At 66.6% G+C, this 113,446-nt stretch carries 116 protein-coding genes (2 of these 116 cut by a window edge); 71 read left to right on the forward strand and 45 right to left on the reverse strand.

From position 1 onward, the window contains the following. The 9 genes from OG326_RS17340 to OG326_RS17380 all read left to right on the forward strand — a co-directional run. Positions 1–77, forward strand: the end of a protein-coding gene (locus OG326_RS17340) for a patatin-like phospholipase family protein (protein WP_327145675.1). The gene continues 766 nt to the left of window position 1, outside the view; only the last 77 of its 843 coding nucleotides appear in the window; its start codon lies beyond the left edge, outside the window; the stop codon is at positions 75–77. 223 nt (positions 78–300) lie between these two features. After that, positions 301–1,143 (forward strand): patatin-like phospholipase family protein, encoded by an 843-nt coding sequence (locus OG326_RS17345; protein ID WP_327145676.1) that lies wholly within the window; start codon positions 301–303, stop codon positions 1,141–1,143. Positions 1,144–1,202: 59 nt separating this feature from the next. After that, positions 1,203–1,628, forward strand: a complete 426-nt coding sequence (locus tag OG326_RS17350; RefSeq protein WP_327145677.1) for a VOC family protein — start codon at positions 1,203–1,205, stop codon at positions 1,626–1,628. 536 nt (positions 1,629–2,164) lie between these two features. Then, on the forward strand, positions 2,165–2,488 hold the full coding sequence (mihF, locus tag OG326_RS17355) for an integration host factor, actinobacterial type (RefSeq protein WP_297624062.1): 324 nt from the start codon (positions 2,165–2,167) through the stop codon (positions 2,486–2,488). Between the two features lie 7 nt (positions 2,489–2,495). Then, positions 2,496–3,077: a guanylate kinase gene (gmk, locus tag OG326_RS17360; protein ID WP_327145678.1), complete on the forward strand. Its 582-nt coding sequence runs from the start codon at positions 2,496–2,498 to the stop codon at positions 3,075–3,077. A gap of 87 nt (positions 3,078–3,164) precedes the next feature. After that, on the forward strand, positions 3,165–3,431 hold the full coding sequence (gene rpoZ / locus OG326_RS17365; RefSeq protein WP_297624082.1) for a DNA-directed RNA polymerase subunit omega: 267 nt from the start codon (positions 3,165–3,167) through the stop codon (positions 3,429–3,431). Positions 3,432–3,513: 82 nt separating this feature from the next. Continuing rightward, positions 3,514–4,734, forward strand: a complete 1,221-nt coding sequence (gene coaBC / locus OG326_RS17370) for a bifunctional phosphopantothenoylcysteine decarboxylase/phosphopantothenate--cysteine ligase CoaBC (RefSeq protein WP_327145679.1) — start codon at positions 3,514–3,516, stop codon at positions 4,732–4,734. Between the two features lie 214 nt (positions 4,735–4,948). Continuing rightward, positions 4,949–6,163: a methionine adenosyltransferase gene (gene metK, locus OG326_RS17375; RefSeq protein WP_327145680.1), complete on the forward strand. Its 1,215-nt coding sequence runs from the start codon at positions 4,949–4,951 to the stop codon at positions 6,161–6,163. After that, positions 6,164–8,929, forward strand: a complete 2,766-nt coding sequence (locus OG326_RS17380; protein WP_327145681.1) for a primosomal protein N' — start codon at positions 6,164–6,166, stop codon at positions 8,927–8,929. Positions 8,930–9,030: 101 nt separating this feature from the next. Here OG326_RS17380 and OG326_RS17385 read toward each other — a convergent pair whose 3' ends face one another. The 3 genes from OG326_RS17385 to OG326_RS17395 are packed head-to-tail and all read right to left on the reverse strand — an operon-like array spanning position 9,031 to position 10,810. Beyond that, entirely contained in the window at positions 9,031–9,471 is a 441-nt protein-coding gene (locus OG326_RS17385; protein WP_327145682.1) for a MarR family winged helix-turn-helix transcriptional regulator, read from the reverse strand. A gap of 10 nt (positions 9,472–9,481) precedes the next feature. Further along, complete coding sequence (locus OG326_RS17390; protein WP_327145683.1) at positions 9,482–9,913, reverse strand: hypothetical protein; 432 nt, start codon at positions 9,911–9,913, stop codon at positions 9,482–9,484. 51 nt (positions 9,914–9,964) lie between these two features. Further along, positions 9,965–10,810: an SDR family oxidoreductase gene (locus OG326_RS17395; protein WP_327145684.1), complete on the reverse strand. Its 846-nt coding sequence runs from the start codon at positions 10,808–10,810 to the stop codon at positions 9,965–9,967. Positions 10,811–10,888: 78 nt separating this feature from the next. Here OG326_RS17395 and OG326_RS17400 point away from each other — a divergent pair, with 78 nt between their 5' ends. After that, positions 10,889–11,461 (forward strand): TetR/AcrR family transcriptional regulator, encoded by a 573-nt coding sequence (locus OG326_RS17400; RefSeq protein ID WP_327145685.1) that lies wholly within the window; start codon positions 10,889–10,891, stop codon positions 11,459–11,461. Between the two features lie 7 nt (positions 11,462–11,468). Here the strand turns inward: OG326_RS17400 and OG326_RS17405 are convergent, their stop codons facing one another. Next, entirely contained in the window at positions 11,469–12,269 is an 801-nt protein-coding gene (locus OG326_RS17405; RefSeq protein ID WP_327145686.1) for an ABC transporter ATP-binding protein, read from the reverse strand. A gap of 86 nt (positions 12,270–12,355) precedes the next feature. On the opposite strand from OG326_RS17405, the gene OG326_RS17410 reads away from it, so the two are divergent. The 6 genes from OG326_RS17410 to OG326_RS17435 all read left to right on the forward strand — a co-directional run bounded on the left by OG326_RS17410 (position 12,356) and on the right by OG326_RS17435 (position 18,844). Beyond that, on the forward strand, positions 12,356–13,051 hold the full coding sequence (locus OG326_RS17410) for an HAD family hydrolase (protein WP_327145687.1): 696 nt from the start codon (positions 12,356–12,358) through the stop codon (positions 13,049–13,051). A gap of 115 nt (positions 13,052–13,166) precedes the next feature. After that, positions 13,167–13,874: a PadR family transcriptional regulator gene (locus OG326_RS17415; RefSeq protein ID WP_327145688.1), complete on the forward strand. Its 708-nt coding sequence runs from the start codon at positions 13,167–13,169 to the stop codon at positions 13,872–13,874. Positions 13,875–13,955: 81 nt separating this feature from the next. Then, positions 13,956–14,957 carry an esterase/lipase family protein gene (locus OG326_RS17420; protein WP_442790969.1) on the forward strand — a complete coding sequence of 334 codons (1,002 nt, stop codon included), beginning with the start codon at positions 13,956–13,958 and terminating at the stop codon, positions 14,955–14,957. An 85-nt stretch (positions 14,958–15,042) separates the two neighbouring features. After that, positions 15,043–15,603 (forward strand): peptide deformylase, encoded by a 561-nt coding sequence (gene def / locus OG326_RS17425; protein ID WP_327145689.1) that lies wholly within the window; start codon positions 15,043–15,045, stop codon positions 15,601–15,603. Continuing rightward, positions 15,603–16,526, forward strand: a complete 924-nt coding sequence (gene fmt, locus OG326_RS17430) for a methionyl-tRNA formyltransferase (protein WP_327145690.1) — start codon at positions 15,603–15,605, stop codon at positions 16,524–16,526. Before def ends, fmt begins: the two co-directional genes overlap by 1 nt. An 866-nt stretch (positions 16,527–17,392) precedes the next feature. Then, positions 17,393–18,844 (forward strand): RsmB/NOP family class I SAM-dependent RNA methyltransferase, encoded by a 1,452-nt coding sequence (locus OG326_RS17435; RefSeq protein WP_442791036.1) that lies wholly within the window; start codon positions 17,393–17,395, stop codon positions 18,842–18,844. A gap of 74 nt (positions 18,845–18,918) precedes the next feature. Here the strand turns inward: OG326_RS17435 and OG326_RS17440 are convergent, their stop codons facing one another. The 3 genes from OG326_RS17440 to OG326_RS17450 all read right to left on the reverse strand — a co-directional run bounded on the left by OG326_RS17440 (position 18,919) and on the right by OG326_RS17450 (position 20,995). After that, a complete protein-coding gene (locus OG326_RS17440; RefSeq protein WP_327145691.1) occupies positions 18,919–19,530 on the reverse strand; it encodes a hypothetical protein in 612 nt (203 codons plus the stop codon). A gap of 92 nt (positions 19,531–19,622) precedes the next feature. Beyond that, complete coding sequence (locus tag OG326_RS17445; protein ID WP_327145692.1) at positions 19,623–20,573, reverse strand: SigB/SigF/SigG family RNA polymerase sigma factor; 951 nt, start codon at positions 20,571–20,573, stop codon at positions 19,623–19,625. Continuing rightward, positions 20,573–20,995: an anti-sigma factor gene (locus OG326_RS17450; protein ID WP_327145693.1), complete on the reverse strand. Its 423-nt coding sequence runs from the start codon at positions 20,993–20,995 to the stop codon at positions 20,573–20,575. Before OG326_RS17450 ends, OG326_RS17445 begins: the two co-directional genes overlap by 1 nt. 248 nt (positions 20,996–21,243) lie before the next feature. On the opposite strand from OG326_RS17450, the gene rpe reads away from it, so the two are divergent. Further along, a complete protein-coding gene (gene rpe / locus OG326_RS17455) occupies positions 21,244–21,909 on the forward strand; it encodes a ribulose-phosphate 3-epimerase (protein WP_327146510.1) in 666 nt (221 codons plus the stop codon). On the opposite strand, the gene OG326_RS17460 is transcribed toward rpe, so the two are convergent. Then, a complete protein-coding gene (locus OG326_RS17460) occupies positions 21,895–22,206 on the reverse strand; it encodes a hypothetical protein (protein WP_327145694.1) in 312 nt (103 codons plus the stop codon). The two genes, rpe and OG326_RS17460, sit on opposite strands and share 15 nt — an antisense overlap. 585 nt (positions 22,207–22,791) lie before the next feature. On the opposite strand from OG326_RS17460, the gene OG326_RS17465 reads away from it, so the two are divergent. The 4 genes from OG326_RS17465 to OG326_RS17480 all read left to right on the forward strand — a co-directional run bounded on the left by OG326_RS17465 (position 22,792) and on the right by OG326_RS17480 (position 25,917). Next, on the forward strand, positions 22,792–23,418 hold the full coding sequence (locus OG326_RS17465) for a riboflavin synthase (RefSeq protein ID WP_327145695.1): 627 nt from the start codon (positions 22,792–22,794) through the stop codon (positions 23,416–23,418). A 97-nt stretch (positions 23,419–23,515) separates the two neighbouring features. Continuing rightward, entirely contained in the window at positions 23,516–24,775 is a 1,260-nt protein-coding gene (locus OG326_RS17470; protein ID WP_327145696.1) for a bifunctional 3,4-dihydroxy-2-butanone-4-phosphate synthase/GTP cyclohydrolase II, read from the forward strand. A 27-nt stretch (positions 24,776–24,802) separates the two neighbouring features. After that, positions 24,803–25,282 carry a 6,7-dimethyl-8-ribityllumazine synthase gene (gene ribH, locus OG326_RS17475; protein WP_327145697.1) on the forward strand — a complete coding sequence of 160 codons (480 nt, stop codon included), beginning with the start codon at positions 24,803–24,805 and terminating at the stop codon, positions 25,280–25,282. Positions 25,283–25,284: 2 nt separating this feature from the next. Next, entirely contained in the window at positions 25,285–25,917 is a 633-nt protein-coding gene (locus OG326_RS17480) for a PH domain-containing protein (RefSeq protein ID WP_327145698.1), read from the forward strand. Positions 25,918–26,013: 96 nt separating this feature from the next. Here OG326_RS17480 and OG326_RS17485 read toward each other — a convergent pair whose 3' ends face one another. Then, positions 26,014–27,969: a gamma-glutamyltransferase family protein gene (locus OG326_RS17485; protein ID WP_442791037.1), complete on the reverse strand. Its 1,956-nt coding sequence runs from the start codon at positions 27,967–27,969 to the stop codon at positions 26,014–26,016. Positions 27,970–28,152: 183 nt separating this feature from the next. On the opposite strand from OG326_RS17485, the gene OG326_RS17490 reads away from it, so the two are divergent. Further along, a complete protein-coding gene (locus OG326_RS17490) occupies positions 28,153–29,622 on the forward strand; it encodes an amino acid permease (RefSeq protein ID WP_327145700.1) in 1,470 nt (489 codons plus the stop codon). Between the two features lie 336 nt (positions 29,623–29,958). Next, complete coding sequence (locus OG326_RS17495) at positions 29,959–30,360, forward strand: hypothetical protein (RefSeq protein ID WP_327145701.1); 402 nt, start codon at positions 29,959–29,961, stop codon at positions 30,358–30,360. A 45-nt stretch (positions 30,361–30,405) separates the two neighbouring features. Here the strand turns inward: OG326_RS17495 and OG326_RS17500 are convergent, their stop codons facing one another. Further along, a complete protein-coding gene (locus OG326_RS17500) occupies positions 30,406–32,070 on the reverse strand; it encodes an FAD-binding dehydrogenase (protein ID WP_327145702.1) in 1,665 nt (554 codons plus the stop codon). 101 nt (positions 32,071–32,171) lie between these two features. Here OG326_RS17500 and OG326_RS17505 point away from each other — a divergent pair, with 101 nt between their 5' ends. Further along, complete coding sequence (locus OG326_RS17505) at positions 32,172–33,407, forward strand: winged helix-turn-helix domain-containing protein (protein WP_327146511.1); 1,236 nt, start codon at positions 32,172–32,174, stop codon at positions 33,405–33,407. Positions 33,408–33,420: 13 nt separating this feature from the next. Here the strand turns inward: OG326_RS17505 and OG326_RS17510 are convergent, their stop codons facing one another. Both OG326_RS17510 and OG326_RS17515 read right to left on the reverse strand, forming a co-directional pair. Then, complete coding sequence (locus tag OG326_RS17510) at positions 33,421–33,756, reverse strand: hypothetical protein (protein WP_327145703.1); 336 nt, start codon at positions 33,754–33,756, stop codon at positions 33,421–33,423. Between the two features lie 110 nt (positions 33,757–33,866). Continuing rightward, entirely contained in the window at positions 33,867–34,079 is a 213-nt protein-coding gene (locus tag OG326_RS17515) for a hypothetical protein (RefSeq protein ID WP_327145704.1), read from the reverse strand. A gap of 175 nt (positions 34,080–34,254) precedes the next feature. On the opposite strand from OG326_RS17515, the gene uvrC reads away from it, so the two are divergent. The 8 genes from uvrC (at position 34,255) to OG326_RS17555 (ending at position 42,982) form a co-directional block, all read left to right on the forward strand. Further along, a complete protein-coding gene (gene uvrC / locus OG326_RS17520) occupies positions 34,255–36,261 on the forward strand; it encodes an excinuclease ABC subunit UvrC (RefSeq protein WP_327145705.1) in 2,007 nt (668 codons plus the stop codon). A 170-nt stretch (positions 36,262–36,431) separates the two neighbouring features. Next, the gene (gene rapZ / locus OG326_RS17525; RefSeq protein WP_327145706.1) at positions 36,432–37,358 is read left to right on the forward strand and encodes an RNase adapter RapZ; all 927 of its coding nucleotides are present in this window, start codon (positions 36,432–36,434) and stop codon (positions 37,356–37,358) included. Continuing rightward, positions 37,355–38,413, forward strand: coding sequence for a gluconeogenesis factor YvcK family protein (locus OG326_RS17530; RefSeq protein ID WP_327145707.1), 1,059 nt, complete (start codon positions 37,355–37,357; stop codon positions 38,411–38,413). Before rapZ ends, OG326_RS17530 begins: the two co-directional genes overlap by 4 nt. After that, positions 38,404–39,387, forward strand: coding sequence for a DNA-binding protein WhiA (gene whiA, locus OG326_RS17535; RefSeq protein WP_327145708.1), 984 nt, complete (start codon positions 38,404–38,406; stop codon positions 39,385–39,387). Before OG326_RS17530 ends, whiA begins: the two co-directional genes overlap by 10 nt. A 172-nt stretch (positions 39,388–39,559) precedes the next feature. Then, on the forward strand, positions 39,560–40,576 hold the full coding sequence (gene gap / locus OG326_RS17540) for a type I glyceraldehyde-3-phosphate dehydrogenase (protein ID WP_327145709.1): 1,017 nt from the start codon (positions 39,560–39,562) through the stop codon (positions 40,574–40,576). Positions 40,577–40,580: 4 nt separating this feature from the next. After that, the gene (locus tag OG326_RS17545) at positions 40,581–41,807 is read left to right on the forward strand and encodes a phosphoglycerate kinase (protein WP_327145710.1); all 1,227 of its coding nucleotides are present in this window, start codon (positions 40,581–40,583) and stop codon (positions 41,805–41,807) included. Positions 41,808–41,810: 3 nt separating this feature from the next. Then, on the forward strand, positions 41,811–42,596 hold the full coding sequence (gene tpiA / locus OG326_RS17550) for a triose-phosphate isomerase (protein ID WP_327145711.1): 786 nt from the start codon (positions 41,811–41,813) through the stop codon (positions 42,594–42,596). Positions 42,597–42,691: 95 nt separating this feature from the next. Then, a complete protein-coding gene (locus OG326_RS17555; protein WP_327145712.1) occupies positions 42,692–42,982 on the forward strand; it encodes a hypothetical protein in 291 nt (96 codons plus the stop codon). A 97-nt stretch (positions 42,983–43,079) separates the two neighbouring features. On the opposite strand, the gene OG326_RS17560 is transcribed toward OG326_RS17555, so the two are convergent. Beyond that, the gene (locus OG326_RS17560) at positions 43,080–43,568 is read right to left on the reverse strand and encodes a MarR family winged helix-turn-helix transcriptional regulator (protein ID WP_327145713.1); all 489 of its coding nucleotides are present in this window, start codon (positions 43,566–43,568) and stop codon (positions 43,080–43,082) included. A 120-nt stretch (positions 43,569–43,688) separates the two neighbouring features. On the opposite strand from OG326_RS17560, the gene OG326_RS17565 reads away from it, so the two are divergent. Further along, positions 43,689–45,323 carry an MFS transporter gene (locus OG326_RS17565; protein WP_327145714.1) on the forward strand — a complete coding sequence of 545 codons (1,635 nt, stop codon included), beginning with the start codon at positions 43,689–43,691 and terminating at the stop codon, positions 45,321–45,323. On the opposite strand, the gene OG326_RS17570 is transcribed toward OG326_RS17565, so the two are convergent. Further along, entirely contained in the window at positions 45,256–46,245 is a 990-nt protein-coding gene (locus OG326_RS17570; protein ID WP_327145715.1) for a dimethylarginine dimethylaminohydrolase family protein, read from the reverse strand. The two genes, OG326_RS17565 and OG326_RS17570, sit on opposite strands and share 68 nt — an antisense overlap. 243 nt (positions 46,246–46,488) lie before the next feature. Between OG326_RS17570 and OG326_RS17575 the strand changes: the two genes are divergently transcribed. Further along, the gene (locus OG326_RS17575) at positions 46,489–47,178 is read left to right on the forward strand and encodes a hypothetical protein (protein ID WP_327145716.1); all 690 of its coding nucleotides are present in this window, start codon (positions 46,489–46,491) and stop codon (positions 47,176–47,178) included. A gap of 58 nt (positions 47,179–47,236) precedes the next feature. Further along, positions 47,237–48,337, forward strand: a complete 1,101-nt coding sequence (locus tag OG326_RS17580) for a DUF5685 family protein (protein WP_327145717.1) — start codon at positions 47,237–47,239, stop codon at positions 48,335–48,337. A gap of 9 nt (positions 48,338–48,346) precedes the next feature. Here OG326_RS17580 and OG326_RS17585 read toward each other — a convergent pair whose 3' ends face one another. Then, positions 48,347–48,961: a methyltransferase family protein gene (locus tag OG326_RS17585; protein WP_327145718.1), complete on the reverse strand. Its 615-nt coding sequence runs from the start codon at positions 48,959–48,961 to the stop codon at positions 48,347–48,349. A gap of 169 nt (positions 48,962–49,130) precedes the next feature. After that, on the reverse strand, positions 49,131–49,538 hold the full coding sequence (locus tag OG326_RS17590) for a hypothetical protein (protein WP_327145719.1): 408 nt from the start codon (positions 49,536–49,538) through the stop codon (positions 49,131–49,133). Positions 49,539–49,674: 136 nt separating this feature from the next. On the opposite strand from OG326_RS17590, the gene OG326_RS17595 reads away from it, so the two are divergent. The 7 genes from OG326_RS17595 (at position 49,675) to OG326_RS17625 (ending at position 57,413) form a co-directional block, all read left to right on the forward strand. Next, a complete protein-coding gene (locus OG326_RS17595; RefSeq protein WP_327145720.1) occupies positions 49,675–52,011 on the forward strand; it encodes a galactose oxidase-like domain-containing protein in 2,337 nt (778 codons plus the stop codon). Positions 52,012–52,146: 135 nt separating this feature from the next. Beyond that, positions 52,147–54,045, forward strand: a complete 1,899-nt coding sequence (locus OG326_RS17600) for a potassium transporter Kup (protein ID WP_327146512.1) — start codon at positions 52,147–52,149, stop codon at positions 54,043–54,045. Between the two features lie 228 nt (positions 54,046–54,273). After that, positions 54,274–54,762, forward strand: a complete 489-nt coding sequence (locus OG326_RS17605) for a hypothetical protein (RefSeq protein ID WP_327145721.1) — start codon at positions 54,274–54,276, stop codon at positions 54,760–54,762. A gap of 5 nt (positions 54,763–54,767) precedes the next feature. Next, on the forward strand, positions 54,768–55,913 hold the full coding sequence (locus OG326_RS17610) for a sensor histidine kinase (protein WP_327145722.1): 1,146 nt from the start codon (positions 54,768–54,770) through the stop codon (positions 55,911–55,913). Continuing rightward, entirely contained in the window at positions 55,880–56,536 is a 657-nt protein-coding gene (locus tag OG326_RS17615; RefSeq protein ID WP_327145723.1) for a response regulator transcription factor, read from the forward strand. The genes OG326_RS17610 and OG326_RS17615 overlap by 34 nt, the downstream gene beginning before the upstream one ends. A gap of 31 nt (positions 56,537–56,567) precedes the next feature. Next, positions 56,568–56,933: an ACT domain-containing protein gene (locus OG326_RS17620; protein WP_327145724.1), complete on the forward strand. Its 366-nt coding sequence runs from the start codon at positions 56,568–56,570 to the stop codon at positions 56,931–56,933. 105 nt (positions 56,934–57,038) lie between these two features. Then, positions 57,039–57,413, forward strand: coding sequence for a BlaI/MecI/CopY family transcriptional regulator (locus OG326_RS17625; protein ID WP_327145725.1), 375 nt, complete (start codon positions 57,039–57,041; stop codon positions 57,411–57,413). Positions 57,414–57,601: 188 nt separating this feature from the next. On the opposite strand, the gene OG326_RS17630 is transcribed toward OG326_RS17625, so the two are convergent. The 5 genes from OG326_RS17630 to OG326_RS17650 all read right to left on the reverse strand — a co-directional run bounded on the left by OG326_RS17630 (position 57,602) and on the right by OG326_RS17650 (position 63,632). Beyond that, positions 57,602–58,558, reverse strand: a complete 957-nt coding sequence (locus tag OG326_RS17630) for a M56 family metallopeptidase (RefSeq protein ID WP_327145726.1) — start codon at positions 58,556–58,558, stop codon at positions 57,602–57,604. Positions 58,559–58,846: 288 nt separating this feature from the next. After that, a complete protein-coding gene (locus OG326_RS17635) occupies positions 58,847–61,093 on the reverse strand; it encodes a thiamine pyrophosphate-dependent enzyme (protein ID WP_327145727.1) in 2,247 nt (748 codons plus the stop codon). Between the two features lie 74 nt (positions 61,094–61,167). Next, positions 61,168–61,362: a hypothetical protein gene (locus OG326_RS17640; protein ID WP_327145728.1), complete on the reverse strand. Its 195-nt coding sequence runs from the start codon at positions 61,360–61,362 to the stop codon at positions 61,168–61,170. 58 nt (positions 61,363–61,420) lie between these two features. Continuing rightward, entirely contained in the window at positions 61,421–62,209 is a 789-nt protein-coding gene (locus tag OG326_RS17645) for an META domain-containing protein (protein ID WP_327145729.1), read from the reverse strand. Positions 62,210–62,228: 19 nt separating this feature from the next. Beyond that, entirely contained in the window at positions 62,229–63,632 is a 1,404-nt protein-coding gene (locus OG326_RS17650; RefSeq protein WP_327145730.1) for a lipase family protein, read from the reverse strand. A gap of 172 nt (positions 63,633–63,804) precedes the next feature. On the opposite strand from OG326_RS17650, the gene OG326_RS17655 reads away from it, so the two are divergent. Together OG326_RS17655 and OG326_RS17660 are read left to right on the forward strand one after the other, a co-directional pair. Further along, positions 63,805–64,440 (forward strand): TetR/AcrR family transcriptional regulator, encoded by a 636-nt coding sequence (locus tag OG326_RS17655; protein WP_327145731.1) that lies wholly within the window; start codon positions 63,805–63,807, stop codon positions 64,438–64,440. A 251-nt stretch (positions 64,441–64,691) separates the two neighbouring features. Further along, positions 64,692–66,296, forward strand: coding sequence for an MFS transporter (locus tag OG326_RS17660; RefSeq protein ID WP_327145732.1), 1,605 nt, complete (start codon positions 64,692–64,694; stop codon positions 66,294–66,296). 7 nt (positions 66,297–66,303) lie between these two features. Here the strand turns inward: OG326_RS17660 and OG326_RS17665 are convergent, their stop codons facing one another. Together OG326_RS17665 and OG326_RS17670 are read right to left on the reverse strand one after the other, a co-directional pair. Beyond that, positions 66,304–66,948 carry a response regulator transcription factor gene (locus OG326_RS17665; protein ID WP_327145733.1) on the reverse strand — a complete coding sequence of 215 codons (645 nt, stop codon included), beginning with the start codon at positions 66,946–66,948 and terminating at the stop codon, positions 66,304–66,306. A gap of 11 nt (positions 66,949–66,959) precedes the next feature. Beyond that, positions 66,960–68,207 carry a sensor histidine kinase gene (locus OG326_RS17670; RefSeq protein ID WP_327145734.1) on the reverse strand — a complete coding sequence of 416 codons (1,248 nt, stop codon included), beginning with the start codon at positions 68,205–68,207 and terminating at the stop codon, positions 66,960–66,962. Between the two features lie 209 nt (positions 68,208–68,416). Between OG326_RS17670 and OG326_RS17675 the strand changes: the two genes are divergently transcribed. After that, the gene (locus OG326_RS17675) at positions 68,417–69,205 is read left to right on the forward strand and encodes a CPBP family intramembrane glutamic endopeptidase (RefSeq protein WP_327145735.1); all 789 of its coding nucleotides are present in this window, start codon (positions 68,417–68,419) and stop codon (positions 69,203–69,205) included. Here OG326_RS17675 and OG326_RS17680 read toward each other — a convergent pair. Continuing rightward, on the reverse strand, positions 69,181–69,741 hold the full coding sequence (locus OG326_RS17680) for a dihydrofolate reductase family protein (protein ID WP_327145736.1): 561 nt from the start codon (positions 69,739–69,741) through the stop codon (positions 69,181–69,183). The two genes, OG326_RS17675 and OG326_RS17680, sit on opposite strands and share 25 nt — an antisense overlap. Before the next feature lie 263 nt (positions 69,742–70,004). Here OG326_RS17680 and OG326_RS17685 point away from each other — a divergent pair, with 263 nt between their 5' ends. The 3 genes from OG326_RS17685 to OG326_RS43040 all read left to right on the forward strand — a co-directional run bounded on the left by OG326_RS17685 (position 70,005) and on the right by OG326_RS43040 (position 71,407). Further along, entirely contained in the window at positions 70,005–70,523 is a 519-nt protein-coding gene (locus OG326_RS17685; RefSeq protein ID WP_327145737.1) for a DUF6879 family protein, read from the forward strand. A gap of 78 nt (positions 70,524–70,601) precedes the next feature. Beyond that, positions 70,602–71,198, forward strand: a complete 597-nt coding sequence (locus tag OG326_RS17690; RefSeq protein ID WP_327145738.1) for a hypothetical protein — start codon at positions 70,602–70,604, stop codon at positions 71,196–71,198. Between the two features lie 122 nt (positions 71,199–71,320). Continuing rightward, complete coding sequence (locus tag OG326_RS43040; protein WP_442791038.1) at positions 71,321–71,407, forward strand: DUF5713 family protein; 87 nt, start codon at positions 71,321–71,323, stop codon at positions 71,405–71,407. Positions 71,408–71,453: 46 nt separating this feature from the next. Here the strand turns inward: OG326_RS43040 and OG326_RS17695 are convergent, their stop codons facing one another. After that, complete coding sequence (locus OG326_RS17695) at positions 71,454–71,924, reverse strand: ester cyclase (RefSeq protein WP_327145739.1); 471 nt, start codon at positions 71,922–71,924, stop codon at positions 71,454–71,456. A gap of 332 nt (positions 71,925–72,256) precedes the next feature. Between OG326_RS17695 and OG326_RS17700 the strand changes: the two genes are divergently transcribed. Together OG326_RS17700 and OG326_RS17705 are read left to right on the forward strand one after the other, a co-directional pair. Next, complete coding sequence (locus OG326_RS17700; protein ID WP_327145740.1) at positions 72,257–72,781, forward strand: AAA family ATPase; 525 nt, start codon at positions 72,257–72,259, stop codon at positions 72,779–72,781. A 295-nt stretch (positions 72,782–73,076) separates the two neighbouring features. Further along, positions 73,077–74,491 (forward strand): IS3 family transposase gene (locus tag OG326_RS17705; protein ID WP_327146491.1). Its coding sequence is split into 2 segments (ribosomal slippage): positions 73,077–73,443 and positions 73,443–74,491, totalling 1,416 coding nucleotides; the frame shifts between segments, so codons are not numbered across the junction. A gap of 326 nt (positions 74,492–74,817) precedes the next feature. Here the strand turns inward: OG326_RS17705 and OG326_RS17710 are convergent. Next, positions 74,818–75,354, reverse strand: a complete 537-nt coding sequence (locus OG326_RS17710; protein WP_327145741.1) for a hypothetical protein — start codon at positions 75,352–75,354, stop codon at positions 74,818–74,820. Positions 75,355–75,668: 314 nt separating this feature from the next. Continuing rightward, positions 75,669–76,037 carry a VOC family protein gene (locus OG326_RS17715; RefSeq protein ID WP_327145742.1) on the reverse strand — a complete coding sequence of 123 codons (369 nt, stop codon included), beginning with the start codon at positions 76,035–76,037 and terminating at the stop codon, positions 75,669–75,671. A gap of 63 nt (positions 76,038–76,100) precedes the next feature. Between OG326_RS17715 and OG326_RS17720 the strand changes: the two genes are divergently transcribed. From OG326_RS17720 to OG326_RS17745, 6 genes are all read left to right on the forward strand, one after another. Beyond that, the gene (locus OG326_RS17720; RefSeq protein ID WP_327145743.1) at positions 76,101–76,547 is read left to right on the forward strand and encodes a MarR family winged helix-turn-helix transcriptional regulator; all 447 of its coding nucleotides are present in this window, start codon (positions 76,101–76,103) and stop codon (positions 76,545–76,547) included. Between the two features lie 96 nt (positions 76,548–76,643). Next, positions 76,644–77,246 carry a GntR family transcriptional regulator gene (locus OG326_RS17725; protein WP_327145744.1) on the forward strand — a complete coding sequence of 201 codons (603 nt, stop codon included), beginning with the start codon at positions 76,644–76,646 and terminating at the stop codon, positions 77,244–77,246. Positions 77,247–77,431: 185 nt separating this feature from the next. Beyond that, positions 77,432–78,883, forward strand: coding sequence for an MFS transporter (locus tag OG326_RS17730; protein WP_327145745.1), 1,452 nt, complete (start codon positions 77,432–77,434; stop codon positions 78,881–78,883). Positions 78,884–78,916: 33 nt separating this feature from the next. Continuing rightward, the gene (locus OG326_RS17735; RefSeq protein ID WP_327145746.1) at positions 78,917–79,834 is read left to right on the forward strand and encodes an ABC transporter substrate-binding protein; all 918 of its coding nucleotides are present in this window, start codon (positions 78,917–78,919) and stop codon (positions 79,832–79,834) included. A 2-nt stretch (positions 79,835–79,836) separates the two neighbouring features. Continuing rightward, positions 79,837–80,814, forward strand: coding sequence for an ornithine cyclodeaminase family protein (locus tag OG326_RS17740; protein ID WP_327145747.1), 978 nt, complete (start codon positions 79,837–79,839; stop codon positions 80,812–80,814). A 276-nt stretch (positions 80,815–81,090) separates the two neighbouring features. Further along, positions 81,091–81,480 (forward strand): hypothetical protein, encoded by a 390-nt coding sequence (locus OG326_RS17745; RefSeq protein ID WP_327145748.1) that lies wholly within the window; start codon positions 81,091–81,093, stop codon positions 81,478–81,480. A 222-nt stretch (positions 81,481–81,702) separates the two neighbouring features. Here the strand turns inward: OG326_RS17745 and OG326_RS17750 are convergent, their stop codons facing one another. Then, a complete protein-coding gene (locus OG326_RS17750; protein ID WP_327145749.1) occupies positions 81,703–82,020 on the reverse strand; it encodes a DUF222 domain-containing protein in 318 nt (105 codons plus the stop codon). Between the two features lie 192 nt (positions 82,021–82,212). Between OG326_RS17750 and secG the strand changes: the two genes are divergently transcribed. Both secG and OG326_RS17760 read left to right on the forward strand, forming a co-directional pair. Beyond that, positions 82,213–82,449, forward strand: coding sequence for a preprotein translocase subunit SecG (secG, locus tag OG326_RS17755; protein ID WP_297626023.1), 237 nt, complete (start codon positions 82,213–82,215; stop codon positions 82,447–82,449). A gap of 178 nt (positions 82,450–82,627) precedes the next feature. Beyond that, entirely contained in the window at positions 82,628–83,314 is a 687-nt protein-coding gene (locus OG326_RS17760) for a DUF1361 domain-containing protein (RefSeq protein WP_327145750.1), read from the forward strand. On the opposite strand, the gene fadD8 is transcribed toward OG326_RS17760, so the two are convergent. From fadD8 to OG326_RS17775, 3 genes are read right to left on the reverse strand one after another with little or no spacing between them, the layout of a single operon-like run. After that, positions 83,315–84,922, reverse strand: coding sequence for a fatty-acid--CoA ligase FadD8 (gene fadD8, locus OG326_RS17765; protein ID WP_327145751.1), 1,608 nt, complete (start codon positions 84,920–84,922; stop codon positions 83,315–83,317). A gap of 51 nt (positions 84,923–84,973) precedes the next feature. After that, positions 84,974–86,167 (reverse strand): thiolase C-terminal domain-containing protein, encoded by a 1,194-nt coding sequence (locus OG326_RS17770; RefSeq protein WP_327145752.1) that lies wholly within the window; start codon positions 86,165–86,167, stop codon positions 84,974–84,976. A gap of 43 nt (positions 86,168–86,210) precedes the next feature. Next, positions 86,211–87,059 (reverse strand): SDR family NAD(P)-dependent oxidoreductase, encoded by an 849-nt coding sequence (locus OG326_RS17775; RefSeq protein ID WP_327145753.1) that lies wholly within the window; start codon positions 87,057–87,059, stop codon positions 86,211–86,213. Positions 87,060–87,113: 54 nt separating this feature from the next. On the opposite strand from OG326_RS17775, the gene OG326_RS17780 reads away from it, so the two are divergent. Beyond that, complete coding sequence (locus OG326_RS17780; RefSeq protein WP_327145754.1) at positions 87,114–88,097, forward strand: alpha/beta fold hydrolase; 984 nt, start codon at positions 87,114–87,116, stop codon at positions 88,095–88,097. Between the two features lie 78 nt (positions 88,098–88,175). After that, positions 88,176–88,445, forward strand: coding sequence for a hypothetical protein (locus tag OG326_RS17785; protein ID WP_327145755.1), 270 nt, complete (start codon positions 88,176–88,178; stop codon positions 88,443–88,445). Between the two features lie 51 nt (positions 88,446–88,496). On the opposite strand, the gene OG326_RS17790 is transcribed toward OG326_RS17785, so the two are convergent. Beyond that, positions 88,497–89,177 carry a class I SAM-dependent methyltransferase gene (locus OG326_RS17790; RefSeq protein ID WP_442790970.1) on the reverse strand — a complete coding sequence of 227 codons (681 nt, stop codon included), beginning with the start codon at positions 89,175–89,177 and terminating at the stop codon, positions 88,497–88,499. 64 nt (positions 89,178–89,241) lie between these two features. On the opposite strand from OG326_RS17790, the gene OG326_RS17795 reads away from it, so the two are divergent. Further along, on the forward strand, positions 89,242–90,141 hold the full coding sequence (locus OG326_RS17795; protein ID WP_327145757.1) for a helix-turn-helix transcriptional regulator: 900 nt from the start codon (positions 89,242–89,244) through the stop codon (positions 90,139–90,141). 66 nt (positions 90,142–90,207) lie between these two features. Here the strand turns inward: OG326_RS17795 and OG326_RS17800 are convergent, their stop codons facing one another. After that, positions 90,208–91,371, reverse strand: a complete 1,164-nt coding sequence (locus OG326_RS17800) for an alpha-hydroxy-acid oxidizing protein (protein ID WP_327145758.1) — start codon at positions 91,369–91,371, stop codon at positions 90,208–90,210. Between the two features lie 99 nt (positions 91,372–91,470). On the opposite strand from OG326_RS17800, the gene OG326_RS17805 reads away from it, so the two are divergent. Then, complete coding sequence (locus OG326_RS17805; RefSeq protein WP_327145759.1) at positions 91,471–92,520, forward strand: Lrp/AsnC family transcriptional regulator; 1,050 nt, start codon at positions 91,471–91,473, stop codon at positions 92,518–92,520. Here the strand turns inward: OG326_RS17805 and OG326_RS17810 are convergent. Continuing rightward, complete coding sequence (locus OG326_RS17810; protein WP_327145760.1) at positions 92,514–93,308, reverse strand: hypothetical protein; 795 nt, start codon at positions 93,306–93,308, stop codon at positions 92,514–92,516. The two genes, OG326_RS17805 and OG326_RS17810, sit on opposite strands and share 7 nt — an antisense overlap. A 116-nt stretch (positions 93,309–93,424) precedes the next feature. After that, positions 93,425–93,658 (reverse strand): hypothetical protein, encoded by a 234-nt coding sequence (locus OG326_RS17815; protein WP_327145761.1) that lies wholly within the window; start codon positions 93,656–93,658, stop codon positions 93,425–93,427. Positions 93,659–93,808: 150 nt separating this feature from the next. Between OG326_RS17815 and OG326_RS17820 the strand changes: the two genes are divergently transcribed. The 6 genes from OG326_RS17820 (at position 93,809) to OG326_RS17845 (ending at position 99,882) form a co-directional block, all read left to right on the forward strand. Continuing rightward, positions 93,809–94,564, forward strand: coding sequence for an alpha/beta fold hydrolase (locus tag OG326_RS17820; RefSeq protein ID WP_327145762.1), 756 nt, complete (start codon positions 93,809–93,811; stop codon positions 94,562–94,564). Positions 94,565–94,650: 86 nt separating this feature from the next. Beyond that, a complete protein-coding gene (locus OG326_RS17825) occupies positions 94,651–95,325 on the forward strand; it encodes a hypothetical protein (protein WP_327145763.1) in 675 nt (224 codons plus the stop codon). A gap of 137 nt (positions 95,326–95,462) precedes the next feature. After that, positions 95,463–97,013 (forward strand): DUF4185 domain-containing protein, encoded by a 1,551-nt coding sequence (locus OG326_RS17830; protein WP_327145764.1) that lies wholly within the window; start codon positions 95,463–95,465, stop codon positions 97,011–97,013. A 50-nt stretch (positions 97,014–97,063) separates the two neighbouring features. Further along, positions 97,064–98,443: an acyl-CoA dehydrogenase family protein gene (locus tag OG326_RS17835; protein WP_327145765.1), complete on the forward strand. Its 1,380-nt coding sequence runs from the start codon at positions 97,064–97,066 to the stop codon at positions 98,441–98,443. Positions 98,444–98,660: 217 nt separating this feature from the next. Continuing rightward, positions 98,661–99,314 carry an RraA family protein gene (locus tag OG326_RS17840; RefSeq protein WP_327145766.1) on the forward strand — a complete coding sequence of 218 codons (654 nt, stop codon included), beginning with the start codon at positions 98,661–98,663 and terminating at the stop codon, positions 99,312–99,314. 163 nt (positions 99,315–99,477) lie between these two features. After that, positions 99,478–99,882, forward strand: a complete 405-nt coding sequence (locus OG326_RS17845) for a hypothetical protein (RefSeq protein ID WP_327145767.1) — start codon at positions 99,478–99,480, stop codon at positions 99,880–99,882. A 27-nt stretch (positions 99,883–99,909) separates the two neighbouring features. Here OG326_RS17845 and OG326_RS17850 read toward each other — a convergent pair whose 3' ends face one another. From OG326_RS17850 to tkt, 6 genes are all read right to left on the reverse strand, one after another. Then, positions 99,910–100,605: a L,D-transpeptidase family protein gene (locus tag OG326_RS17850; RefSeq protein WP_327145768.1), complete on the reverse strand. Its 696-nt coding sequence runs from the start codon at positions 100,603–100,605 to the stop codon at positions 99,910–99,912. Between the two features lie 131 nt (positions 100,606–100,736). Continuing rightward, entirely contained in the window at positions 100,737–101,471 is a 735-nt protein-coding gene (gene pgl / locus OG326_RS17855) for a 6-phosphogluconolactonase (protein ID WP_327145769.1), read from the reverse strand. Beyond that, positions 101,464–102,372, reverse strand: a complete 909-nt coding sequence (gene opcA, locus OG326_RS17860; RefSeq protein WP_327146513.1) for a glucose-6-phosphate dehydrogenase assembly protein OpcA — start codon at positions 102,370–102,372, stop codon at positions 101,464–101,466. Before opcA ends, pgl begins: the two co-directional genes overlap by 8 nt. Continuing rightward, a complete protein-coding gene (zwf, locus tag OG326_RS17865; protein ID WP_327145770.1) occupies positions 102,369–103,928 on the reverse strand; it encodes a glucose-6-phosphate dehydrogenase in 1,560 nt (519 codons plus the stop codon). The genes opcA and zwf overlap by 4 nt, the downstream gene beginning before the upstream one ends. A 2-nt stretch (positions 103,929–103,930) precedes the next feature. Next, positions 103,931–105,064 (reverse strand): transaldolase, encoded by a 1,134-nt coding sequence (tal, locus tag OG326_RS17870; protein WP_327145771.1) that lies wholly within the window; start codon positions 105,062–105,064, stop codon positions 103,931–103,933. A 7-nt stretch (positions 105,065–105,071) separates the two neighbouring features. Further along, entirely contained in the window at positions 105,072–107,216 is a 2,145-nt protein-coding gene (gene tkt / locus OG326_RS17875; protein ID WP_327145772.1) for a transketolase, read from the reverse strand. A 393-nt stretch (positions 107,217–107,609) separates the two neighbouring features. On the opposite strand from tkt, the gene OG326_RS17880 reads away from it, so the two are divergent. After that, positions 107,610–108,596 (forward strand): heme o synthase, encoded by a 987-nt coding sequence (locus OG326_RS17880; RefSeq protein WP_327145773.1) that lies wholly within the window; start codon positions 107,610–107,612, stop codon positions 108,594–108,596. Positions 108,597–108,647: 51 nt separating this feature from the next. On the opposite strand, the gene OG326_RS17885 is transcribed toward OG326_RS17880, so the two are convergent. Continuing rightward, positions 108,648–109,433: a hypothetical protein gene (locus tag OG326_RS17885; RefSeq protein WP_327145774.1), complete on the reverse strand. Its 786-nt coding sequence runs from the start codon at positions 109,431–109,433 to the stop codon at positions 108,648–108,650. Between the two features lie 147 nt (positions 109,434–109,580). After that, entirely contained in the window at positions 109,581–110,228 is a 648-nt protein-coding gene (locus tag OG326_RS17890) for an NADPH-dependent F420 reductase (protein ID WP_327145775.1), read from the reverse strand. 49 nt (positions 110,229–110,277) lie between these two features. Between OG326_RS17890 and OG326_RS17895 the strand changes: the two genes are divergently transcribed. Next, positions 110,278–110,634: a winged helix-turn-helix transcriptional regulator gene (locus OG326_RS17895; protein WP_327145776.1), complete on the forward strand. Its 357-nt coding sequence runs from the start codon at positions 110,278–110,280 to the stop codon at positions 110,632–110,634. Positions 110,635–110,725: 91 nt separating this feature from the next. Then, on the forward strand, positions 110,726–111,580 hold the full coding sequence (locus OG326_RS17900; RefSeq protein WP_327145777.1) for a G1 family glutamic endopeptidase: 855 nt from the start codon (positions 110,726–110,728) through the stop codon (positions 111,578–111,580). An 89-nt stretch (positions 111,581–111,669) separates the two neighbouring features. Here the strand turns inward: OG326_RS17900 and OG326_RS17905 are convergent, their stop codons facing one another. Both OG326_RS17905 and phnE read right to left on the reverse strand, forming a co-directional pair. Continuing rightward, complete coding sequence (locus tag OG326_RS17905) at positions 111,670–112,680, reverse strand: zinc-binding dehydrogenase (protein WP_327145778.1); 1,011 nt, start codon at positions 112,678–112,680, stop codon at positions 111,670–111,672. Next, positions 112,656–113,446 carry the 3' portion of a phosphonate ABC transporter, permease protein PhnE gene (phnE, locus tag OG326_RS17910; RefSeq protein ID WP_327145779.1) on the reverse strand. Its footprint extends 802 nt past the window's final position, so only the last 791 of its 1,593 coding nucleotides appear in the window; the start codon falls outside the window, past its right edge; the stop codon is at positions 112,656–112,658. Before phnE ends, OG326_RS17905 begins: the two co-directional genes overlap by 25 nt.

Consider the following 113,446-nt stretch of genomic DNA (forward strand, 5'->3'; position numbering starts at 1 on the left):
AGCCTGCTTACGAGGCCGGCTACCGCCAGGCCGCCGAGGCGGCCCCGCGCCTGAAGGCCGTCTGGCCGACCCGCTGAATTCGCGGCCTGCGTCAGATTCTCAGCCGAATCCCTCCGCGTGCCGGGTGCGGGCCCGCAGGAGAGTGAGCTCCCTCCTGCCCCTAGTCCTATAGGCATGACGCCCGGCGAAGTCGATCAGCCGTGCCGCAGCGGCGCGGACGTGCAGACCGCGATCCGCAGCAGTGCGTCGATCCGCAGTCGACCTCGGTGCCGTGTCGAGCAGCTTCGGTACTGTGAGGGCATGTCTGACGCGGTGTCGCCCAATGGAATTCGCCATGCACTCGTACTGGGAGGTGGCGGCGCTGTCGGCATCTTCTGGATGGTCGGGCTGGCAGCGGGTTTGCGTGCGGCGGGCGTAGATCTGGCGCTGGCCGATCGGTTTGTCGGCACCTCGGCCGGTGCGGTGGTGGGTGCGATGCTGGCCGGAGGTGGTGAGTTGCCGAGCCCGGAGACTCGCCCGGCGCCCGATACGGCACAGGCGCAGCCGAATCTGAACGGTTTCACCGAGATCATGACGCTCGCCGCGACCCCCGGACTCACTCCGGCCGAAGTGGTCCAGCGGATCGGCGCCCGCGCGCTGGAGTTGCGGGTGGGTGATCCGGCCGACCACATCGCCCGGATCAGTGACCTCGCGGGCGTGTCCGACTGGCCCGACGCCGATTTGATCGTCACGGCCCTGGACACCACCACCGGTGAACTCCAGACCTGGACCCGCACCGGCACTGCCTCGCTCCCCGAGGCGCTGGCCTCCAGCACCGCGGTTCCCGGTGTCTTCCCGCCGATCCCGATCGGCGGCCACCACTACATCGACGGTGGCCTGCGCTCACCCATCAATGCCGATCTGGCCGCAGGCGCCGATCTGATCGTCATCATCGAACCGCTTGCGCACCTGTTCCCGCATTCGCCGTCCGACAGCGAATTGGGCGGCGCCACAACACTGTCCATCGTTCCCGACGCCGACACCCTGACCGCCTTCGGTCCGGATCTGTTCGATATCTCGACGCTGGTGCCCGCCTACGAAGCGGGTGTCCGGCAAGCCTCCGACGCTGCGCTGCGCTTGAAGGCGGTCTGGCCGACCCGCTGAATGCGCCACCTTTCACTAGAGTTTTTCGAGAGTCACTCGAAGTGAAAGGTGGATTCTTCATGTCCGGTCTCGACCTGGGCCTGCTCTCCTACGGTCAAACCCGTGTGCTGGTAGACGATTTCGCGGACAGCTATCGCTTCTACCGCCACATCCTCGGCCTGCCGCTCAAGCATCACGAGCCGGGCGAACCGGAACCCGAAGCCGGTCCCTACACGTGCTTCGTCGCAGGCGATGCCGATCTGGCCCTGTTCACTCGCGCCTATATGGACGCGGCGGTCGGTGCCGAACACCGGCCGCGGGACGGCGTCGACACCGTGGTGGTGGTGCTGCGCGTCAGCGATGTCGATGCGGCCGCGAAGACCGTCGAGGCGCGTGGCGCACAACTCACCACCGCGCCCGTCGACCAGCCCGCCTGGGGCACGCGCGTGGCGCATTTGCGCGCCCCGGAGGGCACGTTGATCGAGCTCTGCCAGTACGACGATTGACCGAGCGCTTGCCTGATCGCCCGCCTGGCCCGGCGCGGTGGGTGAAACGCCCGGGAAGTCGCATCGGAGAGGTTTAACCCGTCTGCGGCCGCGCCAGGGGGCAGGACATGTCATCGGGGCGGCATCCGGGGGCTGGACCTGCGGCGGAATCGAGTCTTCGAACGGTGTTCGAATGTGTCGGGTGATGCGCGACACGCGGTGCGAAATCGTGCGACACGCCGAGGAAATCCAGAAAGTTCCAGGTCGGATGATTACAGCTCGGTCACGGTCTGAATCGGACATTCGGTACCGGGTTCGCGGGCCCTTCCGGAGGCCGAAAAACCGCTGATGACAAGGGGATTCGCAGTCCCGGCCGCAGGGGTGGGGCAGCCGGTGCGCGAGGGCCGACGCGGATGTGCATTCCACCCGGTCGCGCCCGGAATCACGCGCTGACCTGGGGGGTGGGTTCGCAATCGCCAAGCGTCGTGGGTACGGTCGCTGAGACCGCCGGTTCGAACGGCGGGAGTACAAGCAATGAACGACGAGACGGAGGAACCGTGGCCCTTCCCCAGCTGACTGACGAGCAGCGCGCCGCTGCTTTGGAGAAGGCGGCTGCCGCCCGGCGCATTCGGGCGGAGCTCAAGGAGCGCCTGAAGCGTGGCGGTACCGATCTGAAGACGGTCCTTGCTGATGCCGAGAAGGACGAAGTTCTCGGCAAGATGAAGGTTTCAGCGCTGCTCGAGGCCCTGCCGAAGGTTGGCAAGGTCAAGGCTGCCGAGATCATGAGCGAACTGGAAATTGCACCGACCCGCCGACTGCGCGGACTGGGCGATCGGCAGCGTAAGGCGCTGCTGGCCCGGTTCGACTTCACCGCGGAATAATCCGAGGGTGGTCGAACACACTCGGAAGGGCCGGCTGGTAGTCCTGGTCGGCCCCTCGGCCGTCGGTAAGTCCACTGTCGTGCGCTGCGTGCGCGAACGACTGCCCGAATTGGTATTCAGTGTGTCGGCCACCACCCGGGCCCCCCGGCCCGGAGAGGTCGACGGTCGCGACTACCGATTCGTCTCCCATGAAGAATTCGACCTGCTGATCGCGGCGGACGAACTCCTCGAATGGGCCGATATCCACGGTGGACTGCAGCGGTCGGGAACCCCGGCCGCACCTGTGCGCGAAGCGCTCGCGACCGGACACCCGGTCCTGATCGAGGTGGACCTCGAGGGGGCGCGCTCGATCCGCAAGGCGATGCCGGAGGCCAATCTGGTCTTCCTGGCCCCGCCCAGCTGGGAGGAACTCGTCTCCCGGCTCACCTCGCGAGGCACGGAATCGCCCGAGGTCATAGAGCGAAGGCTGCAAACCGCCAAGACAGAATTGGCGGCCTGTGACGAGTTCGACACCGTCATAGTGAACGACGAGGTGACCAGTGCCTGTGAGCAGTTGGTATCCTTGTTCGTTAGCACAATTTCGAGGTAGTCCTCGTATATCGACCGGCTCATCTTCGAAGTGAGCCGGCCCCACCTCTCGAACAACCCCGCAGGAGCCTTCCTAGTGAGTACTGAAATGAAGACCGCGGCCATCTACGACACTCCGATCGGCCTGACCAACCCGCCGATCGATGAACTGCTGGAGCGGACCTCGTCGAAGTACGCGCTGGTCATCTACGCAGCCAAGCGGGCCCGGCAGATCAACGACTACTACAACCAGCTCGGTGACGGCATTCTCGAATATGTCGGCCCGCTGGTCGAGCCGGGTCTGCAGGAAAAGCCGTTGTCGGTGGCCATGCGCGAGATCCACGCCGACCTGCTGGAGCACACCGAGGGCGAATAAGCCCCCGGCATAGCGCAAAAAGCAGGCATCTCTACTACGGCGCTGGAGGCGTAGTGACGACAGAATTCACCCGGGGCATGCGGTGACCCGGGTCATCGTCGGTGTCGGCGGCGGTATCGCCGCATACAAGAGTTGCGCCCTCGTGCGCCGGTTCACCGAAACCGGGCACGAGGTTCGCGTAATTCCCACCGAGTCGGCATTGAACTTCATCGGTAAGGCCACGTTCGAGGCGCTGTCCGGCCATCCCGTGCACACCGGCGTATTCGCCGACGTGCCCGAGGTGCCGCATGTGCGACTCGGCCAGGAGGCCGAGCTGATGGTCATCGCTCCCGCGACGGCGGATCTCATGGCGCGTGCCGCTGCCGGCCGCGCGGACGATCTCCTGACCGCCACACTTCTCACCGCCCGATGTCCCATTCTTTTCGCGCCCGCGATGCACACAGAAATGTGGGAGCACCCCGCGACGGTGGCGAATGTGGCGACCCTGCGCGCCCGCGGCGCCATGGTCATGGAGCCGGCGCACGGGCGGCTCACCGGATCCGATACCGGCGCAGGCCGTTTGCCGGAGCCGGAGGAGATCTTCAGCTTCGCCTCGCTGCTGCTCGAGCGCACCGACGCGGTCCCGCGGGATCTCGAAGGCCGTCGCATCATCGTTTCGGCGGGCGGCACGCGTGAGCCGCTCGATCCGGTGCGGTTCCTCGGCAATCGCAGTTCCGGCAAGCAGGGCTACGCCATTGCCCGGGTTGCCGCGCAGCGCGGCGCGCATGTGACGCTCATCGCGGGCAACACCATCGGCCTGGAGCCCCCGGCTTCGGTCGAGGTTGTGCATGTGACCACCGCCGAGCAGTTGAAGGTGGCGGTCGACAAGCACGCCATCGGCTCGGACGCGGTGATCATGGCTGCCGCGGTGGCCGATTTCCGGCCTGTGAACGTCGCCGCCGCCAAGATCAAAAAGGGTGCGGACGAACCGAATTCGATCGAATTGACCAAGACCCCCGACATTCTCGCGGGTCTGGTGCAGTCCCGTCGCGACGGATTGCTGGCGGGCACCGCGATCGTCGGCTTCGCCGCCGAGACCGGTGACGAGCACGCCGATGTGCTCACCCATGCCCGGGCCAAACTGGCGCGTAAGGGCTGTGACCTATTGGTGGTCAATGCGGTCGGCGAGGGCAAGGCCTTCGAGGTCGACCACAACGACGGCTGGCTACTCGGGGCCGACGGCACCGAAATCGCGCTGGACCACGGGTCCAAGGCATTGCTGGCGAGCCGGGTGCTGGATTCGCTCGGTCCGCTGCTGCGCTGACCGCCGGCTCATGCCCGGCCGAGGGCGACACACCGACAGGGCGGCTCCTGGCTCGGATAGGCAACTGTCTGAGCCACAATATTGGCCATCTGGGGACGTCGTTCCCCCGCAGTCGGTGGTTTGGAATAACCTGAGACAAAGGGTTGTGCGGTAGCGGGGACGCGCTACTGTCGCAGGCCGATACGAGAAACCCGTTGAGGGAGAGGGAACAACTGTGCGCACGACTGGCAGCCGCCTATTCACCAGTGAGTCCGTGACGGAAGGTCACCCGGACAAAATCTGTGATGCCATCAGCGATTCCATCCTCGACGCGTTGCTCGCGGCCGATCCGCGCAGCCGCGTGGCGGTGGAGACTTTGGTGACCACCGGTCAGGTGCACGTGGCCGGTGAGGTCAGCACCACCGCCTATGTGGACATCCCGACCATCGTTCGCGAAAAGATCCTGGAGATCGGATACGACTCCTCCGCAAAGGGTTTCGACGGCTCCTCCTGTGGCGTGAACGTCGCCATCGGCGCGCAGTCGCCGGATATCGCGCAGGGCGTGGACACCTCGCACGAGGCCCGCGTCGGCGGCGAGGACGATGCCATCGCACGCCAGGGTGCGGGCGATCAGGGTCTGATGTTCGGCTACGCCACCATCGAGACCCCGGAGCTCATGCCGCTGCCGATCTCGCTGGCGCACAAGCTTTCGCGTCGCCTGACCGAGGTCCGCAAGTCCGGCGTGCTGCCGTACCTGCGTCCGGACGGCAAGACCCAGGTCACCATCGAGTACGAGGGTGATATCCCCAAGCGGCTGGACACGGTCGTCATCTCGACCCAGCACGCCGCCGATATCGATCTCGACAATCTGCTCACCCCGGATATCCGCGAGAAGGTCGTCGACTCGGTGCTCGCCGAGCTCAAGCTGCCGAATCCGTTGGACACCTCCAATATTCGCCTGCTGGTCAACCCCACCGGCAAGTTCGTGCTCGGTGGTCCCATGGGTGACGCCGGCCTGACCGGTCGCAAGATCATCGTCGACACCTACGGCGGCATGGCCCGCCACGGCGGCGGCGCCTTCTCGGGCAAGGATCCGTCGAAGGTCGACCGCTCGGCCGCCTACGCCATGCGCTGGGTTGCCAAGAATGTCGTCGCCGCCGGTCTGTCCGAGCGGGTCGAGGTTCAGGTCGCCTACGCCATCGGCAAGGCTGCCCCCGTGGGCCTGTTCGTCGAGACCTTCGGCACCGAGCAGATCGCCCCGGAAAAGATCTCCGCCGCTATCGCCGAGGTCTTCGACCTGCGTCCGGGCGCCATCATTCGCGATCTGGACCTGCTGCGCCCGATCTACGCGCCCACCGCCGCGTACGGCCACTTCGGCCGCACCGACGTGGACCTGCCCTGGGAGCGCACCGACCGCGCGGAGAAGTTGCGCGCCGCCGCCGGGCTGTAATTGACACACACCGGACCAGCGGCGGGACGCCCCATCGCGCGGGTGCTCCCGCTGCTGGAACCGGCCCATCTCGACAGGGATTTCGACTACCTCGTTCCCCCCGAGCTGGATGAGATCGCCCAACCGGGCGTTCGCGTTCGAGTGCGATTCTCCGGCCGTCTCATCGACGGCTATATCCTCGAACGCCTCGAAAAGTCCGACCACACAGGCAGACTCGTGCGCCTGGACCGCGTCGTATCCAGCGAGCGCGTCCTCACCCCCGAAATCCTCCGCCTGGTCACCGCGGTCGCCGCTCGCTACGCGGGCACCCGCGCCGATGTCCTGCGCCTGGCGATCCCGCCGCGCCACGCGAAGATCGAGGCCGAGGGCGAGAACGGCTCCAAGAAGGCCACCAAAGCCGCCAAGGCGCGCAAGACCGCCGGAAAACGCGCATCGGATGCGGCGCCGGAGTCGGCGAACAATGAACCCGTCATGCTCGATGAGCCTGACCCGGAGGACGTTTCGCCGACGTTGGATGCGTCACATGCGCGGATTACGGACATTGCTGTCTCGGACGGACCGGCCGTCGGTGCGCCGCACCATTCGTACGGGCCGCGCGGTCGAGCCGAGCTGATCGCCGCTCCGTCGACAGGCGAGGGCTTCGGCGCAGCCCCCGCACAGGTTGCGGACTCCGATGACATCGCGGTGGCGTCCGCAGCGGCCGATGGGCACCCACTCTCCGAGACCGGAATCCACACCGGCACACGGGAGCCCGGCGCAGCCAGGAACGAGTTCAGCGACGCCGATGCCGCTGCCGACGATTTCGATGCGGGCCAGATCGGCCCAGGCGATCTCGATGCTGTCGAGGGTGCGGTCGGCGCAGAGGATATCGGTGCGACCGCAGGTGATTTCGGTGCGGTCGGGCGCGAGTTCGGCGTCGGCGACAAGGGGCTGGACGCGGGCGAGTCCGGCTCAGGTGACGGCGCTGGGGGCGAAAGTACCGGATCGGCGGGCAGGGCCGCCGAGAGCGACCCGGCACCGGATGAGGGTGCCGCGAAGTCGGTTACGGCGCAGGTGATCCCGGTGGACTACCCGGCGTGGTCCAGGTACGAACACGGTCGATCGTTTCTGGGTGCGCTGGCCGCCGGGCAGGGGCCGCGTGCGGCGTGGCAGGCATTGCCGGGGGAGGACTGGCCGCGCCGGCTTGCCGAGCTCGCGGCAGTGGTCGTGAAGAGTGGTCGCAGTGCTGTGCTGATGGTTCCCGATCAGCGGGATTTGGATCGGGTGCTGACCGAATGCACTGCGCTGGTGGGCGATTCGGCTGTCGGCTTGGCTGCGGGGCTGGGTCCTTCGGCGCGGTACCGGCGCTGGTTGGCGGCATTGCGGGGAACCGCGAGCATTGTGGTCGGTACTCGGGCCGCGGTCTTCACTCCCATGCAGGATCTCGGTCTCATCGCGATCTGGGATGACGGTGACGGCACCTACGCCGAACCTCGGTCGCCGTATCCGCATGCGCGGGAGGTGGCGATGCTGCGCGCGCACGAGACCGGCGCCGCCTTCGTCGCCGGTGGTTTCGCGCGCACCGCCGAGGTCCAGGCCATTGTCGAATCCGGTTGGGCCCATGACCTTCTCGCCGATCGCGGTGTCCTGCGCCAGGTGATGCCGCACATCAGTGCCCCGGGCGACAGCGATGCCGCACTGGAGCGCGATCCCATCGCGCGAGCCATTCGTATTCCCGGCGTCGCCTTCCTCGCCGCCCGCAAGGCACTGGCGGCGGGCCAGCCCGTGCTGGTCCAGGTACCCAGGCGCGGCTACATTCCCGCCCTGGCCTGCGCGAAATGCCGTACCCCCGCCCGCTGCCGGCACTGCAACGGCCCATTGGCCTTGCCGGACACGACATCATCCGACGCCTCGCGCGCCAACGCCGCCGAGGGAAGCGCCCAGGCGGCTCGTCAGCCCTTCGTGGATCGCGGTGTGGCGATGGGCGTGAGTGTGCCGCGTGGCGGTGCGGAGATGGCGCACAGTCCGGCGTGCCGGTGGTGCGGCATTACCGAGGCGGCATTCCGCTGTGGCGCTTGTGGTTCGCGCGCGCTGCGGGCGGTGGTGATCGGCGCGGTGCGAACGGCCGAGGAATTGGGGCGCGCGTTCCCCGGTGTGCCGGTGCGTGGTTCCGGTGGTGCGGCGGTACTGGATTCGGTGCCGGAGGGTCCGCAGGTGGTGGTGTCCACGATCGGGGCCGAGCCCGTGGTGCCCGGTGGATACGCGGTGGCGCTGCTGCTGGACGGCTGGGCTCTGCTGGGCCGGGCTGATCTGCGTGCAGCGGAGGATGCGTTGCGGCGGTGGATGTCCGCGGCGGCGCTGGTGCGGACCGGTGGTCAGGTGCTCGTGATGGCCGATCCCGCGATTTCGACGGTGCAGGCGCTGTTGCGGTGGGATCCGGTGGGGCATGCGCAATTCGAATTGGATGAGCGCACGCAGGTGCGGTTCCCACCGTCGGTGCGGCTGGCCGCGGTGGACGGCACCACCGATTCGATCGCCGAATTACTCACGGAGGCAAAGCTTCCCGATATGGTCGAGGTGCTCGGCCCGGTGCCGCTGCCGCCCGGTGCGCGTAAACCCTTCTCCTCGGGCGACAATCCCCCGGAAGTGGAGCGCATGATCCTGCGCGTCGATCGCGCGGCGGGCGCGGCGCTCGCGCGGGCACTGAGCGCGGCGCTCGCTGTGCGCAGTACCCACAAGTCGGATGCGCCGCTGCGCGTCCAGATCGACCCCGTCGATATCGGCTGATCGACCCCGTCGATATCGGCCGAGTGCGGCGGGTCCATTGTGATTCTTCACGACACTGTGAATTCCGCTGTGCCGCAGCAAAAGTCCTGTCGATAGTCGTATCAGTCGCCCGTGATCTCCTGGCGCGGCAGGGCGGCCAGGGTGCTCAGGGCATTGAGGAATCCCTGCCGGTCGGCCGCGGGCAGTCTGTCCAGCAACCGATTCTCCCGAGCCTGGATATCGGCCTGCGTCGCGTCCCGCAACCGCCGCCCCGCCGGAGTCAGGGTGAGCACCCGGGCTCGGCGGTCGGCGGGGTCCGGATCGCGTTCGATCAGGCCACGCTCCTGCAGATCGTCCAGCACCGCGATGATGCGGGTCTTGTCCGCGCCGATCTCCTGTGCGAGGACACCCTGTCCGCGTGCGGGCCCCTCGTGCAGGTGCAGCAGCACGACATACGCCCACATGCTCAGACCGTGCGCATCGAGGACCGGCTGCTCGGCCGCCATCAGTGCACGGGCGAGCGGCGCGAGCATCGCTGCCAGATCCGGGCGGTGTGTCGTCATGCGGACAAGATTATGCGGCCCTCCGGTGTGGTTGCTCGATGGTGTCGCCCGCGCGGGTGAGAACTTCGTCCGGATCGAAGTGCTCCGCCCGCCACGAGTCGACGCCGATGCCGACCCGCCCGCGCCAGGCTCGCACGATCTCGGTGTGCACGGGCCAGCGCACGAAGCGCCGCATATCCTGCTCCGACTCCCAGACCGAGATGGATCCACCGCGTCGCTCGGCGGGCCTGCCCCACAGCCAGAGTCCGACCGCGCCCTGCATGACCGGCCAGGTGCGGCCCAGTTCGAAGCCGGTTTCGTAGATCGTGCGGGCCTCCTCGTCCGATTCCGCCAGGAAGTCCGTCACGCTGACGAACACCTCCCCGGAAATGTCGTGGTGCGGGCCGGGATTCCACGGCATCAGGACGGTGCCTTCGGAGAAGGGTGCTGATTTAATACGCATGAACAGACGATAAGCGTAAGCGTACTAAATCTGCAATGGCCGATTTCCTCTTCAGCGGAAGGCGCCGATGACGTACCTCGCCCAGTCGGCGTAGCTGGTCGCCGGCCGGCCGAGCACGCGTTCGACATCAGGGCTCACCGTCTGCTCCTCCGGAGTCGGTTCGCCGAGGATCAGAAGTGTGTGATCCACAACGGATTCCGGCATGAACCGGAGCATGTTGGACCGGGCCTGGTCCGATGTCAGTTCGACAAATCGCAGCGGCTCGCCGAAGGCCGCCGCCACCGCCTCGGCCTGTTCGCGCGGCGTGATGACCGCCGGGCCGGTCAGTGTGTACACCTGCCCGTTGTGCCCGTCCTCCCTGAGTGCGGCCGCCACCACTGCGGCGATATCGAACGGCGCCACCACCGGCAGTCCGATATCGCCGAACGGCGCCGGGATCATCCGGCCGGTGCGCACCGGTTCGATCCAGGCGAAGGTATTGCTGGCGAACCCGCCGGGGCGCACCGCTGTCCACTTCAGATCCGAAGCCGCCAGGGCCTTTTCGAACGCGATCGTCCTGGCGTACGCCGGACTTTCGGGCCGCGTCACCGCGCCCTGCGACGACAGGAACACCACCCGCCGAATGCCCTGTGCGGCAACGGTGTCGAGCAGTTCCTCCGGATCCGGCCCGGTCACCAGCTGCTCGCCGGTAATGAGCAGGAACAGCGTATCCGCCCCGGTCACCGCCGTCGCGAGGCTATCGAGATCGCCCAAATCGCCGCGGCGATGCTCGACACCCTCCGGTAGATCCACCGGCTTCTCGCCCCGCGATACGGCGATGACCTTCTCGCCCGCTTCGGTGAGCAGTCGCACCACAACACTGCCGACATTGCCCGTTGCGCCGGTTACCACGATCATGTGTCTCACTCCTGAGTTAGTTGGCTGACTAAGAAGAACCGTAGACCATCTCTCGGCAGGTTGTCTATAGTTAGTTGTATGACTAACTCAGTGGCTCGCGGAGCGGGGAAGCGGGAGCGCCTGGCCGATGCGGCCGCCAAGGTATTCCACGAGCAGGGCGTGGAGAAAACGACCATCGCCGATATCGCGCGGGTCGCGGAGGTTCCCGTGGGGAACGTCTACTACTACTTCAAGACCAAGGATCAGCTGGTCCAGGCGGCGATCGGCGCGCATGCGCGCAGCCTGCACGAGATCCTCCCGGCGCTGGAGCAGCTGGAGGCCCCGGCCGAGCGTCTCGAGGCGCTGGTGCAGGGCTGGGTGGGGCAGCGTGATCTCGCCGCCCGATTCGGCTGTCCCTCCGGCACTCTCGCGACCGAGCTGGACAAGCGCGCCGACGGGCTCGACCGGGAAATGGCGGCGGTGATGGGGGAGCTGCTGACCTGGATCGAGCGGCAGTTCGCGGCCATGGGGCGCGCGGACGCCCGGGAGCTCGCGGTCGCCCTGCTGGCCTCGTATCAGGGAATCTCGCTGCTCACCAATACTTTCCGTGATCCGGACATGATGGCGGCGGAGGGTGCGCGACTACAGCGATGGATCGGCTCGCTGGCGTGAGCGCCGCTCAGCGATGTGCCGGCTGCGCCGCGCGCACACTCCAGCGGCCGTCCTCGCGCACGATTCGCACCGGGTGATCGAAAGCGGCACTGATGTATTCGGTGGTCACCACGTCATCGACGGTGCCGCTCACCAGCGCTTGCCCGTCGCGCAGCAGCATGGCGTGGGTGGTGCCCGGCGGCAGCTCCTCGAGGTGGTGCGTCACCAGCACCGAGGCCAGCTCCGGATGCGCGCGCTGCAGGATGTCGAGCCGTTCCAGAAGTTGTTCGCGCCCAGCGAGATCCAGGCCGGTCGCCGGTTCGTCGAGCAGCAGCAGGCGCGGATTGGGCATGAGCGCCCGGGCGATGAGCGCGCGCCCGCGCTGCCCCTGCGACAGGATCGGCCAGGGTGCGTCGTGGCGGTGCGAGAGCCCGAGCAGCTCGATCAGGCGCTCGGCCTCGGCGAACTGCTCGGCGGACGGCTGCCAGCGCGGCACCAGCTCGGCGGTATTGGTGATCCCGGTGAGCACGACCTCGTGCACCGTGAGCGGGCTGCGCGGCGCATGACGCGGGTCGACATGCCCGATGGCGGTGCGCAATTCGCGCATATCGACGCGACCGAGTCGTTTGCCGAGCACCTCGACCGTGCCCCGGGTGGGATGTTCGAAGGCCCCGAGCATGCGCAGCAGAGTCGTCTTGCCCGCACCGTTCGGCCCCAGCAGCGCCCAGTGCTCACCCGACCGTACCGTGAGTGAAACCGCTTGCAGGAGAGCGTTTCCGTCCCGCACGACATCGACCGCATCGACCTGGAGCACCGGGAAGTCGTTCATACGCCCACGATAGCAACTCCTCAGACAAGTTGAGGAGTGGTTTTGAGCACAGAAATAGCTGAAAATCTGCTGTGTAGTCTGGCGATATGGCGATCGAGGCGGTTCTCTTCGACTTCTCCGGCACGGTTTTCCGATTGGAGGACTCGGAACTCTGGGCGATAGATCTGACCGACGCGGACGGCAGGCCGCTCGATGCGCACGAGGTCGCCGCGATCATGCGCGCCATGACCGCGCCCGTGGAGCAGTTCGTCGATTTCGACGAGGCGGGTCAATACGCCTGGGACCGAAGGGATCTCGACCCCGCTCTGCATCGCATCGCCTATCTGCAGGTGCTCGAGCGCTCGGGCGTGCCCGAGGTGCCGGCGAAACAGCTCTACGAGCGCATGCTCGACTGGCAGGCGTGGTCGCCCTATCCCGATGCCGGCGAGGTTTTCCAGGCGCTGCAGGAACGTGGTGTGCCGGTGGCCGTGGTCAGCAATATCGCCTGGGACATCCGCCCGGCGTTCACCAGCCGCGGCTGGGATCGATATATCGGCGATTTCGCCCTCTCCTTCGAAATCGGCGCCATGAAGCCCGATCCGCGCATCTTCGAATCCGCGCTCGCGGCGCTCGGCGTGGCGGCCGAGAACGCTCTGATGATCGGCGACAGTGTCGAGGCGGACGGCGGCGCCACGGCTCTCGGCTGTGAGTTCGCCCTGGTCGAGCCGATTTCCACCGCGGATCGCCGGACCGCCCTGCGGGACATTCTCCTCGAGCGTGGACTGATCTCCGTACCTTCCTAAAGATCCCGACTGGCAAGTTTGTGTCCCAAGACACACTTGCTCTCGATAGTTTGTCGATATATCGTCGATAACGTCAAGTACAACGACGAACCTTTAGGAGCACACCATGGAAAACATGGAGAACTTTGACAACAGGGGCCGCGGGCCCTGGCGGCGACTGCGCTCGGAAGAGCAGCAGGGCCCCGAACATCCGCGGATGCGACGTGGTGGCGGCGGCCCGTTCGGTGAACGTGGTCCCCGCGGCGAGCACGGCCCGCACCGGCACGGCCACGGTCGTGGCTTCGGCCCGGACTTCGGTCCCGGCGGCTTCGGCCCGGGCGGCTTCAGCGCCGGACCCCTCGGCCGTGGACGTGGTCGCGGTGGACGCGGACGTCGTGGCGATGTGCGCGCGGCCATCCTCCTGCTACTGGAGGACCGGCCCATGCACGGCTACGAGCTGATCCAGCAGATCCGCGAGCGCAGCCAGGACGTCTGGCGTCCCAGCCCGGGTTCCATCTACCCCGCGCTGGCACAGCTCGAGGACGAGGGTCTGGTCATTATCGAGAAGGTGGCCGGTCGTAAGACCGCCAAGCTCACCGAGGCCGGCACCGCCTACCTCGAGGAGAATCGCGCCGATCTGGGCGATCCCTGGCAGGACGTCAAGGACGGCGTCGGCGATCAGGCACTCGATCTGCGTGGTCTGATCGGTCAGCTGATGGGTGCGGTCGCACAGGTCGCTTCGGTCGGCACACCCGATCAGGCAGCCAAGGCGGCCGAGATTCTCACCGAGGCCCGCCGGTCGCTCTACCGGATCCTCGCCGAAGACGACACACCCGAAAAGTAGTGGGTGCGCAACACCGCGACTTGGTGTGCGTTGTGACTCTTCACAAGAGATCATTCCTCTATGGGAATTCGGTCGAGTCGGATGCGAAAGCCGCTGTTGCGCAGCGTCGCACCGGTCGGGGTCATGATGCTGGGGATTATCGCGGGTGTCGGCGCGACACCGTGGGAAACCGGGGTGGCCGCGGCCGCGCCCGCGCTACGGCCGATCGAGGTGCCCAGCCAAGCCGGGCCGCCGCAGACCGAACATCTGGCAGCGGCCCGGTATCTCAAAGAACATCCGGACGCGGCGCCGGCGGGGTCGAATGACTTCGGCTGCAAGCCGAATGCCGACCACCCGCGTCCGATCGTGCTCGCGCACGGCACCGACTCCTCGGCCTATTCCGACTGGTCGGCGCTGAGTCCCGTGCTCGCACAGGCCGGTTTCTGCGTTTTCGCGCTGAACTACGGCGGCAAGGTCGGCGGTGACAGCTTCGGCACCGAGGACGTCTGGGAAAGTTCCGCGCAGATCGGCGATTTCGTCGATCAGGTGCTCGCCGCCACCGGAGCCGCACAGGTCGATATGGTCGGATTCTCGCAGGGCGCCAGCGTCACTCGCTACTACATCAACAAACTGGGTGGTGCGCCCAAGGTCGGCCAGTGGGTCGGCATGGCCTCGCCCAGTTACGGCGGCATCATGTACGGGCTCGTGCCGGTGGCCGATAGAGCCCCGGTGCTCTACGAGGTCGTGCAGCAGGCCACCTCGCTCGCCGCGATCCAGCAGGCGGCCGGCTCGCCCTTCATCAAGGATCTCAATGCGGGCGGTGACACCGTCCCCGGTGTGCGATACACGACAATCGGCAGCCGCGTGGACGAGATGATCCAGCCGTTCGCCAATATCGCGCTACACGGGGAGGGCGCCACCAATCTGGTGCTGCAGGATATGTGCTCGACCGATCTGACCGGGCACTTCCACATGGTCTACGACCCGTATGTGCAGCAGATGGTGCTCAATGTCCTCGATCCCGCGCATGCCGTGCAGCCCACCTGCACCGCCGTCGCGCTGGGCACCGGCATCAGCGATGTGGTGCTGGCCGCACATTCGTAAGCCGCCTCAGCCCGGTGCGTGGCGTGGCGGCTTCGTCTTATCCGTAAAATGAGACGACCGCATTCATTCGCACCGGGAGTTGCCCGTGACCATCCAGCCTGTCCGCCTGTTCGGCGATCCGATCCTGCGCGCTCGCGCGGCGGAGGTCGAGACGTTCGATCCCCAGGTGCGCCAGCTGGTGACCGACCTCGTCGACACCATGTACGAAAGCGGGGGCGTCGGCATGGCGGCCCCGCAGATCGGGGTCGGGTTACGTGTGTTCGTCTACGACACCGGGGATGCCCAGGGACATTTGATCAACCCGGTGTTCGAGGTGGTCGGTGAGCAGACGCAGACCGGGCCCGAAGGCTGCCTGTCCATCCCCGGCGTGCGGGAGGACGTCGTGCGCGCGCATACGCTGATCGCGCGCGGTGTCGATATGGACGGAACCCCGGTCGAATTCCGCGCCGAGGGCCTGCTGGCCCGGTGCGTGCAGCATGAGACCGACCACTTGGACGGTGTGCTGTTCCTGCAGCGGCTGGCGCCCGAGGTTCGCAAGGAAGCGATGCGCACACTGCGTGAATCGTCCTGGTTCTCCCGGGGGATCACCGTGCTGCCCGCATCGGAAATCGGTGGGGGCCGTCGCGCCCGGGAACGGAGCAATTGATGCGCCTGGTTTTTGCCGGCACCCCCGAACCGGCGGTGCCGTCGCTGCGCCGGCTCATCGAATCCGCGAACCACGAGGTGGTGGCCGTGGTGACCCGTCCCGATGCGGTCGCCGGGCGTGGCCGCAAGGTCACCCGCTCACCCATCGGGCTGCTCGCGGACGAGCACGGCATTCCGGTGTTCACCCCGAAGCGGCCGTCGGAGCCCGAATTCATCGAGCAGCTGACCGAATTGGCGCCGGACTGCTGTCCGGTGGTCGCCTACGGCGCGCTGCTGCCCGAGCGGGTGCTCGAGATTCCGCGGCACGGCTGGATCAATCTGCACTTCTCGCTGCTGCCCGCCTGGCGCGGCGCGGCGCCGGTGCAGGCGGCCGTTCTCGCCGGTGACGAGATCACCGGCGCCTCCACCTTCCTCATCGAGAAGGGCCTCGACACCGGTCCGGTCTTCGGCACCGTGACCGAGGTCGTGCGCGCCACCGATACCTCCGGCATCCTGCTCGAGCGCCTTGCCGAAAGCGGTGCGCACCTGCTGGAATCCACCCTCGACGGGGTGGAAGCCGGTGCCCTGCACGCGGTTCCGCAACCACTGGAGGGCATTTCGTACGCCTCCAAGGTGGAGGCGGAAGCGGGTCACATCCGCTGGGATGAGCCCGCCCTGGCCATCTCTCGCCGAATCCGCGCGGTCACCCCGAATCCGGGCGCGTGGACGGAGGTCGACGGTAAACGTCTCAAGCTCGGCCCGATCGAGATGGTGGAGGAGACCCTCCCCGAACGCGAGATCGAGGTCCGCAAGTCGGGCGTCTTCATCGGCACCGCCACCACAGCCGTCCGCCTCATCGAGGTGCAACCCCAAGGAAAACGCATGATGCCAGCCCTAGACTGGGCCCGCGGCGCCCGCCTCCAGCCCGGCGCGGTGGTCGAATGACCCGCCCCGATCGGGGAGAGGGCACCGGCGACGACCGCCGAGACAAGCCCGCCACCGGGCAGTCCCGCGGCCCGCGCAAAGACACCGCGCGCACCGCGAACGACCGCTCCCGCACCAACACCGGAGCCCGTCCCGCCACCGGCGACCGCCGCCGCGGCGACGCTGACTCCGGCCGCCCGCGTAAGAGCGCGGACAGCGGCGACTCGCGCACCAGTGCCGGGCGCCCCGCCACCGGCGACCGCCGCGACGCCAAGCCCGCCGCCAAGCCCGCCGCCAAACTGCCGCGCCGCGACTGGCGCCCGAAGCCGGACACCGCCCGCGCGGCAAACACGGACTCCCGCAAGACCACCGGCGAGCGTGGCCGCAGCGACTCCGAATCGCGCCCGGCCCACACCGGCAGTAGCGGTGCGTCCACTGCCGCGGGCCGCAGTGCCGCCGCGCGCGGACCTCGGACCAGCGCCGTTCGCGGGGCCGCCGACGACAGTCGTGGTGACCGCGAACACTCTGCGACGCAGGGTGATCAGCACCGCCGGACTGAGCCGACGGGTTCCGCTGCGCCACGCGCCGATCGGAGCACTTCCGCTGCCGGTCAGCGATCCTCTGATCGGGACCATTCCGGGCTTGCTCACAATGACTCCGCTCGCAGCGGCGAGGCACGCGCCGTAGGCAAGGGTGGCCCACGGTCCGCGGCGGGTGGCCAGCGCAAATCAGCTGCGGCGCAAGGGAATCAGCAGCAGTTCGACGCTGCCCGTGGCGCTGGAACTCAGAGTGCGGGTGGTGCCGGCGCGCAGTCGAGTGGGAGTGATCGCCGGGGCGGTGAGCGGGAATCGGCTGGGGCGCAGGCGGATCAGCGTCGGAGCTCCGGTGTGGTCAGTCGCGGCAAGGACACTCGGGGGCGGGTTGCGGCCAAGGGTGACTCGAAGCGGACCACTGCTGCCGGTAAGCACGGGGATCGCGGGGATCGGGGTGCGGAGGCCGCGCAGGGGTTGGATCCGGTGCGTGTTGTCGCGCGGGATGTATTGCGGGCGGTGCGGGAGCGGGACGCCTATGCGAATCTTGTGCTGCCGGGGCTGCTTCGGGAGCGGAAGATCAGTGGGCGGGATGCGGCGCTGGCCACGGAGTTGACCTATGGGTCGGCGCGGTCGCTGGGGTTGCTCGATGCGGTGATCGCGGCGGGGGCGGGGCGGCCGGTCGATGAGATCGACGGGCCGCTGCTGGATGCCCTGCGGTTGGGCGCGTATCAATTGCTGCGGACTCGCATCGGGGCGCATGCCGCGGTGGATACCTCGGTGGCGCTGGTGCGGGCCGAATTCGGTATCGGGCGAGCCGGTTTCGTGAATGCGGTGCTGCGGCGGGTGGCGGAGCGGTCGGCCGAGCAGTGGGTCGAGGCGCTGGCGCCGAAGGATCCGCTGGGGCAGATGGCCTTCGAGTTCGCGCATCCGGTGTGGATCGCGCAGGCGTTCGCGGATGCGCTGGGCGAGCGGGCCGGTGAGCTGCGTGAGGTGCTCGCGGCCGATGATGCCCGTCCGATCGTGCATCTGGTGGCGCGTCCCGGCGAAATGAGCGCCGAGGAGCTGGCCCTGGTGACCGGCGGCGAGGAAGGGCGCTGGTCGCCGTACGCCGTGTATCTGGACAGTGGTGATCCGGGCAAACTGGAACCGGTCCGCGACGGCCTGGCCGGTGTGCAGGACGAGGGCAGTCAGCTTGTCGCCCTGGCCCTTACGCGTGCACCCCTCGAGGGCCCGGACGGCGGCCGCTGGCTGGACCTGTGCGCCGGACCGGGTGGCAAGGCCGCGCTGCTGGGTGCGATCGCCGATATCGACGGCTTCCGCATCGATGCGGTGGAGCCCGCCGAACATCGCGCCGAACTGGTCCGCCAGTCGACCCGCGGCATGCCGGTCGATATTCACATCGCCGACGGTCGCGACAGCGGTCTGGCTCCGGGGTACGACCGCGTTCTGGTCGATGCCCCCTGCACGGGCCTGGGCGCGCTGCGCCGTCGCCCGGAGGCGCGCTGGCGTCGTCAGCCGTCCGATGTGGGCGACCTGGTGAAGTTGCAGCGTGAATTGCTCTCCGCCGCATGGGATTTGGTGCGCCCCGGTGGCGTGGTCGTGTACTCGACCTGCTCCCCGCATCTGGCGGAGACGGTATCGGTGGTGTCCGATATGGTCCGCCGCACCGGCGCGGAGCAGCTCGATTCCCGCGAACTGCTGCCCGGCGTCCCCGATCTCGGTGACGGTCCCGCCGCACAGCTGTGGCCGCACCGGCACGGCACCGACGCCATGTTCGTCGCCGCCCTGCGCAAGCCACTCGCGTAACGCGGTATAGGCCCTCGCGTAAAGCGGCACAGGACCGAATGAGGTCCGCACCCGATCGGTGCGGACCTCACCTGTCAGGGCGTCGGCCGCCAGGACACCCACACGCCCGCGCGCGGCGCCTGGCGGCAGTGGATGGCCATCCACTGCGGTCGCGCGCCGGCGTCCGATCCGCGATCGGTGCGGCCGAGCATGCAGGTGCCGTCGGCATCGGGCACCAATTCGACTGTCTCACCGTTGATCTGGAGAAACCGCTGCGGTGATCCGCCACCGCGCACCACCACGGAGCTGATGGACAGGTCGGCAATGTGGAAACAGCACCACCACTGCGCGTCGGCTCGAATCCGCTGCACCGTGCGCGATACCGAGACCGACTGCCGCAGCTGCGCCAGCGCCCGGAATTTGTCGGCGGGCGTGAAATCGCCGGCGTCCTCGGAACCCGGGCAGAGCACCGCGGACGTGTCGTCCGGATACCGATAGCCGGGATCCACCTCACCGCGCCAGCGCATTTCGGCCATCCGCGTGGTGATCGGCAGTCCGTGCCACTCCTCATCGCACCAGGGATGCGGGCAGCGCGGAAAATCCGGATCGCCGTAGTCGTAACCGGTGTGCGGTTCCCCGTCGGCCAGCTGCTCACTCACGAGCTGGTCGATCTGGTTCACAATGTGCTGATCGCGGTGCTGCGTCATGTGTCCCGCCCGATTGCGGTACGTGCCGAGAGACGTTGATCGTCGCACCGGTGCGAGTGCCTGGCAAGCCCATAACGGGCGGGGCCGCCGAACTATTCGCGTGTCGTCTGCTCCCGCAGGCGGGCAAGGGTTTTCGCCAGAATCCGGGAGACGTGCATCTGTGAGATCCCCATCTGCTGGGCGATCTGCGTCTGCGTCATGGATTCGAAGAACCGCATGGTGAGAATGCGCCGCTCCCGCTCGGGCAGTCCGGCCAGCAGCGGCCGGATCGCCACGTACTCCTCGACCCGATCGAACTGCGATTCCTCCTCGCCGAGGGTGTCCAGCAGCGAGGCCTCGGTATCGCGGCCGACGGACACCGCGTCGATCGAGGCGGGCTGGTAGGCGTTCCCGGCGATGACGGCCTGGGTCACCTCGTCCGCGTCGATGCCCAGCTGGGCGGCGATCTCCTTGGCGGTGGGGGAGCGGCCCAGCTGCTGCGAGAGCGCGTCGATGGCCGAGCCGATGCGTAGATGAGTCTCCTTGACCCGCCGCGGAACTCGCATGGCCCAGGTGTTGTCGCGGAAGTACCGGCGGACCTCGCCCATGATGGTCGGCACCGCGAAGGACAGGAAGTTGGAGCCCCGGCTGACATCGAACCGATCCACCGCGTGCACCAGGCCCACGCGCGCCACCTGGGTGAGATCGTCGAACGGCTCGCCGCGTCCGGAGAATTTGCGAGCGATGTGGTCCGCCAGCGGGATACAGCGGTTGATCAGCTCACCGCGCAGCGCGGTGCGCCGCGGAGATGTCGGATCGGTGCCCGCCAGCTGCTCGAACAGGGCCGACACATCGTCGTATCCGGAGCCGCTGCGCGCGACCTCCTCGGCGAGTTCCTCGGCTTCCTCGGCATCGACGGTCTCGTCGGCGGCGTCCTCGGATTCGGCGGCTGCCTCGTTCTCGGGGGCCGTGCCGTTCTCGGGTGTCTCGGCGGCAGTGCTGTTTTCGGGCGAGCCGGGCTGCGTTTCTTCGGGGGATACGAACACGATGTCCTCGTCGGCCACTACGCCTTCCCCCGGACCCGCCGGAACTCAACCGTCGTCGGGTATCCGGAGATTGCGGAGTCGAACTCACCCTGTGCGGCGGTGACCTCATCGGAGAGGGTGCGCAGCACATGCCAGCCGAAGCTGCGCTGATCCGGCAGCCCCTCGGCCTTGGCCACACCGCTGACCCGTACCACCAAATCCGTATCGCCCACAGTGAACACACACTGCAGCGTCGTACCGGGTACGGCCAGCGCGATGACGGTGGAGGCCGCCTCGTCGACGGCGAGGCGGATATCGGCGACTTCGTCGAGGGTGAATTCGCTGAGCAACACCAGGGTTTCGGCGAGTCCGCGCACGATGGGCAACTGGGAGACGGAGGCGGCAACACCGATCTCGACCGGTGTGGCCCGCAGCCCTTGCTCCGCCGAAATGTTGATCACCTGCACTAGGCTACCCATTCCTTCGCGCGGCAATCAGCGCATTCGCCGCGATCGCCGGCTCGTGCGTAGCTCGCGACCGTACCGAGACCGGGCATTGCCGCTCTCGTCCATCGGTGGCCTCGGTACCGAGACCGGGCATTGCCGCTCTCGTCCATCGGTGGCCTCGGTATCGTCGATCGAGCGGCGGCGGTCCCGTTAGACTGCCGCGTGTGTGCACTCCTTCCTCCCCCTTCGCGCGGCCCGCGCCCATGATCGCGCCGTCCATCCTGTCCGCCGATTTCGCGCGACTCGGTGACGAGGTGAAGGCCATCGAGGGCGCCGACTGGGTGCACGTGGATGTCATGGACAACCACTTCGTCCCGAACCTGACCCTGGGTCTGCCGGTGGTGGAAAGTCTGTTGCGGGTCACCGACATTCCGCTGGACTGCCACCTCATGATCGACAATCCCGAGCGCTGGGCGCCGGGCTATGCGGAGGCGGGCGCGTACAACGTCACCTTCCATGCCGAGGCCACCGACAATCCGATCGCCGTGGCGCGCGATATCCGCGCGGCGGGTGCGAAGGCAGGGCTGTCGGTCAAGCCCGGCACCCCGATCGAGCCGTACCTGGAGATCCTGCGCGAGTTCGACACCCTGCTGGTCATGAGTGTCGAGCCCGGCTTCGGCGGGCAGTCCTTCATTGCCGAGGTGCTCGACAAGGCGCGCACGGTGCGCCGCCTGGTCGATGCGGGTGAGCTGCGCCTGGTGGTGGAGATCGACGGCGGCATCAATATGAACACCATCGAGCAGGCCGCCGAGGCCGGTATCGATTGCTTTGTCGCCGGTTCCGCCGTGTACGGCACCGCCGACCCCGCTGCCACCGTGGAAGCCCTGCGGCAGCGGGTCATCGCGGTGGAAGCCTCAGCGGCGAAGTAGCGCCTCGACCACCGATTCCATCGGCGGCACCGAGCTGACCGTCTCCGGCGGCTGAATCCAGGTGCGGTATCCCGTCCGTTCGTCATCGGCGGACGGGAGCACGACCTGGGCGCCCGCGCAGGCGACGGTGGCGTAGGCCCGGAACAGCGCGGCGGCGACCGAGGCGCCGAGGGTGTCCGGCCGGACCGGACCGGTGATGAAGGTCCAGCGCCGTGCGCGCGGGTGGTGGACGACCGGCCCGGCCAGATCGGCCTGCGCGAGTCGCTTTTGCACTCTTTCGCCTAGATCGGCGGGCATTGTGATGGCTCCGTAACGGCTGCCTATCTCGAGTAATATGTGTCGTGACGTCGGATCGATCGATGCCGGCAGATGAAATTCGCGCCGGTACTGTACGCAGCGAACTTCGAGCGTGGTATCGAGAAGCGTGGTCACGCTGCACTCCCAATTGTGTTGTAGTCCACCTGGATCCGACCCGCGAGGGACGGACTGCTCGCGGAGAAGTTGAACGGTAGGAATCAGCTGCATAACAATATTGCGTCCATTTCCGCCGATGCGCAAGATTCTGGTGTGAGCGAGTCGTGAATTGGGTAGGGCGGATTGATTGCGCCCCGGTGGACAATTCGCAGAACTGGGAAATTCCGAATTTTCAATTGGATATCCTGCCCAATTCGGCGAATTCGCCCACTCCAGGTCGGCTTCTACCCTCCCGCGGCGTCCAGCGGTACCGAACCCACCAGTGAAGTAGGCCGCATGTCGTCTACGACCCGGCGTCGTTAGGCTGGTGGTGGACCCGCGCCCATCGGGAATACCGCCGGTGGTCCGGGCTGTTGGCGCAAGCGGAGGGCCCGGTACGTGGCCCTAGGTGACAGGGAGAGGCAGGGCATGTTCACAGGCATCGTCGAGGAGCTGGGCGAGATCGTCGCCACAGAGCAACTGGCCGATGCGGCCCGCCTCACCATTCGCGGCCCGCTGGTGACCTCCGATGCCGGACACGGTGATTCGATCGCGGTCAACGGCGTCTGCCTGACCGTGGTGGACCAGCAGGTCGCCGGCGACGTCTTCACCGTGGATGTCATGGCCGAGACGCTCGACCGCTCCAGCATCGGCGGCCTCGCGGTCGGTTCCAGGGTGAATCTGGAACGCGCCGCCGCCGTCAGCAGCCGCCTCGGCGGTCATATCGTGCAGGGCCATGTGGACGGCACCGGCACCGTGCTCTCGCGCACCCCCTCGGAGAACTGGGAGGTGGTGCGAATCTCGCTGCCCGACAGCATCGCCCGCTACGTCGTCGAGAAGGGCTCCATCACCGTCGACGGCATTTCGCTGACCGTCTCCGGTCTCGGCCTCGCCGCTGAGGCGGCGGCCGACGGCAGCAAGGACTGGTTCGAGGTATCGCTGATCCCCACCACGCGTGCGCTCACCACGCTCGGGTCCGCGCCCGCCGGTACGACCGTGAACCTGGAGGTGGATGTGATCGCCAAGTACGTCGAGCGACTCGTCCAGCGCGGATGACTACAGCGCTGATGACCACAGTGACGCCGGAGGCGTCGCAAATTGGACGCTGGCTTACTGTAGGTAGGCACCTAATTCGAGATGGAGCACAACAGACGTGACCAGGTTCGACACCATCGAGCGCGCAGTCGCCGACATCGCAGCCGGTAAGGCCGTTGTCGTCGTCGACGACGAGAGCCGGGAGAACGAGGGCGACCTCATCTTCGCAGCGGAGAAGGCGACACCCGAGCTGGTGGCCTTCATGATCCGCTACACCTCCGGCTACATCTGTGTGCCGCTCACCGGCGAGGACTGCGACCGCCTGGGCCTGCCGCCGATGTACGCGGTCAATCAGGACAAGCACGGCACCGCCTACACCGTCTCCGTGGATGCCCGCGAGAACATCTCCACCGGTATCTCGGCCGCCGATCGCGCCACCACTATGCGGGTGCTCGCCGATCGCGCCTCCAAGTCCGATGATCTGACCCGTCCGGGGCATGTGGTCCCGTTGCGCGCCAAGGACGGTGGCGTGCTGCGCCGCGCCGGGCACACCGAGGCCGCCGTGGATCTGGCGCGCATGGCCGGGCTCAGCCCCGCCGGCGTCATCTGCGAGATCGTCAGCCAGAAGAACGAAGGCGATATGGCGCGCACCGAGGAGCTGCGCGTCTTCGCCGACGAACACGATCTGGCGCTCATCTGCATCGCCGACATGATCTCCTGGCGGCGTAAGAACGAAAAGCATGTCCGCCGCGTCGCCGAGGCCCGCATCCCCACCGAGTTCGGTGACTTCAAGGCCATCGGCTACGAGAGCGAATACGACGATTCCGAGCATGTCGCGCTGGTCCTGGGCGATATCGTCGGCGCCGACGGCAAGGGTGAGGACGTGCTGGTGCGCGTGCACTCCGAATGCCTGACCGGTGATGTGTTCGGCTCGCTGCGCTGCGATTGCGGTCCGCAGCTGAATGCCGCGCTGAAGCTGGTCTCCGATGAGGGCCGCGGCGTGGTGCTGTACATGCGCGGGCACGAGGGCCGCGGCATCGGCCTCATGCACAAGCTGCAGGCCTACCAGGTGCAGGACGAGCAGCAGCTCGACACCTACGACGCCAATATCGCCATCGGCCAGCCCGCCGATGCGCGCGACTACGGCACCGGCGCACAGATTCTGGTGGATCTGGGCATCACCTCCATGCGGCTGCTGACCAATAATCCGGATAAGCGCGCGGGCATCGAGGGCTACGGTCTGAGCATTACCGAGCGGGTGCAGATGCCGGTTCGCGCCAATTCGCACAACCTGCACTACCTGCGCACCAAGCGGGATCGTATGGGTCACGATCTGGTCGGCCTGGACGATCTGGATCTCGGCGAAACCGCGAACTGAACCGATGATCGAGAAGGGCGGAAACCGATGAGCGGCACGGGCGTACCCACGTTCGAGCTCGCCGATGCCAAGGACCTCAAACTTGGCATTGTCGCGTCGCGCTGGCACACCACCATCTGCGACGCCCTGGTGGCGAACGCGGAGAAGACGGCGCGTGAGGCCGGGGTCGGCGATATCACCGTGGTCCGCGTGGCGGGCGCCATGGAGCTGCCGGTGGTGGCGCAGGCGCTGGCCCGCACGCATGATGCGGTGGTCGCGCTGGGCGTCGTGATCCGTGGTGGCACACCGCATTTCGAGTACGTATGCGATTCGGTCACCGCCGGTCTCACCCGGGTGTCGCTGGATGAGGGCACCCCGGTCACCAATGGCGTGCTCACCGTCAATACCGAGCAGGAGGCCCTCGACCGCGCGGGTCTGCCCGGTTCGGTGGAGAACAAGGGGGAGCAGGCCTCGGCCGCTGCCCTGGATGCCGCGCTGACCCTGCGCGACCTGCGTCAGACCGTCTAGTCATGCCTGTCGTCCGGATCTGGAAACGGGATGGCGGGGCGGAGGAACCGCGCCGCACGCCCGATACGTCCGCGGCGTCCGCCCAATCGAAGGCCGGTGAATCCGAAGTGTCTGGCGCCGAAGTGTCCGGGGTGCAATCGAAGTCGACTCCCGAAGGCGAGGAGACCGACGGCCCCGCGCCATCCGGTGCGCAGTGGGATCTCGAGGTGCGGCCGCAGCACGCGATCATGACCTCCCGGATCATCGCGGCGGTGCTGTTTCTGGCGTTCGCCGTGGGCGGCATCTTCATGCGGACGGGTTCGACCGGTGTGAATTTCCGGCTGGCCGATCAGCTGGCGCTCATCCTGTTCGGCCTGCTGCTGGCGGGTTCGGTGCTGATGCTCACCCGGCCCCGGGTGCGCGTCGGCAAACAGGGTGTCGTCGTCCGGAACATCCTCGGCGACAATGAGTTCGGCTGGCAGGATATTCGCGGCATTTCATTCGCGGACAAGAAGTCCTGGGCGCGACTGGAATTGGTGCACGATGAATACGTGCCCATGATGGCCATCCGCACCAACGACAAGTTGCGTGCGGCCGCCGCCATGGATCGCTTTCGCGAGCTGGGCGCCAAATACACCGCGGGCAATCCCGCCTGAAGTACCGGCATCACACTGCCGCTGACAAACTCGCTGCCCATCACCTGAGAGGTGATGGGCAGCAGTGCTTTCCGGCTTCGGTGTGAATTTCCCGCTCTAGTGCGTATCCCCGAGGACAATGCCCTCGCGGCGCGGATCCGCGCCGCCGGTCCAGCCGTTTCCGTCCCGGACCAGTGCGGACAGGCCGCTGGATTGCGGGTCCACCGAAACCTGATGACCCAGCTGGCGTAATCGCTGTACGAGCGGGTCGTGATCGCCGTGATCGCCGGCATCGATCGCCGGATGCTCACCGCCCACGCCCGTCACCGGGGAGTTGGCCGCCCCGAAGTCCACCATCGACACCGCCTGTTGCGGATCCAGACCCCAATCCAGCAGGGCCACCAGTGTTTTCACCACGAACTGGATGATGACCCCGCCGCCGGGCGAGCCGGTGACATAGGTGAGCGGCCCGCGCGAACCGTCGGCGGCGCGATCGAAGACCAGCGTCGGGGCCATCGAACTGCGCGGCCGCTTGCCCGGATCGATGCGATTGGCAACGGGCACACCGGCTTTGTCCAGCGGTTCCGCCGAGAAGTCGGTCAGCTGATTGTTCAGCACAATGCCGTCCACCATATGGAAGGCGCCGAACGCGGATTCCACCGTGGTGGTCATGGATGCGGCATTGCCGTACTTGTCAATGATCGAGATATGGCTGGTGCCGTGCTCGGGTTGCTGCGGACCGCTGCCGAGCGGCACCGGTCCGAAGTCACCGGGCTGTGCGGTGCCCATGCTGTGGTTCGGGTCGATGAGGCTCGCGCGCTGCTTCAGGTAGTCCGGATTCAGCAGCGCCTGCGGCGAATTGCCCGGCAGCGGAATGAAATCCGAGTCGGCGACGTACTTGTCGCGATCGGCATAGGCCAGACGCTCGGCCTCGGAGATGAGATGCACGGCCGCGGCCGTCGGCTTGCCGCCATTGCGGGCTGTATCGCTATCGCCGGTGGCATCGGTCGGCTTCATGGCGGACAGGTCGAAGTTCGACAGGATGCCCAGGGTGGCCTCGACGGCCAGACCGCCCGAGGACGGATTCGGCATACCGCAGATCTCGTGCGTGCGATACGGCGAGCACACCACCGTGCGCTTCTTCGCCTGGTACGCAGCAAGATCCGCGAGTGAGGTCAGTCCCGGCGTGCGCCCGCCCGAGCTGGTGGCGATGGCGTCGACGATATCGGCGGCCACCGCTCCCTTGTAGAAGGCGTCGGGGCCGTCGGTGGCTATCGCCGAGAGGACCTTGCCGATGGCCGGGTTGGTCAGTGTGGTCCCGGCGGGCTTGGCGGTCCCGTCGGCCCGCAGGAAGTAATGGCGCGAGTTCTCGTCCCGTGCGAGATCGGCAGCGGAGTCGGCGATTTGACTCGCCATGCGCGGCCCGATCACGAACCCCTGATCGGCCATGGAAATGGCCGGGGCGAACAGGTCGCGCCAAGGTTGCCTGCCATGGTCGTTGTGTTCGAGTTCGAGCAGCCGCAGGACGCCCGGAGTGCCGATGGACCGTCCGCTGGCCCGCGCGGTGGGTTGCGGTGTGGTGCGGTCGGTATCGCTGATCCAGCGCAGATAGTCCTGCGTGGCGGCCTGCGGCGCGGTTTCGCGGCCGTCATAGGCGTCGATCTGCTTGGTCGTCGCGTCGTAGTAGAGCAGGAACGCGCCGCCGCCGATTCCGGTGGCCTGCGGCTCCACCAGACCGAGCACGGTCTGCGCCACGATGAGCGCGTCCGCGGCCGTCCCGCCGTCGCGCAATACCGCGCAAGCCGCCTCGGTCGCCACGGGATTGGCGGTGGAGACGGCGAAGGTATTGGTGTGCACCGGTTTCATCCCGGTGCGATAGCCCGTCGCGATCTCGGGGTTCAGACTCAGATTTGTGCTGGTGGGGCCGCTGCCCGTGGCCGCGCTGAGCGGCGTGCCGTTGGGCGAGCTGGTACAGGCCGCCTGCGGTGCGCCCGAATCGGACGAGCAGGCGGTGGCCAGGCCGAGCAGCAGTAGCAGGGCGGCGCCGGCGCCGCTCCAGGTATGCCTTCGCATGCGCCTCATGAAGGGACCTTAACGCCGGGGCTCGGTGCGAACCGGGGTTTGAACCCCCCACACTGGGAATGCTCTGTCGGGTGAACAGGTACATTCCCAGCTCGGAGCGGCGATGCGGCTCGCAGCTGATCGCAAGGTACTCTCGGACGGCCCAATACACGATTGCGGAGGGTTAACCGGCGTATGACCGAGATCCGGACACAGGCCACAAACCTCACTGCCGAGGACAGCGGCTATCACAAGGCCCTCAAGCCACGGCAGTTGCAGATGATCGCCATCGGTGGCGCCATCGGAACCGGACTTTTCCTCGGTGCGGGCGGACGCCTGCACACCGCGGGACCGACGCTGTTCCTGGTCTATCTGATCTGTGGCGTCTTCGTCTTCTTCATTCTGCGGGCACTGGGGGAGCTGGTTCTGCATCGCCCGTCCTCGGGCTCGTTCGTCTCCTATGCACGCGAGTTCTTCGGGGAGAAGGCAGCTTTCGTCGCGGGGTGGATGTACTTCCTGAACTGGTCCATGACCGGCATTGTCGATACCACCGCTGTCGCAACGTATCTGCACTACTGGGGACCGTTCCAGCCTGTCGCGCAATGGATTCTGGCCCTGGGCGCGCTGATCATCGTGCTGGGCATCAACCTGGCGTCGGTGAAGTGGTTCGGCGAGATGGAATTCTGGGCCGCCATGATCAAGGTGCTCGCGCTGGTCACCTTCCTGGTGGTGGGCACCGTCTTCCTGGCCGGCCGCTTCCAGGTCGAGGGCCACAGCACCGGATTGCGCATGGTGAGCGATGCCGGCGGGTGGTTCCCCACCGGCATCCTGCCGCTGATCACGGTCACCTCGGGCGTGGTGTTCGCCTATGCCGCAGTCGAAATGGTCGGCATCGCCGCGGGTGAGACCGAGAACCCCGAGAAGATCATGCCGCGCGCCATCAATTCGGTGATCGTGCGTATCGCGCTGTTCTACTGCGGTTCGGTGATCCTGCTGGCGCTGCTGCTGCCCTACACCGCGTACAAGTCGGGGGAGAGCCCGTTCGTCACCTTCTTCGGCAAACTCGGTGTCGCGCACATGGGTTCGATCATGAACTTCGTGGTGCTCACCGCGGCGCTCTCGAGTCTGAACGCCGGTCTCTACTCGACCGGGCGCATTCTGCGCTCGATGGCGATGAACGGCAGTGCGCCCAAGTTCACCGCGCGCATGTCCGGCGCCGGTGTGCCCTACGGCGGCATCCTGCTCACCAGCGCCATCGCGCTGTGCGGTGTGGGGCTCAATTACGTTGTCCCCGACGAGGCTTTCGAGATCGTGCTGAATGTGGCCTCGCTGGGCATTCTGGCCTCGTGGGCCACCATTGTGGCCTGCCAGTTGAAGCTGTGGTGGTGGTGGAAGCAGGGCACCGCGGAGCGTCCGGCGTTCCGCATGTTCGGCGCCCCCTATACGGGCATCGCGACCCTGGTGTTCCTTTTCGCCGTGCTGGTGCTCATGGCCTTCGATCATCCGGTCGGCACCTGGACCGTGGGCAGCCTCGTACTCCTCGTGCCCGCCTTGATGATCGGGTGGAAGTTCGCCAAACCGCGGGTGCTGGCCATTGCCGAGGAGCGGGCCGGCTACACCGGCGAGTTCCCGGTGCTGCCGCCGATTCCGATGGACGACAAGTAGTTTCCGGCTTTCGGCGGTAAACTGAGATTTACTGATTCACCTGCACCGACAGCGGCCGCACACGGAAATCGTGTGCGGCCGTTATGTGTTCGAGATCACTGTTTGCGCTGCGTGCTATGCGCTGTGGCCATGGTCATAACTTCGCGAACTCGATTGTCCAGCACCGAAACATTTGGTTAGCGTCTGGTTCTGTGCGTTCGCAGGGGGCGCACAACCAGGGGTTACTCGATGAGGAGTGCTGTGAGTTCGCATTCGGCTGTGGTCGATGAGGTGGAAATCTCGCCGGCCCATGCGGGGAACGGTGTTCCTGTCACGATTTTCGATAGATGTCTCGGTGTGGTCCGGAATTTTCGTCGTAATAGTTCCGAGATCGCCCTGCCCGTGAAGGTGCGGGAAACGCAGTACGCCGCGCTGGCCACAACGGGATTCGCGTTCATGCAGGGCCTGCTGGCGATTCCGGACGGCGTGGACGGTGTGCTGGGGAGCACCGGGCATTTCCTCGCCGCCTGGCTGACCGGCGGTGTGGCACTGCTTTTCGGGCTGCGCGCACCGTGGGTGTGGGTAGCCGCGCTGGGATTGGCCAGCATGCAGGCATTTTTCGGCGTGTTCACGCTGGTATCGACTGAAATGCCCACCGGGGTAAGCCCGTTCGGCGTGCTCATCGGCGTCATGGCCTCCGGCATCGTGCTCGCGCTGCTGCTGCGCCGCGACTGCTACAACTGGTTCGTAGCCGCCTGAGCGTCGGTTGCCGCCCGCGCACAGCTTGGGCGGCAACCGATCTCGCTACTTCAGGGTGCGGCCCAGGGCCCGGCCCGCGGCGCGGCCGGAGAAGATGCAGCCGCCCAGGAACGTGCCCTCCAGGGCGTTGTAGCCGTGTACGCCGCCGCCGCCGAAGCCGGCGACCTCACCGGCCGCGTACAGGCCCTCGAAGGCGGTGCCGTCCGGGCGCATCACCTGCGAGTCGAGGTTGGTCTGCAAGCCGCCCAGGGTCTTTCGGGTCAGGATATTGAGCCGGACCGCGATGAGCGGGCCGTGCGCCGGATCCAGGATCTTGTGCGGGGTGGCGACGCGGCCCAGCTTGTCACCGAGATAGCGCCGCGCATTGCCGATGGCCATGAGCTGGCCGTCCTTGCTGAACTTGTGCTCGGTATCGCGGTCGCGGGCGACCACCTGGCGCTCGATATCGGCGAAGTCCAGATGCGGCCCGCGCGCGATCTTGTTCATGCCCGCAACAAGATCCGTGAGATTGTCGGCCACCACGAAGTCGACGCCGTGCTTCTTGAACGCCTCTACCGGGCCCGGCGCACCCTTGGCGACCCGGCTCTTGAGCGTGAGTTTCAGGTCCTTGCCGGTGATATCGGGGTTCTGCTCCGATCCGGAGAGCGCGAACTCCTTCTCGATGATCGACTGATCGAGGATGAACCACGAGTAGTCGTAGCCGGTGGACAGGATCTGCTTCATGGTGGCGTTGGTGTCGAAACCCGGGAAACACGGTGCGGGCATGCGCTTTCCATTGGCGTCGAACCACAGTGAGGACGGCCCCGGAATGATGCGGATAGCGTGATCGGGCCAGACCGGGTTCCAGTTGTGGATGCCTTCGGTGTAGTGCCACATGCGATCCCGGTTCACGATGCGCCCGCCGGCGGCCTCGGTGATGCCGAGCATGCGCCCGTCCACATGGGCGGGTACACCCGAAATCATATGCTCCGGGCAGGGTCCCAGCCGATCCGTCGGCCAGTTGGCGCGAATGAGATCGTGATTGTGCCCGATGCCGCCCGAGGTGACGATGACCGCCTGGGCGGCAATCTCGAACTCGCTCACGATATTCCGGGACGAGGCCACGCCGCGTTCGGCATCGGAGGGTTCGAGCACACTGCCGCGCACGCCGGTCACGACCTCCCCGGTGACCACGAGTTCGTCGACGCGGTGCCGGAAGGCGAATCCGACCTGCCCGCGCTTCTCGGCCGCGAGCACCGGCTCCAGGAATACCCGCACCACCTCCGGCCCGGTGCCCCAGGTGAGGTGGAAGCGCGGTACGGAATTGCCGTGGCCGTCGGCGAACTCACCGCCGCGTTCGGCCCACCCGACCAGCGGCGTCACCCGCAGCCCGAGGTCGTACAGGTACTGCCGTTTCTCCCCGGCGGCGAATTCGACATAGGCCCTGGCCCACTGGCGACCCCAGTGGTCCTCGTCCTCGCGGTCGAAGCCGGCCGAGCCGAGCCAGTCCTGCATGGCCAGCTCGAGGGAATCCTTCACCCCCAGTCGCCGCTGTTCGGGACTGTCCACGAAGAACAGGCCGCCCAGCGACCAGAACGCCTGCCCGCCCAGGTTGGCGCGGTTCTCCTGATCCACCACCAGTACCCGGCGACCCGCCTTGACCAGTTCGTGCGTGGCGACGAGACCGGCCAGACCGGCGCCGACGACGATGACATCCGGGTTCTCGATCATGCCCATTCCCTAGGGTTGTAGAAACTCGATACACGACTGTATCGAACTTGTCTGTCGGTCGGACATGGCATGGTCTGAGTGTGCCGATTTCCTCAAGCGGGATCCCGACCCTGACCGTCGCTGCGGCGCGTCGCACCGCCCTGGCCGCCCAGGGGTTCGCCGCGGCCCGGCCCAGCGCTCCCGCGACGCGGCGGACGGTGTGGAAAGCGCTGGAGAGCACGAAGCTATTGCAGCTCGATTCGGTGTCCGCGGTGGTGCGGGCGCACTACGCGCCGGTGTTCAGCCGGATCGGCGCCTACGACACCGCACTGCTGGACGAGGCCGCCTGGAGCGATACCGCGCGCCGTCCGCGCAAGCTCGTCGAATACTGGGCGCACGAGGCGGCGCTGATTCCGGTGCAGGATTGGGCGCTCATGCGCTGGCGCATGGTGGAGTACCGGCACGGGCGCTGGAACGGTATGCGGCAAGTGACACAGCGCAATCCGGGGCTCGCCGATGATGTCAAGGGTGTGCTGAAGGAGTTCGGCGCGAGCACCGCGGGGGAGATCGAGCGCCATCTGGAACTGGATCGTCCACGGTCCAAGGATCATTGGGGCTGGAACTACAGCGATACCAAGGTGGTGTGCGAGGCGCTGTTCGCGGCGGGGGAGGTCTCCGCACCCAAACGCGTTGGCTTCCAACGGCATTACGATCTGTCCGAGCGCGTCATTCCGCCCGAGGTGTACGCGCGCGAGATCGACGAGGCCGACGCCGTCCGGGAACTGGTCCGCAGGGCCGCGGCCGCGCACGGCATCGGCACCGAAACCGATCTGCGCGACTACTACCGGCTGAACCGCCGTCAGACCGAACCCGCCATCGCGGATCTGCTCGACGCGGGTGAGCTCACCCAGGTCGCCGTGGCGGGCTGGGACAAACCGGCCTATCTGCACACCGAAGCGCGCACCCCGCGCGGTATCACCGGGGCGGCGCTGCTGTGCCCCTTCGATCCGCTGATCTTCTTCCGCGCCCGCACCGAGCGCCTCTTCGATTTCCACTACCGCATCGAGATCTACACGCCGGAACACAAACGCGTGCACGGCTATTACGTCTTCCCGTTCCTGCTCGACGGTGAACTGGTCGGCCGGGTCGACCTACGCGCGGACCGCAATACCGGGGTGCTGCGGGTGCCCGGCGCCTTCGCCGAACCCGGCCACAACAATGCCCGGGTGGTGGCGGAACTTGCTGGGGCGCTGCGGGAAATGGCCGATTGGCTCGCGCTGGACACCTTCGAGGTGGGGGAGCGCGGCGATCTCGCGCCCGCGCTGAGGCGCGAGCTGAGCTCGCGCCTGCGCGTCTAACCGGGATGCTTCGTCAGAACGGGCCGTCGGTGTAGGCGTTGAGCACAATGCCCTTGCGGCCGTCGCCGGTGCACTCGATGGTCATGGGCATGAGCGGGCGCGGCGAGTCGCCCACGATGTAGGTCGGGGCCTGCTGGCCGTTGCCGACCTGCCGCGTGCCCAGGCACTGCACCACGGCGGCATACCAGTGGCCGTCGGCGGGACAGGTGTAGGTCGCGGTATCCAGCGTCCGGTCGATGCGGCACGCCTCCTCGGCCTGCGAGGCCGGGGTGGCAATGGTGACCAGGGCCGCGGCTCCGAGACCCAGGGCCGAGCCGACCGCGAGCGATCGGCGGTAAGGACGGTTCATCTTCAACTCTCTCCTTGTGCGTGGATAGATCGTCCGATGACAGTGCGGCCCCCATAGTGGCCTCATATGCCGCTCCGACGTGGGAGTACACGCGCACGGACCGGTGGTGTCTACGCGATGCGCAGCTGCCGCGGCGCGGCGGCCGCCGGCCCGGCGCACTCCAGCGGGATCGATGTGTGCACCAGGTAGTCCCCGGACACGAAGGTCGAGGCATCCTCCGATTCCGCGGCGGCCGGCATGGACACGGCCACCAGCGCGGCGGCCGCCATGGTCACTGCGGCTCCGATCGCAAGCCACCGGCGGCGAAGGCGAAGGCGGATCATGTCAGTGCTCCCTTCTGTCGGCTGATCTTGTCGATACCTTCGTCACCGCGCGGCTCCCGGATGCGGTCCCCGGCGCGCCGCCGATCCCGGCCGTGTCGCAAGGAGATTCCCATCGCGTGGCGCCGGAGTGAGCCGGTGCTGCCGGGCTGTCGGAGGGGCTGGTTAACCTGTGGGCGTGGCAGATCCCGCGACGTACCGGCCCGCGCCGGGGACGATTCCCGTTGAACCCGGTGTGTACAAGTTCCGTGATGTGCACAGCCGGGTCATCTACGTCGGTAAGGCGAAAAGTCTGCGCAGCAGGCTGAACTCGTATTTCGCGGATGTGTACTCGCTGCACCCGCGTACGCGCCAGATGGTGACCACGGCGGCCAGCGTGGAGTGGACCGTGGTGTCCACCGAGGTGGAGGCGCTGCAGCTCGAGTACAACTGGATCAAGGAGTTCGATCCGCGCTTCAATGTGCGGTACCGCGACGACAAGTCGTATCCGGTGCTGGCGGTGAGCCTCAATGAGGAGTACCCGCGAGTGTTCGTCTACCGGGGCGCCCGCAAGAAGGGCGTCCGGTACTTCGGGCCGTACGCGCATGCCTGGGCGATTCGCGAGACGCTGGATCTGCTGCTGCGGGTGTTCCCGGTGCGCACCTGCTCCGCGGGAGTCTTCAAGCGGCACAACCAGATCGGCCGCCCCTGCCTGCTCGGGTACATCGACAAGTGTTCCGCCCCGTGCGTCGGCCGGGTGAATGCCGACGAGCATCGGCAGATCGTCGAGGACTTCTGCGATTTCCTCTCCGGCAAGACCGACCGGTTGGTCAAGGAGCTGGAGCGGAAGATGCATTCCGCCTCCGAGGAACTCGAATTCGAGACCGCCGCCCGGCTGCGCGACGATGTGCAGGCACTGCGCCGGGCACTCGAGAAGCAGGCCGTGGTGCTGGGCACCGGCACCGATGCCGATGTGGTCGAGTTCGCCATCGACGAACTGGAAGTCGCGGTGCAGATCTTCCACGTCCGCGACGGCCGGGTCCGCGGTCAGCGCGGCTGGGTGGTCGATAAATCCGGTGACGCCATCGACGAGATCGACTCCGGCGGCGAGCTGCCGGTCCTGGTCGAACAGTTCCTGACCCAGTTCTACGGTGAGCAGTCCACCCTCGCCGCGCAGGCCGGTGACGAACAGCCCGGTACCGTGGTGCCGCGCGAGGTGCTGGTGCCCGCGCTGCCCCGCGATGCCGAGCAGGTGCAGCAGTGGCTGACCGGGATCCGCGGCTCGGCCGTGCAGCTGCGGGTGCCGCAGCGCGGTGACAAGAAGGCCCTCGCCGAGACCGTGCAGCGCAATGCGCAGGAATCGCTGCAACAGCACAAGCTAAGGCGCGCAGGCGATCTCACCGCTCGCTCGGCGGCGCTGCAGGGCATTCAGGACGCCCTCGATCTGGACAGCGCACCACTGCGCATCGAATGCGTCGACATCAGCCATGTGCAGGGCACCGATGTGGTGGCCTCGCTGGTGGTGTTCGAGGACGGTCTGGCGCGCAAGTCCGAGTATCGGCACTACGCCATCAAGGAGGCCGCCGGCGACGGCCGCTCCGACGATGTGGCCAGCATTGCCGAGGTGACCCGGCGGCGCTTCGGCAAGCTGCGCCGCGATCTGGACGCGGCGGAGGCCGCCGATCTGGCCGCGCTCGAATCCGGTTCGGACCCAATGGAATCGGGCCTTCCGGGCATAGACCCGAAGACGGGCAAACCACGCCGCTTTGCCTATCCGCCCAACCTCTACGTGGTCGACGGCGGCGCGCCGCAGGTGAATGCCGCCGCCGAGGTCCTCGATGAACTCGGCATCACCGATGTCGCGGTCATCGGCCTGGCCAAGCGCCTGGAGGAGGTCTGGGTGCCCAATGAGCCGGATCCGGTGATCATGCCCCGCACCAGCGAATCGCTCTACCTGCTGCAACGCGTGCGTGATGAGGCGCACCGCTTCGCCATCACCTTCCACCGGAGCAAACGCTCCCGGCGCATGACCGCTTCGGCGCTGGACGCCGTCCCCGGTCTGGGCGCGGCCCGCAAGACCGCTCTGGTCACGCACTTCGGGTCCGTCGCGAAGCTGAAGGAGGCTACGGTGGAGCAGATCACCGAGGTCCCGGGCATCGGGGTGGCCACGGCGAAGGCGGTGCTGGCCGCTTTGCGCCCGGAGTAGGCCACATTCGGCGCTCGCGCGACACGCCGATGGCATGTTGCGCGACACGCCGTCTGTGCAGGTGGAGCGACAGAATTACAGCTGTGTCTCTCCTCGTGCGTGCGCCTGCGATGTTTTGGGTTATCGGTGCAGGATGATCGAGGGAACCCCAGACACGAACCCGGTAGGACATGACGCGCGTCGAAGCCAGTAGTAAGAACCTCGGTCAGCCACAACAGGTCGAGGTGGTCATCGTCACCGGTTTGTCCGGGGCGGGTCGTGGTACCGCTGCCAAGGTGCTCGAAGATCTCGGCTATTACGTTGCCGACAATCTGCCGCCCGAGTTGATCGGCCGCATGGTCGAACTCGGGGACAGTGCCGACCCGCCGATTCGCAAGCTCGCCATGGTGATGGATGTGCGCAGCCGCTTCTTCACCGGAAATCTTTCGGCGGTCACCGAACAACTGCGTTCCGCGGGCGTGCGCACCCGCATTCTTTTCCTGGAGGCCTCCGACGATGTCCTGATTCGTCGATACGGGTTCGCGCGGCGGCGTCATCCGCTGCAGAGCGAGAGTGCCGACGGCACGCTGACCGCGGGCATCACCGCGGAACGCCGCCGTCTGGACTCGGTGAAGACCGCGGCCGATCTCGTGATCGACACCACCGCACTATCGATTCACCAACTGCACCGAAAGCTGGAAGAGGCGTATGGCGGCGACGCCAAGACCGCCTTGCAATTAACAATCCAATCGTTCGGTTTTAAGTACGGAGTACCACTGGACGCCGATATGGTGTTGGATTTGCGTTTCCTGCCCAATCCGCATTGGGTCCCGGAACTCCGCGAACAGACCGGACAGGATGCCGCGGTCAGTGAGTATGTGCTGTCGCGTCCGGGGGCCCAGGACTATCTGGGTACCGGTCGCCACCTCATCGACCTCACCACCGAGGGCTACCGCCAAGAGGGGAAGCGATACATGACCGTGGCAGTGGGCTGCACGGGCGGTAAACACCGCAGTGTGGCAATAGCGGAGGCACTGGGTGAACTACTCGGCGCCGGCGCGAACCCCGGATCGGGGGACGTGATCCGCGTGGTCCATCGGGATTTGGGGCGAGAATGACTGCGCGCGAAACGAATCGGCATGCCAACCCCGCGATCGTGGCGCTGGGTGGCGGACACGGTCTGTACGCGACGCTGACCGCGGTGCGCCGGCTGACCCGCAAGATCACGGCGGTGGTGACGGTCGCCGATGACGGTGGTTCCTCCGGGCGACTGCGTTCCGAACTCGGCATGTTGCCGCCCGGCGACCTGCGCATGGCGCTGGCGGCCCTGGCCGAGGAGTCCGACGGCATCTGGGCGCGCACCCTGCAGCACCGCTTCGGCGGTACCGGAGCACTGGCCGGGCATTCGGTCGGCAATCTGATTCTGGCGGGCTTGACAGAGGAATTGGGCGATCCGGTGGCCGCGCTCGACGAGGCCGGGAAGATCCTCCGCATCACCGGCCGAGTGCTGCCGATGTCACCGATCGCTCTGACCATCGAAGCGGATGTGGCGGGGCTCGAGGGCGACCCCCGGGTGAGCCGTTGTATCCGGGGTCAGGTCGCGGTCGCGACCACCCCGGGCAAGGTCCGCCGGGTGCGCCTGATTCCGTCCGATCCGCCCGCCTGCACGGAGGCTACCTCGGCAATCGAGCATGCGGACGTGGTGGTGCTCGGGCCCGGCAGCTGGTTCACGAGTGTCATCCCGCATGTGCTCGTGCCCGATTTGCACGAAGCTCTGCTGCATACGCGTGCCCGGAAAGTGCTGGTGCTCAACCTCGCTGCGGAACCGGGCGAAACGGCCGGATTCTCCGCGGAACGGCACCTACATGTATTGTCCCAGCACGCACCGGATTTCACGGTGGACCATGTTTTGGTCGATTCAGGATCCGTACCCGAGGGTAGGGAACGCGAACATGTAGCAAGAGCTGCCGAACAGCTGCGAGCACGAGTAACCTTCGCTGATGTTGCCGAGGCCGGGACAGACCGGCACCACCCCGGAAAGCTTGCCGCCGCACTGGATCAGGTGATCCGGCAACCTCGGCCGGAATCAGCAGGTCTTCGAGTCGAAGGACGGCATATGGGCCAACATGTGCGCACCGGGTTGGGTGGAAAGGAGCGCGTCTCGTGGCGATGACAGCGGAAGTGAAGGACGAGCTGAGCCGGCTCACCATTTCACAGGTGAGCTCGCGCAAGGCGGAACTGTCCGCGCTACTGCGGTTCGCCGGTGGATTGCACATCGTCGGTGGTCGAGTGATCGTGGAAGCCGAAGTGGACATGGGTTCCATTGCGCGGCGCCTGCGTCGGGAGATCTTCGAGCTGTACGGCTACGGCTCCGATGTGCATGTCCTAGGCGCCGGCGGGCTCCGGAAAACCTCCCGGTACGTCGTACGGGTATCCAAGGAAGGCGAGGCGCTGGCGCGCCAGACCGGTTTGCTCGATGTGCGCGGTCGTCCCGTGCGGGGTCTGCCCGCACAGGTGGTCGGCGGCAGCATCGGTGATGCCGAAGCCGCTTGGCGCGGAGCGTTTCTCGCGCACGGCTCGCTCACCGAACCGGGCCGGTCTTCCGCGCTGGAGGTGAGTTGCCCCGGTCCGGAAGCCGCGCTCGCGCTTGTCGGCGCGGCCCGGCGCATGGGCATCTCGGCCAAAGCGCGCGAAGTACGCGGAACGGACCGCGTAGTCGTACGCGATGGTGAGGCCATCGGCGCCCTGCTCACCCGCATGGGTGCGCAGGACACCAGGCTCACGTGGGAGGAGCGGCGCATGCGCCGCGAGGTCCGCGCCACCGCGAACCGTCTCGCGAATTTCGATGACGCCAATCTGCGTCGTTCGGCTCGGGCCGCGGTAGCCGCCGCAGCCCGCGTGGAGCGCGCACTGGAAATACTGGCCGACGATGTGCCCGATCATTTGGCCGCCGCCGGCAAGTTGCGCGTCCTGCACCGTCAGGCGTCACTGGAGGAGCTCGGCCAGCTGGCCGAGCCGCCGATGACGAAAGACGCTGTGGCAGGCCGCATTCGACGCCTGCTCTCGATGGCGGACCGGCGCGCAAAGGAATTGGGCGTACCGGACACCGAATCCGCCGTCACCGCGGAGCTGCTCGAAGAGGCGTGACCTGAACCAAGGCACCGCAACCCCCATGGGTTGCGGTGCCTTGGTGTAACTGGAAGCAAACCGACCGTCTCCGCCCCCACATCGGGCAGGGGTGTGTCTGTGACGTTTCCGTTACGGGTTTAGGGTGAGACAACAAGGGAAACGATCCGCTTGATAGCTGAGGAGCGATAACGTGACTGTCCGGGTAGGTATCAACGGCTTCGGTCGTATCGGACGCAACTTCTTCAGGGCCGTCGAAGCGCAGAAGGCGCTCGGCACCACTGACATCGAAATCGTCGCGGTCAACGACCTCACCGATACGAAGACGTTGGCGACCCTGCTGAAGTACGACTCCATCCTCGGCCGGCTGCCGCAGGACGTCTCGGTCGACGGCGACTACATCGTGGTGGGCGAGCAGCGCATCAAGGCGCTGGCCCTGCGTGAGGGTCCGGCGGCGCTGCCGTGGGGCGAGCTGGGCGTCGACGTGGTCGTCGAGTCGACCGGCATCTTCACCGATGCGACCAAGGCGAAGGGCCACATCGCGGCCGGCGCCAAGAAGGTCATCATCTCCGCGCCCGCCAAGGGCGAGGACATCACCATCGTGATGGGTGTCAATGATGACAAGTACGACGGCTCGCAGAACATCATCTCGAACGCCTCGTGCACCACGAACTGCCTGGGCCCGATTGCCAAGGTGCTCAACGACTCCTTCGGCATCGAGCGTGGTCTGATGACCACCATCCACGCGTACACCCAGGATCAGAACCTGCAGGACGCGCCGCACGCCGATCTGCGTCGCGCCCGCGCCGCCGCGCTGAACATCGTGCCCACCGGCACCGGTGCCGCCAAGGCCATCGGCCTGGTGCTCCCGGAGCTGCTCGGCAAGCTGAACGGTTATGCGCTGCGCGTGCCGGTCCCGACCGGTTCGCTCACCGACCTCACCGTGGATCTGGCCAAGACCGCGTCGGTCGATGAGATCAATGCCGCCATGAAGGCTGCCGCGGACGGCCCGATGAAGGGCATCCTGAAGTACAACACCGATCCGATCGTCTCTTCCGACATCGTGACCGACCCGCACTCCTCGATCTACGACGCGCCGCTGACCGTTGTCATCGACAACCAGGTCAAGGTCGCCTCGTGGTACGACAACGAGTGGGGCTACTCCAATCGCCTGGCCGACCTCATCGGTCTCGTCGGTAAGTCCCTGTAAGCGTATGGCGATCAAGACACTCCAGGATCTGCTGAACGAGGGTGTCGAGGGCCGGGGCGTACTTGTGCGCTCCGACCTGAACGTTCCCCTCGACAACGGCGTCATCACCGACCCGGGCCGCATCATCGCCTCGGCGCCGACCATCAGGGCGCTGGCCGAGGCCGGCGCGAAGGTGGTTGTCACCGCGCATCTGGGTCGCCCGAAGGGTGAGCCGGACCCGAAGCTTTCGCTCGCTCCCGTAGCCGCGCGTCTCGCCGAGGAACTGGGCCGCAATGTCCAGCTCGCCGGTGATGTGGTGGGTCAGGACGCGCTCGCGCGGTCCGAGGGCCTCACCGACGGTGATGTGCTGCTGCTGGAGAACATTCGCTTCGATCCGCGTGAGACCAGCAAGGACGATGCGCAGCGGGCCAAGCTGGCCGCGGCGCTGGTCGAGCTGGTCGGCGATGACGGCGCGTTCGTCTCCGACGGTTTCGGTGTGGTGCACCGCAAGCAGGCGTCGGTCTACGACGTGGCGAAGTTGCTGCCGCACTACGCTGGTGGGCTCGTCGCGGCCGAGACCGAGGTGCTGAAGAAGCTCACCGAGCAGTCCGAGCGGCCGTACGCGGTGGTGCTGGGCGGTTCCAAGGTCTCCGACAAGCTGGCGGTCATCGAGGCGCTCGCGCCGAAGGTCGACACGCTGGTCATCGGCGGCGGCATGTGCTTCACCTTCCTTGCGGCGCAGGGTCTTTCGGTCGGCGGCTCGCTGCTGCAGGCCGAGATGATCGACACCTGCAAGGATCTGCTCGACAAGTACGCCGACGTGATCCATCTGCCGCGCGACATCGTGGTGGCGGACAAGTTCGCGGCGGATGCCGAGTCGAAGGTGGTGCCCGCCAACGAGATTCCGGACGGCTGGATGGGTCTGGACATCGGCCCCGAGTCGACGGCTCGCTTCGGCGCGCTGCTGACCGAGGCGAAGACGGTGTTCTGGAACGGGCCCATGGGCGTGTTCGAGTTCGAGCAGTTCGCCGCCGGTACCCGCGGTGTTGCCGAGGCGATCGTGGTCGCCACCGGCAAGGGCGCGTTCACGGTGGTCGGCGGCGGCGATTCGGCCGCGGCCGTGCGCTCGCTGGGTCTGCCGGACGACGGGTTCTCGCACATCTCCACCGGTGGCGGCGCGTCGCTGGAATACCTGGAGGGTAAAGAACTCCCGGGCATCGCTGTGCTTGAAGAAGACACAGTGGAGGACTGAACCATGGCACGTAAGCCTTTGATCGCCGGCAACTGGAAGATGAACCTCAATCACCTCGAGGCCATCTCCCTGGTGCAGAAGATCGCGTTCGCCCTGCCCGAGAAGTACTTCGCGAAGGTCGATGTCACGGTGATCCCGCCGTTCACCGATCTGCGCAGCGTGCAGACCCTCATCGAGGGCGACCGCCTCCTGCTCACCTATGGCGCGCAGGATGTTTCGACCCACGACGAGGGCGCCTACACCGGCGAGATCAGCGGTTCCATGCTGGCCAAGCTGGGGTGCAGCTACGTGGTGGTCGGCCACTCCGAGCGTCGCCAGTACCACTTGGAAAGCGACGCAACGGTTCTGGAGAAGACCAAGCAGGCGCTGAAGTTCGGCATCACGCCGATCGTCTGCATCGGTGAGGGTCTCGGCGTCCGTGAGTCCAAGACCCACGTCGCCTACAACCTCGAACAGCTCCGCGGCTCCCTCAAGGGCCTGACCGCCGAGGAGATCTCCAAGGTCGTCATCGCCTACGAGCCCGTCTGGGCCATCGGCACCGGTAAGGTCGCCACCCCCGCCAACGCCCAGGAAGTCTGCGGCGCCATCCGCAAGGAACTCGCCGACCTGGCGAATCCCGAAGTGGCAGCAGGCGTCCGCGTCCTCTACGGCGGCTCCGTCAACGCCAAGAACGTAGGCGAACTGATCGGTCAAACCGATATCGACGGCGCCCTCGTCGGCGGCGCCTCCCTGAAGGGCGACGAATTCGCCACCCTCTCAGCCATCGCCGCCGGCGGCCCCCTCCCGTAACACTCTCCACCCCGAAAGGGCCGGACATCCACTCGGATGTCCGGCCCTTTCGCATCGTCCCGCGCAACACCGCCGGGCGGCGTACCGTCGAATCTGTGTCCAGTGACCGGAATCCGCTTGTCTCGTTGCCATTTGCGATCGTGCGCGAGGGATATGACCGGGATCAGGTTCTGAATTACTTCGATCGGTGCAATGCGGAACTGCGGTTTGTGGCGGCAGATCGTGATGCTGCGGCTGCGGAGGTGACGAGCTTGGCGGAGCGGCTGCGGGATGTGCAGGCTGCGCTGGAGTCTGTGGTGGGGGAGCGGGACAGGGCGGTTGCTCAGGTACGGGAGTTGACCGCGCGGCTCGGGGGGAACGAGGCGGGTCCCGGCACCGAGCAGTGAAGTTCGGCCGGATGACAATTACGTATAACTGGGTGCCTGTCGATATCGGCTGGAAGGCCATTGCGGCTGTGCGAACCCAGCTCGCTTGCCGCCGCGATCAGGGCTGGGGGTCGGTGGGCTGAGCCAGTTGGGCGTTCATGGCGGCGCGCAGGTCGGTGACGAAGTCTTCGAATTGGCGGAGTTGGTCGGGGGAGTATTTGTCGATGGCGGCTTCTACGCGTTTGCCGAGGGGGGTGAAGAATTCGTCGGCGAGGGTTTGGACGTGGGAGCTGCTGCGGAGGGTGATGATGCGGCGGTCGTCGTGTTCGCGGGTGCGGACGATGTGGCCGGCCTGTTCGAGGCGGTTCAGCAGGGCGGTGGTTGCGCTGTTGGACAGGGCGATTCGTTCGCTGAGCCGGGCGGGGGAGAGGGTGGTGCCGCGTTCCTCGGCGGTGAGGATTTCGATGAGGGCCTCGGCGTCGGTGGCGTGCAGGCCCAGCCAGGCGGCGAAGCGGCGGCTGAACTCGCGGTAGTTCGCACCGTAGGCGCGCAGGCCGTCGAGCAGGCGCTGCTGCTGCGCGCGGGGATCTGATACGGGCTGGTCCATCCGTCTCTGTCCGCCTTCCTCATATCGGCCCGGCGCCGACTGCTCTGTTTGACAACCTATCGTCCTCCAATCTACTTTGCTCATGGAATAGTTCCACCATGGAAGTATTGGAGAGAACAAGTGAGCGAGGCGTCATCCGTCCGCCGTTGGCTCGGCTTGATCGCCATCGCCCTCGGCGTGGCCTTGATCGTGGTCGACACCACGATCGTGAATGTGATCATCCCGTCGATCATCGAGGACCTGCATACGGGTTCGACTGAGGCGCAATGGATTCAGGAGTCCTACGCGATCGTCTTCGCGGCGCTGCTACTGCTGGTCGGCCGCATTGCCGACATTGTCGGCGCACGCCGAATCTTCGTCGCCGGTGTGATCGTCTTCGGAGTGACCAGCATTCTGGCGGGCCTGGCGCCCGGCGGCGGCCTGCTTGTCCTGGCCCGATTCCTGCAGGGCGCCGGCGCCGCCATGATCCTGCCGACCTCGCTGGCACTGCTGAATGCCAACTTCACCGGCAAAGCCCGTGGTCAAGCGTTCGCCGTCTGGGGTTCCACCATCGGTGCGGCCGCCGCGCTCGGCCCGCTGCTCGGCGGCTGGCTCGCCGAGCACGTCTCCTGGCGCTGGGCCTTCGGCATCAATGTGCCGCTGGCCGTGCTGATCGTGATAGGCGTGCTGGCCTGCCTCACACCCTCGCCGCGCGTGCCCAGCCGCATCGATGTGCCCGGATCGATCCTGTCGGTGCTCGGCCTGGGACTGCTCGCCTTCGGATTGGTGGAGGGCCGCACCTACGGCTGGATCGGCACCAATCATCCCCTGGATATCGGCGGATTCACCTGGGCGAGTGGACCTTCCCCGGTTCTGGTCGCACTTGTCCTGAGCGCTGTCTTCCTGGCCGGATTCATCCGGCGGCAGATGCTGATACGTCGCGGCGACCACCCGGACGGCGCCCTGATGGATCTGAGCCTGTTCGCACTGCCCTCGTTCCGCAATGGCAATATCGCCACCCTGATCATCGGCCTCGGCGAATTCGGCATCGTCGCCGTGCTGCCGCTGTGGCTGCAATTCACCCTCGGCTACAGCGCCGTGCAATCGGGCCTGGCCCTGGTCCCCGTCGCCATCGGCAGCTTCATCGCCAGCGGCGCCAGCTTCGGCATGGCAGGTAAGGCCTCACCGCTCACTATGGTCCGGCTCGGCCTGGGTCTCGAGGTCGCCGGTCTGGCCGCGCTGGGATTCTTCGCCACCACCGGCAGTTCCTGGTGGTCGCTCTCGCTCATCCTGTGCGTGTACGGCATCGGCGTGGGATTCGCGACCGCCCAGGTCACCAATGTGGTGCTCGCCGATATCCCCGAAAGCGACAGCGGTCAGGCCTCGGGCATTCAAAGCGCCTTCCGCCAACTGGGTTCCGCTCTCGGTATCGCCGTGCTGACCACCGTCTTCTTCACCACCCTGAGCTCCCAGGTCACCGATCATCTCACCGACAGCGGCGTATCCCGGGTCCAGGCAGGCGAATACGCGCACACCATCACCGATACGGCGGGCGCGGCGATCGAAGGCTTTGCCGCCCAACCGCATACCGAATCCATTGCCGAGGCCGGCCGCACCGCCATGACCAACGGCATCACCCTGGGCGGCTACCTGGCCGCGACCTTCGTCCTGCTGGGACTACTGGCCACCGCACTGATTCCCCGGCAACTCAATTCGCCCGAAGCAGCGGTTGAGTCGAACAGCGAAACGCACCACCGAAACTCCGTGACACCGTGAAATCGAGGTATTCGACGGTGATTCCACGCGCCTGCAACGCATGTCCGACCCGCTCGAACTCGGGATCCGTGATGTAGGTGGAGGAGTCGATGGGCAGGCCGTTCGTCGCCATGGCGGCGGCCTCCTCCTCGGTGACCACGATCTGCTCCCAATCCCGCAGGGGCTCAGGAAGACCCGCGGGCAGCCGGTCCGGGCAGGTGATGATCAATCCTTCTCGGACCAGTCCGAACGCGCAGTCCAGGTGCAGGACATGCGGCGGCATCGGGACCACTGTCACCGTGAAGCCGTGGGGCCGAAGGTATTTGGCGAGCCATTCGCGGCCCGTGGGATTGGTCGCCATCCCCGATTCGCCCACGAACACGTGCTGGCCGAGCACCAGCACATCCCCGCCCTCCAAAAAGGGCCCGGCGCCGTTCTTCTCGCCACCGGGCTCCGGTATCGCGGGGGAAGGCAGTGCCACATAGGCTGCCGCACTGGGCATTACCCGCTCCACCAGTAACTCGCGGCTGGTCAGAATCTCGTGCCGTCGATGCGGAAACTGCAGCACGCCTTCGATGACATGATCGCCGACGGTGAACCACGGATCGCGCACAAAGAAGTTCGCGTACCCGGTGCTGCCACCGGCCGCCTTCTCCGCATCGGTCAGCAAGCGCGGCCGCAGTACCTCGACCCCGTACTTGCGCAGCACCGCGGCGAGATTCTCCCGCTCCGCCTCCCACACCGCCTGCTCCCGGGGAAACACCTCCCCGAAATCCTTCCCGGCAATGGACCGGATCTCGCCCCGCGCACTCTCCGGCACCGGCGGCGCATGCCCGAGCGCCGCCAGATCGTCCGGCGCACGCACCTGCGACTGCGCCACGACCACCGTCCGCAAGGTCGCGAACTCGCTATCCACCCGGACCGACCCACCGTTGGACACCATCCGCGCAACGTTAGCCAAACCCCGGGAGCGGCACCGGGCGGACACGCCGAGCCGGACTGCCCACAGCGCGCCACCTACACCGGAGGGCCGCACCACCCACTTCCCCGGCGTCCTCGACCTGTTCGCCGTGGCCGGAGGAACCCTGACCGCGCAGTCGTGCCGCGTGCAGCTCATTCTCAGGGTCGTTTGCCAGACTCGGGGCAGTGACCGCGGTGCTCGGGAAGGATGCTGATGGGACGAGGGATGAATCGGCGATCGATGCTCGCGGTAGGGGCGCTGGCCGGGCTGGTTCCGGTGCTCGACGCGTGCGGCGGAAAGGGTAAGCACCCCAAGGCGGTCGCGCCGACGACGCCCGCACCCCTGACCGGTTCCGGCGCCGATATCGTCATGATCATCCGGCACGGTGAGAAGCCGGACGGTTCCGGAAGTCCGTACGGAATCACGGCCGACGGCGACCACGATGCGGAGTCGCTGACCGTCCGCGGCTGGACCCGGGCGGGTGCGCTGATCGGCCTGTTCGATCCCCGCACCGCCGATGCCAAGCCTGCTCCGCTCCGCGCGGGATTATCCAGGCCCGCAACAATATTCGGCGCCGACCCGGGATCCGGCGGCAGCAAGCGTCCCGCCGAGACGGTAACCCCGCTGGCGGAGGCGCTGGGCTTGACGGTCGATCAGCGCTTCAAGAAGGGCCAGGAGGCGCAGCTGGCCGCCGGGCTCGCACACGCGACCGGCCCGGTCCTCATCTCCTGGGAGCATGAGAATATCGCCGAGATCATCGCCCACCTCGGCCCGATCAGCCCGAATCCGCCTGCCTCCTGGCCCGGTTCGCGTTTCGACATGGTGTACGTCTTCACCCGCACAGGCAATGGCTGGGCCTTCACCCAGGTCCCGCAGCTGCTCCTGTCCGGCGACGCGCCGACGCCCTTCGGCTGAATTCACGCTGCGGCTCATTCCATGTTCCGACCGCCCGCAAAAGGCTTACCGTCTTTATATGTTCGGCATTATTCGGCCCTGCCGTCACCGGCTGGGTGAGGAACTCGGACGGGCGTGGCTGGCGCAGCTGTGCGGACTGTGTCTCGCACTGCGCGACGATCATGGGCAGAGTGCCCGAATAGCAACAAATTACGACGGCTTGATCGTCTCCGCCCTGGTGGAGGCGCAATCGCCGACCCCGCCCACGCGCCGGGAGGCCGGTCCCTGTCCGCTCCGGGGCATGCGGCGCGCCGATGTGGCAACCGGCGACTGTGTGCGCCTGGCGGCAACGGTCTCCCTGGTACTCGCCGCCGCCAAGGTGCGCGACCACGCGGACGACCACGACGGAGTCGCGGGCACGGCCGGTATGCGGCCCGCCGCCCGGCGCATCGCGCAGCGGTGGGCTCGGCAGGGTGAATCCTCCGGTGCGGGCCTGGGTTTCGACACGGCGGTGCTGCTGACAGCCGTGGACCGGCAGACCGCGATTGAGGCCGCGGCCGGTCCGGGCACCTCGCTGCTCGAGGTGACCGAACCGACCGAGACCGCGACCGCCGCGGCCTTCGGCCATACCGCGGTACTGGCGGGCCGCCCGTCCAATGCGGAGCCGCTCGCCGAGGTCGGCCGGATGTTCGGCCGCATAGCGCATCTCGTGGACGCGGTCGAGGATCTCGGCGACGATCTCGACCACGGCAAGTGGAATCCGCTGGCCGCCACCGGAACCGATACCGCCGAGGCCTACCGGCTGTGCTCGGATGCCCTGCTCGGCATCGAATTGGCGCTGGCGGAAGCGGAATTCGCCGACGGCCGGCTCATTCATCGCCTGCTGACCCATGAGCTCCGCCGCTCGGTCCACCGCACCTTCGGCGCGGAGTCGGGCTGCACCGGTCACGGCGCGCAGTCCATAGTCGAAAGTCGCTGGCGCCGCCGCAATCCCGGCGGGTATCCACCACCGCAGGGCTATTACCCGCCACCCGGCTATCCGCCGCAGGGCTACTACCCGCCCCAGCGCCGCCGCGGCTTCTGCGTCCCCTTCTGCGAGGGCGTGGCCTGCTGCGAATGCTGCAACTGCACCGACGACTGCTGTTGCTGCTGCTGCGACGACAGCTGCTGCGACTGCTGAGCGCGGGCCTCAGGCGCGAATCAGGGTGCGGGGGAGTGGAATCAGCGCACCCACCTGCTTCTGATAGTCCCGGTATCGGTCGCCGAAGGTGGCGATGAGCATCCGGTCCTCGACGTGCACCCGCCACCCCAGCCACGCGATGGCGAACACCAGGATCACCATCTGGGAGCCGAAGCCGGCGGTCAGGGTGAGACCGGCGATCGCGCCGAGCAGTCCGGTGTAAATGGGATGGCGCACCAGCCGATACGGCCCGCCGGTGCGCAGCTCGTGATCCTGCTGGATCATCGGCCGCCCCGCCCACATGGTGCCGAGTGCCAGCCGCGCCCACACCATCAGCGCCGCGGAAGCGATCACCAGAACCGAGCCCGCATCGATCAGCCCCGTCGACTTCCAGGTGACCGAGTCCCACATGGTGTGCGGGAGCAGATCCAGCACCACGATCAGCACCGCGAGACCCAGGATCATCCAGGGCTCGGGCAGCAGCGTGCGCAGGAAATGCCAGATCTTCCCCCGCAGGCTCGTCTGCCGTACCGCCGCGAACCACACCGCGGTCCCGACCCAGACCAGTCCTACGATCGAAAAACTCCAGCCCGCGGCTGCCTGCAGGAAATCACTAACGACCATGAACCCAGCATGCCGCCGCATTACCGCCCGAACCACCACCCCAGGCGCAACCCGCCTCCACCCGTGGGTGGGATTCCCGGCCCGGCCCGCAAAACACAACGGCGACCAGGAACTGATGGCGGCGACCACTCGCACAATGCCGCCACCACTTCCTGGTGATCTTGCAGCGCTACGAGGAGAGGGTGCTGGACCCGGAGCCGCCGGAGCCGCTGCCCAGGGAGCCGGTGCCGCCGGAGCCGCTGCCGATCGTGGTGGTGGTTGTCAGCGTCCAGGTGCCGCAACCGGCGGTGTAGAAGGCGATATCGCCGGGTTGGATCTCGACCTTGACGTAGCCGTTGATCGCGCCGCCGCTCTGCAGCACGGCGCTGAGGTCATCGGTGATGGCCGACAGCCGGGCCCAGGCGCAGATGCTCGCGGCGGTCGTCGTCGTGTAGACGCCGGGCTGGATATCGATGCCGACCTTGAAGGTCGAGTCGGAGCCCATACTGCTTGCGGCGGTGGCGGAGGCGGGTCCCGCCGCGGTCAGCAGGGCGACAGCGGTGAGCGCTACGCCATTGAGCCACAGGGTCTTACGCATGAATACAGGTCCCGTCGAATATGTGAAATGCAAGCGTTTCGCAGGGTAGCGGGTGGAAGACGCCGCCGGAGCGATTCGGTACGAAAATCCGGACATCGCCGGGCGGATAGCGGCCGGGAGGGCCATGATTGCCGATGTGACAGGGGAATTCGTGGCCATTCCGGACTGGTTTTCGCAACAGAATCAGGACTGTGGGATCGCCGTCGCCGATCTGAGCGGCAATGGAACATCAGACATCGTCGTACTGATGGTGGACGACCCGGCAGGCCAGAACACGGGCAACTATCGGGTCGGCACCGCTCTGCAGGACGATGGCACCGTCTCCGCCTGGGGCCCTTGGCTTTCGGTGCCCGACTGGTGGGGCTGGGAGAACCAGGGCGCGGGCATCGCCCTCGCGGACCTGACCGGCGACGGCCGCCTCGATCTGGTGGTGTTCCTGGTCGACAATCCCGTCGGCCAGAATCAGGGCTACTACCGCGTCGGCCGCGGCCTCACCGCCGACGGCACGATCACCGGCGGTTGGACGCCGTGGCAACAGGTTCCGGACTGGTACGGCTGGGAGAACCAGGGCGCCGATATCTGCCTCACCCGGATCGACGGGCAGAACGTCATGGTCATGATGACGGTCGACAACCCGCCCGGGCAGAACTCGGGCCAATTCCGCCTGGCCAAGGGCCTCACCGCCGACGCCGCGGTCGCGGAATGGACACCGTGGCTGGAGATTCCGGACTGGTGGGGCTGGGAGAACCAGGGCGCGGGCATGACCGTCGCCGATCTCGACGGCGACGGCCGCCCGGAGCTGATCGTCTTCGCGGTCGACCATCCCGACAATGGCAATGGCGGGGTCTACACCGTCGGCTGGGGTCTGGACGGCACCGGTCACTGCGTGGACGGCTGGAGCAGCTGGTCACACATTCCGGACTGGCGCTTCTCCCAGAACCAGGGCGCGGCAATAGCTTTGCTGCCCACCACCGGAGCGGTCCCACAGCTGGTCGTCTGCACCATCGACCATCCGGACGGCGGCAATGCCGGATATCTGCGCGTGCTGGACCTGGAAACCGATCTGGCACAGGCCCCGACCGCGGGCGTCTGGCGAATTCTCGATTTCGGCACCGAGATCAATCCGGTGCATTCGGCCCTGCTGCACACCGGCGATGTGCTGTTCTTCGCGGGTTCGGGCAATGATCCCGATCGGGAGAACGCGCACGACTTCCGCACTCGCGTATGGCATTACCCGAACCCGGGTCTCGACGCGCCGGTGACTCCCATCGACATGTTCTGCTCCGGTCAGGCCTTCCTGCCCGACGGCCGCCTGCTCGCCGCCGGCGGCACCGGGCAGTACGACCCCTTCTACGGCCTGCGTGATTCGCTGCTCTTCGATCCGGCCACACTCACCTGGAACACGATGCCGGACATGACGTTCGGTCGCTGGTACCCGACCCTGGCGGCCTTGCCGACCGGCGCCGTGGTGGCGGTATCCGGGCTGGGCACGGACGGATACCTCTCGGAGACACCGGAACTGTTCGATCCCGCCACCGAGACCTGGTCGCAGTTGCCGATTCCGGGGCCGATACCCACCTACGGCCACCTGATCCTGCTCGCGGACGGGCGGCTCTTCTATACCGGCGGTCAATTCGGCGTCAACAACGGCATGCACCCCTCGATCTGGAACCCCGAGACGGGCGCCCTGACCCAGGTCGACGGCATGGTCGATCCGGAGTCGCGCAGTCAGTCCACCAGTGTGCTGCTGCCGCCCGCGCAGGCGCAGCGGGTCATGCTCCTGGGCGGCGGGAATGTCGATCCGCACGGCCCCGGCACCGCTTCGGCGGACACCCAGATCGTGGATCTGACCGCCGCGACGCCCGTCTACAAGCCCGGGCCCGCCATGGAATTCGCCCGCATGCACCTGAGCGCGGTACTGCTGCCGGACCGCACCGTGCTGGTGGCGGGCGGTTCCGGCATGGAGGAGATGGCCGATATGGTCCCGCCGCACGCCGAGCTCCTCGACGCCGGTGCGACCGCCTTCACTCCCACCGCGCCGGAACGTGTTGCCCGGCTGTACCACTCGGTGGCGCTGCTCATGCCCGACGGCAAGGTTCTCACCGCCGGCTCGAATCCGCTGCGCAAGACCGAGGAGCTGCGCATCGAAATGTTCTGGCCGCCCTACCTTTTCCGCGGCCCGCGCCCCGAATTGGAACTGGCTGCCGGGACCATCGGCTACGGCGGCGCCCTCACCGCCTCCACGAACGGGACGCCGCGCGAGGCGAGCCTCATGCATCCCAGCTCGTGCACGCACTCCTGCGACAACAATCAGCGGCTCATCGATCTGCCGTTCACGGTCACCGCGCCCGGCACGCTGAGCCTGACCATGCCGTCCGGTCCCGCCCTCGCGCCGCCCGGCTGGTATCTCGTAGTCGTCGTGGACATGAACGGCATACCGTCCGTAGGTCGATGGGTCCACCTGAGCGACTGAATACTCTCTCCACTGCGGCCGCCTGCCGCGTCGCTACCGGGCATGACGGGTGGCGACGCGATAGGTTCGGGGCCGCAGACGGAGGAGTGTGCCATGAACACCACGGAACCCCGGGTCGTTCCCTCGACCCATCTGATGGTCGGCCGGATGCCGGTCCGGACCGCGGTCGTCGTCGGCGCCCTCGGCGTCGTCTTCGGCGATATCGGCACCAGCCCGATCTACACCATTCAGACCGTCTTCAACCCCGGCGATCCGCACCCGATTCCGCTCGACTCCGCCAATATCTACGGCGTTGTGTCGCTGATCTTCTGGTCGGTCATGGCGATCGTGACCCTGACCTACGTCACGCTGGTGATGCACGCCGACAATGACGGCGAGGGCGGCATCATGGCGCTGATCACGCTGCTGCGGCGCACCGGCGGGGGCAGCGGCCGGACCGCGGCGATCCTTGCCGGGCTCGGAATCTTCGGCGCCGCACTGTTCTTCGGCGACAGCATGATCACCCCGGCCATCTCGGTGCTGTCCGCGGTGGAGGGTATGAAGGTCGTGCGCCCCGGGCTGGCGGATTTTGTGGTGCCGGCCACCGTGGTGATCATTCTGGTGCTGTTCATGGTGCAGCGCCTCGGCACGGCGGCGGTGGGCCGGCTGTTCGGGCCGGTGATGATCGCCTGGTTCACGGCGATCGGCGCCTGCGGTGTGGGCGGGATCGTGCAGCACCCGCAGATCCTGAAGGCGCTGTCGCCGACCTATGCGCTCGGATTCATGTTCGGGCACTTCGGCATTGCGTTCTTCGCCCTGGCCGCGGTGGTCCTGTCGGTCACCGGTGCGGAGGCGCTGTATGCCGATATGGGCCATTTCGGCCGCCGGGCGATCACCCGCGGCTGGCTCGGGCTGGTACTGCCCGCGTGCACCCTGAGCTATCTCGGACAGGGCGCCCTGCTGCTCGGTGATCAGTCCGCGGTGAGCAGCCCGTTCTTCCTGCTCGCCCCCGGCTGGGCGCGGCTGCCGATGGTGCTGCTCGCGACGGCCGCCACGGTCATCGCCTCACAGGCGGTGATCACCGGCGCGTATTCGGTTGCGGCACAGGCGGCCCACCTCGGTTATCTGCCGCGCCTGCGGGTCGAGCACACCTCGGAGTCGACCATCGGGCAGATCTATGTGCCGTGGATCAACTGGGTGCTGATGGTCTCGGTGATCACCCTGGTCTTCGCCTTCCGCAGCTCCGCGGCGCTCGCCTTCGCGTTCGGTATGGCGGTGACCGCCACCATCACCATCACCACGCTGCTGTTCTTCTATATCGCCCGGACCCGGTGGGGCACCCCGCTGTGGCTGGTCGTCCTGGGCGCGGTGCCGCTGCTGGTGATCGATCTGCTGTTCCTGGCGGCGAATCTGACCAAGCTGGTGCACGGCGCCTGGCTGCCGCTGCTGATCGGCATCTCCACCTTCACTGCCATGACCACCTGGCGGCGCGGGCGCGAAATCGTCACTCGCGCAAGGGAGGAGAAGGAGGGCCCGCTGCCCGAGTTCATCGACGCGCTGCACGAGAATCGACTGCCGGTCGTCCGGATCCCCGGCACCGCGGTATTCCTCAGCCGCAGCAATGAGACCGCGCCCCTGGCGATGCGAGCGATCGTGGAACACAATCGCGTGCTCGCCGAACATGTGGTGATCGTGTCCATCGTGACGCTGCCGGTACCGCGCATCCCCGATTCCGAGCGCACCCAGATCGACGAGCTGGTCTACGCCGATGACGGAATCATCCACGTGACAGCGTCTTTCGGGTACATGGAGAAGCCGAATATCCCCGGCACGCTGCGCACACTCGATCCGGCGAAGACCGAGGGCCCGATCTCCGTCGACGACGCCTCCTACTTCCTGTCCAAGATCGAACTGAAGAAGGGCGACGCACCGACCATGGCGGCCTGGCGCAAGAGCCTGTTCATCGCGACCTCGCACATCACCGCGGCTGCCGACGAATACTTCGGCCTGCCCGGCGAACGCACGGTCCTCATCGGTTCACGAATCGAGGTGTAGGACAGGGGGAGTCGGCTAGCCGCCGACGTCGCCCACCCCGAATCGGTCTTCGAACGCGGATCGATTCGCCGAGACGACAGCCCGGTCCCAGACCGTGAAGACCACCCGGTCGAAGGCAAGTCGTGGGCATCCTATTTTTGGTCACCTCTACTAAATCGGTTCGAGATCCACCCGGATTCCACCCGCGGGTGGTGGGGCCGGATCGCCGGATCGCCGAATGTTAGAGGCATGAACTTGCAGAACGCGGTAGTCGAAGGCGTCATTGTGGTGCTGGTGGTCGGCTGGATCGTGTACCGGCAGACGCAGTGGCAGGTGCTCGATCCGATGCGGATCTGGCGCGGCCCGATCGTTCTCGGCGTGGTCGGCGTCCTCCAGATGAAGACGGTGCTCGCCGGCGATACCCTCGGCGGGACGGCGGTCGCGCTGCTGGTCTTGTCCGCGGTGCTGAGTCTGGGTGTCGGCCTGGCCATGGGCGCGGTATCCCAGGTGCGCTGGATCGACGGTCAGTGGCAGGCGCGCACGGGATGGCTCGGCTCGGCGCTGTGGCTGGTCCTGCTGGCGGTGCGTATCGGGGTCGAGGTGTGCGCGCGGTCGGTCGGCGCGGGCGTGGTCGCCTCGGTCGGCGCCATTCTTCTCATGCTGGCGCTCAATCGTGCCGGTCGTGGCGTGGTCCTGGCCCGTCGTGCCGGACTCTCGCGGATGGTTGCGGCAGACTGACATCGATGATCGTCGCAACGTTCACCGGAGCCACCACGGGCCTGACCAGGCTGTTCCGCCTGGTCGGGCTCATTGCCGTGGTCCTGGGGTCCGTCGATGCGGTGTCGTGGCACCCGCTGTGGGTGTCGGTGCTCATCGTGCTGTCGTGGATCGGCTGGGCGGGATGGCTGACGGCCCCCGCCGACGCCTCGAATGGGGCGCTGAGTTGTGAGCGAATCTCGCTGTGCGCCATGGCTATCGGAGGCGGCGCGACAGCCGCGCAATCGAACGGTTCGATGATCACGGCGCTGGCGACGGTGCTGGCGGCGACCGCCCTGCTGAGTAAGCCGGCCTGGTTCGGTTACGGCCTGGCCGCGCTGACCGTGGTCCTCATGTTCGTGTCGAGTCTTGTGGTGGCGGGCGAGCGGCCCCGGTCGCTGCTGGGCCTGCTGACCGGGGTGGTGGTCCTGGCGCTGATGGGCTGGGCCCGTCGGCAGACGCGCATTGCCGCCGAGCAGAATCGATTACTCGTCGAACAGAACCGCGTGATTCGCGCCGAACGTGATCGCGCGGCCGCCATGGCCGAACGCGGTCGCATCGCCCGCGATATCCACGACGTACTCGCGCACACCCTCGGCGGGCTGGTCATGCAACTCGATGCCGCGGACGCCCTGCTCGAGGCCGGTGCGGTCGAGCAGGCGGCCGAACGGGTGAAAGCCTCGCACACGCTGGCGGTGTCCGGATTGGCCGACGCCCGCAGGGTGGTCGGCGCCCTGCGGGCCGAGGGATCCGATCTCACCACCGAATTGCGCCGCCTGGCCGGGGAACATCGCGCGACCGGTGGCGAAGTGCAGGTCGAGATCGATGCGGCGACCGGCAGAGCGAGCGAACAGGTCGAGATGGCCGTTTCCAGGGCCGTGCAGGAGGCGCTGACCAATGCCCGCAAACACGCTCCCGGACAGCCGGTTACGCTCACCGCGCAGGGCAGCGCCACCGAGGTGGAGCTCGTGATCTCGAATGCGCTTTCGGCACACGGGGGTTCGCTGCGGCACTCCGGATCGGGTGCCGGGCTGCTGGGTATGAGTGAACGGATCGCCGCGATCGGCGGCACGGTGCAGGCGGGTAGGGAGGAGGGTCGATGGGCAGTGCGAATCCGGGCGCCACGCCGGTGATCACGGTGGTGGTCGCCGATGACCAGACCACGGTGCGGGACGGGCTGACTACGGTGTTGTCCCTGCTGCCCGATATCGAGGTGGTGGGGGAGGCCCGCGACGGTGCGGAGGCGGTCGAACTGGTGCGCCGCCTGGAACCCGGTGTGGTGCTGATGGATCTGCGCATGCCCAACGTGGACGGCGCCTCCGCCACGGCGGCCATCACGGCCTCGCATCCGGGCACCGCGGTCCTGGTGCTGACCACCTACGCCGACGACGCCTCGATCGCCGGTGCGCTCCGGGCCGGCGCGCGCGGCTATCTCACCAAGGATGCGGGCCGCGCCGAGATCGCCGCCGCCATACGCTCGGTCGCCAGCGGCCACACCACCCTGGCCGCCGATGTCGGCCGCCGCCTGGTCGCGGTGCTGGAGACCCCGGCAACCCCCGCCGTGGACCTCACCGATCGGGAACTCGAGGTGCTGCGCCTGATGTCCCAGGGCCGCAACAACACCGAGATCGCCAAGGAGCTGTTCATCGGCGTCAGCACGGTGAAGAGTCACATCAATTCGCTCTTCGCCAAGCTCGGCGTCCGCGATCGCGGACAGGCCATCGCGTATGCCCATCGCGCCGGTCTGGCCCGCTGATGCTGTCGCCGCACCGGCATACGATGTCCGGATGACTCGCAGTCAACGTTTGCGCATCGTCCCGTCGCAGTTCGCGGTCGAGCATCTGGCCAATTCCACTTTCCCGGAGGACGACGAGTGGATCGCGCTGGTCCGGGCGCCCGAGGGGCTCACCGTCCTTCGTGATGCCCCGGCGTGGGTGGACGGCGAGCGGTGGAAGGGTTTCTACAGCGACGGCGACAGTCACGGCCTGGATCAGCCGGGCATGCTCGCCGCGGTGGTCGGCCCGCTGGCGGAGTCGTCGATTCCGGTATTCGTCGCCTCGACCTATCACGCGGATCTGGTGCTGGTGCCCGATCATCGGCTGGATGAGGCGACGGCGGTACTGCGCGATGCCGGGCATCGGATTGCCGAGTAGACCCGGTCCCGGTTGCGCGGACCGGGCGGCGGGTGCACCATACTACTGTCTACGTACGTAGAACGTATGCGAACGGCCCTGCCGTGCGGTGAGGAGGCGTCAGAAATGGCTTCGCGAGGATTCGGCGACCTGGAAGCGGTCGTGATCGAACGGATTTGGGATCACGGCGATAAGACGACGGTCCGCGAGGTGTTCGACGGTCTTGCCACCGAACGCGAAATCGCCTACACCACTGTCATGTCCACCATGGACAACCTGCACCGCAAGGGCTGGCTCGAACGCGAGCGGGTCGGCAAGGCCTACCACTACTGGCCGACTCTGAGCCGCGAGGAGTACAGCGCCCGGCTCATGAGTGAGGCGCTGGGCAGCGGTGGCCGCTCCGATCTGGTGCTGGCGCACTTTGTGCAGCAGATGAGCGCCGAGGATTCCGAGGGGCTGCGCGCCGCACTGCGCAAACTCGCGCGGGGTAAGACTCGCTAGTCGATTCACCGACCGGGCCCGCCCCTTCCGAATTCATCTGAAACCTGTACTCGTTCTTCAGCGTACCAACTAAGTACGTACGGAGATAGTGGATTGTTTCCGGAAGGTGTCGGCCGGGTGGCCGCAGGGTGAGCGCTTCGTGTCGAAAACGTAGGCGGCCGAACAGATTCGGCGCGGCGATCCGGTGCTCAGTTTTCGAGCGGTGAGCAGATGGTGATGGCGATGATGGCCGTCACGACAGACGCGAGGGGAACCAGGACCGCCGCCGCGGCGCCGGCTGTCAGCGCCAGCCGTGCGCGCGTCCGGACGATCGGGGCGCTGGGTTCGGACAGTCGCCGCAGCCGGGTGGCGAGTCCCTCCTCGGCCATCCTGTGCGCTCCGGCCGACAGTCCGGACAGGGCCAGCAGGGCCTGGAAGACCGTGGCGCGGCCGTGGATTCGCGCGGCGGCGTCATCGGCGATCATTTCGAGCAGTCGCGCGATCTCGACGGCGCCGGCGGCGAACAGATCGATGCGCGGCATCACCGCCGTGAGACCGCGGGTCAGCGCCAGCAGCAGATGGTGGCGTCCGGTCAGATGGGCGCGTTCATGACTGAGCACCGCGGCGACATGCTCGTCGCCGAGCGCGTCGAGCACGCCGCGACTGACCACCACCGTATGTGGTTTTCCCGCAACGCAATACGCCGCAGGCTCGTCGACCTCGAGGATGACGGCGTCGAGTCCGCTGTGGTGCCGCCCCGCCAGGCGGGCCATCCGGCCGTGTTCGAGGGTGGTGCGCCGGGATCGCAGCAGCGAGCGGCCGAGCCGGACCGCCACCGTGGTCGCGGCCAGTGCCGAGAACCCGGCGAGCAGCAGGAGCCCGATCTGGATCGGCGAGCCGTAATCGCCCACGACGGCATCGTGCAGGTGCACCAGGCAGGTATCCATGAATCGGTGCGGCACCGTCCGCACCTGGTGCGTCACCAGGTCGAGAATGAGAATTACCAGCGCCACCGCCCACGCCAGCACGGTCGAGGCAATCGAGGTCAGCCAGGCCGAGAGTGCGACATGCGGGGCCGCGCTGCCGTGACTGACTCGGAGCAGCAGTCGTGGCGCCAGCACAGCAACCGCGAATCCGTAGAGCAATAGACATGCGGCGACGGTCATTGCCGTACCTGCCGTCCACCCGGCCGCATGTGACTCCTCCCGTTGGTCCGGCTGAGTGTACGGAGCAAACCTGAGGGGAGCCTTACTTGCTCGGGTGCGGGTGTCCGGTCGAATCGAGTGTTGCGCTGACCGGCTATCTTCCGGTATTACTATCTACGTACGGAGATAGTAGATAAAGCTTGTGCCGCCCCCTCATCGGCACAGGGGCGCCGACCGGACCGGCGCCGGTGACGAGCGGAACGGGGGACCACCCCTCATCGGGCCTGTTCCGCTCGTCGCCACCCGTCCTCAGGGTACGGCGAGGAGTTTGTCCGCCGCCGCCTCGATGCGCGCCTCGTCCAGGAGTACGGTGTCCGCCGCCGGGCCGAGCGGAATGAAACTGTCCTCACTCGTGACCCGCGCGATGCGGCCGTCGAATCCGGCATCGAGCAGCGCCGCGTAGATTCCCTCGGAAACCCCTCCGCTGCGGCGGGTTTCGTCCACGATGAGCACCTTTCCGGTGGCGCGCGCATTGTCGAGCAGATCGTCGATCGGCAGCGGCGCCAGCCAGCGCAGGTCCAGGACGCGGGCGTGAATACCGCGTTCGCTCAGCCGCCGCGCCACCCGCAGGCTCATCGGCACGCCGTTCGCGAAGCTCACGATGGTGAGGTGGGTGCCGATGCCGTGCACCCGGGCCAGCCCGATGTCGGCATGTCGCACGGCGGAGACCGGGGCGAGCCAGCCGCCGTCGCCGGGGCGGTACAGATCGCGGGTGTGATAGAGCGCGATGGGCTCGAGGAAGACGCACACCCGCCCGTCCACCCGCGCCGCCGAGACGCAGGTGCGCAGCATGGCGGCCGCATCATCGGCGCGGGACGGGGACGCGATCACCACGCCGGGGATATCCCGCAGTGCCGCAATGGAATTGTCATTGTGGAAGTGCCCGCCGAAACCCTTCTGATACGCATAGCCGGCGATGCGTACCACCATGGGATTGCGGTAGCTGCCATTGGAGAAGAACGAGAGCGTGGCCGCCTCACCGCGCAGCTGGTCCTCGGCATTGTGCACATAGGCGAGGTACTGGATCTCCGGGATCGGCACGAACCCGGCCAGCGCCGCACCGAGCGCGGTGCCGAGCACACTCTGCTCGTCCAGCAGGGTGTCGAATACGCGGCGCACACCGAAGGCCTGCTGCAATCCCTTGGTGACGCCGTAGACGCCACCCTTGCGCCCGACATCCTCACCGAACACGAGCACATCGGTATCGCGGGCCAGGAGCTGTCCGAGTGTGTGATTGACGGCCTGCGCCAAGGTCATCGGATCACCGGTGTCCACCGGCGGCGCGGCGACGGCCTCGGTCCACGCGGACCACGGTTGCTCCTGGTCCGACTGCGGGGGCGCGGTGCGCAGCGCATCGGTGCGCACCACGGTCGGGCGTGCGGGCGCGAGCGCGGCCATGACCGCCTCGGCCGAGGTGAGTTTCGTTTCGCCCCGGACGGATTCGGCGGTCGCGGCGACCAGCGCGCCGATATCGCTGTAGCGCCTGAGGATTTCACCGGGTGTGGCGACGCCCGCCGCGACGAGCATGCGCGCGGTCCTGGTCACCGGATCGCTGCGCAGATCGGTGGCTAGGTCGGCCGGTCGGCGATAGGCCGACTCCACATCGGAACCGGCGTGCCCGAGCAGGCGCACCGTCCGCAGCCGCAGGAACGCCGGTTTGCGGTGTGTGCGTACCCAATCCGCCGCCTCCCGCGCCGTTTCCAGGGTCTCGAGCAGTTCCGCGCCGTCGGCGTCGAAGTAGCGCAGCCCGGGCCGGGAGCCGTAGGCCTGCTCGATCCAGGTGCGCGGTGTCGGCACGCTGATGCCGAGCCGGTTGTCCTCGCAGACGAACAGAATCGGCATGGCGACACCGAGGTGCGTGGTGTACACGGCGGTATTGATCGCGCCGGCGGCCGTGGAGTGATTGGCGGACGCGTCGCCGAAGCTGCACACCACCACGGCATCCGCGGGCCATTCGCAGGCCACCCGCAGCTGATTGGCGCGCTCGAGCGCGAAGGCCAGTCCCACCGCGCGTGGCAGATGGGAGGCGATGGTCGAGGTCTGGGGGATCACATGGGCGGGCTTACTGCCGAAAACCTTGTGCCGCCCACCGGAAATCGGGTCCGCGGCCGCCGCGACGACGCCGAGCAGGACATCGCGGATCGGATCGAGTCCGGGCACCTGCCGGGCGCGATGGACGAAGAAGGCCGCCGATCGATAGTGCAGCAGCGCCGGATCGGTGGTGCGCAGCGCCGCGGCCACCGCCGCATTGCCCTCGTGGCCGGAGGAGCCGATGCTGTAGTAGCCCTGCCCTTCTCGGGTCAACCGCCGCGCCGTCAGATCGAGGTGCCGCGCCGTCGCCTGATCGTCGAAGAGTTCGAGACAGCGCGCGCCGGTCAGCGGACCGCCGGGGGTGAGCGGGTCCTGGGGTGAACGGGACGCACCGGGTCTCGTGGCGGCGACTTCCGCCCGAAACCACTGGTCTAGTTCTGCCTCCCGCTCGTTGATACGACCCACCTCTCCCCATTTGTCCCAAATGTCGTGTACGCCGGGCTATCAGCGTAGATGTGAAATGGGCGTCTCCTCCGGATCTACGAATTCCTCGGCTGGTCGCCGGTGGAGCGATCGGGGCGCACCAGAATACTGTGCCTGCTCACCCGCTCCAATGTTTCGGTATCGAGCACGCACAGCCCGATCTCGATGATTTCCATGGGTTGTCCGGGTGGATGGGGACCCTGCCAGCAGGTGGCCTCCACATCCACCACATTCAGATATCGCGTATGCATAGCGCCGGACGGTACCCCTCGGATACCGCCCGGCGACAACGATTTTCGTGCGGTGACGCTATTCGGCGTGCAGCGTCAAACCGGTGCCGCTGCCCGTATTGCGCAGCGTCAGAGTGTCGGAATCGATAGTGGCCGTGGCCTTTCCGTTGAGGACGGCCAGCACGTCCCGCTCCACATCCATGACCTGGGGATCGCAGAGCATTCTGGTGGTGGCGACATGGAAACTGATATCGCTGCCGTCGATCTCGGCTCGGCCGTTCATCTGATTGCATCCGGCACTGCCGGTCAGGGTGCCGTCGGGGGCGATGGTGAGCGCCGGGCGCACCTCGTCGAGGGTTTGCGACCGCACCACCGCATCGGAGTGCAGTAGTTCGGTGACGATCCAGGTGGTCTCGGTGAGCGGTTTATCGGGCTGGGCGACCTTGCGGTCCTGCAGCGTGACGGTGATGCCATTGCCGGTGATCGTCAGGTCGGGCCCGGCGAGCTTCCAGCTGGGTGCCGAGCGCAGCAGCCCGTCCACCCAGCCGTCGGCCCCGGCGGCGTCGCCGGGGCAGGCCATCAGCGTGGTCGCCATCTGTCCGACCTCGAGCGTATTGCCATCGAGGGTGACCGGTCCGGAGGCGGTATTGCAGCCCGCTCCGGCGCTGACTCGGCCGTCCGCGAATTTCAGCGTGAGCGGTCCGCCGCCCGGTATGGCCGTGCCCTTGACCTGCGTGGATATGAACGATCGGCCCATGGGCGTGCTCTCGGGCTGCGGCGCGGGCGCCGTCTGCTGCGTGGAGCACCCGGCGACGGCCGCGATCGTCACGGCGAACAGCACACCACACCCTCTGCGAGTTGCTGACATATAGCCGATCGTACGGTGATCACACCGGCATACCGAGCGCCGACGCGAGCGTCCCGCCGATCGCGCCGACGAAGGTGGACAGTGCGCCCGGGTCCAGGATTTCGGTCGGCACATCGCGCTGATGGCAGCCGTCAGCGGCGGGAACGCCGTTGAGCCGGGCATCGAGCCACAGCACGGCGCTCGCGGTCCCGGCGACGGCGGCGATGCCGTGCTCGCTGAGCAGATCCCGGGTGTAGGAGACGCGGGCGTTCGGATCGGTGCAGTAGGTGTCGTAGAGGTTGTTCACCGCATTGATCGGCATCACCTCGTCGAGCGGGGCCTCATAGATGTAGAGGGGAGTGCTCGGGGTGCCGCGCCGGCCGAGGCTGAGTTCGTCCAGGACGGGCTGCATTTCGGGTGAGCGCATGGGATCGCCGGGATAATCGAACAGCCCCTTGATATTGATGAACGGGAAGCCCGCGAATTGCAGTGCCACGCACTGGTTTTCGTGCATCAGTCGGACGGCTTTGCCCAGTGGGTTCATATGCTGGTCGATGAACTGCGCGACCTGGGGGTATTCCCGTGCCACGCCGAACAATCCGCCGAGCACCGCGCCGCCGAAGGTGGAGGTGCCGTTGTTGTAGTCGACCGCCATACGAATATCGGCCATCAGGCCGCCTGTTGCCGAGCCGACGAGATTGAGCTCCGGCGCGTACTCCTGTTGCAGCTCAGCGGCATGCGCGGTGGGAATGGCGCCGCCGGAGTAACCCCACAGTGCGACCCGGGTGTCCGTACCGGGCAGCCCGGCGGGCTCGAAGTTCTCCGCGGCGCGAATGCCGTCGAGGGTGATGCGCCCGCCCAGCGGTCCGACAGCATAGGCCGCGTTCGGGCCCTGATGATCCGGGATCACCACCGCGTGACCGCGCTGCAGCATCGCCTGCACTTCCACGAATTCCGCGGAGATGACCGGGTTCAGGGGATTGGGCAGCGAACCCATCTGCAAGGTGTAGGAGGGCGCGCAGTTCTGCGACAGCGAATCTTCGGCGAACTGGAAGGAGAGCAGGCCGCGCTGTCCGCTGGGCGGCGCGGCGTGCGGGACGATGACGGTGGCCACGGCCGCGATCGCCTCGCCGTGCGTATTGGTGCTGCGGTACGACAGCTGCCAGGCATTCACATTCAGCGGAATCAGCCACAGATTGGCGAGATTCACCTGCCGGGCTGCCAGGATCTCGCCGGGTTGCGCGGCCGATACCCGGGCCGGATCCGGCTGGTAGAAGTTGGTGTCCAGGTACGGCGGCGCGGGCGGAATCGGGAACGGCAGCGCCGGTTCCACGGAAACCGGCTGCGCCGCAGCCGTATTCGTTACCGCCGGGCAGATTCCCACCGTCAATCCCGCCGCCACCGCCAGGCATGCCTGGGCAATCGTCCGGGTCCCCGCTGTCATATCGAACTCCTCCATGCCGCCCGAGGCGGCGGAGCGCTCATTCCCCGCAAAGTTAGAGAGCGCTTGGTTTCTAAGTTGCATCGCGACCCTATGATGCAGGCATGGAATGTGTCAACGGTCACGTCCGCCAGTTGGTTCGACATGGCCGCCGGACACGGCAGGATGGTGCGACGTGAGTGAAGTTTCGCGCCCGCGCCGCACCCAACAGGAGCGCCGGGCCGCCACGGTGGGCAAACTGGTCGACGCCACCATCGATGCCATCGGCGAGGTCGGGTACCAGCGCGCCACCGTGCAGGAGATCTGCGGTCGCGCAGGGCTTTCCGCGGGCGCCATGTTCCGCCAGTTCGACACCCGCCTGGACGTCATCGTCCGCACCGCCGAGGAAGCCTTCACCCGCCAACTCGACGGCTATCGCGCCACCATGGAACACCTTGGCGCACAGGACAATGCCCTCGACACCGCCCTGCGCTTCCTGCGCGCCGCCCAATCCTCCAACCTCACCCACGCCCTCCGCGAGATCTACCTGGCGGCTCGCTCGGACGCCGAACTCCGCGAACGCATCGCCCCCATCGCCGATCGCTACTACCGCGAAATGATCGCCACCCTCAACCAGACCGGCCTCTTCGACGCCTTCCCCAGCGAAATCCGCGAACCCCTCTTCTTCATGATGCTGCACCTCTTCTCCGGCGAAGCCGTAGTCCGCGGCGTCTACCCCCGCCCCGACCTCGACACCGCCATCCTCTCCCTCGTCGAAGACCTCCTGGCCACATACGCCGCCCGCTCACCATCCGGCCCTGCCCGCGCCTGAATAGCGAGTCCAGCCGAATCCGCCCTCCCACAAGACCTCTACAGCCGACCCCCATCAAGATCACGCAGCCCAATCGAGACCGCGCAGCCCGCATCGAACCAAGGCACAGTCCGTGTCGAGGCCGCGCGGCTCGTTTGGGTGCTGTGTGGTGGGGAGATGTGCTGCTTGGGGGTGGGTGATTGCGGCGTGGTGGGGAGTAGTCCGCGTGGCCTGTGGGTGGAAGGGGTGGGCACGCGCATAGGGTGCGAATGGTGAGTGATGTCCGGATCGAGGCTGGGCCTGTGTCGGCGTGGGCGCCGTTTGCGTCGAAGGTGTATCGGGCGCTGTGGGTGGCGCAGTTGGTGTCGAATTTGGGCACCTGGATGCAGACGGTGGGTGCGCAGTGGCTGTTGGTCGATCAGCCGCATGCGGCGTTGCTGGTGTCGCTGGTGCAGACCGCGACCACGTTGCCGGTGGTTCTGCTGGTGATTCCGGCGGGGGTGCTGGCTGATCTCATCGATCGGCGGCGGTTGCTGATCGGTGCGCAGTCGGCGATGGCGTTGATCGCCCTGCTGCTCGCGGTGACGACGGCGGTGGGGCACACCACGCCGGCGGTGCTGCTGGCGCTGCTGTTCGCGATGGGGTGCGGGCAGGCGCTGACCATGCCGACCTGGCAGGCGATTCAACCGGAACTGGTTCCGCGTGAACAGATTCCGGCGGCATCGGCGCTGAATGGGTTGAGTGTCAACGGTGCTCGCGCGATCGGGCCCGCGATCGCCGGTGTGCTGGTGTCGCTGGCCGGGCCGACCTTCGTGTTCGGGTTCAATGCCGTGTCGTTCATCGGCATTGTCGTGGTGCTGATCTGGTGGCGGCGGCCGATCCGGGAGTCGGCGCTGCCGCTCGAGCGTCCGCTGGCGGCACTGCAGGCCGGTATGCGGTACGTCCGGTCGGGACCGGCGATTCGCCGAGTCTTGCTGCGGGCCGTGCTGTTCATCATTCCGGCCAGTGCGCTGTGGGCGCTGCTGCCGATCGTGGCGCGGGAGCGGTTGGGGCTGGGGTCCTCCGGATACGGCTTGATGCTCGGCGCGCTCGGTGTCGGCGCCGTGATCGGCGGGCTGTCCTTCGCCGCACTACGCCGCCGGTTGACCGCTACCCGCATGCTCACACTCTCCGCGGTGCTGTTCGGTGTCGCGACCATGGTCTCGACTCTGGTCCAGCAATTGCCCCTGGTCCTGATCGCCCTGCTGATCGCCGGCATCGGCTGGCCGCTGGCTATGTCGACGCTGAATTCGACCATGCTGCTGATGTTTCCGGCCTGGGTCCGGGCGCGCGGGATGTCGGTCTACACACTGGTGTTCATGGGCGGACAGGCGATCGGTTCGCTGCTGTGGGGTTCGATCGCCGGCGCCATGGGTGTGGTGTTCGCGCTGCTGCTGTCGGCCGTCCTGCTCGCGGTGTGCGCGGTGAGCACACTGTGGTGGCCGGTCAATCAGGATGCGACCGGATTCGATCTGACCCCGACCGCCTTCTGGCCGGAGCCCTACGTCCTCTGCGAGCCCGATCCGGCCGACGGTCCGGTGCTGATCCTCCAGAGTTATACCGTCCCGGACGAATTGGTCGACCGATTCCTCACCGCCATGGCCCGGGTGGGACGCTCCCGCCAGCGCACCGGCGCCATGGAATGGCGGGTCTACCGCGATGTGGGTGTGGCCGACCGCTTCGTAGAGGCCTTCGTCGTGCGGTCCTGGGCCGAGCACATGCATCAGCATCAGGTCCGGCTCACCGCGCAGGATCAGCGCAATGAGCAGGACATGGCCCAGTACACCGTCGGCGAACCGGAGATCAGCCACCTGATCGCGGTGGAAGAGCCGAAGTAGCAGGTGATTACGACTGCAGCCAGGTCAGCACGGCCAGCACGCGGCGGTGGTCGTCGTCGGACGGCGGCAGGTTCAGCTTGGCGAAGATCGAGGAGATGTGCTTCTCCACCGCTCCCTCGGTAATGACCAACTGCTTGCTGATCGCCCGATTGGTGCGGCCCTCCGCCATCAGGCCGAGCACCTCCCGCTCGCGCGGGGTCAGTTCGTCGAGCGGGCCGCTGCGCCTGCGGGCGAACAGACCGGCGACCACCTCGGGATCGAGCACGGTGCCGCCGTCGGTCACCCGGCGCAGGGCGTCGGACAGCTCCTCCAGCTTGGAGATCCGGTCCTTGAGCAGATAGCCGACACCGCCGAGTCCCGCCTCGGCGAGCAGATCGGAGGCATAACTCTGCTCGACGTACTGGGACAGCACCAGGACCGCCGTACCCGGCACCAGACGCCGCGCCTCGAGTGCCGCGCGCAGCCCCTCGGTGCCGAACGAGGGCGGCATGCGCACATCGGTGACCGCGATATCGGGCCGGTGCTCGACCACCGCGCGCACCAGCGCCTCACCATCACCGACCGCCGCCAGGACGGTCGCGCCCGCTTCCTCGAGCAGCCGCACCAGACCCTCTCGCAGCAGTACCGAATCCTCTGCCAGAACTACTCGCATGAGCGGTGAGCCTAACGGGGGAGCAGGATCTCGGCGGTCAGCACGGTCGGACCACCCGGCGGACTGTGCACATCGAGCCGCCCGTCCACACCGGCGAGCCGATCGGACAGACCCGCCAGCCCATGCCCCTTCCCGATATGCGCGCCGCCCACGCCGTCATCGGTCACCCGCAACCACAGGCTTGTCTCATCGGTGGTCACCGTCACCACGCAGCTGCGGGCCCGAGCATGTTTGGCGACATTGGTCAGGGCTTCGCTGACGACGAAATAGGCTGCGTTCTCTACGGATTCGGCCAGTCGCCGGTCCTCGCGCAGATCGCATTCGAGCGTGGTGTGGACCGGGCAGCGGCTCACGGCGGCGGCGAGTGCGGCGGGGAGACCGCGATCGATCAGGATCGGCGGTGCGATACCGCGCGAGACCGCCCGCAATTCGTTCAAGGCCTCGCGGCTCTGCTCGAGCGCCTCATCGACCAATGTCCTTGCGGCATCGGGATTGTCGTTCATGCGCCGGCGCGCCGCCTCGAGATCCATGGTCAGCCGGACCAGCCGCTGCTGCGGCCCGTCGTGAATATCGCGTTCCACCCGGCGCAGTGTCTGCGCCTCCGCCTGCACCGCGGCGCTGCGGCTCACGGTGAGCTGCTCGGTTCTGGCGCGCAGTGCGGCCTTCTCATTGGTCAACAGTGCGCGGGCCACACCCGTCTGGACAATCGCGAGACCACGCAGAACCGGGGGAGTCGTGGCCAGAAACGCAAGTCCCAGAAGCGTATTCACGATGATGTTGGGAGCCAGACCGTGCAGGCCCAGCAGGTCGGCCAGGCCCTGGGAGTCCGGATAGTCGGGCATCAGCCAGCCGAAGAGCGGATACAGCGTCCCCACCACCGCCGCACACACCCAGATCACGGTGATGCCCCAGGTGAACAGCCACACCGGCATGGCGAGGATCCCGTGTGCGAGATCACGCCAGTACTGCCGGTCCTTCAGCACGGTCCAGATCCGCTGCGATCGGCTTCCGGTGGCGGTGGCGTAGTAGGCCGCAGGCAGTTCGTGCCCGATCACCGCTGCCACTCGCCGCCGCTCGAGTGCCGCGAACATGCGGGCCGCCCCCAGCGTGGCGATCAGCACGGGCACGCCCACCCACACCACCAGTGTCGCGGTGCCGAATAGGAAACCGCAGATCAGCGTGACGAAACTGGCGAGTCCGACGAGGATGCCGGGAAGCAGGTAGGCCAGGTCCCGCCGCGCCTGTGCGATATCGAACATGAGGACTACCCTCCCGGTTCCGCTACCCGGCACTCCAACCGGGGACCAGGTAGGCCCGCAGTGGTGCTACCCCCACCCCTCGGCGCGGTCGTCCAGCGATCCAGGCGGGCCCGCGGCGATTGTAGGCAGGTTGCGAGTGCGTTGCTTAGGATCAGTCGGTGATAAGCACAGGCAAAGAATCGAAGGGGTGGAGACGCCCCTCCGTGTGGATGGCCCTCGTACTGATCGTGGCGTACCTGGTGTTCTACCTGCTGGTGGGGCAACTGACATCGTGGCTCTTCGGCGACCGGATCGACAAAGACAATGTGGTGGCGACCGCGCCCAGCATCTGGTTCGCTCTCGTCCTGCCGATCGCCGTCGGCGCTCTTGCCCTGGTGACCGTGACCGCCCGGATGGGCAAGCTCGCAGCGATTTTCGGACCCCAGCCCGTGCGCGGCAGCGGCTGGATGTGGATCGGTCCGGCGCTGGTGCTGATCGCGATCATCGCGCATCTGGCGGGCACGCGGTGGAGTTCGTGGACCGGTGCGCAGATCAGCGCGATGCTGGTGCTCGGCGTCTGCGTCGGTGTGGCGGAGGAGCTGGCCACCCGCGGTTTGACGGTCCAAATCCTGCGCGAGGCAGGCCACGGCGAACGGTTTGTCGCCGTGGTCTCCTCACTCGTGTTCGCGCTGATGCATATGGTGAACCTCATCTCCGGAATGGAGCTGAGCACGGTGGCCGCCACCGTCGTCTACACCTTCGGCTTCGGCATGTGCATGTATCTGGCCATGCGGGTGACCGGCACGATCTGGGCCGCGATCGTATTGCACGCCTGCACCGACCCCAGCACATTCCTGTCCACCGGCGGACTCGACAAGGCGGTCGGTGACTCCGGCGGCAGCGGCGCATCCATCATCGCGGCATTCGCGACTGTGCTACTGATCGTCTTCGGCGTTGTCGCGGTGTTCTTCGTCCGCGGCAAATCCCAAGTCGCTCAACCCTTGTCGGCCGGCGCGTAAACCAGCTCGAGAATTCCGGACGGGAAGGCGGTGCTCTTCACCAGCCGGAGGTTCAGTGCCTGGTCCAGTTCCGGGAACAGGGGTGCGCCCTTGCCTGTGACGGCGGGCAGCACCCACAGCCGGTACTCGTCGATGACGCCGAGCTTGATCAGCGAGTGCATGAATGCGGTGCCGCCGACGGCGACGAGATCCTTGCCGGGCTCGGCCTTGAGTGCGGCGATCTCCTCCGCCGTATCACCATTGGCGATGCGGGTCTCGGGCCAGTTGTCGGCAGACGTCAGCGTGCGAGAGAACACGACCTTGGGAATCTCGTTCATCGCCTTCGCCGACGGGTGGTCCGAGCCCGGCCAGAATCCGGCCATGATCTCGTAGGAGTTCCGGCCCATCAGGAACGCCCCCGCATCCCACAGCCGGCTGACGAAGTACTCCTCCTGCTCGGCATCGTCGATACTCATCATGACGTCCCGGATTCCGTTGTCCCCATCAGCACTCTTGCCATCCAGCGACACATAAAACCCCATGATCAACTTGCGCATTCGATCCTCCATCAGTTCCCGGCACCGGTTCAGAGGTATCGACGGAGGATCCCCCCGAAATTCATCGGTGCGTCCAGCCCCTCACCATCGAGCCCCCGAATCTCCTCGTCGACCAGGGCCCAGGAAACGCCATGGTCGCCCCTCTACTGCGCTCGCCTACTGCGCTCGCCGTCGTGACCGTCAACTTCGCTACAGGGGTGAGACATTGAAATTCGCGTCCGAGATCGGCTGCTCTTGACGATCTCATCGGTCGAGGAGTGACAGTGACCCAGATCAGTGACAGCGAGTTCGACCAGTTGCTAACCGATTTCGAGCACTCCGCGATCCATGTGGAGACTCGCGATGCGTACGGCACCGCAACGGAACTGCCGCACATGGCTCAGTGGGCTGCCGGGGAACCGGACGACCTCGCATGGTTGCAGGGCTGGTGTGCAACGTTGCGTGCACATGTCGCGGCGGGACGATCGGTGCGCCGCGCTCGCATCGTTTCCGAACCGCTGAGTGATTATCAGCGCTGGTCGTACAGTATCGCCGGGCAGATGGTCGGCGCGGGCGAGGACATCCGGTGGATTCCGAGACGCCGGGTGTCATCGATTGCGTTGCCGGGCAACGACTTCTACCTCTTCGATGACCGGCTTGTTGTCTTCCTGCACTACGCTGGAGATGGGTTGGGTACCGGCAAAACCGCATCGACCAACCCTGATGATATTCAGCTGTGCCGCAACGCATTCGAGGCACTATGGGCACTGGCGATTCCGCACAGTGAATACCAGCCCGTCTAGTTCCGCGCGGGAAGCGCGACGGGCACTCGGGTCCCGGCTGCGTGATGTACGCGAGACGCCGGCCTGACCGCACGTCAAATGGCCGCCGTGACCGGTGGTCTGTTCCAAACGGCGGAGTATTCGGCTGCGATGCTGTCGTTTTGGATCCGCTTCCTGGGCGCTGGTGCTGCCGCAGCGCGCTGGACGGTATCGCCGATTCGATCTCCATGCGAGCTGAGGTGTTTCACAATGGCAAGCGTGTCGGCACCGTTCGAGGTCAGTGATAGGTCCAGGAATCGGGTGCTTCTGGTTCTTGTGGCGAGTCTGCTGATCCTGATTCTTTACTGGGTCCTGTGGTTCACCGTCCGCGATGCGGTCGCCAGCAACGAACGCCCCGCGTACTTCGAATTCGAGAACGCATTCCCGCTGGCCGATGCCTGGCTGGCGGTGTGTGTGATCGCCGCTGCGGTCACGTTGATCAAACGCCATGCCATGGCCCTGCTATGGCTGCTGGCAGGTGGCGGATCGGCGATCTATCTCTTCTGTCTCGACGCGCTCTACGACCTCGAGAACGGCATCTGGTGGCGCTCGGGCGCAGGCGGATACATCGAACTCGGCATCAACGTGATCACGCTGGCGGTAGGGGTCGGCCTACTGCGCTGGGCCTGGCGTCGCCGCGCAGCGTTCATCGGGTGAAGAGCGCTGGCGCGCAAAGCTTTACGCTGGTGGGGTCGAGCTACGCTCAAACCTGGCGATTCCAATGTCAGTGGGCTCCTGCATGATCGGCGCAAGAGTCCCCGAAAGACATCAGCTAAGAGATCGCCGAGGATTTCCGGGTCATCGCCGCGGCCTACGGATTCACCGCCGCGGATAACGAGGAGCTGATCGCCACCCGAGACTGGTGAGCGGCGGCGCGTCGCCCGTCGAATATCCTCAGCCCGCGTTGTGGCTTCAGGATGTCGCGCTCGGTGACAACCAGCCCAATTGCCGAGCTCTGCCCAGATCGTCGCGGGCAGCCCAGTGTTCGATCACCATGCCGTCCACCATGCGCATCCAATGCGTTTGCGCGACCGAGAAACGCTTCCCTGTACCAGGAAACACCTGGTCTACCTCACCCTCGGTGTTGTAGACAACGAACGAACCGACCTGTCGCCCAACCATAATGGTGTCCAGACACACCAGATCCTCATCAGCCACAGCATGCCGGATCTCGTGACGCATCTCGGTGAAAGCTGCCCGCAGCCACAACGCCGTGGAGTAGAAACCATGGGGCCCGCGCAGCCGCGTCGTCGGCGGCTCATGCAGGCTCTCACGATTCCGCGCGTCAGGATGAATGACAGCGTCGAAGTCCCCGCGAGTTCCGGCTGCCATGATCTCGAGACTGCGCACAGCCACGGCCTTCGAGTTGTTAGGTGCGCTCATGCGGCTCCCAAAATCCGTAAACGAGATCGGGCACAGTGCCAACGACACCGCACTCCGACCAACGACCCCTTTTCGCTCGGTCTGTCGTTGTCGGCATGTTATTGACGATGACGGCTCCGAGCACGGCGTTCATCCCCAGCCACGGGAAGACGTGCCTTCATCGCAAGTGTGAAGCTCATGTCAACAGCCTCTTCATCAGTGCCGCTATTGCCCTGTGTATCAATAGGTCTCGGGTGCATCGAGTGAAGAAGTGACCTTTTCAGTCAGCGTGAAAGCGGCAGCAAAGATAGGGCGTTCAGCCATCTGTGTTCGGCGTCGGTCATGATCGTTCGATGGACCGAATCCTCATACTGGTGAACGGACTTCCTGGGTCGGGCAAGACAACCCTGGGCAACGCAGTGGCCCGAACCATGAACGCTTGGTTCCTATCCAAGGATGCCGTTAAAGAGGCGTTGGTCGGCTGCCTCGAAAACGCAGTCGAGGTACCAGAACTCGGCGGGATCGCCATGGACACGGTGTGGAAGCTGGCCCAGACCTCACCGGTCGATGTCGTCATCGATTCCTGGTGGTTCAAGCCACGTGATCTTGCCTTCGCGCAAGCGGGAATCGAGCAGGTCGGCACTCGCCGGGTCGTCGAGATCTGGTGCGAGGTCCCCGCCGAGATCGCAAGAGCACGCTACGCGTCACGCCAGCGGCCGGCCTTCTACTCGGATGAGCAACGCCTGGAACAACACTGGGACGACTGGGTAACGCACGCCGCCCCGCTAGGGCTGACACCGACGATCATCGTCGACACCACACGCGCGGTCGATCTCACTGATCTCGCTGCGCAGATCAGGACTGTATCCAGCTCATAGGACACGAAAGCGGGCTATCGACAGTCCCACTGATATCGAGCCTTGTTCGCGAAGTCGATAATCACGGGTGGTTCCGGCCCCGTGCCGCGTCGTTCTCCAGTTACTCGCGGTTCAGGTGATGCACCGGAGGTGCATGGGGGACAAAGACTTCCACGATGACGATTCGTCGCAGCCCTGCGTGTCAGGGTGAGGTGAGTCCACCGGCTCGGAGCCAATCGGAGATGCAGGGCGAGAGACGGATCGCTATTTCATGACCAGGACAAGAGCCGCGGTCGCCGAAGGCCACAATGGGCGGATGGGTTCTCCAGGGCCGCGTGGTGACGAGCCGAAGCGGCGGCGTGCGTTCAGCGCAGCGGACAAGTTGGCGTATCTGCAGGCCTACGAGCAGGCGATCGAACACGGCGACGGTGGCGGGTATCTGCGCCGAGAAGGGCTGTATTCCTCGCAGATCAGCGAGTGGCGCAAGCAGCGCGACGCGGGGGTCCTCTCCGGTAAGAAACCGGGTGAGAAGGTCGGTAAACTGACCGCTGAGCAAGCCGAAATCGCACGTCTGACAGCGGAATTAGCGCGTGCCAACAAACGTCTCGTCACTACCGAGGCCGCCCTGGACATCATGGGAAAAGCACACGCTCTCTTGGAATCTCTCTCCGAGAGAGCGGATTCCGACGAGCAGCGCAGAAGGCGTTGACCACCGCGTACATGTCGTTGACCGATGCCGGAGCCGGTACTCGGCGTGCGGCGGTATTGACGGGACTGGTGCGTTCCACCGCGAACCGCCGCCGTAAGGCCGCCGCGGCACCGAGTTCGGGTGTACCGCAACCGGTTTCAGATCCGGTGAACAAGCTCTCCGAGTTCGAGCGACGCGCGATCCTGGAGAAACTGGGCAGTGCCGGGTTCGTCGATCTGGCGCCGTTGCAGGTCTTCGCCCAGCTCCTGGACGAGGGCACCTACCTGTGTTCGGTGTCCACGATGTATCGGGTGTTAGGGGAAAACAAGCAGGTCAAGGAGCGGCGCCGGTTGGCGCGGCATCCGGCCAAGGTGTGTCCGGAGTTGGTCGCCACCGCACCGAGGCAGGTGTATTCGTGGGACATCACCAAGCTCGCCGGCCCGGTCAAGGGACAGTATTTCGATGCCTACGTGATGATCGACATCTACTCCCGTTACATCGTCGGGGTCCATGTTCACAATCATGAATCCGGTGTTCTGGCAACGGAATTGATGAAAGAGATCTTCGGGGTCCACGGGATTCCGCAGGTAGTGCACGCCGATCGGGGCACGTCGATGACGTCCAAATCGGTCGCCGCTCTGCTCGCCGATCTCGAGGTCACCCGCTCGCATTCACGGCCACGGGTATCCAATGACAACCCCTTTTCGGAGGCGCTGTTCAAGACTCTGAAATACGGTCCAGAGTTCCCCGAACGTTTCCGATCACTCACCGAGGCACGACAATTCATGGATTCCTTCGCCGGGTGGTACAACCACCAACACCGCCACACCGGCATCGGTTTACACACCCCCGCCGACGTTCACTACGGGCTGGCCACCGACAAGGCCGCCGCCCGCCAAGCCGTGCTCGCCCAGGCCCGCGCCCGCCACCCACACCGCTTCGGCACCACCACGGCACCGAAGATCCTTGACCTACCCGAGACCGTCTGGATCAACCGACCAGCCGACGACGCCACCCAGGAGGCCGACACGACAGCCGCTTAACACCCGTTGGACTCATCCACCTTGAAAAATTCCGCAGCGCCCTGTTCGATGACAGGCGTGTGCTGCCCTGCACGCAGTGTGGCCGCCCTTGCAAGCGCCATAGGTGATCGGATGCTGCTGGCTAGTGTGCGGATGTGCTTTTTCACGAACGGGCTACTGCGCGGCTGTCCGGGGTCAGCGATTGAACTTGCTTGCAGTAGTGAACTATTCGTGCAACTACCGCCGGAAGTGCCGAGAAATCGCTGACGAGGGCGACAGATTGCACGAAAAGCTCACCTCGTTCGATCCCTGCCTACTTCGGATCGTTGAGAGTCACCGGTACGAGTTCAGGCCGGCCGCAGCATCCCCCGGAGCGTTGCTCCGTTGTTGAGGACCAACTCCCGCGTAGTCCGGAACCCTGCATGTTCTGCCATGGCCGCGCTCGTCGGATTCGTCGCCACCACGAAGACGTCGATCTCGCTGCTATCGATCCTCGCCCTGACCAGTTCGGAGGTCACACCCTTGCCACGCGCACGCGGTAAGGCCGCCCCGACCGCCAGGTACAGGTGAGGAGTCGCAGGCCGCAGGCTCTCGATCCGGCGCGAGGCGGCGAGTGCGCGAGGGGTGGCCGAACCCAGAGCGCGAATCAGACTGAACGGCTTGGACATCGGGACGTGCCGGCCCGGTCGCTCCCACAAGAGGACAGTCGTCACCCCCTCACTATCCGAAGCCGTGTCCACAAACCCCGCGCGTCGTCTGGCTTCAACTCGCGGATGCCAGAAGAAAGGCAAGGCCCGTCGTCGGCGCTCAGGCTCCGGCCAGAAGTAGGCCATCAACGGATCGTCCATGAACGCCTCGACGAGAACGCACACTTCCGGTGTCATGTACTCGACACTAGTGCGATCGGCACAGCAACAAACCCAACCCCGGCCCACCGTGGCCGTCGTCCGCAGATTTCGAAGCGGCTGAGGCCGTTCGGCTTCCACGGGAGTTCGTTCCGGCCTTGGTCGCGTCGGCATGTCGACCAGAGCATCCGCAGCCGAGCAGCGTGAGATCTTCGCGCAATGCCCTGTGCCGGAAGCAGTCTCGGGCAGTTGAGCTTCTACCCTCCCACGCTGGCCGATTACGGCAGGCCCGGGCCGCTGCTGTCGGCACCCAATTGTGTTGCGGCGGTCTGCAACGCTCTCGAGGCGGCATCTCAGGCGCGGTCGTGGAGGGTGATCTGGTAGCCGTCGGGGTCGGCGAAGGTGAATGTGCGTCCGAAGGGGCCGTCTATCGGTGCGGAGACGATGGGGTGACCGTCGGCGACGAGAGCATCGTGGATGGTCTGGACGTCTGTGGCGTGGAGCCAGATTGCGGCACCGATGCCGGGCTGGGTGACGGAGTCGAGATCGGTGCCGGGAACGATGTCGCGGAGTGCGAATGCGATGGGCTTCGTCTCGAAGACGACGGCGTGCGGGGGTCCGGTCTGCGAGCGGACGAGGCCGAGGTACTGCTCGTAGAACGCTCGAGAAGCGTCGAGGTCGCGTGCTTGGAGTGAGATGAAGTCGGGACCGGTGGCGGGCATGATGATGCTCCTTCCTTGTGTGTCAGTTTTCTGACACAGGTCAATCTATGTCAGAATACTGACATGAGTCAAGACGGTGTCGACCTGCAGACCTCGCTGGGTTACCTGCTGAAGGAGGCGTCGAGCGCCCTGCGCGTAGCCATGGAGGAGGTGCTGCGGCCGCTCGGGATGAGCGTGACGCACTATTCCTGCCTCGAGCTGCTGGCTCAACGACCGGGCTTGTCGAACTCCGAGCTCGCACGCGGCGCGTTCGTGACCCGGCAGTCGATGAACGTGCTGCTCCAGGCCCTGGAACGAGAGGGCTACGTGACCAGGCCCGCGGAGGCGACTGTCGGAAAGATTCTTCCCACGCGGCTCACGCCTCGCGGCCGACGGAGCCTCGAGAAGGCGACCGTAGCGGTCCGGTCCGTCGAGGTCAGAATGCTGGCCGGCCTGACCGAGACCGAACAGTCGGGCGCGCTCCGGATCCTGCGGAGCATGATCGGCTCCCTGCGCGATGGCCGCGCGTAGCTTGTCGTTGTTTCGGCGGTGACTTCGCCGACCCGGCACGGGGCCGAGCGCTCCGGCAAGCGCGGTGGGGCGAGCGACGCCACTTATGCTGCGGGTATGGCAGATCCGGGTTCGGCTGAAAATTCGTCGGGAGACGCGATCGCACAAGCGTTGCGCGCGGAGATTCTGGCCGGCGAGTTGTCGGCGGGTGAGCGGCTGGTGGAGGAGTCACTGGCGAAAAGGTATGGGGTGTCGAGGATTCCGGTGCGGGAGGCGCTCGCGCGCCTGCAGTCGGAGGGGTTCGTCACCATTGTGCGCCATCGCGGTGCGACGGTGTCGGCGTCGTTGATTCATGATGGCCACGAGCTGCTCCAGGTGCGCCGGGGTCTCGAGGTGTTCGCGGCGCAGCTGGCGGCGGAGAACCGCGGCGGTGCGGTCGCGCGGGAGCTTGCCGAGATCGCCGACGGCCGGTCGGGGGAGGGGTCGTCGTTTCACGAGCTGATCGCGATCGCTTCGGGGAACGAGCAGCTGCGCGAGCTGCTCACGAACGTGAATCAGCGGGTGGGGTGGAGCCTCGGCCGCAATCCGGAGACCTCGGCCGCCGACCATCGCGCGGTCGCGATGGCGGTCCGCAATGGGGCCGCCGTGCAGGCGGCCTATCTGATGGATGAGCATCTGCGGCGGGACGAGCAGTTCTTCAACGACCAGTTCGGCACCTGATCGCCCAAAGTTGTATACAGTTTTGTCGAGATATACCGACCGCTTAACATGAAGTACGACGAGCGAAACGTCGGCGTCATAGAAACTGTATACAACTAGGGGCAGCACGATTTCAGTTCCGATCTGTAGTCGGCTCGCCGATACGACCGCTGTCGGCGTCACACTCCCGTACCCGGAGTTCCGACATGTCCCTCACAGCCTCTGGCACGCCGTCCACCACCGTCCCCTCCCTGTTGCCCACCGCCGCGAATCCGTCCTCGGGTTTGACTGCGGCCCTGGACCGTATCGGCTTCGGCCGGGTGCAGGCGACCGTTATCGCCTTGCTGATGGCGGGCCTGTTCTTCGATTCGCTGGAACAGAACTCGACCGGCGCGATGGGTCCGCTGCTGAAGGACTCCTTCGGCATCGGCAATGCCCAACTGACCCTGATCAATACGGCGACGGTGATAGGCGGCCTGGTCGGGCGCCTGATCGGCGGCTATATCGCCGACCGGTGGGGCCGCCGCACCGCGCTGAGCCTGAATCTGCTCGTCTACACCCTCGGCGGGCTGATCAGCGCCGCCGCGATCAACTACGAGATGTTGCTGAGCAGCCGCTTCGTCGTGGGAATCGGACTCGGGGGCGAATTCACCGTCGGGCTGGCGATTCTCGCCGAGGTGGTCGCCACCCGTCATCGCGGCTCGCTGCTGGCGACACTCAATATCTCCTCCGGTGGCATCGGCAATATCGCCTCGTTCGGCTTCTTCCTGTTGGTCCTCGGCCCGCTCAACGGCGTGCTCGGGGGGAATCACAGTTCCTGGCGCTGGACCTACGTGATCTTGGCGGTGCCCGCCGTGCTGGTCGTGTTCTTCCGCCGCTACCTGCCCGAATCGCCCCGATACCTGCTGTCGAAGGGGCGCGTCGACGCGGCGAACGCGAGTCTGACACGACTGGCGAGCGGCAGCATCGCGGGATTGCGAAATCCCGGTCCCACCAAGCGATTCGTGACCGATGCCGATATTCTGCCCACCCGGAAGCCGTCGTATCTGGCGGTTTTCCAGGGCCGGAACCTGCGGCACACCGCCGCGATCGGAGCGGCCTCGTGGATGTCGTTCGGCGCACAGGTGACACTGCTGTTCCTCATGCCGATCCTGCTGATGTCACGGGGATACTCGCTGTCGGATTCACTGGCCTTCACCATGATCATGAATGTCGGCAGCCTGTTCGGCGCGTGCGTCGCGTCCTATCTGGCCGGGCGGGCACCGCGTCGCCGCACGGTGATGACGGCCGCGGTCCTGGGATGCGTATCCGCGATCGCCTTCGCGGTCTTCGCCGACTCGACCGTGCTGATTCTGGTGTTGGGCATGATCTTTCAGTTCTTCACCATGATGCTGAACACGATGCTGTCGGTGTGGTCGCCGGAGCTGTTCCCCACCTCCATCCGCGCCATGGGCGCCTCGGTCGTGAATGGCATCGGCAATGTCGCCGGGGCCGTCATGCCGTTCGCGGCGCTGTTCTTTTTCGACCTCGCCGGTGTGCCCGGCGTGTTCATCATGATCGCCACCATGTATGCCCTGCTCGTGGTCGCCGCCCGTTTCGGGCCCGAGACATTCGGCAAATCCCTCGAAGCCGCGACGGAACAACCCGTCACCGCCTAGTCGCCCACCCGATCCCACACAAGGAGCCCGCCCATGCTCGAACTGAAGATCTCCGCCACCGCGCACGGATTGAACTACCTGCCGCAGTACTACGCCGAACATCTCGGACTCTTCGCGGCCCGCGACCTGAAAGTCACTGCGACAGCGAAGGATCCGTGGACCGGAGTACTCGACGATCTCGACAGCGGTGCGGCGGACATCGCCCTCGGCGGGCTCTGGGTGCCCGGGATGTACTGGGGCACGCCGCGTGAACTCACCGTCTTCGCCCAGGTGAATCACCAGTTCCCGAAAGCCCTGGTCACCCGGGAGGGCTCCGCCCCGCTCGGCTGGGCAGACCTGCTTGGCCGCACCGTCCTCGCACCGGGCATCGGCGGCAGCGCACCGTACGCCTTCACCGCGGGCCTGATCCGGGAAGCCGGGATCGATCCGGCGGGCATCACCTTCCTGCGCGATCTGTCCACCCCGATGTTCGTGGAGCTCTTCGAGGCCGGGCTCGGGGATGCGATCGTCCTGGACATGACAACCGCACAAGTCTTGCAGGACAAGGGAACCGGATCCATCGCGATCGATTACACCGAGGCCGGGGGCATCGGCCCCAATAGCGTCTACTACGCGCGAACCGACTGTAAGGAGGAACTGTCCGACCGGCTCGTCCGCTTCACCGCGGCGCTGAGCGAGGCGATGGAGCTCCTGCGGGCGACCTCGGTTGCCGAACTCGAGCCGTTGCTCACCGCCCACTGGCCGCACATCGCGTCGCCGACCCTGGCCCGAGCCTGTGCGCGCATCAAGAACTCGAGCACATGGGACACGGTGCGCATCGACGCCTCCGCGAGCGACCGGTGGATGCGAATCCTGCAGCAGGAGAAGATGATCCGGACCGTGCCACCGTTCACCGAATTGGTCGACACCAGCATCGCCGACAATGCCGTGCTCGCCTCCACCCTTGGATAATCGTGACACTCATCCTGACCCGCTCCGACATCGCCGGTCTGCTCGACCGGCGAGCGGTGCGGCATGCCGTCGAAGCCGCGCATGCCGCACTGGCCACCGGGCACGTCCAGAACCCCGCACCGCAGGCGATCACCCTGCCGCACAACGGATCAGCGATACCCATGACCGCCGCTGACGAGCACGGCGTCACGGTGAAGCTCCTGGCGGATCTGCCGGCCAATCGTGCTCGCGGACTGCCGACGCAGCGATCGACGATCATCGTCACCTCGGCGGTCACCGGGGAATGCGTCGCGGTGCTCGACGGTCGTGCCATCACGGCGGTACGAACGGCCGCCGCCAGCGCGGTGGCCACCGATTACCTTGCCCGGCAGGATGCTTCGGTCCTGGGCCTGGTCGGGGCCGGTAATCTGGCCATCGAGCACGCGCATGCGATCGCCGACGTGAGGCGAATACGAAAGATCGTCCTCTGGTCGCGCACCACCGACACGGTCGCGACATTCCGCGCCGGAACCGAAAGCCTCGGCATCACTACGGAATTCGCCGAATCACCGGAATCTGTCGTCGAACGATCCGACATCGTGTGCACCCTGACCCCGTCGCGCGACCCCATCGTGTCGGGTCACTGGTTTCGCCCCGGTCAGCACATCAACGCCATCGGTGCACCGCCCCGCCCCGACCACCGCGAAATCGACGCCGCCGGAATGCGCCGCGCCCGCCTCGTCGTAGACCACCACCCCACCGTCATGGCCAAATCGGGCGCGGTCTTGCAGGCTATCGCCGAGCACGCCATCACGGCCGACGACGCCCGCACCGAACTCGGCCACGTCATCAATAACCGTGCCCTCGGACGGCACGACGACACCTGCATCACACTGTTCGAATCGGTCGGACTCGGCCTACAAGACCTCGCCACCACCCAACTAGTCCTCACCGAGGCCATCGAGCACAATATCGGGCACGCCATAGACCTGACCAACTGACAACCCTCGACGCACCGCCCCGACGGTCCCGATCATCCATCGGCCGTCGAACTGCCCCCGAAGCCAGTTCGCCCACGGCTCCACAATCATTCGATCAGCACTGTCATCGACACTAATGTGGCACACGTAGCGGCTGAGATGCGCTCAGCCCGTTGATCTTTGGGTGAATACGCTGGCCGATTCGGTCAGTGTGGTCAGCCGGTTGAAAGCGCGGGTCGCGGCATGAGGGTGCGTTCTTGGACCAGTGCCGGCGTTGGGGGATGGCATCCTTGGCGGGTGAGCGAGTTCTTCTGGCCGGATGATGCGGACTTGGGGGCGCGGGCACGTCGAGCATGGACGGCAGTCGTCGAAGGGTTGCCGGTCGGCACTCGCGTGTCAGGAGTGGTGATCGGTCGTCAGCCCTTCGGGGTTTTCATCCAGATAGACCAGGTGCCCGACGCTGTCGGATTGGTGAGGGTTACTGCACTGCCGCCGGATGTTGAGCTTCCCCTTCGAGGCGTGCACGTCGTCGGTGACGTGCTCTGGCACGAGGAAAGAAACTGTCAGGTGACCGTGACACCCGTGGGATACCGGCAAGACGTTGCGTGCCCACCCATCAGCGACGCTGAGTTGCTCGACGTGAAACGAAGACTGCTGAGTGACCGGAATGAGCGGCAGGGGCGCTGACTGACGTTTGATGGTTGGTCTGGAATGGATCAAATACATTCGCCCCGTGGATCTTCCGATGGCGACACCCGGAAATGACACATCGTCGGCAAATCAGGGCATTTCGTTCGGCCCAGATAAGCTCGGCTGGTTGCGCGTCCGGATGGGCTCGGCTCGTTGAGCTTCAGTCGGTCCTCGCGGTCCTCGCGGTCCTCCGGCCAGAAGGCGCATCTGGGCTTGGCCTCAGCTTGCTGCCGCCAGGACCCGCCATACCTTTCTGGAACGCGAGCGGACCTGGGGAGCCGCGTATTCGATTCGCCGGCGGGCTTCGTGGGTGCTGATCCGCAGCAGATCGGTCAATAGCTCCACGGTGTCCCGGTAGCCGATCTCGGGGGCGAGGCCGCGGCGTTCGGCTTCGGCGACGGCCGCGCGCATGGCGGCATCGAGTCGCCTGCGGCGGCGTTCGGTCTCGACGAGGGTGCGCAGTAGGTCGACATCGGCCAGTTCCGGCCATTCTGCTGCTGGAGCACCCGGCGCCAGCGCGGTCGAATGTATGGTCACGCGGGTCAGCATACAGCAGGGGTCGAACATATGTTCGATAACTTGAATTGCGGTCGTGGCGTGCCGAATCTCATGCCACTCCGCACGGGACATCGCAGGATACGAAGGTGTGCGGAGGACCTTGCCGATAAGGTCCGGCCGGCACCAGGGTGTATGCGATCATGCCTCTGACGACCGCATACAATGGCCCGCATGCGCATGTTCCTCGATATCCTCCTGATCATCACCAGCGTGCTGCTGGTGCTGCTGGTGCTGCTGCACCGCGCCAAGGGCGGGGGTCTGTCGAGCCTGTTCGGTGGCGGTGTGCAGTCCAGCCTGTCGGGATCCACCGTCGTCGAGAAGAACCTGGATCGGATCACGATCTTCCTCGGGGTGATCTGGCTGATCTCGATCCTCGGTATCGGACTCGAAATCAAGTTCTCCTCCTAGTCGATACCTGACAGGTCGCCGGGCGCCGCTGCATGCGGCGCCCGGCGACTTGTGCTGGGTGCGGTCGCCTCGAAGTTGCCCGAATGCGGGGTGCCGAACCGGCGGATATCGCCGATTGTTTGCAACGGGTTGTCCAATCGGGACCTCGTCACCACCGTCCTGTGGGCATCATGGACAGATGGACTTGGTGAATACGGTGGCGCCGAGCCTCGCGGGGGTGCTTCACCGGGACTTCTTCTGGATGGTGTGGAACAGCGTTCTGGCCTGGATTCCGGTTGCGCTCGCGCTCTTGGTCTTCCGTTCCGACCCGCAGTTCGGGCGGCGGCTCCCGGTGTCCCCGGTGTGGTGGGCGGGGGTAGCGCTGCTGATGCTGTTCCTGCCGAACGCGCCCTATGTGGTAACCGATTTGGTGCATTTGCGCGATGATGTGCGTGCTATCGGCGACGGTCCGGTGGTCTCCACGGTATTGCCGGTGTACGGCATTTTCATCGTCTCGGGATTCCTGGCCTACTACCTGGTGCTGGCAGAGCTCCGCGGATTTCTGGAACGGATCGGCCTGGGGGCCTGGCGCGCACCGGTCATCCTCACGGTCCATTTGCTCTGCGCCGTAGGCGTTTTCCTGGGCCGCTGGGTCCGCCTCAACAGCTGGGAGCCGGTGGTCGAGCCCCGCGGCACCGTCGAGCGCATGGTGCTGGCCCTCACCTGGGAGTGGGCGCCGATCCTGATTGCCGCGGTCTTCGTGGCAACGGCCCTGGGCCACTTCGTGACTCGCGCGGTGGCCGAGGCCGGAGTGGCGAGCGCGCGCCGCGGCGCCCGGCTGGTGCGAGGTCTGCGCCTCGCACCGCCGAGCCCCGATCAGGTGTGATCAGGCGAGGCCGAGGCGCTCTGCCGCGATAATGCGGATCGCCTTCTTGTCCGGCTTGCCGAGCCCGGTGAGGGGCAGCTTGTCGATGAGCAGCACATGCTTGGGCACCTGGACGGAACCCTTGCGCTGCTTGACCGCCGCCTGGATCTCGGCGGTCACGATCTCGACGGCGGCCGCATCGGCGGCGGTCTCCGGATCGAGGACCAGCAGCGCGGTCACAGCCTCGCCCCAGTGCGCGTCGGGCACGCCGACCACGGCGACCTCGAGCACCCGGGGATGCTCGGAGACAACGTCTTCCACCTCGCGCGGGAACACATTGAACCCGCCGGTGACCACCATGTCCTTGCTGCGGCCGACGATGAAGAGGAAACCGTCCTCGTCCTCGCGAGCCAGATCACCGGTGCGCAGCCAGCCGTTGTGGAAGGTTTCGGCGGTGACCTCGGGCAGATTCAGGTACCCGGCCGCGAGCAGCGGTCCGGAGACGCAGATTTCGCCGACCTCACCGGGCGCGACCGGATTGTCCTCACCGTCGAGCAGCGCCACCCGCACCGCGGTGGAGGGCCGCCCGCACGAGGTGAGCCGCTCCTTATCGTGCTCCTCCTTGCCCAGATAGCTGATGGCCATGGGCGCTTCGGACTGCCCGAAGTACTGCGCGAAGATCGGCCCGAAGCGATCGATGGCCTCCTGCAGGCGATTCGGATCGATCGCGGAGGCGCCGTAGTACACGGTCTCCAGCGACGACAGATCGCGGGTCGCCGAATCCGGATGATCCAGCAGCGCGTAGAGCATCGACGGCACCAGCATGGTGGCGCTGATCTTGTGCTCCTCGATGGCCTTGAGGACTTCACCGGCATCGAAGCGCGGCACCACCACACACTGCCCGCCGAGCAGCACGACCGGCAGGAAGAATGCCGCGCCCGCATGCGAAAGCGGTGTGCAGATCAGGAATTTCGGTCGCTTGGGCCATTCCCACTCCGACAGCTGGATCTGCGTCATGGTCGTCATGGTGCGCGCGGTGCCGACCACACCCTTGGGCTTGCCGGTGGTCCCGCCGGTGTAGCTGATCGAGATGATGTCCTCTGGCAGCAGTTCCACCGCGTGCACCGGCTGCGGCTCGTACTTGTCGGCGGTGGCGAGCAGATCCACGCCCACATCGGCCAGCGCCTCGGGCACGGGCCCGAGCACCAGCACGCGGGTCAGGCTCTCCACCCGGTCCACCAGCTCCCGCGCACGCTGCACGAACGCCGGAACCGGATCCAGGATGAGCGTCGTAATGCCCGCGTCCGCAAGCACATACGCGTGATCGTCGACGCCGCCGATCGGGTGCAGCGCGGTGCGTCGCTGCCCGGAGATCTGGCCCGCACCGATGGTGAACAGCACCTCCGGCCGGTTCAGTGCGAGGATGCCGACCGGGCTGCCCTGTACGAGGCCGTACTCGGCGAATGCCGAGATATAGCGGCTCATCGCATCGAGCACCTCGCCGCCGGTGAGCACGTTGCCACCGAGGGTCAGCACCGGCCGATTCTTGTGCCGGCGCAGTCCGGACACCAGCAGATGGCCATTGTGCAGTGGCAGCCGCAGGTGGGTGTCGGGATCGATTGTGGTCATTGCTTTCTCCACTCCGAGCGGTTCTTTCCAGAGGTGACTGTTGTCAAGAGGTCACAGCGTGTGCGCGCCGTACAGGGTGACCACCACCGCGCCGCCCAGTCCCAGATTGTGGGCGAGTGCGGTGCGCGCGTCCGGTACCTGGCGTTCGCCCGCGAGTCCGCGCAGCTGCCAGGACAATTCGGTGGCCTGGGCCAGGCCGGTGGCGCCGAGCGGGTGTCCCTTGGAGATGAGCCCGCCGGACGGGTTCACCACCCAGGTGCCGCCGTAGGTGGTGGCGCCGGATTCCACCAGTGCACCGGATTCGCCCTCACCGCACAGGCCCAGGGCCTCGTAGGTGATGAGCTCGTTGATGGTGAAGCAGTCGTGCAGCTCGATCACATCGACGTCCGCGACCCCGATTCCGGCGGTGGCGAACACCTTCGAGGCGGCCGCGCGGGTCATGGGCGCGCCCACGACATCGATCATGGAGCCGGTCGAGAAGGAGTTGCCGTCATCGGTGGCCAGCTCCTGCGCCAGGATTTCGATGGCCTGATCCTCGAGCCCGTGCGCCCGCACGTACTCCTCGCTGACCACGACCGCGGCGGCCGCGCCGTCGGACATGGGCGAGCACTGCGAGCGGGTCAGCGGGCCGTGCACCGGCTTGTCGCCGAGCACCTGCTCGAGGGTGTACGCATCCTGGAACTGCGCCAGCGGATTCCGGGTGGAGTGCTCGTGGTTCTTCACCGCGACCGCCGCCAGCTGCTCGGGCGTGGTGCCGTAGCGCTTCATATGCTCGATGGCCGCATTGCCGAAGAACTGCGTGGTGATGGGCGCCTGGCTGAAGTCGTACTGCTCGCGCATGACGGCCAGGTGGTGATCCACCGTGGTGGCCTTGGGCCGGGTGGCCGGGCCCGCCATGGACTCCTTGGTCATCTGCTCGAAGCCGACGGCCAGCGCGATGTCCACGATCCCGCTGCCGACCCATTCGCGCGCCAGCATGAGCGCGGTGGAACCGGTGGCGCAGTTGTTGTTCACATTGACGATCGGAATGCCGGTGAGACCCACGTCGTACAGGGCGCGCTGCCCGGCGGCGGACGGCTGGAAGACGTAGCCGACAGCGGCGCGCTGCACCTGGTCGTAGGTGACTCCGGCATCGCCGAGTGCGCCGTTGACGGCCTCGGCGACCATCTGCGGGTAGGTCCACTCGCGGGAACCGATCTTGACGAACGGGGTCATGTTGACTCCGACGACGAAAACGCGACGCATTCTTCCTGTACTCCTGTTCTGCGGAAACAACTGTGGTGGATGGTCAGTCGGCGCGCGGGACGCGGCCGTCGATATCGGTGAACCCGTACTCCCCGGCGAGGTCGGCGACCTTCCAGGCTTTACCGCTGCGCGCCTTGCGCTTCGGATCGGCGGCCAGTGCCACGACGGCCCGGCCCGGGAAGCGGGGGGATTCGGCGGTATCGAGATCGAAGGTGCCTTCGCCGGGCAGCGTGACCAGGCGGCGGCCCTGCGCATCGGCCGGAACCATCTGCAGCAGTTCGGTATTGACGATGCCGGGCCAGAGCGAGACGGCGGTCGCCTCGGTGTCCGCGAGATCATGCGCCATATCGGCGGTCAGCCGATCGAGGGCTGTCTTGCCGACGCCGTAGACGGCATTGTGCATGTACCGGGTCGCACCGGGGGAGGACACATTGACGATGAGCCCACCGGATTCGATGATCAGCGGCGCCGCGAAAACGCTTGCCACATAGTGCGATCGAACGCCGATATCGAAGGTCTCGTCCCACGCCTTGGGTGGCACCTCCCAGAACTTGCGGCCCAGCCAGCGGGCGGCGGCGGGGGAGTTGTAGACGTTGTTCACCAGCACATCCAGGCGGCCGTGCTCCTCGCGCACCTGTGCGAAGAGCTTTTCGACCGCACTGTCGTCCTTGTGGTCGCAGACCACCGCGACTCCGGCGCCGCCGAGCGCATCGATCTCGGCGGCGGTGCCCGCCACCGTGCCCGGCAGGTGTCCGGCCGTGGTGGTGCGTCCGGTGACATAGACGGTTGCGCCCGCCGCGCCCAGCTCCAGGGCAATGCCCTTGCCGATACCGCGGCTGGCTCCGGTCACCACGGCGACCGTTCCGGCGAGAATCTTGGGTATTTCGCTCACGACCTCTGGACACTACCTTTAAATAGGAACGTGTTCTAGAAATTGGAGGCAGCAGTGGAGCTGACGCATCGGATCGTGGATACCGGAGACATCCGTATGCACGTGGCGGAGCAGGGTGAGGGGTATCCGGTCATCTTCTGCCACGGGTTCCCGCACACCTGGTTCATGTGGCACAACCAGCTGGAAGCGGTCGCGGCCGCCGGGTACCGCGCGCTGGCCCCGGACCTGCGCGGGTACGGGCGCACCGATGCGCCCGCCGGGCTGGAGTCGTACACGAACGAGGCCGTGATCGGCGATCTGCTGGCGCTGCTGGACGATATCGGCGAGCAGCGGGCCGTCTTCGTCGGCCTGGACTTCGGCGCGCAACTGGTGTGGGAGCTGTCGCTGCGGCATCCGGAGCGGGTGGCCGCGGTGGCGGTTCTGAACAATCCGTTCAGCCCGCGTCCGCCGCGTCCGCCGTCAGCGTTCTGGACCAAGGCGGCGGATCGGCACTTCCTGCATCTGGCGTACTTCCAGGAGCCGGGTGTGGCCGATGCCGAACTGGCCGCGGACCCGCGCGGGTTCCTGGCCCGGGTGTACTACTCGCTCAGCGGTGACTACCACTACCTCGACACCTGGAAGAACCCGCCGGGTCTGGGCTACCTCGATGTCCTTCCCGAGGCGCCGCCCATGCCGTGGTCGTGGCTCTCGGAGGCCGAATTCGACACGCTGGTAGCGGATTTCGAGCGCACCGGGTTCACCGGCGGGCTCAACTGGTACCGCAGCCTCGATCGCAACTGGGAACTCACCGAGGCGTACGCCGACGCCAAGGTCACCGTCCCGACCTTCTTCCTCTACGGCGAGAACGACCCGGATATGGAGGGTTTCAGCGGCCGCGACCCGCTGGCGACCCTGCGCGCCAATGTGGTCGACCTGCGCGAGGTGGTCGAAATCCCCAAGGCGGGCCACCTGGTTCAGCTCGAACGCGCCGATGCCGTCAACGGGTTCCTCGTCAACGCCCTGAAGAGTTTGGACCTGACCGTCTCGACTTCTGCCTGATCCGCATCATCTGAAGATCGTCTGAAGGAGTGGCCCGACGTCTTTTCGAAGGGCCACCCTTCGGGCTGTGATGGTGGCATGAAACTACAAGCGAGAGCACACCGTTCCGGGATTCGCGTGGCCTTGGCTTTGACGGTCGCGGCGGTTCCCATGGTCATGGCGGCGGGCGCCGCCTCGGCGGAAGCGCCTGCGGACAGCACGGCCGTATCCGCGCCGAACCTCCAGTTCGCGCACGACGGTTACTGGCACTGGGTGCACTGCGATCGTGACCACGAGTACTGGCGTCCGGCCTGCCACCCGGAATGGGGCGGGTGGACCGATCAGCTGCCGGAGACCGGCAGCTTCTGATATCACCCGAGATCCGGCCCGCCAGGCCGGATCTCGGCTGTCGGTAGCGGATTACGCGGGCCGGGTCGCGCGGTAGAAGGTGACTCGTCCGACATGGCGGTAGACACCGGAATCCACTTCCTCGCAGTCGAATCCGGCGGCGCGCAGGAGCCGGGGAATGCCGTCGCCGAGGTTGCCGCTCGCGTGTGGATTCTTCAGCATGCGGCGGGATGCGTATCCGTCTGCGGCGGAGATGTTTCCGCCGACATCGGCCAGATGCAGTCGCCCGCCGGGGCGGAGTACCCGCAGTACCTCGGCCGCGAGCGCGGGCTTCAGCTCGGGGTCGAGGTGATGCAGCATGAATGAGGAAAATACGTAATCGAAGCTGCTGTCGGGGAACGGCAGATCTTGCGCGTATGCGCGTTCGAATCGAATTCCTGTGCGGCCGCGGATCTTGCGCTCGGCGCGAGCCAGGGCGAGTGGATCGGGATCGGTGCCGATGACGTCGGCCCGTGGTTGGGCATCCTTCGCGGCGACGGTGAGTGTGCCGGTACCGCAGCCGATTTCGAGGATTCGGGTATCGGGTGCGAGGTCGGCCTGCCGGATGAGTGAGCGGTGCACCCTGCGGGCTCCGAGCAGGCGGGTGAGCAGGTCGTAGAACGGCAGCATGGCATCACGGCCAGCGGCGGGGAGGTAGTCGTGACGGTTGCCCATGGCCTGGTGGAGGGGAGTATTTTTCGTCATGTATTCCATGATGTGCACCGGACTGGCTGAGCAATTGGTGGATCATCGGCAGAACTAGGATTATCTTTGGTTCATGTCCGAACGCCCGCACACCATCCGATACGAAGCGGGCGTGCCCGTGTACCGCTACTCGTCCGATCCTGCTGTACCCCCCATCTCGGTCATGCGATTCGCCCACGACGGGCGACCGGGGTACGGCACGCCGCACATCCATGACTTCCCGGTGCTGCTCTACGTCGACCGCGGCACGCCGGGCGAGCAGGAGCATCCGGGGCTGGCGCGGACCGGAGACGTCTACGTGGTCGCGCCGGGCGCGGTGGTGGACGGCCGGACGGTCACCATGGACAGCGCGGTCGGGGTGCTCTTCGATCCGGCCGCGCTCGGTGATGACACCCGTGCGCCCTGGCCGGCCTGGCGGGCGCACCCGCTGCTGTTCCCCTTCCTGCACGGCACCCCGAGCGGGTTGCTGCGGCTGTACGTTCCGGCGCAGCGGCAACCGTTGTGGGAGAACACCATCGCCGCCATCGAGGACGAATTGTCCACGGGCCGAGCGGGATACCGCCAGGCCGCCGCCGCCCATCTGACCCTGCTCCTGGTGGACATCGCCCGGCTGGCGGTCGACGTGGTGGGAGACCTGCAGCGCAGCAATGAATCCGTACTCGCCGACGTCTTCACCGTCATCGAAGACCGCTTCACCGAGCAACTCTCCCTGCGTGATGTGGCGACCACGATCGGCATGACCCCCGCCTACCTCACCACCCTGGTGCGCCGCCGCACCGGCCGCACCGTCCAGGACTGGATCCTCGCCCGCCGCATGTCCGAGGCCCGCCGCCTGCTCACCGACACCGACCTCCCGATCAACGACATCGCCCGCCGCACAGGCATTCCCGACCCCGGCTACTTCACCCGCATGTTCCGCCGCGAACACCAGATGACCCCGCGCATCTGGCGCACCCGCAGCGATGTGGCGTAGCGAATTGACTGAAATGCGAACGGCCCCGGTGGTTGTCACCACCGGGGCCGTCGTGCAGCGTTCGAGTCAGGCGGAGACCGGGCGCAGGGATTGCGGGGTGAGGTCTTTCAGGGTGGGGTAACCGTCGACCGCCATGATCAGGTCGGCCTCGGCCAGCAGGGAGCGCAGGACGTGGACGATGCCGTCGGTGCCGCCGAGAGTGAGGCCGTAGGCGTAGGGGCGGCCGATGCCCACCGCGGTGGCGCCCAGGGCGAGGGCCTTGATGATGTCGGCGCCGCTGCGAATTCCGGAGTCGAACAGGACCGGGAGACCCTCGGCCGCGGCGACCACGTCGGGGAGCATATCGAGTGCCGGGATGCCGCCATTGGCTTGGCGGCCACCGTGATTGGAGCAGTAGATGCCGTCCACGCCGCCGTCGCGGGCGCGGCGGACGTCATCGGGATGGCAGATGCCCTTGACGATCAGCGGCAGCTTGGTCAGCGAGCGCAACCACGGGAGGTCTTCCCAGGTGAGGGGATTGCCGAAGACCTGGATCCATTTCAGGATCGCCGATTGCGGGTCCTGTTCCGGTGATTGGGCCAGGCTCGCGCGGAAGACCGGGTCGCTGAAGTAGTTGGCCAGGCAGTGCCCGCGCAGCTGCGGGAAATTGCCGGTGGACAGATCGCGCGGGCGCCATCCGGTCACCCAGGTGTCGAGGGTGACGACAATGCCCTTGTATCCGGCGCGCTCGGCGCGCTCCACCAGGCTGGCGGCGAGATCGCGATCGGTCGGGGTGTAGAGCTGGAAAAAGCCTGGGGTATTACCGAATTCGGCCGCGACGTCCTCCAGCGGATCGACCATGAGCGTGGACGCCACCATGGGAATGCCGGTGCGCGCCGCGGCCCGCGCGGTCGCGAGATCGCCGTGGCCGTCCTGGGCGCACAGGCCGATCACGCCGATCGGCGCCATGAAAACCGGTGCGGGCAGGGTCATTCCGAACAGATCGATCGACAGCTCGCGCTGTGCCGCGCCCACGAACATGCGGGGGATCAGGCCCCAGTGGTCGAAGGCCGTCACATTGGCGCGCTGGGTGCGCTCATCGCCCGCGCCGCCGGCCACGTAGGACCACACCGACGGCGGCATGGCCGCGCGCGCCCGCTCTTCCAGTTCGGCGAAGCTCACCGGGAGCGCGGGAACTACGCCGCGCAATCCGTTGAAGTAGATCTCGTTCTGAAAGTCACCGAGTGCCATGACGTCATCTCCAGTTTCCGAACCTGCCGGGGTACCTGATTATTGTGCGAGACTGAGCGTTGGAAGCGTTCGAAACGCAGTATTCAGTCACGGAGACCGGTGCGAGTGCAGGATGATGTCAGGTCGCTGAGTGAAGAGGATCTCGCGCTGATCCATGCCCTGCAATTGCGGCCCCGCGCCTCCTGGACCGAGTTGGGGCAGGTGCTCGGCATCGATCCGGTGACCGTCACTCGCCGCTGGCAGCGCCTGGACGATCGCGGCGAAGCGTGGGTGTGCGTCTCGCCGGGGCCCGCACTGTTCGATCTGGTCTGTGCCGCATACGTCGATATCGACTGCGCCGCCGGCGCGACCGCGGAGGTGGTGGCCGCCCTGGCCGATCATCCCCACATGCTGACCCTCGAACGGTCCGGTGGCAGCAATCGGATCTTCGCTACGGTCGCGACTCGCGACTTCGATCAGATGGCCCGGTACACCCTGGATGTGCTTCCGGCCGTCCCGAATATCGTCGCGGTGCGCACTCGGATCGTCACGCACTGGTTCGCCGAGGGCGGCAGCTGGCGCATCGACGCGCTGGCCCCGCAGCAGCGCGATCAGCTTCGAACACCCGCTGCTCCCGCCGCCGACCCGCGTGGACGGCGGCAGGTGACCGAGCTGGACCGGGCGATGATCGATCAGCTCTACGGCGACGGCCGGGCTTCCCACCGGGCGATCGCCACCGCACTGGGGATCAGCAGTTCCACCGTCAAACGCCGGATCGACGAGCTGACCCGCCTCGGCCTGCTGCGATTTCGCTGCGATTTCGCGCGCCCGCTCGGCGGCTGGCCGGTCGCGGTGACCTTCTGGGCGACGGCGCCCACCGCCGCACTGCCCGAGATCGGATACGCGCTCATCCGGCTGCCGCAGACCCGCAATTGCGCCGCCGTGAGCGGCGCCCACAATCTGGTGGTGCAGGCCGGGCTGCATTCGGTCGCCGAAGTGACGCGGTTCGAAAACCAGCTCGCCACCATGCATCCCGAGCTCGCCATTACCGAGCGCAGCATTACGCTGCGCCACGAGAAGCTGCTCGGCCGCATTCTCGATCAGCAGGGGCGATCGAAAGCTGTTGTCCCGCCCGATATCTGGCGGGATATTTCGTCCGGTGATCAGTAGTTGGCGTTGAGGTACTCGGCGGCGTGTGTTGTCCACAGCACGTCGGTGCCGGGCATGGTGTGGCCGGAGTACCGCACATGCTCGCCATCGGGCCACGGCGTGAGATATCCGAGCAGACCGCGCACGGCGGCCGTGTACCGATCCAGATTCGCCACCGGGTCCAGCAGGAGGAAATCCAGCAGCTCATGGAACAGCAGCGGGGTCAGATTGCCGATCCGGGCGCCTTCCACCAGAGAGAACGGCGAGATCCCGGCATCGATGAGCCGCAGCGGCGAATCGGCGGGGGAGGCGGTGATGATGTCGTCGGGATTGGCGTACTCGAAGACGTCGACATCGGTCGGCCAGGCCTTGCGCCGCCGATGCAGGCCGTAGGCGCCCGCCGGGCAGAGATTTCCCACCGATTGCCCGGATCGGCGCATCGGATTGGCGATATTCACCACGAACGCGATCTCCAGCGGTGAGCCGTCGATATTGGTGAACCGCCCCGCCCGCACCCCCTCGAGAATGGTGCTGCCGACAATCCCGCCGAGCGAATAGCTCAGCAGCCCACAGACATTCGGTGAATCCTGTAGTGCCTGGACCCCCGCCGCGACCCCGAGCCGCACCGAGGTGTCCAGCGACGGCCCCCAGGTATCCGGATCGGGACCGATCGATGCGGGCCAGTCCGGCTCGAACCAGCTGAACCGCACCGGATCGAGCAGTTTGGTGACATCGTGCAACATCCCCGCCGGTGTCCCATCGGAATTGCGCTGCTCCCCGGTACCGCGCAAGGTAATGATGTCGATCATGATCAACTCCATCTGCGCGCCGAACTTTTCGGCGTCTACCAGCAACGTTAGGCGCGCCGGTGGTAGCAGGCGCGAGTAGTGAACTACCCGATCGCCCGGTGTGGTTCTCACGTAATTCAGGTGGGTGGTGCAGGGGGTGAACTGTCGAGCCACTTCGGGTGCAACGGCACCGAGACCGGGAGTAGAGGCACCGCGGGCGAATCGGGACCCGACGGATCCGCTTGGACGGACAGGGCCGATACCGCGGCCACGATCAGCACGAGTGCGGCGAGAGCGCCGGCGACGAGACGGGCGATCAGGAACCAGCGCACACGCCAGCGTCGTTCCGGCACTGGAGGTTCGGTGGCCATGGCGCTCCTTGAATGACGTCTCCTGGGCAGATCGCCGCGCGACGGGTTCCCATTACCGATTGCTCCGGTCGAGGATTCGAGGTGGAGATCACTCGAGGGAATTCCCACTGTCGCGGGCCGGAGGGCGGACAGCGGCTGACAATGGGTGGCGTGGATGCTCTCACGGTGCGCAGGTGCGGGGACGGACCCGACGTGGTGCTGGTACACGGCGGTGCCGGGCCGAGGTCCACGTGGGCGGGGATGGAAGCGCTGCACGCGCGGTGGACGCTGCTGATGGTGTACCGGCGCGGGTTCGAGCCGAGTCCGCCGGGGGCGGACGGGCGGCAGGACTTCGTGGTCGATGCGGAGGATCTCGGCGCGGTGTTCCGGGAGAGCCGTCCCCATGTGGTCGCTCATTCCTACGGGGTACTCGGAACGCTGCTGGCCGCCGCCGAACGGCCGGAGAGTGTGCGTTCGCTGACGCTGATCGAACCGCCGCTGTACTTCCTTGTTCCGGGAGACCGGGATGTGGCCCGACTGCAACAGCTGGGGGACGAGGTCCTCATCAGAGGTCTTGATGCCGACCCCGATTTGCTGCGTGAGTTCCTCGCTCTCACCGGATCACCAGGCATTGCTCCCGGACCGCTCCCGGACGCGGTCGTGGCCGCCGTGCTCCGCGCGCAGGGCGGGCGTCTGCCCGGCCAGGCCCGGCCGAATCTCGCGGCATTGCGGGCGGCAGGAGTTCCCGCGCTGGTCGCCTCCGGCGCGCATAACACTGCCCTGGAACGCATCTGCGACGCACTCGCCGAGGAACTCGGGGCGCAGCGGATCATCGCACCCGGCGCGGGCCACTTCGTCCCGGCGGCACCGGGTTTCACCGATGAGCTGGAGAAATTCCTCTCGCACTGCGAGGGCGAATCTCGGTGACGGTGGTCGCCCAGGGCCGCACGGCACCGGCAGACCTCGCACGCTGATGCTTTATTGTCTGTGGCGCAACGGAATACGGAGGGCACATGGGAACGACCGCGCCGATGACCTATGTGATCGACGTCAGTGGGGAGATAGGCGTCGCGGGTGATCGCGACACCATCGGGGGATGGCCTGTCCTGGACGCGGATCAGCCCTGGCCGCTGTGCGACTGCGGTGCGCGCATGGCGCTGTACTTCCAGGTCGAGGTGCCCGCCGGGGTGCCGCACTTCGGTGGCGACCAACTACTGGTCTTCCAATGCCCGGCCGAGAGCGATGCCTGCTATCCGTCCGAAACCCAACTGCCCGCGGAATACTGGGACCACCCGGCCGAGAACGACCATGCCTTCTGGCGAATCCTGCTGCAGCGCAATGGCGTCCCCGTCGATGCCGCGGATCCCTACCTGCAGCCGCACCGGCTGGTCGTCCGCGGATTCGAGGATGCCGACCACGGCAACGACAGCCTGCCGCTCCAGGATTTCAAGGTCGGCGGCGCCGCGTTCTGGGTGCAGGCCGCCGAACACTTCCGCTGCGCGTGCGGCACCGACCTGGTCTTCCTCTGTCAGGTTCCGGAGAACTTCGACTTCTCCGCCTATCTGCGTGATCCGGATATCGACCTGCCCGCCTTCGATGACGGTCTGCTGCTGGGCAATATCGTCTACATCCTGGCCTGCCCGGCGCACTGCCATCCGGCCGCCGCCTACCCGGTCTGCCAGAACTGACTTCCGACAGCTGTCGCGGCCTGACTCAGGTGTGTCCGATTCGATGACCGATACGGTGACCTATTCGGCGGCAAGCGAATTCGGCACCCGGTCGCTACAGTAGTGCGGTTCGATCACAGACGAGGAAACGCACACTCATGGGATTTCGGCATCGCCGCCCGCTGTTACAGTCCGAAATCCCCGCGACACTAGCTCTTTTCGGTGTCCTGACCCTCGGTGCGGTGTTGCTGCCTGCTGCTCCCGCGGTGGCCGGTCCGGTGCATCCGTGGGCGGCGCCGCCGGTGAATTCCTGTGGGGAGACGGGTTTCGATCCTCTTGCCCGGCAACCCAATCCGGATCCTTCGCAGAAGCAGCCGGAGGCGCCGATCAAGATTCCGGTCCCGGTCCCGCAGATCGTGACCGTGCAGGTGCCGGGTCCCAAGCCCGACAACACCCGGATCGATCCGGTCGCGTTGCCGTCGGATCCGTGTGGCAACCCGTGCCCGGATATTCGGGACGATCCGGCCCCGACGACCGCGCCGGGCGGGACCGGTAGCGGGAGCGGGTTGTCGTTGCCGCGGATCGAGATCGCCCCCGAGGCCGAGCCGATCCCGATTCCGGTGCCCGGCGGCGAGGCCCCCGAACCGCAGGCCCCGCCCACCTCGGATGTGCAACCGTCCGAGCCTGCTCCGGCGGTCGCGCCGGTGCCGGCGCCGCAGGTGGATTCGGTGCAGTTGGTCGATCAGGTCACCGGGCACGGGTCGCTCAACCGCACCGATATGCGCTGGTCGGTCGATGGCACCGATCTGGGGTTGATGTGGGAGAACAAACCCGGTCAGGTCGCGGTGGTGTTCGGTGACACCTTCGGCAAGGGCTGGCAGGCCGGGGGTGCGGGCACCGATCAGCAGGACTGGCGCAGCAACACCATCGCCTACAGCAGCAATCACGATCTGTCCCAGGGGCTGGTCCTGGATGATTTCGTGCAGAACTCGCGCTGTCATGCTGCGGAGATCCTCGACAGTCGCAAGATCAAGAATTTCGAGCACACCACGATCCCGACCTCCGGATTCGCGATCGGTGACCGTCAGTACCTGACGTACATGTCGATCAACCACTGGTCGCGGATTCCGGGCATGTGGTGGACCAACGACGGGGGTATCGCCTACTCCGACGACAACGGGCGCACCTGGACCAAATCGCAATGGGCGCGCTGGGACAATCTGTTCGGGCTCGGGCGTTTCCAGGTCGCGACGATGGTCCCGCACGGGGACTACGCGTATATGTTCGGTACCCCGAACGGGCGCCTGGGTGTGATCGGTTTGGCGCGGGTTCCCTCCGATCAGGTGCTGAACAAATCGGCGTACCAGTACTGGATCGACGGCACCTGGGTGGCCGCGGACGGGGCCAACGAATTGCTGGCGACCCCGATCGTGTCCGGTACCGCGAGTGAGTTGTCGGTGCGTTTCGATCGGGACAGCGGGCAGTGGCAGATGGTGTATCTGGACGTGACGCGCGGGCAGATCGTGATGCGTACCGCCGCGCAACCGCAAGGCGCGTGGAGTGATCCGGTGCCATTGCTCAGTACCGAGGACTACCCGACCGCGTACGGCGGATTCATGCACCCGTGGTCCACGGGCAAGGACCTGTACTTCACGGTCTCGGCATGGAACAGCTACAACGTGTACCTCATGCACGCCACCCTGAAATGAGAGTTCGCCGCTGAACGTGTCGCGGGCGGCCGGCGGGGTATCGACACATGGTGACCTTCGACCTGACACCCACGGCAGCGCAGCACGACCTGGCCAAGCGTGCGCACGAATTCGCCCGCGACTGCATCAGGCCGGTGGCGTCCCACTACGACCAGGCCCAGGAATTCCCGTGGCCGGTCCTGGAGGAGGCGGCGAAACGGGGTTTCTACAGTCCGCTGTTCTACCGCGATCTCATCGGCGATCCGACCGGATTATCGCTGCCGATGTTCATGGAGGAGCTGTTCTGGGGCTGTGCGGGCATCGGATTGGCGATTGTGATGCCCGCACTGGCCCTGTCGGCGATCGGCCAGGCCGCCACGCCCGAGCAGATGTTGCGGTGGGCGCCCGAATGTTTCGGCACCCCCGGGGATGTGAAGCTCGCGGCGCTCGCGATCTCCGAGCCCGAGGGCGGCAGCGATGTGCGCAACCTGCGCACCCGGGCCGTCCGCGACGGTGACGACTGGGTCATCGACGGCCACAAGATGTGGATCGGCAATGGCGGCATCGCCAATGTGCACGTGGTGAACGCGGTGGTCGATGAGCAGCTCGGTCACCGCGGCCAGGCGCTGTTCGTGGTGCCCGGCGGCACACCAGGATTGGAATTGGTGCGCAAGCTCGACAAGCTGGGATGCCGCGCATCCCATACCGCGGAGCTGAAATTCAACAGCGTGCGCGTGCCGATGGACAATCTGCTCGGCGGACCGGAGAAGCTCGAGCACGCGCTGGCCAAGAGGCGTGAGGCGGCGCGCAGCGGCGGCCGATCCGGTTCGGTGACACTGGGAACCTTCGAGCAGACTCGCCCGATGGTCGCCGCCCAGGCGCTCGGAATCGCCAGAGCCGCTATGGAATACATGACCTCCTACGCGACCCGCCGCGAGGCCTTCGGCGCGCCGATCATCGACAATCAGGGCATCGCCTTCCCGATCGCGGACCTGGCCACCCGTATCGACGCCGCACGATTGCTGACCTGGCGCGCGTCCTGGATGGCCGCGCAGGGCGTCCCGTTCGAACGCGGCGAAGGTTCGATGGCGAAGCTGGCGGCCAGCGAAGTCGCGGTGCGGGCCACCGAACGCGCCATCCAGACCATGGGCGGCTGGGGGTACATCACCGATCATCCGGTGGAGAAGTGGTACCGAGATGCCAAGCTGTACACCATCTTCGAAGGCACCAGTGAAATCCAGCGCATTGTCATCTCGCACGCCCTGGGCGCCGCCGAAGGCCGGCCACCGCTGCACGTCGACCTCGAACCCTCGGGTGGCCCGCTGAACAAGGCGTTCGGCCGCGGCGCCGAGGTGCGCACCAGGGTCGCTGCCACAGCGCTGAATATGCGCGATCGGGTGCCGGGTCCGGTCATGAGGGCCGCGTTGAAGTTCTTGCGTCCGCCTCGCTGACTATGCGCGGCCCCACAGTCCGGCCCAGACGCTGTGCGAGAAGACATTTGGGTCACCAATAGAGCAGTCCCCGGTCAGGGTTGCTGCGCGGTTGATGATTCCGAGGGTGTCGGACGGGCGTTCGTAGGTCGGGTGAAACGGCGGGTTCGGGAACTGCGGGCGACGTAGGGTCGAAGGGTCATGTGGGTTCGAACTTCGAAAGGCATTGCCTGTGCTCGTGGAACGACTTGCTGCTGGGTTTCGCTCGATCGATACGACCGCGCTGTGTGATGCCGATAAGTCGTTGCGGGTGATGGACAGTGCGATTCGGCCGCGGTCGGCGGGGACCAGAATTCTGGGACCGGCATTCACTGTCCGGTGCTACGGGGACTTCTTCGCGGTATTGCGGGCCATCGAGACCGCCGCGCCGGGGGATATTGTCATCGTCGACGGCGGCAGTAGCGAAATCGCCCTGGCCGGAGAACTTTTCGCCCGCGGGGCACTGGTGCGCGGACTGGGCGGGATCATTGTCGACGGCGGATACCGCGATATCGGCTATGTCCGCGATTGCGAACTGCCGATCTACAGCCGTTTCATCACACCCATGGCCGGAACCACCACCGAGCTCGGGGAGCTGCAGGTCCGCGTGACCTGCGGTGGTGTGCCGGTGCATCCGGGCGATCTGATTCTCGCCGACGACGAGGGCATTGTCGTGCTCGATCCGGAGCGGGCGGAAACGCTGCTGACCGCTGCCACCGCCATCAAGCAGGCCGAAGCCCGCGTCATCGCGAAGCTGGATGCGGGCGCGACGCTCAGCGACTGCCTGGGCATCTCCGCGCACACCGAAGCCCTGCGGAAGGGTGAGCATTCCGCCCTGGAATTCCTCGCCTGACCCGAGTACTCGCCGCGCCGCCTCCATGGCTGCCGGGCCAACGTCGGATAGCCTGCGACCGGTTCGAAGATCTGTCCACGATTGGTCCGGATACACCGAAAGACGGGGCAAGATGAGCGGATTCGACATATCACGAGGTATAGCCGTTCGCGGGATGGCAGGAATGGCCGTTGCGGCGGCCTGTATCGCAGTACCGATGGCGGCGGCGCCGCAGGCGGCCGCGGCGGGGACCCCGACGCTGACGATCAGCATGACCGGTTCACCGGTCGGCCCGGCCAAGCTCGCCTCCGTCGGCTGCGGGCAGACCGCGGTGGCGACGGTGAAGATGGCCGACGGCACCCCGGTATCGCACGGCTCGGTGGAGTTCACCAGCCACCTGCCCGGCATCTCCGGCAATGTGGTGGGAACGGTGCCGGTCACCAATGGCACCGCCAGCATTCCGTGGGTTCCCGGCGTCGCGGGGCAGCACATCATCAGCGCGATCTACTTCGACGATGCCTCCGACCTGCGTCCCGCCTCCGGGCAGACGATGATCACCGCCATGAACCTGAACGGCGTGTGCGTCTGATCCGGAGCTGCTGGGCCGGAGCGTGATTCAGCCGCTGTGAATCGCGATGACCGGCCGCTTCGACGGCTGGAGTGTGGCGAGCAGGGTGCGAACGACGTCCTCGGAGACGGCGACGCACCCTGCCGTCGCCGCACCGATATCGCCGTGCACGAAGAATGCCGAACCCTTGCCGGGTACAGCGGGCGCGCGGTTGTAGTCGATGACGAGCGCGTGGTTGTACTGCGGAACGGTCCGGCCGAGGTTCTCACTGACAGCGGTATCGAACGGGCAATCGGCTGCGGCGCACCGATACCTCCGGTTGTAGAGGGGGCTTTCGGAGTCCGATACCCACCACCAGGTATTCGACGGGTCGACCGTGAGATAGGGGAGTCGCGCGGCGGGATCGGGCAACCGGCCGAACCCCTCGCTCACGCCGAAGGTGCCCTCCGGCGTGTAGTCCCGGCCCTCGCCGACCTCCGTCGAAATCCCTTCCGCGCCAACCCAGGCCGGTACCGCGAACGTGCGCTTCCACTCCCGCAGCCGGTTCCGCTGCCACAGCTCCAGCGTCCCGTGATCGGCGCCGGCCGGTGCGCTGACCCAGACCACCTGTGTGCCTGGAACGGTATTCGGGTCGAACGGCGGCCGATCGGAAGTGAGCCGGGGCAGCATCACTACGGCGAGCACCGCGACGGCTATGGCGACCGTCCATCGCAGCGCCCGGACACCCTTGTCCGCCAATCCCACTCGCGCTCCCCACTGTCGTAGACGAGGGCATCCTAGCGAGCCGGAGCGATCATCGGTGAGACCTCGGGGCCACGCCGAGTGGCGAGTTACCGCAGGTCGGGGGCATTACCGCCCCCGACCCGGGTGAACACTCAGCTGGGGAGATCGGCGGCGGCGGCCTCGTCGAGCAGCCATGTGGTGGATTCACTGCCGATCGCACCCGCGGCGGGCACATCCAGGGGCGAGGCGCCATTGAGTGCGGCGACGACCGCGGCGGCCTTGGCCTCGCCGCCGACAATGAGAACCACATGACGCGACCTGCGGATGGCAGGCAGCGTCAGTGTGATGCGGACGGCCGGCGGTTTGGGCGAATGCGTCTCGGCGACAACAAGTTCGCGTTCCTCGCGGGTGGCGTCCGTATGCGGGAACAGCGAGTTGATATGGCCCTCGCCGCCCATACCGAGCAGGTGCAGATCGAACGCGCCGTGCTCGGCCAGATACGCGTGGACCGTGGCAGAGTACTCGCCCGCGGCCTCGAGCGGATCGGGGTAGTCGCCGCTGGAGGTTTCGGCCGGATGCACCCGGGCCGGATCGAGCGGAACATGGTCCAGCAGCGCCTGCCGAGCCTGCAGATCATTGCGCTCGGCATCCCCGGTGGGCACGAAACGCTCATCGCCCCAGAAGATGTCGACCTTGGACCAGTCGATGTCGCCCGGGGCCTTGCGCACCCATTCGAGCAGGCCGATGCCGGTGCCGCCACCGGTCAGGACCACCGACGCGCTGCCGCGCAGCCGCTGGGCCTCCACGACCTCGGTGACGAAGCGGGCAGCCGCCGCCTGCACGAGTTCCTCGGTGGTGGCGAAGGTTTCGACGACGGGCTTACTCATAGATCACCCTTTCGATTCCGGTCAGCGCCTCGGCGTAGACCTCGTCGGCGTCGAGATGGCGCAGCTCCTCGGCCAGGCAGTCCCGGGTTTCCCGGCGGGCCAGGGCGAAACGCTGATCGGGCTCGCCCGTGCGGGTCAGGGTCGCGGTGCGGCCGTGCTGCGGACGGGCGATGGAGATCGATACCGACGAGCGGTGCATCTCCACCTTCAGCTCGCCGGTCTCGCGAATCACCGGACAGGCCAGGCGGGCGGCGAGCCACCCGGCCAGCATGTCCAGCGCGGGCTCGTCCTGCAGACCCGAAACCGTCACGGACTCAACGGGTTCGAACGGCGCCTCGTCCAGGGCCGCCGCCAGCAGTGCCCGCCAGTAGGTGACCCGGCTCCACGCCAGATCGGTATCGCCCGCCGCATACGAATCGCGGCGCTTCTTGATGGTGTCCTGCGGATCGGGCGCGAAGGTCGCGTCGGTGATCCGCCGGGTCGCCAGGCGGCCGACCGAATCCTTGGACGGGAAATCCGGGGCGCCGCGCGGCCACCACGCCACCACGGGGGTGTCGGGCAGCAGGAACGGCACCACCACACTGCTCTCGTGACTGACCAGATCGCCCTGCAGCCGAAGCACTATCACCTCGGCCGCGCCGGCGTCGCCGCCCACGCGGATCTGGGCATCGAGGCGCGTCGCCGCATTCCGGTCACCACGTGCGAGAACTATGACGCGGCAAGGATGTTCACGACTGGCGTCATTGGCCGCGTCGATGGCGTCCTCGGCCTCGGAGCTGTCCAGGGTGCAGACCACCAGGGTCAGCACCCGGCCCATGGTGACCACGCCATTGGCCTCACGCAGCTGGATCAGCCGCTTGGATACCTCACGGGTATCGGTGTCCGGCATATCGATGATCACGGTCGCCGCCATTCCCGCCCGCTGCGCGCGAGCATTTCGTCGGCGGATTCCGGACCCCACATACCGGCCTCGTACGGATCGGGCTTACCGGTCTCGGCCCAGTGCTCGAGTACGGGATCGAGGATGCGCCAAGCCAATTCGACCTCCTCGTTGACCGGGAAGAGTGACGGCACGCCGAGCAGCACATCCAGGATGAGACGCTCATAGGCCTCGGGGGAGTCCTCGGTGAACGCCTCGCCGTAGCTGAAGTCCATATTCACATCGCGGACCTCCATGCTGGAGCCGGGCACCTTCGACCCGAATCGCATGGTGATGCCCTCGTCCGGCTGCACGCGAATCACCAGGGCGTTCTGCCCCAGCTCCTCGGTCATGGTCTGGTCGAAGGGCAGATGCGGGGCCCGCTTGAAGACCACCGCGATCTCGGTGACGCGGCGGCCCAGGCGCTTTCCGGTGCGCAGATAGAACGGCACACCCGCCCAGCGACGCGTCTCCACGGCCAGGGTGATGGCGGCGTAGGTCTCGGTGCGCGAATTCGGGTCGAAACCCTCCTCCTGCATCAGGCCCACCACCGACTCGCTGCCCTGCCACCCGGCGGTGTACTGCCCGCGCGCGGTGGTCTCGTCCAGCGGCTCGGTGAGTTTGGTCGCCGAGAGCACCTTGATCTTCTCGATCTGCAGTTGCCGCGGCTGGAAGCTCACCGGCTCCTCCATCGCCGTCAGCGCCAGCAGCTGCAGCAGATGGTTCTGGATCACATCGCGTGCGGCGCCGATACCGTCGTAATAGCCTGCGCGACCGCCCAAACCGATGTCCTCGGCCATGGTGATCTGCACATGATCGACGTAATTGGCATTCCAGATCGGGTCGAACAGCTGGTTCGCGAAGCGCAGCGCCAGAATGTTCTGCACCGTCTCCTTGCCGAGGTAGTGGTCGATGCGGAACACCGATTGCTCGGGGAAGACCGAATTCACCAGGGCATTGAGCTCACGGGCGCTGTCGAGATCGTGCCCGAACGGCTTCTCGATGACCACGCGCCGCCAGGTCGGCGTATCGCCGTGCTCCGGCTTCGCCTGTGCGAGACCGTTCTTCGAGAGCTGATCGAGCACCACCGGGAACTCGGTGGGCGGAATCGCAAGGTAGAAGGCGTGATTGCCGCCCGTCCCGCGATCGCGGTCCAGATCCTTGAGCGTGGTCGCCAGCCGGTGGAAAGCGGCATCGTCCTCGAAAGTGCCCTGGACGAAACGCAATCCGGCCGACAGCTGATCCCACACCTCGTCGCGGAACGGTGTGCGCGCCGAGGAGCTCACCGATTCCTTGACCACGGCGGCGAAGTCCGCATCGGACATATCGCGCCGGGCGAAACCGACCAGGGAGAAACCCGGGGGCAGCAGCCCCCGGTTCGCCAGGTCATAGATGGCCGGCAGCAGTTTGCGCCGCGACAGGTCACCGGTCACGCCGAAAATCACCATGCTGCACGGCCCGGCAATGCGGGGAACCCGGCTGTCGCGTCCATCGCGGAGCGGATTCACCGTCGCGGTCGTCGTCACTGTGCCGGCCACTCTCAGTTGCTCCCGGCTGCCTGGAGCTGTTCGGTGGTGGCGCCGAGCAATTCCTCCCACGAGGTCACGAACTTGTCGACGCCCTCGACCTCGAGCACCCCGAAGACCTCGTCCAGATTCACGCCGGCGGCGGCGATCCTGTCGAAGATCTCCTGTGCGGCCGGACCGGTGCCGGACATGGTGTCGCCGGAGACGACGCCGTGATCGGCGAAGGCCGCGAGGGTCTTCTCCGGGACGGTGTTCACCGTATTCGGCGCGACCAGTTCGGAGATGTACATGGTGTCCGGGTACTCCGGGTTCTTCACACCGGTGGACGCCCACAGCGCGCGCTGGCGGTTGGCCCCGCCCGCCGCCGACAGCCGCGCGAACACCGAAGTGTGCTTGCCGCCGTCGAATACGTCCTGGTACGCGGCATAGGCCAAGCGCGCGTTGGCGATTCCGGCCTTACCGCGCAACTCCAGGGCCTCGGGGGTGCCGATGGCCTCGAGCCGCTTGTCGATCTCCGAGTCCACGCGGGAGACGAAGAACGAAGCGACGGAATGGATCTTGGCCAGATCGTGGCCCGCGGTGTGCGCATTGGTCAGGCCGTCGAGGTACGCGCCCATGACCGAGCGGTAGCGCTCGACCGAGAAGATCAGCGTCACATTCACGCTAATGCCCTCCGCGATCACCCGCGTGATGGCCGGAATACCGGCCTCGGTGGCGGGAATCTTGATGAACAGGTTGGGCCGGTCCACGATCTTCCACAGCTCGATCGCCTGGGCGACCGTGCCGTCCTCGTCGAAGGCCAGCCGCGGATCGACCTCGATGGAGACGCGGCCGTCGGTGCCGCCGGACGCCTTGAAGACGTCGGCGAACACATCGCAGGCCGAGCGCACGTCATCGGTGGTGATGGTGCGGATGGCGGAATCGACATCGGCGCCGCGGGCGGCGAGCTCGCCGACCTGGGCGTCGTAGTCGTGGCCCTTGGACAGGGCGCCCTGGAAAATCGTCGGGTTGGTGGTGACGCCGACAATGCTCCACGTATCGATCAGTTCCTGCAGATTGCCGGATTTGATGCGACCACGCGAAAGATCATCGAGCCATACGGAAACCCCGGCAGCCGACAGGGCCGCGAGGTTGGGGTTCTGGGTCATTGCAGGACTATCCCTTCACCTTGGCGAGCGAGCGCTGCGCGGCAGCGACGGTGGCTTCGGTCGTGATACCGAACTCGCGGAACAGCGTCTTGTAATCGGCCGAGGCGCCGAAGTGCTCGATCGACACGATTTCACCGGCATCGCCGACGAATCGGTACCAGGGCATTCCGATCCCGGCTTCCACCGAGACACGCGCCTTGACCGACGGCGGCAGCACCTGATCGCGGTAGGACTGATCCTGCGCGTCGAACCACTCGACACACGGCATCGACACTACGCGCGTGCCGATGCCCTCGGCCTCGAGCGCGGCGCGCGCGTCGACCGCCAGCTGCAGTTCCGAACCGGTGGCGATCAGGATCACCTGCGGTGTGGCAGTGGAGGATTCGGCCAGCACGTAACCGCCCTTGCGGACACCCTCGTAGCTGGTGCCCTCCTGGATCGGCAGATCCTGGCGGGTCAGCGCCAGCGCGGACGGGCCGTCCTGGTGCGGGGCGTCCGACGGCACGAAGTGCGAATGCCGTTCCGCGGAGTCACGTTCCAGAATGGTGCGCCAGGCGTAGCTGGTCTCATTGGCATCACCCGGGCGCACGACGTTCAGGCCCGGGATGGCGCGCAGTGCGGCCAGGTGCTCGATCGGCTGGTGCGTCGGGCCGTCTTCGCCGAGACCGATGGAGTCGTGCGTCCAGACGTAGGTGACCGGGGTGCGCATGAGCGCGCCCAGGCGCACCGAACCGCGCATGTAATCGGAGAACACCAGGAAGGTGCCGCCGTACGGGCGCGTAGGACCGTGCAGCGCAATGCCGTTCAGGATCGCGCCCATGGCGTGCTCGCGCACACCGAAGTGCAGGGTGCGGCCGTAGGGGTTCGCCTTCCACATACCGGTCGAGATCGACTCCGGGCCGAAGCTCGGGCTGTTCGGCATGGTGGTGTTGTTGGACTCCGCGAGGTCGGCCGAGCCGCCCCACAGTTCCGGCAGCACCGGGGCGAGCGCCGCGAGGACCGCGCCGGACGCCTTACGGGTGGCCATGCCCTTCTGATCGGCGGGCCAGGTCGGCAGCTGGGCGGACCAGCCGTCGGGCAGGCTGCGGGTCTGCAGGCGATCGAAGAGCGCCTTGTTGGCCGGGTTCGCGGCGGCCCACGCGTCGAACTGGTCCTGCCATGCGGCCTTGGCGGCCTTGGCGCGATCGGCGACCTGGTTGCGGGTGTGCGCGATGACCGCGTCGTCGACCTCGAAGCTCTGCTCGGGATCGAAGCCCAGCACCTTCTTGGTCGCGGCGACCTCGTCCTTGCCCAGTGCCGCGCCGTGCGCGCCGCCGGTGTTCATCTTGGTCGGGGCCGGGTAGCCGATAATGGTGCGCAGCACGATGATCGACGGCTTATCGGTCACGGCCTGCGCCGCGGCGATGGCCTCCTCGATGCCGACGACATTCTCGCCGCCCTCGACGACCTGCACATGCCAGTCGTAGGCGCGGTAGCGCGCGGCGACATCCTCGGTGAAGGCGATGGTGGTGTCGTCCTCGATGGAGATGCGGTTGTCGTCGTAGAACAGGATGAGGTTGCCCAGCTGCTGGGTACCGGCCAGCGAGGACGCCTCGGAGGTGACGCCCTCCTCCATATCGCCGTCGGAGGCGATGACGTAGATGAAGTGGTCGAAGGCGCTCTGGCCCTGTGCCGCTTCGGGATCGAACAGACCGCGCTCACGCCGCGACGCCATCGACATGCCGATTGCCGAGGCCAGACCCTGACCCAGCGGGCCGGTGGTGATCTCCACGCCCGGGGTGTGCCGGTACTCCGGGTGGCCCGGGGTCAGTGCGCCCCAGGTGCGCAGGCTCTCGAGGTCGCTGAGCTCCAGGCCGAAGCCCGCCAGGTAGAGCTGCACGTACTGGGTGAGGCTGGAGTGGCCGCAGGACAGTACGAAACGGTCGCGTCCCACCCACTCCGGATCGCTCGGATCGATCCGCATGATGCGCTGAAAAAGCGTGTACGCCAACGGCGCCAGGCTCATTGCGGTGCCCGGATGGCCGTTGCCGACCTTCTGCACCGCGTCCGCGGCGAGCACCCGGGCCGTATCAACGGCTCTGGTGTCCACGTCGGACCAGTCGGCAGGGTGATGGGGCTGAGTGAGTGCGCGGATGTCGTCTGTGACTGACACGACCGAGGTTCTCCTGACCTTCTCGTGAACACTGAAGTTGTCGGCGGGCTCGCTTGGCGGGGTGATGCGCGATGCGCCGACTCAATCATCCGACAGCGCACCGGACTACCCACCACCCTAAAGGTGGCCCGTTCCGCGCCATGCGGGAACCCGCGTTCACCGGCCGTCGTGTCGTTGTTCGTGGCCTCGTGCGGACCGGTTTGTGACCCGGCCGCGGCCTCGTCGCGGACATATCTCGGTGCGCCCGGGCCGGACCTGGACGAGAGCACGGTCGGCGTGGGTCTACCATGCTCTGTAGTAGTAGCCGCGCCGCCACTGACTCCTTTCTAGGGAACGGCCGAGCGCGCTGCTGTTCCAGACCGGATCAAGATGCACGGCGTGCGAGGAGAAACAGTGCGGATTGGGCAACAGCCGGGTGGCGCTCACGGCTCCTCCGGAACGGTGCTGGCCGACCGCGTCACGGGCAGTGGGCCGCTGGCATCGACCACCAGGCGAGTACTCGCCTATATCGCGCTCACCAAGCCTCGTGTGATCGAGCTGCTGCTGGTAGCAACGATTCCCACTATGCTGCTCGCCGATCGCGGGCATGCGGATCTGCGGCTGATCCTGGCCACGCTCTTCGGTGGCTGGATGGGCGCGGCCAGTGCGAACACGCTGAACTGTGTCGCGGACGCCGATATCGACAAGGTGATGAAGCGGACATCCAAGCGTCCGCTCGCGCGGGAGGCGGTGCCCACGCGCAATGCCGCGGTCTTCGGCATCGTGCTCGGCCTGGGCTCCTTCGCCTGGCTGTGGTGGCAGGCCAATCTGCTCAGCGGTGTGCTGGTCGTCGCGACGATTCTGTTCTATGTCTTCGTCTACACCCTCGGCCTCAAGCGCCGGACCTCGCAGAATGTGGTCTGGGGCGGTGCGGCGGGCTGCATGCCCGCCCTGGTCGGCTGGTCCGCGGTGACCGGGTCGATCGGCTGGCCCGCGATCGTGCTGTTCCTGGTGATCTTCTTCTGGACGCCGCCGCACACCTGGGCGCTGGCCATGCGCTACAAGGAGGACTACAAGGCCGCGGGCGTTCCGATGCTCCCGGTGGTGGCCACCGAGCAGGTGGTGACCAAGCAGATCGTCATCTACACCTGGCTGACCGTATTGGCCACGCTGGCTTTGGCTCCGGCCGCCGGCGCGATCTATGCCGCGGTGGCGATTGTCGCGGGCGCCTGGTTCCTGCTGATGGCGCACCAGCTGTACTCGGGTGTGCGCCGTGGTGAGCCAGTGAAGCCGCTGCGTCTGTTCCTGCAGTCGAACAACTATCTCGCGGTGGTGTTCTGCGGTCTGGCCGTGGACTCGGTCATGGGGTGGCACACGCTGGGGCACATCGCCTTCGGGTGATCATCGACAAAACGACACTGCCGCCGAGTCCGAAGACTCGGCGGCAGTGTGCTATTGATCCGAGGTGCTGTACGCCTGAGGGGCAATGATCCGAGGCTCCTCTGCCGGAGCTGCCTCGGCCTGCGGTGCTTCGGCGGGCGCTGCCTCGACCTGCGGGGCTTCGGCGGGCGCTGCCTCGGCTTGCGGGGCTTCGGCCTGCGCTGCCTCGGACTGCGGGGCCTCGATCAGTGGCTCCTCGGCCGGGGCTGCCTCGGTCTGCGGTGCGGGGATCTGGGGGGAATTGTTCTGTTCCGCGGTGAGGGTTTCCAGCTCGGCCTGTAGGCCGGCGACCTCGGCGGCGCGCTCATCGCGCAATTGTTCCTGCTCGGCGAGGCTGGCCCGCAGATTCTCGATGACGTCTTCGACAGCGGCCAGGTTTCGATCGGCGCCCGCGAGCATCCACGCCAGGACCGCGGGCCGATCCACTTCACTGCTGACGGCCTTGACCCACGTCACCACGTAGTGCAGCCACTGCGGCTGCTTCGGCATCGTCTCCTTCTCGTCCCAGCCGCGCCGCAAGGCCATTTTGTTGGAAAAGATCCGCTCCCCGGCGGTGCCCTGCGCGAGCGTATTGACGTGAACCAGGCTCAGCTTGCCCGCGCTGGTCACCACGACATGCAGCCGGTAGTGCCCGGCCAGATGCATGCGCAATTCCGCCGCGCCGCGCCCGTCAGCGTCCATTGCGCCGAGCCAAGGGCCTTCCGCCGCATCGATAATCGACTCCAGCACCCCCAGCTGACCGACTCCGCGCCGCAGCCGTGTGGCGCGCCGACGTAGGTCGTCCGGCGTATCGGACATCTGATCCCAGTGCATAGCACCCGCTCTCTCATTGCCAAAGTCCCGGCAACCAACATATATGCGGGCAGTTGCCCAGACCGCCAAGGTCGGTCGTCCGCGTAATTTCGATCGCGTGGCGGGCGTGGTCGCCGGGCGCGGACGTTTCGGTTACGCCGCGCCCTGGGCGAATTCCATGGGCGGGAACACAGCCTGCGAGTCCTCACCGGCGAACCACATACCGATGACGAATGCGGCAGTCGCCTCGAGCAGGCCCGCGCGGTCCAGGGCGCCCGCAGTGATCGGATGGCAGCCGAGGGCCTCGACCAGGGGGACAACCTCGGCCACCGCCGCAGCGTCGCCGCACAGGGGGACTGCCAGCGGCCGTCCCGCGAATATAGGCGGCGTCATTCGCCACACGTCCACATGGCAGAGGTTGAACGCCTTCACCACTCGCGCGCCCGGCGCCTGCGCGGCGAATTGCTCGGCCGCCGAAAGGCCGTCGGTCTTCAGTGTGAACGATCCGGGGACAAGCGGATTGGTGCAATCGATCACGACCTGATCCCGCAGCGGGCCGACCTCGGCCAGTACCGCGGGTACCGCGTCGTAGGGCAGAGCCAGGAGCAGTACCTCGCCGAATGCCGCAACCTCGGCGAGCGAACCCGCACTCCCGCCGATCCTTTCCGCGAGGGCAGCTGCCTGCTCAGCGCTGCGCCCGCCGACCCGCACCTCATGCCCGGCGCGGGCCCACTGCCCGCCGAGCGCCTCCGCCATATTGCCCGTTCCTAGAATGCCGATCCGCATTTTGCTGCTCCTCACATGGTTCGATGGATATGTGGAAGACGTTAGGCAGCAGGGTGATTACCAAATGGTTCCCAGCGGCGAGCTGCTGGCCGACTGTCGCGCGAGGCTGGGTCTGGACCTGCTGGCGAATACCTGGAACGGCGTCGCCCTCTGGGCGCTGCGCCACGGTCCATTGCGCCACACCGAACTTCGCGCCCGGGTCGGCGGCATCAGCGCGAAAGTTCTCACCGAGACCCTGCGCCGCCTCGAATACAACGGTCTTGTCGCTCGAACCGAAGGCCGGTACGCGCTCACACCCCTCGGCCATTCCCTGCTCGGCCCGATAGAAGGCATCGCCCAATGGGCGCACGATCACGGCGACGAGGTGATGGAAGCCCAGGAGCGCGCCGAAACCCGTGCCACACCGATGGACGGCGTGTGATGGAAACCATTCCGGTAGTAGGTGATTCGGCGAGGTAGATTCAACCTGTTCGCCGCACTGCTGCCGCGCTGTTCTCACGGGGGAGGATTCGATGACGAGTCGGAGTAATTTGGTCATTCGATGGCGGGGATGGTTGCTCGCCGCGGGCATTGTGCCGATTATGGCCCTGGCCCCCACGGCATCCGCCGAGCCGCCACTGATCAGTCCCATCAGCCCCGGCGGTGACAATTACAGCGGATATGCCGCTGTCGCTCCATCTTTCAAGGTTCTCACCGCGCAATGGAAAGTCCCGGCGGTCACCTGCCCGCCCTTCGGCAACCTCGGCGGCGCGGTGAACGGCGCGGTCAATACGATCCTGACCGGTGGCTCCGTCCTGCGAGTCCCCGGTCTGCTCAACCACCCGGGCGCCGCACTCGGCACCTTGATGATTCCGCACGTCGGCCCCTGGATCGGTTTGGTCGGCATGGGTCCGGGCGGGGACCGAACCCTCATCCAAACCGGAACCGTGGTCGCGTGCGACAACGGAGTACCGCGCTATTCCGGCTTCTTCGAGACTCCCTCCTTCGGCAACCAGGCCGGAATGCCCGTCCCGGATGCCGACGCCCCCGGCAACGGCTGGGAATCGCCGCCCACCGTTCCCGGCGACGACATCGCGGCCACCGTCACCTGGGACGGCCACACCACCTACCGCATGACGGTCGCCGATACGACCCAGGGCTGGCACTACGGCGCGACGTTCGAGAGCACCGTAATCCCCACAGCAGCCCTGGCCGTCTCCGAATCCATCCCCTACAACGTCCCCACCTACACCCCCATCACTTTCACGAACGTCATCGCCGACGGTCGTCCCCTCGCCGCTTACAACCCTCAATCACTCTCGATCGCCGCTCCCCGTATCACCCCCACCGCGATAACAGGCGATTCCTTCACGATCCCGTCTCCCTGAGGTGTTGCGGCACCGATCGCCGCGAATTCCTCAGCCGCGCAGCACTATCCGAATCGACTGTGCGGCAGGGGATTCGACCTCATTCGGTGTCACGGTCGGCACGACATCCTCAGTATGCCGGGCGGCGTGGCGGTGAACTGGGAAGCGAGCTTGTCCAGCTCGACCGGAGGTGCGACAACCGAGCTCCACGGGTAGGCGGCGCGGGTGCGATGCAGGAATTCGACTGCCTGCGTGAGGTGGCGGGGTTCGTAATTGTGGACACCGGTGATCGTCTGCCATCGGCGAACGACGTTTTCGGGATCGATGCCGATATGCGGACCGGGCGCGACGGATCCGGCGAGGACGAGTGTGCCCCCGATATCGAGGCGGTCGAGCGCACCGGTGATGGCGCAGGCCGATCCCGAGAAGTCGAAGACGAGATCCACCTGTGCGCCATTGTCGGGTGTGGCGCCGAACTTGCGCGCTAGCTCGAGCCGTACCGGGTCGAGATCGTCGATGTAGACCTCCGCGCCCGCTTCGGCGCAGGCCGCGGCGGCGGTGATGCCGAGCATGCCCGCCCCGTAGATCAGCACCCGCCCGGTGATCGTCTCGGCGGCGTCGAGGGTCGCCATGACGGTGGCGGTCGCACAGGCCGCGGGCGCCGCCACCGCGTCGGTCAAGGTGTCGGGCACCCGCGCGATAGTCGTATTCGGCGGTAGCACAACGTATTCGGCGTAGGCGCCCGACAGCGGCCAGTCACCGTCGAACGGTTCGTGGCCGAACTTGCGGACGAATTCGCATTTGGCCGTGAACCCGGTCCGGCAGCGTGCGCACTGTCCGCACGCCACGGTCACCGCCCAGACGATGCGGTCTCCGGCCCGGACCGAGACGCCGGCGCCGGCCACCACCACTTCGCCGATGGCTTCGTGCCCGAGGATCGACGGGCACGGCGCGGGCCGCCGACCGGAGACGGTGTGCAGGTCGCTGCCGCAGACGGTGGCCAGGAGAACCCGGACGAGGGTCTCCCCGGCCTCCAGATCGGGCAGGTCCAACTTCCGGATCTCGACTCCGCTGCCGGTCCATACGGCGGCGCGGGTCATACGAGGAGCGAGCGGATCCACCCTGAGAGCCTTTCGATGGCATAGACGATGAGAAAGATGACGATCACAATGGCGCCCGCGACGTCGAAGTTCAGCGTGCGGATCGATTCGAACAGCAGGTAGCCGATACCACCCGCGCCGACGACGCCGAGGATCGTCGAGGTCCGGATATTGATGTCGAGCAGATAAAGGATCGAGCCGACCAGTGCGGGCATGACCTGTGGAATCACCGCCGCGACAAGGGTTTTCCACCAGCCGCCGCCGACGGCGCGGACCGCCTCGAGCGGGCCGGGTGCGATCTCCTCGATCGCGTCGGCCACCAGTTTGCCGAGGAATCCGATCGAGCCCAGTGCCAGTGCGCAGGTGCCCGCGATCGGGCCCAGGCCGACGGCCGCGACGAAGACGACGGCCAGAATCAGTTCGGGCACAGCACGAACCACGAGAGTCCAGGCCCGCGCCACCCAGTAGATGCTCACGTGCGGGGTCACGTTTCTCGCCGCCAGGATCCCGGCCGGGATCGACAGGACGATGCCGATGGCGGTGGCGACAATGCCGATTGCCACCGTCTCCAGTGCGGAGGTGAACAATTCGGACCCGAGCGCGCCGAAGTTCGGCGGGATGAGCCGGGTGAAGGTTTTCATCGACGGTCCGACCCAGTTCAGCAAGGACCAGGGGCTGACGTCGAGCACGAACAGGGCAGCGATACAGGATCCGAAAACCAATGCGGAGAAGATGATTCGTGCGATTCGATCGCGGCGGGGACCGGGTCTGGCGGGTGCGAGCATGG

The organism is Nocardia sp. NBC_01327, from assembly GCF_035958815.1.
In the GTDB taxonomy this organism is placed as follows: Bacteria; Actinomycetota; Actinomycetes; order Mycobacteriales; family Mycobacteriaceae; genus Nocardia.

Bases quoted from the DNA above. Each gene is read 5' to 3' on its own strand.
- OG326_RS17730 (WP_327145745.1), top strand. From the start codon at position 77,432: ATGTCCCTCACAGCCTCTGGCACGCCGTCCACCACCGTCCCCTCCCTG.
- OG326_RS17715 (WP_327145742.1), bottom strand. From the start codon at position 76,037: ATGCCCGCCACCGGTCCCGACTTCATCTCACTCCAAGCACGCGACCTC.
- OG326_RS17400 (WP_327145685.1), top strand. From the start codon at position 10,889: ATGACTAACTCAGTGGCTCGCGGAGCGGGGAAGCGGGAGCGCCTGGCC.
- pgl (WP_327145769.1), bottom strand. From the start codon at position 101,471: ATGAGTAAGCCCGTCGTCGAAACCTTCGCCACCACCGAGGAACTCGTG.
- OG326_RS17420 (WP_442790969.1), top strand. From the start codon at position 13,956: ATGCGAAAGCCGCTGTTGCGCAGCGTCGCACCGGTCGGGGTCATGATG.
- secG (WP_297626023.1), top strand. From the start codon at position 82,213: ATGCGCATGTTCCTCGATATCCTCCTGATCATCACCAGCGTGCTGCTG.
- OG326_RS17665 (WP_327145733.1), bottom strand. From the start codon at position 66,948: ATGCGAGTAGTTCTGGCAGAGGATTCGGTACTGCTGCGAGAGGGTCTG.
- OG326_RS17610 (WP_327145722.1), top strand. From the start codon at position 54,768: ATGATCGTCGCAACGTTCACCGGAGCCACCACGGGCCTGACCAGGCTG.
- OG326_RS17675 (WP_327145735.1), top strand. From the start codon at position 68,417: ATGGCCCTCGTACTGATCGTGGCGTACCTGGTGTTCTACCTGCTGGTG.
- OG326_RS17625 (WP_327145725.1), top strand. From the start codon at position 57,039: ATGGCTTCGCGAGGATTCGGCGACCTGGAAGCGGTCGTGATCGAACGG.
- OG326_RS17650 (WP_327145730.1), bottom strand. From the start codon at position 63,632: ATGACAGCGGGGACCCGGACGATTGCCCAGGCATGCCTGGCGGTGGCG.
- OG326_RS17570 (WP_327145715.1), bottom strand. From the start codon at position 46,245: ATGGTGTCCAACGGTGGGTCGGTCCGGGTGGATAGCGAGTTCGCGACC.
- OG326_RS17600 (WP_327146512.1), top strand. From the start codon at position 52,147: ATGGTCGGCCGGATGCCGGTCCGGACCGCGGTCGTCGTCGGCGCCCTC.
- OG326_RS17680 (WP_327145736.1), bottom strand. From the start codon at position 69,741: ATGCGCAAGTTGATCATGGGGTTTTATGTGTCGCTGGATGGCAAGAGT.
- OG326_RS17790 (WP_442790970.1), bottom strand. From the start codon at position 89,177: ATGGAATACATGACGAAAAATACTCCCCTCCACCAGGCCATGGGCAAC.
- OG326_RS17645 (WP_327145729.1), bottom strand. From the start codon at position 62,209: ATGTCAGCAACTCGCAGAGGGTGTGGTGTGCTGTTCGCCGTGACGATC.
- OG326_RS17845 (WP_327145767.1), top strand. From the start codon at position 99,478: ATGGCCGTTGCGGCGGCCTGTATCGCAGTACCGATGGCGGCGGCGCCG.
- OG326_RS17810 (WP_327145760.1), bottom strand. From the start codon at position 93,308: ATGATCGACATCATTACCTTGCGCGGTACCGGGGAGCAGCGCAATTCC.
- OG326_RS17585 (WP_327145718.1), bottom strand. From the start codon at position 48,961: ATGGTCGTTAGTGATTTCCTGCAGGCAGCCGCGGGCTGGAGTTTTTCG.
- OG326_RS17710 (WP_327145741.1), bottom strand. From the start codon at position 75,354: ATGACACCGGAAGTGTGCGTTCTCGTCGAGGCGTTCATGGACGATCCG.
- OG326_RS17700 (WP_327145740.1), top strand. From the start codon at position 72,257: ATGGACCGAATCCTCATACTGGTGAACGGACTTCCTGGGTCGGGCAAG.
- OG326_RS17695 (WP_327145739.1), bottom strand. From the start codon at position 71,924: ATGAGCGCACCTAACAACTCGAAGGCCGTGGCTGTGCGCAGTCTCGAG.
- OG326_RS17510 (WP_327145703.1), bottom strand. From the start codon at position 33,756: ATGAACCGTCCTTACCGCCGATCGCTCGCGGTCGGCTCGGCCCTGGGT.
- OG326_RS17640 (WP_327145728.1), bottom strand. From the start codon at position 61,362: ATGCATACGCGATATCTGAATGTGGTGGATGTGGAGGCCACCTGCTGG.
- OG326_RS17460 (WP_327145694.1), bottom strand. From the start codon at position 22,206: ATGCCCGCCGATCTAGGCGAAAGAGTGCAAAAGCGACTCGCGCAGGCC.
- OG326_RS17760 (WP_327145750.1), top strand. From the start codon at position 82,628: ATGGACTTGGTGAATACGGTGGCGCCGAGCCTCGCGGGGGTGCTTCAC.
- fadD8 (WP_327145751.1), bottom strand. From the start codon at position 84,922: ATGACCACAATCGATCCCGACACCCACCTGCGGCTGCCACTGCACAAT.
- OG326_RS17560 (WP_327145713.1), bottom strand. From the start codon at position 43,568: ATGGACCAGCCCGTATCAGATCCCCGCGCGCAGCAGCAGCGCCTGCTC.
- OG326_RS17725 (WP_327145744.1), top strand. From the start codon at position 76,644: ATGGCAGATCCGGGTTCGGCTGAAAATTCGTCGGGAGACGCGATCGCA.
- OG326_RS17500 (WP_327145702.1), bottom strand. From the start codon at position 32,070: ATGATCGAGAACCCGGATGTCATCGTCGTCGGCGCCGGTCTGGCCGGT.
- OG326_RS17530 (WP_327145707.1), top strand. From the start codon at position 37,355: ATGACTGCGCGCGAAACGAATCGGCATGCCAACCCCGCGATCGTGGCG.
- OG326_RS17815 (WP_327145761.1), bottom strand. From the start codon at position 93,658: ATGGCCACCGAACCTCCAGTGCCGGAACGACGCTGGCGTGTGCGCTGG.
- OG326_RS17795 (WP_327145757.1), top strand. From the start codon at position 89,242: ATGTCCGAACGCCCGCACACCATCCGATACGAAGCGGGCGTGCCCGTG.
- OG326_RS17465 (WP_327145695.1), top strand. From the start codon at position 22,792: ATGTTCACAGGCATCGTCGAGGAGCTGGGCGAGATCGTCGCCACAGAG.
- ribH (WP_327145697.1), top strand. From the start codon at position 24,803: ATGAGCGGCACGGGCGTACCCACGTTCGAGCTCGCCGATGCCAAGGAC.
- OG326_RS17480 (WP_327145698.1), top strand. From the start codon at position 25,285: ATGCCTGTCGTCCGGATCTGGAAACGGGATGGCGGGGCGGAGGAACCG.
- OG326_RS17800 (WP_327145758.1), bottom strand. From the start codon at position 91,371: ATGGCACTCGGTGACTTTCAGAACGAGATCTACTTCAACGGATTGCGC.
- OG326_RS17605 (WP_327145721.1), top strand. From the start codon at position 54,274: ATGAACTTGCAGAACGCGGTAGTCGAAGGCGTCATTGTGGTGCTGGTG.
- tal (WP_327145771.1), bottom strand. From the start codon at position 105,064: ATGACCCAGAACCCCAACCTCGCGGCCCTGTCGGCTGCCGGGGTTTCC.
- OG326_RS17690 (WP_327145738.1), top strand. From the start codon at position 70,602: ATGGCCGCCGTGACCGGTGGTCTGTTCCAAACGGCGGAGTATTCGGCT.
- OG326_RS17735 (WP_327145746.1), top strand. From the start codon at position 78,917: ATGCTCGAACTGAAGATCTCCGCCACCGCGCACGGATTGAACTACCTG.
- OG326_RS17620 (WP_327145724.1), top strand. From the start codon at position 56,568: ATGACTCGCAGTCAACGTTTGCGCATCGTCCCGTCGCAGTTCGCGGTC.
- rpe (WP_327146510.1), top strand. From the start codon at position 21,244: ATGATCGCGCCGTCCATCCTGTCCGCCGATTTCGCGCGACTCGGTGAC.
- tpiA (WP_327145711.1), top strand. From the start codon at position 41,811: ATGGCACGTAAGCCTTTGATCGCCGGCAACTGGAAGATGAACCTCAAT.
- OG326_RS17405 (WP_327145686.1), bottom strand. From the start codon at position 12,269: ATGAACGACTTCCCGGTGCTCCAGGTCGATGCGGTCGATGTCGTGCGG.
- OG326_RS17350 (WP_327145677.1), top strand. From the start codon at position 1,203: ATGTCCGGTCTCGACCTGGGCCTGCTCTCCTACGGTCAAACCCGTGTG.
- OG326_RS17615 (WP_327145723.1), top strand. From the start codon at position 55,880: ATGGGCAGTGCGAATCCGGGCGCCACGCCGGTGATCACGGTGGTGGTC.
- OG326_RS17900 (WP_327145777.1), top strand. From the start codon at position 110,726: ATGACGAGTCGGAGTAATTTGGTCATTCGATGGCGGGGATGGTTGCTC.
- OG326_RS17485 (WP_442791037.1), bottom strand. From the start codon at position 27,969: ATGCGAAGGCATACCTGGAGCGGCGCCGGCGCCGCCCTGCTACTGCTG.
- OG326_RS17515 (WP_327145704.1), bottom strand. From the start codon at position 34,079: ATGATCCGCCTTCGCCTTCGCCGCCGGTGGCTTGCGATCGGAGCCGCA.
- rapZ (WP_327145706.1), top strand. From the start codon at position 36,432: ATGACGCGCGTCGAAGCCAGTAGTAAGAACCTCGGTCAGCCACAACAG.
- OG326_RS17575 (WP_327145716.1), top strand. From the start codon at position 46,489: ATGAATCGGCGATCGATGCTCGCGGTAGGGGCGCTGGCCGGGCTGGTT.
- OG326_RS17670 (WP_327145734.1), bottom strand. From the start codon at position 68,207: ATGTTCGATATCGCACAGGCGCGGCGGGACCTGGCCTACCTGCTTCCC.
- OG326_RS17395 (WP_327145684.1), bottom strand. From the start codon at position 10,810: ATGATCGTGGTAACCGGCGCAACGGGCAATGTCGGCAGTGTTGTGGTG.
- fmt (WP_327145690.1), top strand. From the start codon at position 15,603: ATGCGCCTGGTTTTTGCCGGCACCCCCGAACCGGCGGTGCCGTCGCTG.
- OG326_RS17390 (WP_327145683.1), bottom strand. From the start codon at position 9,913: ATGCGTATTAAATCAGCACCCTTCTCCGAAGGCACCGTCCTGATGCCG.
- OG326_RS17630 (WP_327145726.1), bottom strand. From the start codon at position 58,558: ATGACCGTCGCCGCATGTCTATTGCTCTACGGATTCGCGGTTGCTGTG.
- OG326_RS17590 (WP_327145719.1), bottom strand. From the start codon at position 49,538: ATGCGTAAGACCCTGTGGCTCAATGGCGTAGCGCTCACCGCTGTCGCC.
- OG326_RS17345 (WP_327145676.1), top strand. From the start codon at position 301: ATGTCTGACGCGGTGTCGCCCAATGGAATTCGCCATGCACTCGTACTG.
- OG326_RS17785 (WP_327145755.1), top strand. From the start codon at position 88,176: ATGAAACTACAAGCGAGAGCACACCGTTCCGGGATTCGCGTGGCCTTG.
- OG326_RS17825 (WP_327145763.1), top strand. From the start codon at position 94,651: ATGGGAACGACCGCGCCGATGACCTATGTGATCGACGTCAGTGGGGAG.
- OG326_RS17385 (WP_327145682.1), bottom strand. From the start codon at position 9,471: ATGACGACACACCGCCCGGATCTGGCAGCGATGCTCGCGCCGCTCGCC.
- OG326_RS17830 (WP_327145764.1), top strand. From the start codon at position 95,463: ATGGGATTTCGGCATCGCCGCCCGCTGTTACAGTCCGAAATCCCCGCG.
- OG326_RS17720 (WP_327145743.1), top strand. From the start codon at position 76,101: ATGAGTCAAGACGGTGTCGACCTGCAGACCTCGCTGGGTTACCTGCTG.
- OG326_RS17580 (WP_327145717.1), top strand. From the start codon at position 47,237: ATGTTCGGCATTATTCGGCCCTGCCGTCACCGGCTGGGTGAGGAACTC.
- OG326_RS17885 (WP_327145774.1), bottom strand. From the start codon at position 109,433: ATGTCCGATACGCCGGACGACCTACGTCGGCGCGCCACACGGCTGCGG.
- OG326_RS17440 (WP_327145691.1), bottom strand. From the start codon at position 19,530: ATGACGCAGCACCGCGATCAGCACATTGTGAACCAGATCGACCAGCTC.
- OG326_RS17415 (WP_327145688.1), top strand. From the start codon at position 13,167: ATGGAGAACTTTGACAACAGGGGCCGCGGGCCCTGGCGGCGACTGCGC.
- OG326_RS17895 (WP_327145776.1), top strand. From the start codon at position 110,278: ATGGTTCCCAGCGGCGAGCTGCTGGCCGACTGTCGCGCGAGGCTGGGT.
- OG326_RS17770 (WP_327145752.1), bottom strand. From the start codon at position 86,167: ATGCGTCGCGTTTTCGTCGTCGGAGTCAACATGACCCCGTTCGTCAAG.
- OG326_RS17410 (WP_327145687.1), top strand. From the start codon at position 12,356: ATGGCGATCGAGGCGGTTCTCTTCGACTTCTCCGGCACGGTTTTCCGA.
- OG326_RS17490 (WP_327145700.1), top strand. From the start codon at position 28,153: ATGACCGAGATCCGGACACAGGCCACAAACCTCACTGCCGAGGACAGC.
- rpoZ (WP_297624082.1), top strand. From the start codon at position 3,165: ATGAAGACCGCGGCCATCTACGACACTCCGATCGGCCTGACCAACCCG.
- OG326_RS17545 (WP_327145710.1), top strand. From the start codon at position 40,581: ATGGCGATCAAGACACTCCAGGATCTGCTGAACGAGGGTGTCGAGGGC.